At 62.9% G+C, this 112,606-nt stretch carries 113 protein-coding genes (1 of these 113 cut by a window edge); 67 read left to right on the top strand and 46 right to left on the bottom strand.

The window, feature by feature from the left end; genetic code table 11:
• The first annotated feature begins 16 nt into the window (after positions 1-16).
• From BP38_RS23320 to BP38_RS19570, 11 genes are all read left to right on the top strand, one after another.
• Positions 17-160 carry a transposase gene (locus tag BP38_RS23320; protein ID WP_081816487.1) on the top strand — a complete coding sequence of 48 codons (144 nt, stop codon included), beginning with the start codon at positions 17-19 and terminating at the stop codon, positions 158-160.
• 267 nt (positions 161-427) lie between these two features.
• Positions 428-1,180 carry a hypothetical protein gene (locus BP38_RS0107480; protein WP_026987224.1) on the top strand — a complete coding sequence of 251 codons (753 nt, stop codon included), beginning with the start codon at positions 428-430 and terminating at the stop codon, positions 1,178-1,180.
• Positions 1,177-2,052 (top strand): sulfotransferase domain-containing protein, encoded by an 876-nt coding sequence (locus tag BP38_RS0107485; RefSeq protein WP_026987225.1) that lies wholly within the window; start codon positions 1,177-1,179, stop codon positions 2,050-2,052. Before BP38_RS0107480 ends, BP38_RS0107485 begins: the two co-directional genes overlap by 4 nt.
• The gene (locus BP38_RS0107490) at positions 2,049-3,005 is read left to right on the top strand and encodes a class I SAM-dependent methyltransferase (RefSeq protein WP_026987226.1); all 957 of its coding nucleotides are present in this window, start codon (positions 2,049-2,051) and stop codon (positions 3,003-3,005) included. The genes BP38_RS0107485 and BP38_RS0107490 overlap by 4 nt, the downstream gene beginning before the upstream one ends.
• 65 nt (positions 3,006-3,070) lie before the next feature.
• Complete coding sequence (locus tag BP38_RS0107495; RefSeq protein WP_026987227.1) at positions 3,071-3,919, top strand: 2OG-Fe(II) oxygenase; 849 nt, start codon at positions 3,071-3,073, stop codon at positions 3,917-3,919.
• 192 nt (positions 3,920-4,111) lie between these two features.
• Positions 4,112-5,287 carry a mitochondrial fission ELM1 family protein gene (locus BP38_RS19560; RefSeq protein ID WP_051609100.1) on the top strand — a complete coding sequence of 392 codons (1,176 nt, stop codon included), beginning with the start codon at positions 4,112-4,114 and terminating at the stop codon, positions 5,285-5,287.
• A gap of 191 nt (positions 5,288-5,478) precedes the next feature.
• Positions 5,479-6,237, top strand: a complete 759-nt coding sequence (locus BP38_RS19565; protein WP_051609101.1) for a class I SAM-dependent methyltransferase — start codon at positions 5,479-5,481, stop codon at positions 6,235-6,237.
• A gap of 32 nt (positions 6,238-6,269) precedes the next feature.
• Positions 6,270-7,478 (top strand): hypothetical protein, encoded by a 1,209-nt coding sequence (locus BP38_RS0107510; RefSeq protein ID WP_155992291.1) that lies wholly within the window; start codon positions 6,270-6,272, stop codon positions 7,476-7,478.
• A gap of 52 nt (positions 7,479-7,530) precedes the next feature.
• Positions 7,531-9,147 (top strand): aldolase catalytic domain-containing protein, encoded by a 1,617-nt coding sequence (locus tag BP38_RS0107515; protein ID WP_051609102.1) that lies wholly within the window; start codon positions 7,531-7,533, stop codon positions 9,145-9,147.
• A 269-nt stretch (positions 9,148-9,416) separates the two neighbouring features.
• The gene (locus BP38_RS0107520; RefSeq protein WP_026987230.1) at positions 9,417-10,175 is read left to right on the top strand and encodes a 3-deoxy-manno-octulosonate cytidylyltransferase; all 759 of its coding nucleotides are present in this window, start codon (positions 9,417-9,419) and stop codon (positions 10,173-10,175) included.
• A 16-nt stretch (positions 10,176-10,191) separates the two neighbouring features.
• A complete protein-coding gene (locus tag BP38_RS19570) occupies positions 10,192-10,851 on the top strand; it encodes an HAD family hydrolase (RefSeq protein ID WP_035724218.1) in 660 nt (219 codons plus the stop codon).
• Between the two features lie 8 nt (positions 10,852-10,859).
• Here the strand turns inward: BP38_RS19570 and BP38_RS19575 are convergent, their stop codons facing one another.
• Positions 10,860-11,585 carry a sulfotransferase family protein gene (locus BP38_RS19575; protein WP_081816529.1) on the bottom strand — a complete coding sequence of 242 codons (726 nt, stop codon included), beginning with the start codon at positions 11,583-11,585 and terminating at the stop codon, positions 10,860-10,862.
• A 228-nt stretch (positions 11,586-11,813) separates the two neighbouring features.
• Between BP38_RS19575 and pseB the strand changes: the two genes are divergently transcribed.
• From pseB to BP38_RS22175, 7 genes are read left to right on the top strand one after another with little or no spacing between them, the layout of a single operon-like run.
• A complete protein-coding gene (gene pseB / locus BP38_RS19580) occupies positions 11,814-12,866 on the top strand; it encodes a UDP-N-acetylglucosamine 4,6-dehydratase (inverting) (protein ID WP_035724220.1) in 1,053 nt (350 codons plus the stop codon).
• Positions 12,863-14,080, top strand: coding sequence for a UDP-4-amino-4,6-dideoxy-N-acetyl-beta-L-altrosamine transaminase (gene pseC, locus BP38_RS0107540; RefSeq protein WP_026987231.1), 1,218 nt, complete (start codon positions 12,863-12,865; stop codon positions 14,078-14,080). Before pseB ends, pseC begins: the two co-directional genes overlap by 4 nt.
• Before the next feature lie 2 nt (positions 14,081-14,082).
• Positions 14,083-15,153 (top strand): N-acetylneuraminate synthase family protein, encoded by a 1,071-nt coding sequence (locus tag BP38_RS0107545; RefSeq protein WP_026987232.1) that lies wholly within the window; start codon positions 14,083-14,085, stop codon positions 15,151-15,153.
• Between the two features lies 1 nt (position 15,154).
• Positions 15,155-15,856 (top strand): acylneuraminate cytidylyltransferase family protein, encoded by a 702-nt coding sequence (locus BP38_RS19585; protein ID WP_035724223.1) that lies wholly within the window; start codon positions 15,155-15,157, stop codon positions 15,854-15,856.
• Positions 15,853-17,322, top strand: a complete 1,470-nt coding sequence (pseG, locus tag BP38_RS22545; protein ID WP_155992293.1) for a UDP-2,4-diacetamido-2,4,6-trideoxy-beta-L-altropyranose hydrolase — start codon at positions 15,853-15,855, stop codon at positions 17,320-17,322. The genes BP38_RS19585 and pseG overlap by 4 nt, the downstream gene beginning before the upstream one ends.
• A gap of 2 nt (positions 17,323-17,324) precedes the next feature.
• Positions 17,325-18,389, top strand: a complete 1,065-nt coding sequence (gene pseI / locus BP38_RS19595) for a pseudaminic acid synthase (RefSeq protein ID WP_245602362.1) — start codon at positions 17,325-17,327, stop codon at positions 18,387-18,389.
• Positions 18,382-19,719: a surface carbohydrate biosynthesis protein gene (locus BP38_RS22175; RefSeq protein WP_162175134.1), complete on the top strand. Its 1,338-nt coding sequence runs from the start codon at positions 18,382-18,384 to the stop codon at positions 19,717-19,719. Before pseI ends, BP38_RS22175 begins: the two co-directional genes overlap by 8 nt.
• A 23-nt stretch (positions 19,720-19,742) precedes the next feature.
• Here BP38_RS22175 and BP38_RS19600 read toward each other — a convergent pair whose 3' ends face one another.
• Positions 19,743-21,521 (bottom strand): ABC transporter ATP-binding protein, encoded by a 1,779-nt coding sequence (locus tag BP38_RS19600; RefSeq protein ID WP_155992295.1) that lies wholly within the window; start codon positions 21,519-21,521, stop codon positions 19,743-19,745.
• A 207-nt stretch (positions 21,522-21,728) separates the two neighbouring features.
• Between BP38_RS19600 and BP38_RS19605 the strand changes: the two genes are divergently transcribed.
• Entirely contained in the window at positions 21,729-23,057 is a 1,329-nt protein-coding gene (locus tag BP38_RS19605; RefSeq protein ID WP_162175135.1) for a glycosyltransferase, read from the top strand.
• Between the two features lie 78 nt (positions 23,058-23,135).
• On the opposite strand, the gene BP38_RS0107575 is transcribed toward BP38_RS19605, so the two are convergent.
• The 19 genes from BP38_RS0107575 to BP38_RS19620 form a co-directional block, all read right to left on the bottom strand.
• On the bottom strand, positions 23,136-24,347 hold the full coding sequence (locus BP38_RS0107575; RefSeq protein WP_211250261.1) for a Fic family protein: 1,212 nt from the start codon (positions 24,345-24,347) through the stop codon (positions 23,136-23,138).
• 329 nt (positions 24,348-24,676) lie between these two features.
• Positions 24,677-25,795 carry a nucleotidyltransferase family protein gene (locus BP38_RS0107580; RefSeq protein WP_026987234.1) on the bottom strand — a complete coding sequence of 373 codons (1,119 nt, stop codon included), beginning with the start codon at positions 25,793-25,795 and terminating at the stop codon, positions 24,677-24,679.
• A 296-nt stretch (positions 25,796-26,091) separates the two neighbouring features.
• On the bottom strand, positions 26,092-26,979 hold the full coding sequence (locus BP38_RS0107585) for an N-acyl homoserine lactonase family protein (protein ID WP_051609107.1): 888 nt from the start codon (positions 26,977-26,979) through the stop codon (positions 26,092-26,094).
• 206 nt (positions 26,980-27,185) lie between these two features.
• Entirely contained in the window at positions 27,186-28,430 is a 1,245-nt protein-coding gene (locus tag BP38_RS0107590; RefSeq protein WP_035724225.1) for an alpha/beta fold hydrolase, read from the bottom strand.
• 49 nt (positions 28,431-28,479) lie between these two features.
• Entirely contained in the window at positions 28,480-28,770 is a 291-nt protein-coding gene (locus BP38_RS0107595; protein WP_026987237.1) for a type II toxin-antitoxin system RelE/ParE family toxin, read from the bottom strand.
• A gap of 1 nt (position 28,771) precedes the next feature.
• Positions 28,772-29,017: a type II toxin-antitoxin system ParD family antitoxin gene (locus BP38_RS0107600; RefSeq protein ID WP_022728629.1), complete on the bottom strand. Its 246-nt coding sequence runs from the start codon at positions 29,015-29,017 to the stop codon at positions 28,772-28,774.
• Between the two features lie 138 nt (positions 29,018-29,155).
• Positions 29,156-30,064 carry an NAD(P)-dependent oxidoreductase gene (locus tag BP38_RS0107605; RefSeq protein ID WP_026987238.1) on the bottom strand — a complete coding sequence of 303 codons (909 nt, stop codon included), beginning with the start codon at positions 30,062-30,064 and terminating at the stop codon, positions 29,156-29,158.
• Positions 30,061-30,456 carry a carboxymuconolactone decarboxylase family protein gene (locus tag BP38_RS0107610; RefSeq protein ID WP_026987239.1) on the bottom strand — a complete coding sequence of 132 codons (396 nt, stop codon included), beginning with the start codon at positions 30,454-30,456 and terminating at the stop codon, positions 30,061-30,063. The genes BP38_RS0107605 and BP38_RS0107610 overlap by 4 nt, the downstream gene beginning before the upstream one ends.
• Positions 30,457-30,464: 8 nt before the next feature.
• Positions 30,465-31,172: a GntR family transcriptional regulator gene (locus BP38_RS19610; RefSeq protein WP_051609108.1), complete on the bottom strand. Its 708-nt coding sequence runs from the start codon at positions 31,170-31,172 to the stop codon at positions 30,465-30,467.
• A gap of 156 nt (positions 31,173-31,328) precedes the next feature.
• Positions 31,329-31,706 carry a carboxymuconolactone decarboxylase family protein gene (locus tag BP38_RS0107620; protein WP_026987240.1) on the bottom strand — a complete coding sequence of 126 codons (378 nt, stop codon included), beginning with the start codon at positions 31,704-31,706 and terminating at the stop codon, positions 31,329-31,331.
• 103 nt (positions 31,707-31,809) lie between these two features.
• A complete protein-coding gene (locus BP38_RS0107625) occupies positions 31,810-33,039 on the bottom strand; it encodes an ABC transporter substrate-binding protein (protein WP_026987241.1) in 1,230 nt (409 codons plus the stop codon).
• A gap of 33 nt (positions 33,040-33,072) precedes the next feature.
• Positions 33,073-33,780 carry an ABC transporter ATP-binding protein gene (locus BP38_RS0107630; RefSeq protein ID WP_026987242.1) on the bottom strand — a complete coding sequence of 236 codons (708 nt, stop codon included), beginning with the start codon at positions 33,778-33,780 and terminating at the stop codon, positions 33,073-33,075.
• Positions 33,773-35,548 (bottom strand): branched-chain amino acid ABC transporter ATP-binding protein/permease, encoded by a 1,776-nt coding sequence (locus BP38_RS0107635; RefSeq protein WP_155992297.1) that lies wholly within the window; start codon positions 35,546-35,548, stop codon positions 33,773-33,775. Before BP38_RS0107635 ends, BP38_RS0107630 begins: the two co-directional genes overlap by 8 nt.
• Positions 35,548-36,510, bottom strand: coding sequence for a branched-chain amino acid ABC transporter permease (locus BP38_RS0107640; RefSeq protein ID WP_211250262.1), 963 nt, complete (start codon positions 36,508-36,510; stop codon positions 35,548-35,550). The genes BP38_RS0107635 and BP38_RS0107640 overlap by 1 nt, the downstream gene beginning before the upstream one ends.
• Positions 36,503-37,921: an MmgE/PrpD family protein gene (locus tag BP38_RS19615; protein WP_155992299.1), complete on the bottom strand. Its 1,419-nt coding sequence runs from the start codon at positions 37,919-37,921 to the stop codon at positions 36,503-36,505. Before BP38_RS19615 ends, BP38_RS0107640 begins: the two co-directional genes overlap by 8 nt.
• Entirely contained in the window at positions 37,902-38,795 is an 894-nt protein-coding gene (locus BP38_RS0107650) for an NAD(P)-dependent oxidoreductase (RefSeq protein WP_026987245.1), read from the bottom strand. Before BP38_RS0107650 ends, BP38_RS19615 begins: the two co-directional genes overlap by 20 nt.
• A gap of 67 nt (positions 38,796-38,862) precedes the next feature.
• On the bottom strand, positions 38,863-39,612 hold the full coding sequence (locus BP38_RS0107655) for an SDR family NAD(P)-dependent oxidoreductase (protein WP_026987246.1): 750 nt from the start codon (positions 39,610-39,612) through the stop codon (positions 38,863-38,865).
• A 162-nt stretch (positions 39,613-39,774) separates the two neighbouring features.
• Positions 39,775-39,972: an SHOCT domain-containing protein gene (locus BP38_RS0107660; protein ID WP_026987247.1), complete on the bottom strand. Its 198-nt coding sequence runs from the start codon at positions 39,970-39,972 to the stop codon at positions 39,775-39,777.
• Positions 39,973-40,087: 115 nt separating this feature from the next.
• Positions 40,088-40,681 carry an exopolysaccharide biosynthesis protein gene (locus BP38_RS19620; RefSeq protein WP_035724229.1) on the bottom strand — a complete coding sequence of 198 codons (594 nt, stop codon included), beginning with the start codon at positions 40,679-40,681 and terminating at the stop codon, positions 40,088-40,090.
• 150 nt (positions 40,682-40,831) lie between these two features.
• Between BP38_RS19620 and BP38_RS0107670 the strand changes: the two genes are divergently transcribed.
• The 8 genes from BP38_RS0107670 (at position 40,832) to BP38_RS0107705 (ending at position 44,046) form a co-directional block, all read left to right on the top strand.
• A complete protein-coding gene (locus BP38_RS0107670; protein ID WP_026987248.1) occupies positions 40,832-41,209 on the top strand; it encodes a DUF6152 family protein in 378 nt (125 codons plus the stop codon).
• Between the two features lie 30 nt (positions 41,210-41,239).
• Positions 41,240-41,662: a hypothetical protein gene (locus tag BP38_RS19625; protein WP_051609109.1), complete on the top strand. Its 423-nt coding sequence runs from the start codon at positions 41,240-41,242 to the stop codon at positions 41,660-41,662.
• Positions 41,663-41,808: 146 nt separating this feature from the next.
• A complete protein-coding gene (locus tag BP38_RS0107680; protein WP_026987249.1) occupies positions 41,809-42,165 on the top strand; it encodes a toxin-antitoxin system TumE family protein in 357 nt (118 codons plus the stop codon).
• Positions 42,162-42,536 carry an HVO_A0114 family putative DNA-binding protein gene (locus BP38_RS0107685; protein WP_026987250.1) on the top strand — a complete coding sequence of 125 codons (375 nt, stop codon included), beginning with the start codon at positions 42,162-42,164 and terminating at the stop codon, positions 42,534-42,536. The genes BP38_RS0107680 and BP38_RS0107685 overlap by 4 nt, the downstream gene beginning before the upstream one ends.
• Positions 42,536-42,763: a GDCCVxC domain-containing (seleno)protein gene (locus BP38_RS0107690; protein WP_026987251.1), complete on the top strand. Its 228-nt coding sequence runs from the start codon at positions 42,536-42,538 to the stop codon at positions 42,761-42,763. Before BP38_RS0107685 ends, BP38_RS0107690 begins: the two co-directional genes overlap by 1 nt.
• 96 nt (positions 42,764-42,859) lie before the next feature.
• Positions 42,860-43,246: a RidA family protein gene (locus BP38_RS0107695; RefSeq protein WP_026987252.1), complete on the top strand. Its 387-nt coding sequence runs from the start codon at positions 42,860-42,862 to the stop codon at positions 43,244-43,246.
• Positions 43,247-43,271: 25 nt separating this feature from the next.
• Entirely contained in the window at positions 43,272-43,673 is a 402-nt protein-coding gene (locus BP38_RS0107700) for a cupin domain-containing protein (protein ID WP_026987253.1), read from the top strand.
• A 7-nt stretch (positions 43,674-43,680) separates the two neighbouring features.
• Positions 43,681-44,046 (top strand): DUF488 domain-containing protein, encoded by a 366-nt coding sequence (locus BP38_RS0107705; protein ID WP_026987254.1) that lies wholly within the window; start codon positions 43,681-43,683, stop codon positions 44,044-44,046.
• Between the two features lie 58 nt (positions 44,047-44,104).
• Here the strand turns inward: BP38_RS0107705 and BP38_RS0107710 are convergent, their stop codons facing one another.
• A complete protein-coding gene (locus tag BP38_RS0107710; RefSeq protein ID WP_051609110.1) occupies positions 44,105-44,911 on the bottom strand; it encodes an NAD(P)H-dependent oxidoreductase in 807 nt (268 codons plus the stop codon).
• Between the two features lie 97 nt (positions 44,912-45,008).
• On the opposite strand from BP38_RS0107710, the gene BP38_RS0107715 reads away from it, so the two are divergent.
• Positions 45,009-45,902, top strand: a complete 894-nt coding sequence (locus BP38_RS0107715; protein WP_026987256.1) for a LysR family transcriptional regulator — start codon at positions 45,009-45,011, stop codon at positions 45,900-45,902.
• Positions 45,903-45,913: 11 nt separating this feature from the next.
• Here BP38_RS0107715 and BP38_RS0107720 read toward each other — a convergent pair whose 3' ends face one another.
• From BP38_RS0107720 to BP38_RS0107750, 7 genes are all read right to left on the bottom strand, one after another.
• Entirely contained in the window at positions 45,914-47,155 is a 1,242-nt protein-coding gene (locus BP38_RS0107720) for a Zn-dependent hydrolase (RefSeq protein WP_035724234.1), read from the bottom strand.
• A 31-nt stretch (positions 47,156-47,186) separates the two neighbouring features.
• Entirely contained in the window at positions 47,187-48,485 is a 1,299-nt protein-coding gene (locus BP38_RS0107725; protein ID WP_026987258.1) for an ArgE/DapE family deacylase, read from the bottom strand.
• Positions 48,486-50,168 carry an ABC transporter ATP-binding protein gene (locus BP38_RS0107730; protein ID WP_026987259.1) on the bottom strand — a complete coding sequence of 561 codons (1,683 nt, stop codon included), beginning with the start codon at positions 50,166-50,168 and terminating at the stop codon, positions 48,486-48,488.
• Positions 50,169-50,184: 16 nt separating this feature from the next.
• Positions 50,185-51,033, bottom strand: a complete 849-nt coding sequence (locus BP38_RS0107735; RefSeq protein ID WP_211250271.1) for an ABC transporter permease — start codon at positions 51,031-51,033, stop codon at positions 50,185-50,187.
• On the bottom strand, positions 51,033-52,007 hold the full coding sequence (locus BP38_RS0107740) for an ABC transporter permease (protein ID WP_026987261.1): 975 nt from the start codon (positions 52,005-52,007) through the stop codon (positions 51,033-51,035). The genes BP38_RS0107735 and BP38_RS0107740 overlap by 1 nt, the downstream gene beginning before the upstream one ends.
• A 66-nt stretch (positions 52,008-52,073) precedes the next feature.
• A complete protein-coding gene (locus tag BP38_RS0107745) occupies positions 52,074-53,645 on the bottom strand; it encodes an ABC transporter substrate-binding protein (RefSeq protein ID WP_051609111.1) in 1,572 nt (523 codons plus the stop codon).
• Positions 53,646-53,771: 126 nt separating this feature from the next.
• Complete coding sequence (locus BP38_RS0107750; RefSeq protein ID WP_026987263.1) at positions 53,772-54,563, bottom strand: class II aldolase/adducin family protein; 792 nt, start codon at positions 54,561-54,563, stop codon at positions 53,772-53,774.
• Positions 54,564-54,743: 180 nt separating this feature from the next.
• On the opposite strand from BP38_RS0107750, the gene BP38_RS0107755 reads away from it, so the two are divergent.
• The 3 genes from BP38_RS0107755 (at position 54,744) to BP38_RS0107765 (ending at position 56,807) form a co-directional block, all read left to right on the top strand.
• The gene (locus BP38_RS0107755; protein WP_026987264.1) at positions 54,744-55,439 is read left to right on the top strand and encodes a GntR family transcriptional regulator; all 696 of its coding nucleotides are present in this window, start codon (positions 54,744-54,746) and stop codon (positions 55,437-55,439) included.
• A gap of 177 nt (positions 55,440-55,616) precedes the next feature.
• Complete coding sequence (locus tag BP38_RS0107760; RefSeq protein WP_026987265.1) at positions 55,617-56,105, top strand: Hsp20/alpha crystallin family protein; 489 nt, start codon at positions 55,617-55,619, stop codon at positions 56,103-56,105.
• A 243-nt stretch (positions 56,106-56,348) separates the two neighbouring features.
• A complete protein-coding gene (locus BP38_RS0107765) occupies positions 56,349-56,807 on the top strand; it encodes an Rrf2 family transcriptional regulator (protein ID WP_026987266.1) in 459 nt (152 codons plus the stop codon).
• Between the two features lie 35 nt (positions 56,808-56,842).
• Here BP38_RS0107765 and BP38_RS0107770 read toward each other — a convergent pair whose 3' ends face one another.
• Positions 56,843-57,403: a hypothetical protein gene (locus BP38_RS0107770; protein ID WP_035724238.1), complete on the bottom strand. Its 561-nt coding sequence runs from the start codon at positions 57,401-57,403 to the stop codon at positions 56,843-56,845.
• 196 nt (positions 57,404-57,599) lie between these two features.
• Between BP38_RS0107770 and BP38_RS0107775 the strand changes: the two genes are divergently transcribed.
• Positions 57,600-57,836 (top strand): hypothetical protein, encoded by a 237-nt coding sequence (locus tag BP38_RS0107775; protein ID WP_026987268.1) that lies wholly within the window; start codon positions 57,600-57,602, stop codon positions 57,834-57,836.
• 35 nt (positions 57,837-57,871) lie between these two features.
• Here BP38_RS0107775 and BP38_RS22820 read toward each other — a convergent pair whose 3' ends face one another.
• Positions 57,872-58,423: a GGDEF domain-containing protein gene (locus tag BP38_RS22820; protein ID WP_162175136.1), complete on the bottom strand. Its 552-nt coding sequence runs from the start codon at positions 58,421-58,423 to the stop codon at positions 57,872-57,874.
• Between BP38_RS22820 and BP38_RS22825 the strand changes: the two genes are divergently transcribed.
• On the top strand, positions 58,403-58,654 hold the full coding sequence (locus BP38_RS22825; protein ID WP_162175137.1) for a hypothetical protein: 252 nt from the start codon (positions 58,403-58,405) through the stop codon (positions 58,652-58,654). The two genes, BP38_RS22820 and BP38_RS22825, sit on opposite strands and share 21 nt — an antisense overlap.
• Before the next feature lie 444 nt (positions 58,655-59,098).
• On the opposite strand, the gene BP38_RS0107785 is transcribed toward BP38_RS22825, so the two are convergent.
• From BP38_RS0107785 to BP38_RS19635, 4 genes are read right to left on the bottom strand one after another with little or no spacing between them, the layout of a single operon-like run.
• The gene (locus BP38_RS0107785; RefSeq protein ID WP_211250263.1) at positions 59,099-59,539 is read right to left on the bottom strand and encodes a DUF4149 domain-containing protein; all 441 of its coding nucleotides are present in this window, start codon (positions 59,537-59,539) and stop codon (positions 59,099-59,101) included.
• Between the two features lie 17 nt (positions 59,540-59,556).
• A complete protein-coding gene (locus tag BP38_RS0107790) occupies positions 59,557-59,961 on the bottom strand; it encodes a hypothetical protein (RefSeq protein ID WP_026987270.1) in 405 nt (134 codons plus the stop codon).
• Between the two features lie 22 nt (positions 59,962-59,983).
• On the bottom strand, positions 59,984-60,322 hold the full coding sequence (fdxA, locus tag BP38_RS0107795; protein WP_026987271.1) for a ferredoxin FdxA: 339 nt from the start codon (positions 60,320-60,322) through the stop codon (positions 59,984-59,986).
• Positions 60,319-60,777 (bottom strand): group III truncated hemoglobin, encoded by a 459-nt coding sequence (locus tag BP38_RS19635; RefSeq protein WP_051609113.1) that lies wholly within the window; start codon positions 60,775-60,777, stop codon positions 60,319-60,321. The genes fdxA and BP38_RS19635 overlap by 4 nt, the downstream gene beginning before the upstream one ends.
• Positions 60,778-60,884: 107 nt before the next feature.
• On the opposite strand from BP38_RS19635, the gene BP38_RS19640 reads away from it, so the two are divergent.
• Positions 60,885-61,370: an RrF2 family transcriptional regulator gene (locus BP38_RS19640; protein ID WP_051609114.1), complete on the top strand. Its 486-nt coding sequence runs from the start codon at positions 60,885-60,887 to the stop codon at positions 61,368-61,370.
• Entirely contained in the window at positions 61,342-62,559 is a 1,218-nt protein-coding gene (locus BP38_RS0107810) for an NnrS family protein (protein ID WP_026987272.1), read from the top strand. Before BP38_RS19640 ends, BP38_RS0107810 begins: the two co-directional genes overlap by 29 nt.
• 13 nt (positions 62,560-62,572) lie before the next feature.
• Here the strand turns inward: BP38_RS0107810 and BP38_RS19645 are convergent, their stop codons facing one another.
• The gene (locus BP38_RS19645; protein ID WP_035724243.1) at positions 62,573-63,193 is read right to left on the bottom strand and encodes a helix-turn-helix domain-containing protein; all 621 of its coding nucleotides are present in this window, start codon (positions 63,191-63,193) and stop codon (positions 62,573-62,575) included.
• A gap of 375 nt (positions 63,194-63,568) precedes the next feature.
• On the opposite strand from BP38_RS19645, the gene BP38_RS19650 reads away from it, so the two are divergent.
• Genes BP38_RS19650 through BP38_RS0107855 form a run of 8 tightly spaced genes read left to right on the top strand, consistent with a single transcriptional unit; the run spans position 63,569 to position 74,375 of the window.
• The gene (locus BP38_RS19650) at positions 63,569-64,963 is read left to right on the top strand and encodes an MFS transporter (protein WP_081816536.1); all 1,395 of its coding nucleotides are present in this window, start codon (positions 63,569-63,571) and stop codon (positions 64,961-64,963) included.
• A complete protein-coding gene (locus BP38_RS0107825) occupies positions 64,960-66,297 on the top strand; it encodes an MFS transporter (RefSeq protein WP_026987273.1) in 1,338 nt (445 codons plus the stop codon). The genes BP38_RS19650 and BP38_RS0107825 overlap by 4 nt, the downstream gene beginning before the upstream one ends.
• A 22-nt stretch (positions 66,298-66,319) precedes the next feature.
• Positions 66,320-70,084 carry a nitrate reductase subunit alpha gene (locus tag BP38_RS0107830; RefSeq protein ID WP_026987274.1) on the top strand — a complete coding sequence of 1,255 codons (3,765 nt, stop codon included), beginning with the start codon at positions 66,320-66,322 and terminating at the stop codon, positions 70,082-70,084.
• A gap of 12 nt (positions 70,085-70,096) precedes the next feature.
• Positions 70,097-71,629 (top strand): nitrate reductase subunit beta, encoded by a 1,533-nt coding sequence (gene narH, locus BP38_RS0107835; RefSeq protein ID WP_026987275.1) that lies wholly within the window; start codon positions 70,097-70,099, stop codon positions 71,627-71,629.
• Positions 71,626-72,303, top strand: a complete 678-nt coding sequence (narJ, locus tag BP38_RS19655) for a nitrate reductase molybdenum cofactor assembly chaperone (protein ID WP_051609115.1) — start codon at positions 71,626-71,628, stop codon at positions 72,301-72,303. The genes narH and narJ overlap by 4 nt, the downstream gene beginning before the upstream one ends.
• A 4-nt stretch (positions 72,304-72,307) precedes the next feature.
• Positions 72,308-73,006 (top strand): respiratory nitrate reductase subunit gamma, encoded by a 699-nt coding sequence (gene narI / locus BP38_RS0107845; protein WP_026987276.1) that lies wholly within the window; start codon positions 72,308-72,310, stop codon positions 73,004-73,006.
• Entirely contained in the window at positions 73,003-73,788 is a 786-nt protein-coding gene (locus BP38_RS19660) for a peptidylprolyl isomerase (RefSeq protein ID WP_035724246.1), read from the top strand. The genes narI and BP38_RS19660 overlap by 4 nt, the downstream gene beginning before the upstream one ends.
• A 14-nt stretch (positions 73,789-73,802) precedes the next feature.
• On the top strand, positions 73,803-74,375 hold the full coding sequence (locus BP38_RS0107855) for a hemerythrin domain-containing protein (protein ID WP_026987277.1): 573 nt from the start codon (positions 73,803-73,805) through the stop codon (positions 74,373-74,375).
• A gap of 61 nt (positions 74,376-74,436) precedes the next feature.
• Here the strand turns inward: BP38_RS0107855 and BP38_RS22550 are convergent, their stop codons facing one another.
• The gene (locus BP38_RS22550) at positions 74,437-74,652 is read right to left on the bottom strand and encodes a hypothetical protein (RefSeq protein ID WP_026987278.1); all 216 of its coding nucleotides are present in this window, start codon (positions 74,650-74,652) and stop codon (positions 74,437-74,439) included.
• Between the two features lie 14 nt (positions 74,653-74,666).
• On the bottom strand, positions 74,667-74,876 hold the full coding sequence (locus BP38_RS0107865; RefSeq protein WP_026987279.1) for a hypothetical protein: 210 nt from the start codon (positions 74,874-74,876) through the stop codon (positions 74,667-74,669).
• 405 nt (positions 74,877-75,281) lie between these two features.
• On the opposite strand from BP38_RS0107865, the gene BP38_RS0107875 reads away from it, so the two are divergent.
• The gene (locus BP38_RS0107875; protein WP_026987280.1) at positions 75,282-76,508 is read left to right on the top strand and encodes a bifunctional alpha/beta hydrolase/OsmC family protein; all 1,227 of its coding nucleotides are present in this window, start codon (positions 75,282-75,284) and stop codon (positions 76,506-76,508) included.
• A gap of 24 nt (positions 76,509-76,532) precedes the next feature.
• Here BP38_RS0107875 and BP38_RS0107880 read toward each other — a convergent pair whose 3' ends face one another.
• Both BP38_RS0107880 and BP38_RS0107885 read right to left on the bottom strand, forming a co-directional pair.
• Positions 76,533-78,248: a thiamine pyrophosphate-binding protein gene (locus tag BP38_RS0107880; RefSeq protein WP_026987281.1), complete on the bottom strand. Its 1,716-nt coding sequence runs from the start codon at positions 78,246-78,248 to the stop codon at positions 76,533-76,535.
• A 33-nt stretch (positions 78,249-78,281) separates the two neighbouring features.
• On the bottom strand, positions 78,282-78,998 hold the full coding sequence (locus BP38_RS0107885; protein WP_051609116.1) for a GntR family transcriptional regulator: 717 nt from the start codon (positions 78,996-78,998) through the stop codon (positions 78,282-78,284).
• 265 nt (positions 78,999-79,263) lie between these two features.
• On the opposite strand from BP38_RS0107885, the gene BP38_RS0107890 reads away from it, so the two are divergent.
• Together BP38_RS0107890 and BP38_RS21690 are read left to right on the top strand one after the other, a co-directional pair.
• Entirely contained in the window at positions 79,264-80,088 is an 825-nt protein-coding gene (locus tag BP38_RS0107890) for a sulfite exporter TauE/SafE family protein (protein ID WP_211250264.1), read from the top strand.
• Positions 80,089-80,138: 50 nt separating this feature from the next.
• Positions 80,139-81,053 (top strand): VOC family protein, encoded by a 915-nt coding sequence (locus BP38_RS21690; protein WP_051609117.1) that lies wholly within the window; start codon positions 80,139-80,141, stop codon positions 81,051-81,053.
• Here BP38_RS21690 and BP38_RS0107900 read toward each other — a convergent pair.
• Positions 81,032-82,999, bottom strand: a complete 1,968-nt coding sequence (locus BP38_RS0107900) for a TRAP transporter permease (RefSeq protein ID WP_026987284.1) — start codon at positions 82,997-82,999, stop codon at positions 81,032-81,034. The genes BP38_RS21690 and BP38_RS0107900 overlap by 22 nt on opposite strands.
• 40 nt (positions 83,000-83,039) lie before the next feature.
• Complete coding sequence (locus tag BP38_RS0107905) at positions 83,040-84,062, bottom strand: TAXI family TRAP transporter solute-binding subunit (protein ID WP_026987285.1); 1,023 nt, start codon at positions 84,060-84,062, stop codon at positions 83,040-83,042.
• A gap of 202 nt (positions 84,063-84,264) precedes the next feature.
• On the opposite strand from BP38_RS0107905, the gene BP38_RS0107915 reads away from it, so the two are divergent.
• From BP38_RS0107915 to BP38_RS0107985, 15 genes are all read left to right on the top strand, one after another.
• On the top strand, positions 84,265-86,097 hold the full coding sequence (locus tag BP38_RS0107915) for a gamma-glutamyltransferase family protein (RefSeq protein ID WP_026987286.1): 1,833 nt from the start codon (positions 84,265-84,267) through the stop codon (positions 86,095-86,097).
• A gap of 40 nt (positions 86,098-86,137) precedes the next feature.
• Entirely contained in the window at positions 86,138-86,920 is a 783-nt protein-coding gene (locus tag BP38_RS0107920) for an SDR family oxidoreductase (RefSeq protein WP_026987287.1), read from the top strand.
• A 52-nt stretch (positions 86,921-86,972) separates the two neighbouring features.
• Positions 86,973-88,619, top strand: coding sequence for a thiamine pyrophosphate-binding protein (locus tag BP38_RS19670; RefSeq protein ID WP_035724339.1), 1,647 nt, complete (start codon positions 86,973-86,975; stop codon positions 88,617-88,619).
• A 128-nt stretch (positions 88,620-88,747) separates the two neighbouring features.
• A complete protein-coding gene (locus tag BP38_RS0107930) occupies positions 88,748-89,416 on the top strand; it encodes a GntR family transcriptional regulator (RefSeq protein ID WP_026987288.1) in 669 nt (222 codons plus the stop codon).
• A gap of 179 nt (positions 89,417-89,595) precedes the next feature.
• On the top strand, positions 89,596-90,999 hold the full coding sequence (gene tcuA, locus BP38_RS0107935; protein WP_026987289.1) for an FAD-dependent tricarballylate dehydrogenase TcuA: 1,404 nt from the start codon (positions 89,596-89,598) through the stop codon (positions 90,997-90,999).
• Positions 90,989-92,095 (top strand): tricarballylate utilization 4Fe-4S protein TcuB, encoded by a 1,107-nt coding sequence (gene tcuB / locus BP38_RS0107940; protein WP_026987290.1) that lies wholly within the window; start codon positions 90,989-90,991, stop codon positions 92,093-92,095. Before tcuA ends, tcuB begins: the two co-directional genes overlap by 11 nt.
• A gap of 112 nt (positions 92,096-92,207) precedes the next feature.
• The gene (locus BP38_RS0107945) at positions 92,208-93,089 is read left to right on the top strand and encodes an NAD(P)-dependent oxidoreductase (protein WP_026987291.1); all 882 of its coding nucleotides are present in this window, start codon (positions 92,208-92,210) and stop codon (positions 93,087-93,089) included.
• 117 nt (positions 93,090-93,206) lie between these two features.
• Positions 93,207-93,614, top strand: coding sequence for a hypothetical protein (locus BP38_RS0107950; protein WP_026987292.1), 408 nt, complete (start codon positions 93,207-93,209; stop codon positions 93,612-93,614).
• Complete coding sequence (locus BP38_RS0107955; RefSeq protein ID WP_026987293.1) at positions 93,611-94,486, top strand: alpha/beta fold hydrolase; 876 nt, start codon at positions 93,611-93,613, stop codon at positions 94,484-94,486. The genes BP38_RS0107950 and BP38_RS0107955 overlap by 4 nt, the downstream gene beginning before the upstream one ends.
• 43 nt (positions 94,487-94,529) lie before the next feature.
• Positions 94,530-95,708 (top strand): ABC transporter substrate-binding protein, encoded by a 1,179-nt coding sequence (locus tag BP38_RS0107960; RefSeq protein ID WP_026987294.1) that lies wholly within the window; start codon positions 94,530-94,532, stop codon positions 95,706-95,708.
• Positions 95,709-95,777: 69 nt separating this feature from the next.
• Positions 95,778-96,641 (top strand): branched-chain amino acid ABC transporter permease, encoded by an 864-nt coding sequence (locus BP38_RS0107965; protein WP_022728693.1) that lies wholly within the window; start codon positions 95,778-95,780, stop codon positions 96,639-96,641.
• A 3-nt stretch (positions 96,642-96,644) separates the two neighbouring features.
• Positions 96,645-97,625, top strand: coding sequence for a branched-chain amino acid ABC transporter permease (locus BP38_RS0107970; protein ID WP_026987295.1), 981 nt, complete (start codon positions 96,645-96,647; stop codon positions 97,623-97,625).
• Positions 97,622-98,404 (top strand): ABC transporter ATP-binding protein, encoded by a 783-nt coding sequence (locus BP38_RS0107975; RefSeq protein ID WP_026987296.1) that lies wholly within the window; start codon positions 97,622-97,624, stop codon positions 98,402-98,404. Before BP38_RS0107970 ends, BP38_RS0107975 begins: the two co-directional genes overlap by 4 nt.
• Complete coding sequence (locus tag BP38_RS0107980) at positions 98,388-99,101, top strand: ABC transporter ATP-binding protein (RefSeq protein WP_026987297.1); 714 nt, start codon at positions 98,388-98,390, stop codon at positions 99,099-99,101. The genes BP38_RS0107975 and BP38_RS0107980 overlap by 17 nt, the downstream gene beginning before the upstream one ends.
• A 14-nt stretch (positions 99,102-99,115) precedes the next feature.
• Positions 99,116-100,606: an aldehyde dehydrogenase gene (locus BP38_RS0107985; protein WP_081816560.1), complete on the top strand. Its 1,491-nt coding sequence runs from the start codon at positions 99,116-99,118 to the stop codon at positions 100,604-100,606.
• Positions 100,607-100,633: 27 nt separating this feature from the next.
• Here the strand turns inward: BP38_RS0107985 and BP38_RS19675 are convergent, their stop codons facing one another.
• Positions 100,634-101,392, bottom strand: a complete 759-nt coding sequence (locus BP38_RS19675) for an IclR family transcriptional regulator (RefSeq protein ID WP_035724250.1) — start codon at positions 101,390-101,392, stop codon at positions 100,634-100,636.
• 396 nt (positions 101,393-101,788) lie between these two features.
• Here BP38_RS19675 and BP38_RS0107995 point away from each other — a divergent pair, with 396 nt between their 5' ends.
• The 3 genes from BP38_RS0107995 (at position 101,789) to BP38_RS19680 (ending at position 105,266) form a co-directional block, all read left to right on the top strand.
• Positions 101,789-103,072, top strand: a complete 1,284-nt coding sequence (locus tag BP38_RS0107995; protein WP_026987299.1) for an MFS transporter — start codon at positions 101,789-101,791, stop codon at positions 103,070-103,072.
• 145 nt (positions 103,073-103,217) lie between these two features.
• The gene (locus BP38_RS0108000) at positions 103,218-103,628 is read left to right on the top strand and encodes a universal stress protein (protein ID WP_026987300.1); all 411 of its coding nucleotides are present in this window, start codon (positions 103,218-103,220) and stop codon (positions 103,626-103,628) included.
• Positions 103,629-103,748: 120 nt separating this feature from the next.
• A complete protein-coding gene (locus tag BP38_RS19680) occupies positions 103,749-105,266 on the top strand; it encodes a BCCT family transporter (RefSeq protein ID WP_051609118.1) in 1,518 nt (505 codons plus the stop codon).
• A 20-nt stretch (positions 105,267-105,286) separates the two neighbouring features.
• Here BP38_RS19680 and BP38_RS0108010 read toward each other — a convergent pair whose 3' ends face one another.
• Positions 105,287-106,363: an alcohol dehydrogenase gene (locus tag BP38_RS0108010; protein ID WP_322098946.1), complete on the bottom strand. Its 1,077-nt coding sequence runs from the start codon at positions 106,361-106,363 to the stop codon at positions 105,287-105,289.
• Between the two features lie 259 nt (positions 106,364-106,622).
• On the opposite strand from BP38_RS0108010, the gene BP38_RS0108015 reads away from it, so the two are divergent.
• The 3 genes from BP38_RS0108015 to BP38_RS0108025 all read left to right on the top strand — a co-directional run bounded on the left by BP38_RS0108015 (position 106,623) and on the right by BP38_RS0108025 (position 110,266).
• Positions 106,623-107,666 (top strand): TAXI family TRAP transporter solute-binding subunit, encoded by a 1,044-nt coding sequence (locus BP38_RS0108015; protein WP_026987302.1) that lies wholly within the window; start codon positions 106,623-106,625, stop codon positions 107,664-107,666.
• A 98-nt stretch (positions 107,667-107,764) separates the two neighbouring features.
• Positions 107,765-109,765, top strand: coding sequence for a TRAP transporter large permease subunit (locus BP38_RS19685; protein ID WP_081816537.1), 2,001 nt, complete (start codon positions 107,765-107,767; stop codon positions 109,763-109,765).
• Between the two features lie 198 nt (positions 109,766-109,963).
• The gene (locus tag BP38_RS0108025; protein ID WP_211250265.1) at positions 109,964-110,266 is read left to right on the top strand and encodes a hypothetical protein; all 303 of its coding nucleotides are present in this window, start codon (positions 109,964-109,966) and stop codon (positions 110,264-110,266) included.
• Between the two features lie 117 nt (positions 110,267-110,383).
• On the opposite strand, the gene BP38_RS0108030 is transcribed toward BP38_RS0108025, so the two are convergent.
• Together BP38_RS0108030 and BP38_RS0108035 are read right to left on the bottom strand one after the other, a co-directional pair.
• A complete protein-coding gene (locus BP38_RS0108030; protein ID WP_026987304.1) occupies positions 110,384-112,036 on the bottom strand; it encodes an acyl-CoA synthetase in 1,653 nt (550 codons plus the stop codon).
• A gap of 4 nt (positions 112,037-112,040) precedes the next feature.
• Positions 112,041-112,606: the 3' portion of an enoyl-CoA hydratase gene (locus tag BP38_RS0108035; protein ID WP_026987305.1), read on the bottom strand. It continues 235 nt past the right edge of the window; 566 of the gene's 801 nt are visible here — the last part of the coding sequence; its start codon lies beyond the right edge, outside the window; its stop codon occupies positions 112,041-112,043.

Genomic DNA, 112,606 nt, shown 5'->3' on the forward strand with positions numbered 1-112,606 from the left:
CCTGGCCAGGCGGCCGGTGGAGAAGGTCTTTGGGACGCTCAAACGCTCCTATCGCCTGAACCGCCTGCCGCACTTCTCGCTGGCGCGCAACACGGCCTGCCTTACGCTGGCCTGCTTTGCCTACAACCTCAGACGCCTGGACAGGTTGCTTGCAGGCTGAGTCTGTCCGGAATTTGTCCGAACCTGCCCGTAAAAACCCCAAACAAGGGCAAATCACCCAAAAGCTCTCCATGAATCTGCCTGATCGAAGGTATTGAGCAGCGTTCATGCCTCAGCTCAGTGCCAAGCACCTACCGCGCAAAGGTCTCCTGGATGAGGTCTATGCTATTTGACTCCCCACCTCTTTTCGTTGCAGCCGCGCCTGGCCTTGCCTAAGCTGCGCGACGTCAGGGGAAGGGTTTGTTCGACAGGAGTTTGCCGGTTAGCCATGCAGTTTCAGCTACAAAACCTTGCCCTGCGTCATGATCCCTTTCCCATCGGTGTGGCGCGCCCGCTGTTTCCGGATGACGCCTATGCCCGGCTGCTGGAGGCCTATCCGAACAAGGAGCATTTCCACTACCTGGGCAAGGTCGGGCACAAGTATGTGCTGTCCGAGAAGTTCAACGCCCGGGCCTATCGGGACTTCATCCACAACACGCCTGTCTGGCGCGATCTGCACGGCTGGATCAAGAGCGATGCCTTCATCTATGGCGTGATGGACAGCCTGCGCGAACAGAACATCGACCTGGGCTTCGATGCGCCGCTGTCGGCGGCCAAGCGCCTGCGCAAGTATGCCAAGAACGTGGCCAAGGGCCGCTATTGGGAGCTGGCGCCCAAGCTGCGCGCGCGCTTCGAGTTCTCGATGTTGCCGGCCGATGGCGGCAGCGTCATTCCCCACACCGACGAGCCGGGCAAGATCGTGACCATCGTGATCTCCATGGCCCGAGAAGGCGAATGGGACCCGGCCTGGGGCGGGGCGACGGAGGTGAACCGGCCCAAGGACGCCACGCGCCTGTTCAACCGCATGAATTACAAGGCGGATTTCGAGGAGATGGAGCTGCTGGACAGCTTTGCCTATGAGCCGAACCAGGCGGTGGTCTTCGTGAAGACCTTCAATTCCTGGCACTCGGTCCGGCCCATGAACGGCCCGGCCGACGCGCTGCGCCGCACGCTGACCATCAACATCGAGGCGCGGGGATGAGTCTGATCCGCCATCTCCGGGACCATTGGCATCTGCAGCGGCGCGACCGCAAGCTTGCCGCAGCGCTGCGGCAGGCGGATATCCTGGTCTGCTTCCACGCCAAGAGCGGCAGCACCTGGTTGCGCGCCATGATCAGCCATGTCTATCACCGGCTCTATGGCACACCGGCTGACCTGCTGATCCATTACGGCAACCTTCAGCGCCATGCGCCAACCGTGCCCTTCGTCTATTTCGGCGACGGCCTGGAGGTGCGTCGCCACGGGTCGGGTCAGCTGCTGGCCCGTGCCCGGCCGAAACAGCGCGTGATCTTCCTGTTGCGCGACCCGCGCGACGTTTCCGTTTCCTTTTATCATCACCTGCGCGAGCGGGCGACGCCGCGCGAACTGCTGCGCAAGCAGGTGCCAGAACGGGTGCGCCAGCTGTCGCTCTACGACTTCCTGCTGGATCCGGAGTTCGGCCTCCAGCGGGTGATCCACCGCTACAATCTCTGGGCCGCAGAGGCCGGACAGTTCGAGCAGGCCAGCTTCATCACCTACGAGGCGCTATGGGAGGCTCCTGTGGAGGAACTGGGCCGAACCATGGCCGTGCTCGGTGAGGAGCCTCCACCCGAGATTCTGCAGGTCGCCGTGGACTTCGCCTCCTTCCCCTCGCTCAAGGAGAAAGAGCGCAGCGGCTTCTTCCAGGGCGAGCGCCTGAAACCCACCCAGATCGGCGAGACACAGGCCTTCAAGGTGCGCGAGGGCGGCACGCAGGGCTATCGCCGACACTTCACATCGGCGCAACTGGCAACGATCGATGAAATGGTCGCCCGGCAGCTGGACCCCCGGCTTGGCTATGGCGAGGCAAGAACGGCGGCGGGGGCACGGGCATGAAGACCCCTGCCGTTCCCTTTTCGCACCTGGCGCAGCTGGATCTGGGACTTACCTCACAGGATCTGCGTGAGCTTTTCCTGCCGTTCGCCCGGCCGGTGCCTTGCGATGCTTCGGAATGGAAGCGCGACCTGTTCCGCCGCAAACGCCGCATTCTCAAGCGTCTGCTGCGGCAGCACCTGACGGGCGGCCGCAGCCAGGGGCGCACCTCCGATGCGGTGCTTGAGGAATACAGCAAGGCCTGGAGTGGCCTGGATTACGCCGTCTATGACCCTGAGGGCGGAGGCACAAAACCCATTCCGTGGCACCTGGGCAAGGAGTGTTTCCTGGCCAGCGACGTGGGGGCCACGCGCGTGCGGCAGCAGTTGCTGGTCCGGGTGATCGAGCGACTGCGCCCACGGCGCGTGCTGGAGGTAGGCTGCGGCAACGGCATCAACCTGTTGTTGGCGGCCGGGCGCTTTCCCGAGGTCTCATTTACCGGCCTGGAGTTGACCGAGGTCGGCGTGGCTGCCGCGCAGGGCTTCCAGCAGCAGCACGATGAATTGCCTTCTGCGCTGCAGGCCTTCGCGCCGGAGCCCCTGGAGGACAAACAGGCTTTTCGACGCATTGAGTTCGTCCAGGGGAACGCGGCTGCCATGCCGTTCGAAACAGGGCAATTCGACCTGGTCTATTCCATGCTGGCCCTGGAGCAGATGGAGGCCATCCGCCTGCAGGCCCTGGGCGAGATTGCGCGCGTTGCCAACGGCGCCTATTTCGGCGTGGAGCCGTTCCGCGAAGCCAATGCCAGTGGCTGGCGGCGCCTCTATGTCCGGCAGCGCGGTTATTTCCGGGGCAGCTTCGCCGACCTGGCGGCATCGGGGCTGAAATCTCGATGGGCAACCACGGAGTTCCCCCAAGAGGTTTTCCTGGGCGCCTGCGCGGTGTTGGCCGACGCGGCGCCGCCTCGTGCCGCTTGACCCCCTTGGTCGAGCGGTGCTTAAAGAACGGAACCAACAGGCATGACACCTGCAGGAGACAAGGGATGGCACAGTCTGTTCTCAAGAATCTGGACTCGGCAGATATTCGCCAGGAACCCTTTCCCTACCTGATCGCGGAAAATGCCCTGGATCCGGACTATTACGCCGAGCTCGAGGCGGCCTATCCGGCGCTGGAGCGCGTGGCCGGCCCCGGGCCGCTGGCCAACAACAAGCTCTATTCCCGCTCGGCGCCCGACGTGCTGGACGACGGGGAGATGCCCGATATCTGGCGTGACTTCTTCGCTTATCATTCTTCGCAGGCCTTCCTGGAGGAATGCCTGGCGTTCTGGGCCGAGCCCATCGCCCGCGAATATCCGGACATCGCTCAGAGATTCGGCAAGCCGCTGTCGCAGCTGACCGGCGGCGTACGCCAGGGCGGGCGCGAGAAGACGCCCGAGAACCTGCAAGCCGATGTCATGATGGACTGTCAGTTCTGCATGAACAGCCCGGTCACCGAGGTCTCTTCCGTACGCGTGCCGCATGTGGACAATCCCGCCAAGCTGTTTGCCGGGATCCTCTATTTTCGCCGTGTCGACGACGAGTCGGAGGGCGGGAACCTGAATCTCTATCGCCTGACCGATGATCGCTATTACCATGATCGCAAGCTGAACGTTCCGGAAGAGTTCATCGAGGCGGTCGACCAGGTGCCCTATCGCGCCAACACGATCATCCTCTGGCTGAACACCCCGCGCAGCCTGCACGGCGTGACCCCGCGCTCGGTCACCGAGGTGCCGCGCCGCTTCGTCAACTTCATTGGCGAGAGCTATGTCACAAGGCCGGCGGGTTTCTTTCCGGTCAAGCGCAGCCTGAGCGGCCGTATCGGCGATGCGGCGCGGCGCCTGGTGAAGGTATGACGGGGCAATCTTGTACTTGAGAGAGGTAGACTGTGGCAAGAAGGCAAGAGTGCCTTACCACTTATGGCAAGGTGTTCGAAACGCAAAGACAAGAGCGTGAAAACACTTTAAAATTCAAGAAGTTTCAACTGCAATGCACTGGGGGTCGGCATTGCATAGAAGGGGCAGGGCGATAGGCCCTGTGGGCAGGCCATGTATATGCCCCGAGAGACGAGCGAGCCGGTCGTCTGGCTGGTGCTGGGCGACAAGCTGGGCGACAACGCGCAGGTCGAGGCGCTGGCCGAAGCCTTGGGCTGGCCCGTGGTCCGTCGGCACCTGAATTTCCGCACGCCCTATGTCCATGGAAAGCCGGAGTTCCGTCCCGATCTCTATCACATCGATCCCGAGACCTCGGACCGGCTCGAGCCGCCCTGGCCCGACCTGATCCTGACCATCGGGCGCCGGCCTTCCATGGCCGCGCTGTGGGTGAAGCAGCAGTCGGGCGGCCGCACCAAGGTGGCCCTGATCGGACGGCCCAAGAAGCATTTCGACGCCTTCGACCTGGTGGTCGGCACGCCGCAGTATCACCTGCCCCAGCGGGCCAACGTCATCAATCTGGACCTGCCGCTGATGCGCGTGGATCTGAACCGCCTGGCCGAACAGCGGGCGCAGTGGCAGGACGCATTGGAAACCTTGCCGCGACCGTTGACCGCCGTGTTGATCGGCGGGCCCACAAAGCCCTTCGCCCTGGACACCGAGGCCATGGCCCGCCTGGTTGCCCGGATCGAGGCCTTGCAGCAGGACGAGGGCGGCACGCTCTATTTCACCACCAGCCGCCGCACTCCGCCCGAGGTGGCCGATGCGCTGTTGGCCGCATTGCCGCCCGGCGCGCGCTTCTTCCGCTGGGAACCGGACGCGCCCGGCAATCCCACCACCAGCAACAACCCCTATCTGGGCCTGCTGGCCCATGCGGACCGCTTCGTGGTGACGGGCGACAGCATTTCCATGATGGTGGAGGTGGCCAGCCTGGGCCGGCCGCTGGCGATCTTCCCCCTGCCGCTGCGCCGCCAGCGCCTGTCGCGCCTGCGCTACGGCCTGCGCCGGCTGTTCCAGGCTGCGCCCCGCGACCTGCCCAAGCTGCACGCCAGCTTGTACCGCCAGGACCTGGCCGTGCCCCTGGGGCGTTCGTTCCGGCAGCCGGCGCGCATACCCCAGAACGAGCGGGACCGCGTGGTGCGGCACCTGGAGGCCCTGATGGAAACGCAGGGCATCACGCCGGAAACACAGGGCGAGGACGCGATTCGCCGCCAACGCCGTCGCGGCTATGTCCGGGCAGGCCTGGGTCTGGTGATCTATGCCGCACTGGCGGTTTTTGCGGCGGTTTATTGAGGACCTTCCTCATCCTGGCTTACCGTGCCTCAGACCGCGGTTCGACGCACCACAGCTTCGCCAACAGAATGCGAAAGGCTTGATTGTGATGGCATACCCTCTATGAGAGGATATCCACCCGACGTGCACAGTTCTGACCATCAGCCGCTTAAGCGCCAATCAAGCCTCTTCCACTTACCAGTGAAACGCCCATGACCGATACGACTCCTGCCTCTCTCGAAGACATCGCCGCCCGAATCCCCTCTATGGGCGGACATGCCATAGGCGACCGGCTCAGGCGTGCGGCAGCCGAGGTCGAGGAGGGGCACAGTATCGTCGAGGTCGGAAGCTGGCTCGGTTCGGGGACCGCCTATCTCGCCTTGGGCGTGCGCGATTCCGGCAGGGATATTCCCTTGCACAGCTTCGACGAATGGCGTTGCCGCGCGACGCACTTGGACAAGGCCAGGGCCTGGGGCGTGGAGTTCAGGGAGAACCAGGATACCCTGCCCTGGGTGAGAGAAGCGCTGGCGCCCTTTGGTGTACCCATCCAGTTTCACCAGGGCGATATCGAGAAGGTGCGCTGGACCGAGGGGGACATCGGCCTGTTCGTCCTCGACGCCGCCAAGGAGGGCGAACCCTTTCTCTATACCATGCAGACCTTCGGGCCGCACATGGTGCCCGGCAAGACGGTCCTCTACATGATGGACTTCCACTACTACCAAAGTAAGCCGGACGGCAAGTTCACGGACCAGCGGGACTTCTTCGCAGAGAATACGGACTATTTCGAGCCCATCGAGTATCAGGTCGACAATACGAGCTGTGCCGTCTTCCGCTATGTGAAGCCGATGGATTACAATGCGGCGGCTGCAGCTTTCAGGGCCCAGGGGCGCACCTCCTTCGAACGCGTTGCCCGGCAGCGGGCACGGCAAGAGAGCCTCATGAAGAAGATCAAGCACCTGTTCCGGCGTTAGCCCTTTCAAACACTGGCAAGGGTATTGCGTTCATGGACAGCTCGCTTCTCGCGGTTCTGCGCTATCTCGGGCGAAATCAGCGTCCTCGTTACGAGCGGCCTCCCCTGCAAGGGGTAGCGTTGCTGTGGGAGGTGGCCAAGGACCTGGTTGCTGTTGCCTGTACGCCCATGCCGTTCATCAAAGGCTATGAAACAGGCGCCATCCTGCTGACCAGCAACTCGCACAAGACCCGTGAAGTCCGAACCTTCATCACGGGGATCCTCGAGTCAGCGCGCTTTGACACGATTTCCTATGGCAAGCGCATTCCCCTTTTTTCCTTCCTTCTTGGGCATCGTTTCCTCAAGCGGCGCCTGGGGAAAGTCCTGCGGCGCTACAGTTGGATCCGCAGGCGCTACTCTGCGCGGATCGGCCGGGATTTCCTGAAATTCTTCCTGTACGAGGCCGTCGCGGAGCGCCGCTTTGCGGAGCGTCCGCCTGCGGCCTTGGCCATCGTGTCCGATCTGGGCGCTCGGCGCATCGCCTTTGCCCGGGCCGCCCGGAAATTCGGGGCGCTGGTGATCTATTACCAGTACTGGCAACATCACAGCTTTCGTCCCCCTTTCCGGGTGGATTATGCTATCTGCATCAACAACCTCCTGGCGGACAGACTGAAGGCCAGTTATGGCTCCATAGTCATGAACCGTCGTGTCTATGGCGGGAAGGCCGAAGACCTCAGCTTCAGGACAGTGCCGGATAGCCCTGTCATCGGAATCACCACCAATGTCTATCCCGATAGCGAGGAGCTCAATCGCTTGCTGGCCGGCGTACAGAGGACGTTGCGCCCCGCGCGGGTGCTCTACAAGCCGCATCCCAGGACTACGGACAGCGATATCCAGGACATCGACTGCGAGATCTTCGACAGGACGGCCGGCATAGAAGAGTTCGCGCGTGCGATCGACCTTTGCATCAGCGGCAATACGACCGCGATCCTGAAGGTCCTGCTGGAAGGAACGCCCTGCCTGTATCTGTACGGGTTGGATGCCTACAGGTACGACCGTTATGGTTATGTCGGGGAACATGCCGTTATCGGTGGCGAGAGCCTGGAGCAGTTCAAGCTGGAGGACATCAACGCCTTCTACAGCGCGCCCGACAGCCTGGAACGGGTGCGGGCCTATATGGAACGCAACATGATCATCGACAAAACCAAGGATGAGACGCCGCGTTTTATCGATGACATGCAAAGGCGCTTGGGCGAGCGTTGAAGTCCGTCGCGGCTTTGGTTAGACCTTTTCCCGTGTTCTGGGGGTGAATGACGTGCATACCGACCTAACACTTCTCGACTGCACCCTGCGCGACGGGGGTTATTACAACGACTGGGACTTCGACGCCGCACTGGTGCGCGATTACCTGTCGGCCATGGCGCGCTGTGGCGTGGACGTGGTCGAGATCGGCTTCCGTTTCACGCCCAAGTCCCGCTTTTTGGGGCCCTTCGCCTATACCACCGACGCCTTCCTGGACAGCCTGGACCTGCCCGGCAATCTGACCTACGGCGTCATGATCAATGCCGGCGACTACCTGAAGGAGGAACCGGGGCCGGAGCAGTTGATCCGACGTCATTTCGCGCCCGCCGCGGACTCGCCTGTCGATCTGGTGCGCATCGCCGCCCACGTGGGCCAGGTCGAGTCCTGCGGTCCGCTGGTGGCCGAGCTGTCGCGCCTGGGCTATCGCATCGGGCTCAACATCATGCAGGCCAACAGCTGCACGCCCGAGCGGCTGGGCGAGCTGGCCCGTGCAGCCGTGGGTTTCGGCGGCGTCGAGGCGCTCTATTTCGCCGATTCCCTGGGCAACATGGACGCTGCGGCGGTGCAGGGGACTGTGGCCGCGCTGCGTCGCGCCTGGAACGGACCCCTGGGCTTCCACGGCCATGACAACATGGGCTATGGCGTGTCCAATAGCCTGGCGGCGCTGGACGCCGGGGCCAGCTGGATCGACGCCACGGTGCGCGGCATGGGCCGCGGTGCGGGCAACACCCAGATGGAATACCTGGCTGCCGAGCTGCAACAGCGCGGCCTTAAGGAGGTTCGCCCGGCGCCGCTCTACGATTTCGCCAACAACGGCATCGCCGGGCTGCACGCGCACTACGGCTGGGGCAAGAACCTGTTCTATTACCTGGCCGGGCTGCACGAGGTGCACCCGACCTATGTGCAGGACATGCTGACGGACGAGCGTTTCGACGCCAACGACATCATCGCGCTGATCGAGGTGCTGGGCCGCTCCGGGGGGCGGGCCTATAGCCCCTCGGGCGTGGACAACGCCCTGCTGGGCCAGTTCGCCCAGGCCGACGGCAGCTGGTCGGCCGATGGCGCCTTTGCCGGCCAGCAGGTCCTGCTGATCGCGGCCGGCCCCTCGGCCGAGCGGCACTGGCCGGCCCTGGCGCGCTTCATTGCGCGTGAGCGTCCTCATGTGATCGCACTCAACCCCCTGCCCTTCGTGCCGGCCGACCTGGCCGACAGCGTTGCCTGTTGCCATCCCGGCCGGATGCTGCAGTTGCTGGGCTCTGCCGACGGCTGGCGCGAGAAACCGCTGTTGACCCCGAAGGACAGCCTGCCCGGCGATTTGCGCCGCCAGCTCGAAGGGCGCGAGGTGTTGGACTACGGCATGGCCGTGCAGCGGCACGAGTTGCAGGTGACGCCTAACGGCTGTGTCGTGCCGGCGCCCCTGGTGGCCGCCTATGCCATGGCTGCGGCCGCCGCCGGCGGGGCGCGCGAGATCCTGGTGGCCGGCTTCGACGGCTATGACGGCGCCAGCGACAAGTTTCGCGCCATGAACGGCTTCCTGGAGGATTTCCAGGCGCAAAACCCCGACCTGCCCGTCACCTCGCTGACGCCCACGCGCTATAACCTGACCGCCACCTCCGTTTATGCTATGTGAGGCATTGAGAGATTTAACTGTAGATTAGACCTCATCCTGAGGCGCCAGCGCAGAGCCTCGAAGCCTCATCCTGAGGTGCGGAGCGAAGCGGAGCCTCGAAGGATGCCGGCACAGACGGTTGTGCCGGGGATATATACGAATGGTGCCGCCTGCACTGGCCGCCGATCCTTCGAGACGCCGCCTGTCGGCGGCTCCTCAGGATGAGGTCTGGTCAGGGCGCTACGTATAAAGCCACCACCAGATCAGGACCAACCGGAAGGAACCCGCCCGTGCCAAAAGCCGCCCCCGAGACCAAGGCAGCCATCGTCATCCCGGCCCGTTACACCTCCTCGCGCTATCCCGGCAAGCCGCTGGTGGAGATCGAGGGGCGACCGATGATCCTGCATGTCTGGGAACGCTGCTGTGCGGCCACCAGTCCGGAGCAGGTCTTCATCGCCACCGACGACGATCGCATCGCCGAGGCCGGGCGCGCCGGCGGGGCGCAGGTTGTGATGACGCCGGACGACTGCCTGACCGGCACCGACCGGGTGTACCAGGCGGCGCAGCAGATCGAGGCCGAGACCTTCATCAACGTCCAGGGGGACGAGCCGCTGATCCGGCCCGAGGATATTCGCGCCGTGCTGGCGCGGGCCGAGGCCGAGCCCGAGCGCATCTTCAACGCCATGTGCGCCATCGCCGACGAGCGCGAGTACCGCAGCCCCACCGTGCCCAAGCTGGTGACGCGCCTGGACGGGCGCTTGCTCTACATGTCGCGGGGGGAGATTCCGGCGCGCAAGGACAATGTGTTCGACTGGTCGCACAAGCAGGTCTGCATCTATGCCTTCCCGCGCGCCGCCCTGGCGGCCTTTGCCGCACGCGGCGGCAAGACACCGCACGAGCAGGTGGAGGACATCGAGATCCTGCGTTTCCTGGAGATGGGCTATGAGGTGCAGATGATCGAGGTCTCCACAAGCTCCGTCGCCGTGGACACGCCCGAGGACTTGGTGCGGGTGCGCGAGATCTTTCGCGATCGGGCTGCTGCCAAGTGATCCAGGCGAGACGTTGATGCAGCCCGCGCGCTACCGCGTTGCGGTTTTCGACTGCGACGGCGTGATCCTGGCCTCCAACCGCCTGAAGTCCGCGGCCTTCGCCCAGGCGCTGGAGGGCGAGGACCCGGCCCTGGTGGCCGACTTCGTCGCCTGGCACCAGGCCAACGGCGGCATTGCGCGTCAGGTGAAGTTCGACCACTTCTTTCGCAACATGAAGGCCATGAGCACACCGGAGGAGCCGGCAAAGCAGGCCGTGGGCCGCTATGGCGAAATAGTGCGCCAGGGCCTTAGGGATTGCGCCCTGATTCCTGGCGTGGAAGAGCTGCTGGCCGCTCTCCAGGCGCGGGGCATCGCCTGTTACGTCAACTCCGGCGGCAGCGAGGCGGAACTGCACGAGATCTTCGTGGAACGCGGCCTGGCGCAGTGGTTCCGGGGCATCTACGGCTCACCCGGCGACAAGTTCCGGAACATGCGGCGCGCCGGGCTGGACCACCTGAGACCCGGAGAGGGACTGTTGCTGGGGGATTCCCGGGTGGATCGGGAAGTCGCACGCCACTATGGCTTGGACTTTATTTATGTTGCTTGGGAGTCGGAATGGCGGCCACAACCCGACGACCTTCTGGCCGAAGATACCTTGACCGTACAGGACCTACGCCTGCTGGCGCGGATGGTCTGAGGGCGGGCTCACAGCTCTTTTGAGTAGCCCAACTCTTGAAAATCCCGGGCATAGACCCTCTCCACGATATGTCGACATTCCGCATCGTAGTACGCCTGCAGTTTCTCGGACGCGTTGGTCTGCTGGCCCTTCCGCTCGATGGTCAAGTCTACAGTGGGAGAGATGCGCCGCACGATGGCTGCCAGGTCATCGTCCAGGGTTTCGACCTTTCCCAGGTAATCGATCCGGTCGGCGATACCCAGGATGCGCGTCTGGCGCATCCAGTGGGGATTGTCCCGCTCTCCTCCCTCGGCCAGGTAGCGGCAGAAGCCACGGAACGAAAGCTGGCCATCGTCGTATCCTTCGATCTGGGCACTGTGTTTCTTGTGCTCCGGCATACGATCTTCAGCGATCTTGTTGAGGTAGGCGGAGAGCACGCGGGAATAGGGATTTCGAACGACCGTGAATGTGAACAACCTGCGGGGAAGGGATAGGGCCTGTTTCAGGGTAAGATCGCTGTAGTGCAGGTACTGCTTCTTTATGTCGCCGACACGCTGTGCGGTAATACGCGACTCTGGAAAGTTCTGATGCAGGGTCCGCATGATGGTGCTGTTCGCGGCCTTGGGAATACGGATATAGCTATAGCCCCATTCGACCGAGAGTGCTGTACGCAGATCGATGGGTTTTATGGGCTCTTGCCACAATCGCGGTCGCAGAAGGTAATAGGGCCGATATCTGTATAACCTTGATTTCATGCTGTGGTCTGTGAATCCTGAGCATTCTGAATGGAAACGGCTATCGAAACCCAGCAGGGAAGGTATGGGCAGTGGCTTCTGATTTTACCGTCCTTCTCAGTCAGCCTCTGATGCGGGGTGTAGCATCGGCTTGACCCTATCTGCTGCTTGCGCTTTACATGCAAATGCCTGTTCGGGCAAGTACCGGGCGAGCAAGGCTGGTTGCGTTCATCTCATTCGGCGGATTGTATGACACCTGATAAGCGGGCACGAGTAGAGCCGGAGGGCTTTCGTGTAACCGAAGGCTTCACTTTGGACAACAAATCCATCCTGGTCACGGGCGGAACCGGCTCGTTCGGACAGGCCTTCGTCAATCGTGTGCTGGAGCATTACAGCCCCCGGCGCCTGATCATCTTCTCCCGCGACGAGCTGAAGCAGTACGAGATGGCACAGCGCTTTCCGCTGGAGCGACACTCGTGCCTGCGCTATTTCATCGGCGACGTGCGCGACCGCGACCGCCTGGAAATGGCCATGCGCGACGTGGACTACGTGATCCATGCCGCCGCCATGAAGCATGTACCGGCGGCGGAGTACAACCCCTTTGAATGCGTGCTGACCAACATCCATGGCGCCGAGAACATCGTCCAGGCGGCCCTGCGCTGTGGCGTCGACCGGGTGGTGGCGCTGTCCACCGACAAGGCGGCCAACCCCATCAACCTTTATGGCGCGACCAAGCTGGCCAGCGATAAGATCTTCGTCGCCGCCAACAACCTCAGCGGCGGCCGGGCGCGGTTCTGCGCCGTGCGCTATGGCAACGTCATGGGCTCGCGTGGCAGTGTCATTCCCTTCTTCCGCAAGCTGCTGGCCGACGGTGCCACGCAGTTGCCCATCACCGACGAACGCATGACCCGCTTCTGGATCGCGATCGAAGAAGGGGTGGATTTCGTCCTCTCCTCGCTCGGCATGATGCAGGGCGGCGAGATCTTCGTGCCCAAGATCCCCAGCACGCGCATCGTCGACCTGGCCCGCGTTCTGGCGCCGGACCTGCCGCACGAAATCGTGGGCATCCGCCCGGGCGAGAAGCTGCACGAGGTCATGATCACCGAGGACGATTCGCGCCAGACGCTGGAGCTGGAGGACCGCTACTTGATCCAGCCGACGCACAGCTTCTGGAAGCCCGAGGCTTATGATGCGCTCAACCCTCAACCGGTTGAGGATGGCTTCCGTTATTCCAGCGACCGCAATCCGCAATGGCTGGAGGGCGAAGCGATCGAGCGCATGATCGAGGCCGCACGGGTATGAGCCAGGCGGACCGCCCCTTTCTGCCCTATGGCCGGCATTCCATCGACGAGGAAGATGTCGCCGCGGTGGCGCAGGTGCTACGCAGCGGCTCGCTGACCGGCGGGCCTGTAGTTGGGCAGTTCGAGGCGGCCCTGGCCGAGACCGTAGGCGCCCCCCATGCCGTGGCCTGTGCCAACGGAACGGCGGCGCTGCACATGGCCGCCCTGGCCATCGGCCTGGGCCCCGGCACGGCCGCCGTGGTGCCCGCGGTGACTTTCCTGGCCACGGCCAATGCCGTGCGCTACACAGGTGCCGAGGTGGTCTTTGCCGATGTGGATCCGGACAGCGGCCTGATGGAGGCCGAGCACCTGCGCGCCGCCCTGGCCCGGCACGCAGGGCCGCCGGTGAAGGCGGCCTTCCCCGTGCACCTGAACGGCCATTGCGCCGAGCTGGAGGCCCTGTCCGCCGAGGCGGAGCGGCAGGGCCTGACCCTGGTGGAGGATGCCTGCCATGCCCTGGGCGGAAGTTGGGTGGCAGAGGATGGAGAGGCTGTGCCCCTTGGCTCCGCCCGATACGGAGCGCTTTGCACCTTTTCCTTCCATCCCGTGAAGGCCATCGCCATGGGCGAGGGCGGGACCGTCACCACGCGCGATCCACAGCTGGCCGAACGCCTGCGCCGCCTGCGCAACCATGGCATGACGCGCGATCCGGCCGACTTCACGGAGCATGACCAGGCCTTCGACGCCACGGGGGCGGCCAATCCCTGGTACTACGAGATGCCGGAGATCGCCTATAACTACCGCGCCAGCGAGATCAACTGTGCCCTGGGGCTCAGCCAGCTGAGCAGGCTGCCCCGTTTCCTCGATCGCCGACGCGCCCTGGCCAAGGCCTATGACGAGGCACTGGCCGCGCTGTCTCCAGTGATTCGCCCCGTGGCGCGCACACCGCGCTGCCGCAGCGGCTGGCACCTCTATGCCGTGCGGATTGACTATGGCGCCCTGGACCTGTCGCGTGCCGAGGTGATGCAGCGCCTGAAGGCTGCCGGCATCGGCACGCAGGTGCATTACCTGCCCGTCAATCGACAGCCCTATTACCGGGCACGCTATGGCAGGGTCGGGCTGCCCGGCGCCGATGCCTATTACGAGGCCTGCTTGTCCTTGCCACTGTTTCCGGAGATGGAGCAGGCGGATGTAGAGTGTGTGGTTGCGGAACTCAAGACGATTGCGGAGGCTTAGGAATGGTTCGGTTCGGAACGCGTGCCGTTGGAGACGGGGAGCCCTGTTTCATTACCTTCGAGGCGGGCCCGACTCATGATGGCCTCGAGTCGGCAAAGCGGCTATCGCGCCTGGCAGCGGAGGCAAGGGCGGATGCCATCAAGTTCCAGATCCTGGATCCGGATCGTCTGGTGGCCGATCGCACAATGCCATTCGACTACGAAGTGCTCGTGGACCGGCAAAGCGGCCGGACCGAGAAAGTCAGCGAACCGCTCTATGATATTCTCTGCCGGCGCGCCCTGTCTCATCCGGAATGGCGGGAGCTCAAGACCTTTTGCGACGAGCTGGGCCTGGCATTCTTTGCCACCATCGGCTTCGAGGACGAGATCGAGCTGTTGGAATCGCTGGCTTGTGATTCTATCAAGATCGCCTCGGCGGATGTGAATCACCTGCCATTGCTGCGCCGAGCTGCGCGAACCGGAATGTGTCTGCAGCTCGATACCGGAAACTCGACTCTAGGTGAGATCGAGACGGCGGTGGATGCCATACGCTCGGAAGGAAACGACAACATCATCATTCATCAATGTCCCAGCGGTTACCCGGCGCATCTGGATAGCGTCAATCTGCGCATCATCATGACGCTGAAGCAGATGTTTCCCGATTTCCCGGCGGCTTTCTCCGACCACAGTCCCGGGCGCGACATGGATATTGCCGCCATCGCCCTGGGGGCGAATCTGGTGGAGAAGACCATTACAGAAGACAAGACCACGCGCAGCGTCGAGCATGTCATGTCGTTGGAACCGGACGAGATGCATGCCTTCGTAAAGGCCGTGCGCGACGTGGAAACCGCTTTGGGTCAGCCGCGCCGCATTCTTCATCCGGATGAGGAAGCAAAGCGGAACAGGATCAGGCGCAGCACCTTCCTGTTGGAAGATGTCCAGGCCGGACAGCACTTGCATGAGGCGAAAGTGGAATTCTGCCGCCCCGGCGATGGCCTGGGCCCCGATGACTACGAGCGCTTTTCGGATGCTGCCTTTACCCGGGATCTAATGGCGGGCACCAAGTTGTCCGCCTCGGACCTGAAGCAGGGTTAGCATGCGGGCCGTTGCCATCATTCCGGCACGGGGCGGATCGAAGCGCCTGCCGCGCAAGAACATCCTGCCGCTCGGCGGCCGGCCCATGATAGCTCATCCCATCCGCCTGGCACGCGAATCCGGGCTGTTTGAGCGTGTAGTGGTCTCGACGGAAGATACCGAGATTGCGGAAATCGCAAGAATAGCTGGTGCGGAAGTCTTCGAACGGGACACCGAGCTTGCAACTGACAAGGCCACTGTTGTCCAGGTGTGCCTGGATGCGCTGCGGCGCCTGGAACAGGAAGGCACCGAACTCGATGCTTTCTGCTGTCTCTATGCCACGGCGGCCTTCCTGACGATGCAGGATGTGCAGGACTCACGTGTAAGACTGTTTGGGCCTCCCGAGGCTGACTATGTCATGGGGGTCAGTGAATATCCCATTCATCCCTTTAAGGCGCTGCGTTCGGAAGACGGATATCTAAAGGCCGTTTGGCCGGAATCCGCACAACTGAAGTCTCAGGAATATCCAGCTATGTGCGCCAGTAATGGCACCCTCTATTGGGCGCGTTCTGGGGCTTTCATTCAGGAGCAGAGCTTTTACGGCCAACGCCTAGTGGGATACGAATTGCCCCCTAACCGGGCCATCGATATCGATACGCGGGAAGATTACGATTGGGCGTGCAGGCTTGCCGCTGCCTCGAAATTGGGTCAGGGAAACGAATGACCCAAGCCGCCCTTTTCCGCACCGATGCCAGTCGTGACATAGGGGGCGGGCATTTGCGGCGCTGTTTGACCATTGCGGACGAGCTTGCGAAGCGTGGATGGCGGTGCATTTTTGCATCCTGTGCAGAGTCCGGCACCGTTGTCCCAGCTCTCAGCTCGTCTGGCTATGAGTGGGTCCTGGTTCCCGAAAACGGCATGCCATCGGGAGATCAGCTGACCGACCTTGATCCTCTCGACTTGGTCATCTTCGACCACTATGGCCTGGCCGTAGACGAGGAGACCATGTTTCGCAGCCAAGGCGTGCGCGTTCTGGTCCTGGACGATCTGGCGGACCGCCCCCATGACTGTGATCTTCTGGTGGATCCGACCCTGGGACGCTCCGAAGAGGATTACAGGGGTCTGCTGCCCGCGGATGCGCGCATCATGGCGGGGCCGGACAACGCCCCCCTGCGCCCGCGCTTCCGGGAACTGCGCGCGGAAACACTGGAGCGGCGACGGCAGATGGACAGGCCGCACAGGCTGCTGATCAGCCTGGGTTCCTTCGACGTGCGTGGCCTGTTGCCTACCCTTACCGAAGCGGTTCAGCGGGTTGATCTGGACCTGGTCGTCGATGTCGTGGTCGGGTCGGGTGGAAGCGACCTGCCGCCCCTGTCGGAGAGCTTTACTCTTCACGGCTATGTAGAAGACATGGCGGGCCTGATGGCCCAGGCGGACTTGGCTATAGGCGCCGGTGGCACCAGCAGTTGGGAGCGCTGCTGCCTCGGCCTGCCGACACTGATCGTAAACATTGCCGACAATCAGGATATGATCACGGCACAGCTGGTAACCGTAGGCGCCGCCATCGATCTGGGCCACTGGCAGGATCTGGCAATTGACAAGGTGACATGTGCATTGGAAGAGGCCTGCACGCAACCGGAGAAGCTACAGTCGATCTCTGAGAAGGCAGCCGCCATCTGTGATGACTGGGGCACCTTGAGGATCCTGCCTCGACTCTATGAGGCGAATACGAATGAGGGCAACTCCGTCACACTTCGTCTTGTCGAGGAAGCGGATTGTGCGATGCTATTCCATTGGCAGCAGCTGCCCGGGATTCGGGACTTCTCGAGAACGCCAGCCCCGCCCACTTGGCCGGAACATGAGGAATGGTTCGAAAAGAAGCTTGGGAATGACAGGGATTGCTTCTGGATCATCCAGATCGAGGGTCGGGACTGCGGAGTGCTCAGGCTTGACAGTACCGAGCTGGACGATGTTCGCGAGGTTTCTATTTTTGTGCTTCCGGAGTATCACGGCAAGGGTGTGGCGCGTGGTTCTCTGGAGCTTGCAAGCCGAATTGCTCCTGCAAGGCGCTTGGAGGCTACGGTTCTTGACGGAAACTTGCCATCGCGAAAACTGTTCGAGGCTCACGGATTCATGCGAGAATGCCGGAACAAGTATATCAAGGACCTGCCGACCGTAGTGAGACAGTAATTGTGAACGAGATATCAAAACAGCTGACGGATCCAGCTTTACCCCCTTACATCATTGCCGAGATGTCTGGCAACCATAACGGCAGCCTGGAGCGGGCGCTGGCGATTCTGGAGGCTTCGGCCAAGGCCGGCGCCGATGCGGTGAAGCTGCAAACCTATACCGCCGACACCATGACGCTGGATTGCGACGGCCCGGATTTTCAGATCACCGAGGGCTTGTGGAAAGGGCGTAACCTCTACGAGCTGTATCAGGAAGCGCATACCCCCTGGGACTGGCACGAAACCCTCTTTGCCCGGGGGCGCGAGCTGGGTGTAACGGTCTTCAGCACGCCGTTCGACAAAACGGCCGTGGATTTCCTGGAAGAGCTCGGCGCGCCGGCCTACAAGATCGCGTCGTTCGAGGCGGTGGACCTGCGCCTGATCGAATATGCGGCCTCAAAGGGCAAGCCCATGATCATCTCCACCGGTATGGCCGACCTGGAGGAAATGGAGGAAGCCGTGGCCGCAGCCCGTAAGGGCGGCTGCCGGGACTTGGTGGTTTTGCATTGCGTCAGCAGCTATCCTGCGCGGCCCGAGGAAAGCAATCTGCGCACCATCCCGGACATGGCCGGGCGCTTCAATGCGCCCATCGGCCTGTCGGACCATACCTTGGGCACGGCCACCTCCGTGGCTGCGGTGGCGCTGGGCGCGCGTGTGATTGAGAAGCACGTCACCCTGCGCCGCGAAGACGGCGGACCCGATGCCGTCTTTTCCTTGGAGCCGGAGGAACTAGAGCGCCTGGTGGACGACAGTCGCACCGCCTGGAGCGCCTTGGGCGAGGTGTCCTATGAGGTGACGGGGGACGAGCGGAAGAGCCGGATCTTCCGACGTTCCCTCTATGCCGTCCAGGATATTGCGGAGGGCGATGTTTTTACCGAGACGAACGTGCGGGCGATCCGGCCTGGGTTTGGGTTGAAGCCGAAGCATCTAACGGAAATCATTAGCAATTTATCGCCTAGATCTTATAAAAAAGGCGATGCGATTACATATTTTTTTAATACTTATAGAGATAATAAAGGCAATGAATAGTAAATCTAAAAAACCTGTTCTTTATATAATTATAGAAGTTAAAGCAAGAGAAATAGAAGGGAGAACTCTATTAGGGCTCGAGGCGGCGCGAAGAGGGTTTCGTGTAATAATAGGAGATTATGTTCATATACTTTCTGGTATTAGAAAAGGGATTCTTCCGAAGGGGATATATTTTGATAAATGTATAAGCCAGGACAAAAGTAGTAAATTAGAAGAAGTATATGAAAAAGGCTTCTCAATAATAAGCCAGGATGAAGAGGGAGGCCTATTAGACGATACGTATGACAAATTCTTATCCTTCAGAAGTTCTGAATATAATATGTCTATGACAAGTGCAATTATGTGTTGGGGGAATTATGATTATAAATATTGGGTAAAAAGATATTCAGATAGATTTAACGATATATATATGACCGGATCTCCCAGGGTTGATTTTTGGAAAAATGTTTTTTCCGATTACCATAGCAAGGAAATATCAGATATTATTAATAAATATGGAAACTATATATTAATATCCTCTAATTTTACTTTATCCAATGGATACATGACTACAGATGAATTGATAAAGCAAGGAAAAGAAAATGGTAGTATTAATTCATTACACGATGAAGAAAACACAGTAAAAAAAATAAATGATACGAGGAAAATGTTTTTGGAATTTGTAAAATTAATTGATTATTTATCTGAAAATAGAAAGGATATAAATTTTGTAATAAGGCCTCATCCATCGGAAAGGATATCTATTTGGACTGACGAAATAAAACAAAAGTCAAATGTGCATGTAGTATTTAAAGGTAGCATTACTCCATGGATAAGGGCAGCTAAAGCCTTAATACACAATGGCTGCACAACTGGCGTTGAAGCTTACGCTATTGGGGTTCCTCCCATTGCATACGTTCCCTTTGAAAGTGTCGTAAACAGGAAAGTACCTAATGCACTAAGCACAGTAACACACAATAAATATGATGTATTAAAAATAATTGATTCTATTTATAATAATAATTATTCATTTAAATCGGAGTTAAAAGAAGAACTAATAAATAATAGATATTATAACTTACTTAATAATTGCGCCATAAATAATATATGCAATATATTACATAAATATAAATCTGAAGACCAGCCTAATATAAATATTAGCTATTTAAAGAAAGTAAAAAATAACTTCAAAGAAAAATTAAAGAAGAAGCGCAATGTAGATAATAAGAGGAATCGTAAATTTCCTTACCTATATAAAAATGAACTAAATGATATAAAAAACAGATTTCCTGATTACAAATATATCAATATACGCCATTTGTACAAATCTTTACATGTGATTGAGGAGTAACATCAAAATTAGATGCATATTTTTCAATAATTACATGTTTTAATTGTCTTTTCCTTAGTTAACTTTCCTCTTTCCAGTTTGTGCACCGCATCCGCCACCTCCATCCAGCTGGGCCGGTGCGAGATGGCGATGATGGTGATCTCCTGGCTTAATTCCCTCATCGTCCGACAGATACTTTCTTCAGTCGCGCTGTCCAGCGCGCTCGTCACCTCGTCCAGGATCAACAGCTTGGGCCGGTGCACCAGCGCACGGGCGATGGAGATGCGCTGGCGCTGCCCGCCGGAGAAGCGGGCGCCGCGTTCGCCCACCTGGGTGTGAATGCCCTCGGGCAGGCTGGACACGAAGTCCCAGGCGCCAGCGGCCTTCAGGGCCTCGATGGCCATCTCTTCCGTCAAGTGCGGGTTCAACAGGGTGATGTTGGCCAGGACCGTCTCGGTGAACAGCATCAGGTCCTGGGGCACATAGCCGATCATCCGGCGCCAGGCGACCAGGTCGAGTTCGTTGAGCGGCGTGCCGTCCACCAGGATGCGCCCGCTGGTCGGCTGCCGGAAACCCAGCAGCAGGTCGGTCACCGTGGACTTGCCGGCGCCCGAGGGGCCGGTCAGCACGGAGAGCTGCCTCGCCGGGAACTCCAGGGACAGGTCGTGCAGCACCGGCCCGTCCTGGTCGGCATAGGCGAAGGAGACGTTCTGGAAGCGTGCTCCCTGGTCCAGGCTCGGCTGTTTGCTGCCACCGCGGTCCTCGGCCTGGGCCGCGGCTTCGTCCACCATGTCATAGAGGATGTCGTAGGAGCCCTCCATCACCGCAGCCTGCTGGTACTGCTGCTGCAGCTTGTTGATGGTCTTCACCGTACGCTGCAGGATCACGCCCATGACCAGCAGCTGGGCGATGGGCATCTGGAAGATCTCGATCAGGATATAGAAGCCGCCTGCCAGGAAGAGGACCAACAGGGGCTCCTGGGCATTGGTCAGCTTCTCCTTGCTGATCACCTTCTGCCGCATGGTCTTGCGCATGCGCTTGATGTTGTTGGTGATGAGCGCGACATAGTCGGCCTGTCGCTCCATGGCCTTCAGCGACTTGATGCCCAGGAAGGCGTCGGACAGCAGGGACGACAGCTCGTTGGTCTGGCCGGCGTCCTTCTTGCCGGCCTTGCGGGCCTGTTTCACGAAGCGGCTGAGCGAGACCGTGATCAACAGGCCGATGGCCATTGCGACCAGGGAGAGTTCCCAGGAGACGAAGAAGCCGACGACGATATAGACCGCGGCCTCCAGCCCGTTGGACAGCATGGTGGCCGACAGCTTGAAGCCCTGGCCGGCGCGCACCGCCATCTGGTTCACCGTCTGTGCCATGGCGCCTAGGGATTGCTGCGCCAGATAGGCCCAGCGCGCATTCAACAGATGGGTCAACAGGCGCCGGCGCATATAGGTGGAGATGTCGGCCACGGTATAGCCGACATAGCGCATGGCCAGCAGGTTGATGGCCGACTTGGCCCCAATGCCGCCCACGACGATCAGCAGCAGGACCTCAAGGCTGGGCTCGACGCCCAGCGCGCGCACGCCGTCCAGGATATAGCGGGCGGCGGCCGAAGGCTCCTGGTCCGCGCTGTCGCTGACCACGGCGATCAGGGGCACCAGCCCGGCGATGCCGATGCCCTGTACGATGTTGCCCAGCAACAGGCAGGCCAGCACCTTCCACTTGCCGGGGCCCTCGGCGGCGAAGAACATGCGAAGAACCTTGTTCATGGAGCGCTGGGTATAGGAAAGCGCGCGCGGAGGCAATGGCGTTTGATGGAGGTGGGTCACACTTGGTCCAGAGGTGCAGAGCGCGATAGTGGCGGGCGTCGATGAGCCTGTCCTGAGCTTGTCGAAGAGATCATGTCGCAAGTTCGGGCAGCACCCTCGAAATTTCTTCCAGGATCAGCTGATTCCCATTCAATAACAGACTTGAGCCGCTGGCAGTTGCAGCCTAGGTTCACTGCGGTTTCTACACTGGGGCGAGTTTCATTTTTCATGGGGACATCCCTCAAGAACGACGTACCGACGGGCAATGCCCCCCGTAACGCCATCGCGTTGTGTTGCGCCAACCTGAAGCCTGGTGGCGTTCAACGCATGACGCTTCTGATTGCGGAGTGTCTGCTGCAACGCGGCTGGCCAGTGGACCTGCTGCTGGCTGAGAACGAAGGGCAACTGACTCCACCCGATCATAATGGGCTGAAGGTTATAGCCCTATCTTCGAGCAATGCTCTGGCAGCCCGCTGCTCTGTGGTAGCGGCCGATCCCGGGGGCTTGCCAGTCAACCTGCGTCCCCTGGTCCTGCCTGTGAACGGATTCCCCACACTGCGCATCCTGCCGGCCATGGCAGACTATCTGCGCGAGGAGCAGCCGCGCGCCGTGTTCGCGCCCATGCCGGACTTCATTTTTTCGACCACGCTGGCGCGGCGCCTCGCAAAGAGCCACACACGCATCGTCGCCTCTTTCCGCTCGCACCTGACAGGCGGCCTGTCTGCCAAGAACAAGGCGCGCGGGCGCACCTTCCTGCCGGCCCTGCGCCGCGCCCTGGACCAGGTGTCCGGGGTTCATGCCGTCTCCCACGCCGTGGCCGACGACTTGGCCCAGACCTGTGGGCTGGACCGCCAGGCCATTCAGGTTTTCCACAGCCCGACACTGAGCGGCGACGTGGAGGCGCTGTCGGCCGCGCCGGTGGACCACCCCTGGCTGGTTCCGGATCGCGCCGTGCCGGTGGTGGTTGCCGTGGGCCGTATCTCTCCTCAGAAGGATTACGAGACGCTGTTCCGCGCCCTGGCCCTCGCGCGCCAGACCCGGCCCCTGCGCCTGTTGGTGGTGGGCGACGACAGCCCCCTGGCCAACGCCAACGGCCGCAGCAAGAAGATCACTCGGGCGGTCAGCCTGCTGCAGGAGCTGGAGCTGGAAGAGGCCATCGATTTTGTCGGCTATCAGGAGAACCCCCTGGCCTGGATCGCAAAATCGGATGTCTTCGCCCTGTCATCGCGCTTCGAAGGCCTGCCCAACGTGGTGATCGAGGCTCTGGCCTGCGGCCGCACGGTGGTGGCCACAGATGCGCCGGGCGGAACGGCGGAAATCCTGGAAGGCGGCCGCTATGGTCACCTGGCTCCGGTGGGCGATGCCTGGGCCCTGGCCCAGGCCCTGCTGCGCGCCGTAGAGGCCCCGGCCGATCCGGAGGTGCAGAAGGCGCGCGCGGCCGACTTCGGCTGGGAAGCCTCGCTGGCGGCCTATGAGCGCCTGCTGACGGGGGAGGCTGAGGGCGAAGCCGGTGCCAGCGCGCTTCGAGGGCCTCCTGCGGAGGCCACCTCAGCGTGAGGATGGTTTATAACAAGTTGAAATCACTATATTGCCTCACCCTGAGGGCCGCCGAAGGCGGTGTCTCTAAGGACCCCCCTAAAGCTCCGGGAACAGGCCGGGCATCCAGCGGCCGGCCAGCCGGGCCGGGAAGGCCAGGTGGAGCGGAGCCCGGGAGGAGGCCGACTGGACGGCCCCGGACTGGAGCAGCGCGGCGGTGACGCGGCGGGCGGTGCGCTCGCTGGTGTCCAGGACCTCCGTCACCTGGCCGCGCGGCAGTTCCCCCTGGTACAGCAGGGCGCGCAGCACGGCATCGGAGCGCGGCGGCAGGCGGTTGCCGCGGATCTCTTCCTCCGCCCAGATCAGGATGCGGTCGCGCAGCCGCTCGGGCTGCATCAACTCCTCCATGAAGGTGACCTGGTCGATGCAGGTGTTGAGGAAAAAGGTGGTGAAGTCGGCCAGCGCGGTCTCACTCAGGTTGCCGCGGCCATCCCGCTCGCCGCGGCGCGGTGCGTCACAGGCGGCCAAATGAGCCTTGTAGGCGGCTTCGTTGCGCGCCAGGCCGCGTGACACCGACCAGAGGCTTCCCGTATCAAGGGACTGGCGCAGCATGGCATGGGACATCAGGCGCGCGACACGGCCGTTGCCGTCCAGGAAGGGGTGAACCCACAGCAGGCGGTGATGCGCCCAGGCCGCCGACAGGATCGCGTTCAGGCGGCCAGCCCGATCATAGGCCTGATGCAGGCGCTCCAGGAAACGGGGGACGGCCCCCGGACTGATGGCCACATGGCGGCCGATCTCCACATAATGCTGGCGCAAGGCGCCGGGGACGACAGGTACGGTCTCTCCACCGTCCGGCAGTGTCACGTACAGCAGGTCCTGGGGCAGCAGACTGCAGAATCGTCGATGGATCTCGCAAATTGTCTGTGGCGCCGTCGGCGCGGCGGGCAAGCCGCCTGCGTCGATCCATTCCTGAACGGCAATGTGGGCGCGCGCCTCGAGCTGCAGGTCGCGCTTCCCGGGATCATTGCTGTAATCATTTTTCAGGGCACGCTCGATATCGATGGGGTGCGTGTTGTGCCCCTCAATCAGGTTGCTGTAATAGCAATTCATGGAGCGGATCAGGCCCGCCAACGCCACGGCGATCGATCCGGGCAGGCGGCTGTGCAATGCGGCTGCGCGGGCTGCCAGCTCCAGGGCCAGGTCGTTCAGTTCGGCCCGCTGGGGTGCGCCTTCGCTGACCAGAAGCGGCTCGAACAGGGTTACCGGCTCACCATCATCCTGTGGTTTCATGGGGTTCCGGGATGTCACAAGATCCTCCTTTATGGCCGGTTACCTGGCCGAAGTTTTTCTCAGTATAATTAATTCATATCATGGAGTTACTTTTAAGGTAAGGACCAATGTGACCGCAACAATGACCGCTTTTTTGGCCGGTTCTCCCATGGCCGGGCCCGTGCCGCCAGTGTTCTCCCCGATTTTTCCGCCTGTGGCGAGGTGGTTCGAGGGCGTCCTGCGGACGCCACCTCACCATGACGCCAGGGGGAGCGGGCCATAAAGTAACGGCGTCATCCTGAGGATGCGCTCAGCGCACTCGAAGGAGCGGGTCACGGGGCCAGGCTGCGCCGCTGGCGTTCTCCGCTTCAAGGGCTGGGGGGCGCGTGCCCGTTCAGGTCGTAGGGCTTCACGTCTTCTCCCAGGCGTTCAATGCCTCTCGCAATGCCGTCTTCAATGGATTGGCGCTTGCCGTCTTCAATTTGGTTCAAGCTCTTCGTTATCGCCGCCTGCCATGCGGGTCCGCGATTGTGTGCCTCCATATAGGCTTCTGCCAGGTCATCTTCCCGGTGCTGTTGCAGCAGGGCCTGCATGATGACCTCCGACTGGTGCAGGTCCTTGTGACTTTTCATGGTGCTGTCGCCTTGTGCTCGACGGCGGCTGGCGACGATCAGCTTGTGGATCGCATAACGCTCCGGCGCCGGAACCGTTATGGGCACACCGGCTCGATGCAGGAGGACCGCTCTTACGGGATTGTAGATCAGATAATCGAGGAATCGCAGTGGTTCCGCGGATGACCCGCCGAGCGAGGGCATGCGGGTCGGGTGCCCCTGGTTTTCATCGGATCCGCGGTTCGGGGTCAGGAACTCGACCTGGTGGCCGTGTGCATTCACGTATTTCGTGCTCATGCGGCCATCGGATTGATGCGGAATTTCCCGAAAGCTCTCGTCAATGGATTTCAGACAGTCCAGCACCCTTGTCATGCTGTCCTGGACCGCAACGGATATCGAGTGGAACTTCGCAAAATCGCTGTCCGAAGTGACCATTGCAGTCTTGGGCAGCCTGACCCCCAGAAGTGCCGAATAAGCCTGAAAAGCCAAGGTTCCGACCAGGACACCCCTTAAACGGAAGAAGCCGGCGTTCTCGAGTGCTTCGATGATATTTCCCGTCAGTCGTTCGGGTTGTGGCAGGTAGGCCTCTCGCACAAGCGTGGAAACGAGTTTCCTGCGCTCGCGCATATCGGCCTTCAACTGGTCGAAAAACCTGACCCTGTCTTCGATCTCCTGATCATCACCGGGGCCGACATATCTGCGTGTCTGGCCCCCTTCGCCATCCGGAACATCAAAATACCAGTACCGCTTCCCCTTGACCTGTACAGGGACAAAACGCCCTGTCGTATCGAACTCACTGACAAAGGAGGCATCCAGGGCCCTCTGCGCAAGTTCGCTGTAGATCGTTTGGTGGACATGCGAAATCTGTTTTAACATCGCAGGAAGACCGTTCAAATGCGAAGCAAGGTTGCACTGCCAGGGTGTTATATCATATTCGCGAAAATAGTATAACCCGTTTGGTAGCAACACAGCAGCGGCCGGTACTGGCCCGACCGTCTGTGCCAGGGCGCCCTTTGACGAGCTCAGGACAGGCTTTCGAGGCTCTGCGGTCCTGAGGGGGCCGCCGAAGGTGGCGTCTCGAAGGGGGTCATTTCATTTCACCATGACGCTAGGTTTTGGGCCAAAACGCCTACCCTGAGTCTTTACGAGGGGGCCCTCGGCACCAACGACGCCTACAGCGTCCAAACCTTGCTTAACGGCGATTCCCCCAGCGGCTCGGCGGACAGCTCTATGGTCTCCTCCGCCACGGTGGGGTAGAGCTCCTGCACCAGGGGATCGTGGCCGGGGATGACCAGGTCGGGGCGGTCGTGGATCTCGCCCTTGGCGTCGCGCACCTGGGCCAGTTCGCGCATGCGCTCGTAGGCTGCCAGTGTGGCGGGGATGTTCACCACCACCGGGAAGGGGTTGCGCCAGACCATCTGGTCGAAGAAGTGCGCCACGTCCGAGGCCAGGATCAGCTTGCCGCGCGCCGTCTCGACGCTGACCGCCTGCATGCCGGCGGTGTGGCCGCCGGCCAGGTGGGCGCCGATGCCGGGCGCGATCTCGCCGTCGCCGTGCAGGAAGCGCACCCGCTCGGCGAAATTGTAGGTGACCAGGTGGCAGACGTCCTCTGGCTCGAAGGGGGCGCGGCAGACGGGGTGGCGCATGTCCGGCCCGGTGGCAAAGGCGACCTCGCTGCGCTGGACGTGGAAGCGCGCGTTGGGGAAGCGGTCCAGGTTGCCGGCATGGTCGTAGTGCAGGTGGGTAACCACCACTTCGTCCACACGCTCGGCCGAGAGGCCCAGACGCTCAAGCGCCGCCGCCGGACAGCCCAGGAAGTTGCGCCCGCGCTTGTCCGCCGCCGCCTGGTTGAAGCCGGTGTCCACCATGACGATGCGGCCGCGGCCGACGATCACCCAGACGAAATAGTCGATGACCCGCCCGCCCTCATGCGGGTCGATCACCTCGGGGTGCGGCTCCAGCACGAAGTGGTGCGGATCGCGCCGCAGGGTGGCATAGCGGATGGCGAAGACGCGGTAGGTCTCGGCGTTGATGTCGGGTTTGTTATCGGGGGTGGTCATGGGTGTTTACTCGCTATGGTCTGGGTCTGTGCCGGTGCTTCGAGGCATTGACTGGCGTCAATGCACCTCAGCAGCATGAGGGATCTTTCTAGCGGGCCGCTTCCCCCCTATCCTCACCCTGAGGCGCGGAGCGAAGCGGAGCCTCGAAGGGGCCTGGCAGTGGCGGTGGTTCTGGCCTGTCCATCCTCATTGTCAAAGCCACCTTCCTACACCGCCCGGCCGGTCATGTCCCGCAGGGCCTGGAGCAGGTGGGGGCGGAAGGCCTGGGGGTGCTCCTGCATGGGGAAGTGGCCCAGGTCGGGCATTTCGCGCATGATCGCCTGGTCGATCAGGGCGGCGAGCGCACGGGTGCTCTCGGGTGGGCTGGAGTAGTCGTACTCTCCGGTCAGCAGGGTGACCGGCACGCCGTTGCCGTCCAGGCGTGCGGCCACGGCCTGTCCGTCGTATTCCTCGCTGTAGAAGGTCAGGTCGCCGTCATAGATGCCCGGGCGCGCCTGGGCATAGCATCCGCAGGCCTCGTCGCGGTAACGCTGGGGACTGGCCGGTGCCAGCAGGGCGCGGACGTAGGAGGGATTGTGCCGCGCGCTGTCCACCGCGGCATGGCAGAGATAGGGCGAGCGGCGGCCCGGCGCCTGCAAGGGTGCCTCCAGCGCGATGGCGCCGGACAGCAGCTCGGGGTGTTCGGCCGCCAGCACCAGCGCCATGGAGGCGCCCATGGAGCAGCCGATGACGATGGGTTTCTGCTGCTTGTAGGTTGGGGCCACTACCTGGCTCAGGAAGGCGGCCGAGACGCCGCGGTAGAAATCCTGGGTCAGCACGCCGGGCGGCCCGGCCTGCGCCGGCGGCGAGCCGCCGTGGGCCGGCAGGTCGAAGGCATGGAGGGCAAAGGCCTCGCCCAGGGCCGTATCGCCCAGCTGGTGCAGGTACTGCCGTGCGTCGGCCCCGGCGGTGTGCAGGAAGACCAGCGGCGGTCCTTCTGGCGTGCCGGCCTGCAGCGCATGGATCGGCAGCTTTTGGTCATCGTGGTCGACCTGGTGATAGTGCCCGCGGATGCGCGTGAGGTCGCGGTCAAAATCGGGTTCCGGGCTGTCCCAGGGCGCGTCGGGGCGTGTCAGCTCGAAGAGCCGCTCCAGCGCCGCCAGGGTCTGGGCCTGGACCAGCGGATCGCCCTGGATGGCAAAGGCGGGGTTCTGGCGCAGGACGGCGCCGAAGGACTGCCAGCCCGGTGGCTGCCGCCGACCGTCCAGAAGCGCGGTCCAGGTTTCGGACTCGGCGGTGATGGTGATCTCGGGCACGGCGCCATAGGCCGGCGGCGCGCCCAGGGGCAGGGTCCGGGCGGTCTCGCCGCTTCGGCAGACCAGGCGTGTGGCCAGGCCCCTGGCGGCAAAGGCCAGGTCCGGGTCCCTTGCCGCGCGTTCGTGCCAGGCGGCGATCAGGGCGTCAGCGGTCATGAGCTGCTCCTGCCGCCGGTATCACAAGGAAATGGCCGATTGCACGACATCAGGACAACAGCTCTTCCCAATCCTGGCGGCCGTCCAGGACACGAAGTACCAAGACATCGTCCTGTCGCACTTGATAGACAATCAAATGGGCTTGGTGGGCGTGGATGCGGATAGTGGGCCGGAATTCATAGCGTTCCCTGGCGATCATGGGCTGCTCCGAGAGCAGACGCAGGGTCGCCATGAGGTCGCTGTGATAGCGCTCGGCCTGGTGAACCCCGAATTCCCGGACGCCGTAAAGATATATACCGATAATATCTTCATCGGCTTTCCGGCTCGTTCGAAGCTGCATGTCAGTGATCGGTTCCAGCTTGGCGCCGGGCTTGGGCCAGAAGGTCGTCCAGGCTGTTGGAACTGACGCCGCTGTTCACGCCCTCGTCGATCAGCTGTTGCAGCTCGGCCAAACGGGCTTGCCGATCCTGGTCGCGCCGGATCAGGTCGCGGACGTAGTCGCTGGCATTGCCGTAGCGGCCGCTCTTCGACTGGGACTCCACCCAGGCCTTCATCTGTTCGGGCAGGGAAATATTCATTGTCGCCATTGCCGATCCTCCATAACGGAGAGAATGGCATCCTTTGGCAAAGATTGGCAAGATCTGGATGCCGATACCCCTGTCCCGGTGCTTCGATGCGCTGCGTTGTGGCAGCGCATCTCGGTATGAAGTGTTGCAAAGCCTCCCTCATCCCTCCTTCGGCTCCGACAGGCGGGCGATTTCGGTGTGGTCGGCGTCGGCGGGCAGCTGGGCGCGGGCCTGGTTCCAGAGCTTCACGCTGGTCTCCAGCGTGGGGGTGTCCAGGCCCAGTTCGGCGGCCAGGTCGGACGCGGTGCCCAGGTCCTTGGCCATGAGGGAGAGCGCGAAACCCGAGCCGTAGTCGTGGTTCAGGATATACTGGGCCAGCTTGTTCTCGGTCGAATTGTTGCGCCCGGTCGAGGCATTCAGGATGTCGGTCATGCGCTGCCCCTCGATGCCGAAGCGCTTGGCGATGTTCACCGCCTCGCAGGCGGCGGCCAGGCCGGCGGCGGAGACGAAGTTGTTGAGCGCCTTGGCGGCGTGGCCGGCGCCCAGGGGGCCGGCCTCCAGCAGGCTGCCCATGGCCTCCAGCACCGGACGGACGCGGGCCACCTGGGCCGGATCGCCGCCGGCCATGATGGCCAGCTTGCCCGTGCGCGCCCGCGGCACGCCGCCGGAGACCGGGGCGTCCACCAGGGCGATGCCGTGCTCGGCCAGCTTGTCGCCCAGGGCCACGGTGCGCAGCGGCGCCGAGGAGGACATGTCGACCACCACGGCGCCGGGCTCCAGACCCGAGATCAGGCCGGGGCTGTCGGCGTTGCCCAGCACGGCGGCCTCGACCACCGGTGAGTCGGGCAGCATGGTGATTACCAGCTGGCACCCGCCGGGCAGCTCGGCCAGGCTGTCGACGGCCGTGCCGCCGGTGGCCTGGGCCACCTGTAGCCGGCGATCACTGTCGATGTCGAACAGACGCAAGGCATGACCCGCCCGGGCCAGGCATTCGCACATGGGCGCACCCATGTTGCCCAATCCTACAAAGCCTATGGGGCCGGAAATGGGGCCAGTGGACTCGCTCATTCCTTGCCCTCTTCCTTATCGACCTGGTCGAGGACCTCGCGGGCGTTGCGGAAGGCGTCAATGGCCGCCGGGACACCGCAGTAGATGGCGGTGTGCAGCAGGATCTCGCGAATCTCCTCGCGCGACAGGCCGTTGTTGAGGGCACCGCGCACGTGCAGCTTCAGCTCGTGCGGGCGGTTCAGCGCGGTGATCATGGACAGGTTGATGATGGAGCGGGTGCGCCGGTCCAGTGTCTCGCGGCCCCAGATGGCGCCCCAGCAGGTGCTGGTGACGAACTCCTGCAGGTCGCGGTTGAAGTCGTCGGCGTTGGCGATGGACTTGTCGACGTACTCCGCGCCCAGCACCTCGCGGCGGATTTTCAGGCCCTTGTCGTAGAGATCCCCGTAATCCATGACTGTTGCTACTCCTCTTTCTGTTGATCCGGCATCTCGCCGGAAGACGACGCAGGGAACTGCGCCAGGATGACGTCTGTGGCGCGCCGCACGTGATCCTCGGCGGCTTCGCGTGCGGCGGTGGCATCGCCGGCCTTGATGGCGTCGATGATGCGATCGATCTCTCTCAGGGTTTCGGGATAGCGCCCGGCGACCGAGAGGGAGAGGCGGCGCAGCTGGCTGACCCGGTTGTTCAACTGGACCAGGAACTGGCCCACCACCCGGTTGTCGGCGCCCTCGATCAGGGTCTCATAGAAGCGGTTCTTGACCTCCACCCGCTCGCCGGCGCGGCTCTCGTCGGCCAGATCGTGCAACTCGGCGGTGATGTCATAGAGGCGCTGGCGCTGCGCGGGGCTGGCGTTGCGGGCGAAGTCCTCTGCGGCCAGGCCTTCGAGCACACCGCGCACGCGATAGATCTCCTCGGCTTGGCGTTGGTCGATGCTTGCCACCACGGGGCCGCGGTGCGGGATGTTGACCACCAGATCCTCGGCGGCAAGCTGCTGCATGGCCTCGCGCAGCAGGCCGCGGCTGACCCCGAAGGCCTCGCACAGCCGGCTCTCGGGCAGACGCTCGCCCGGGGCGAAGCGGCCCTCCAGGATCGCCAGGCGCAGCTGTTCCACCAGCTTGCCACGCAGAGACAGCGGCGCGCGTTCGATCTTCAGGTCATCGAGTGACATTCCGTTATCCCGTAAAAGCTGTATGAATTACCTTGGGGTATCATCGCCTTAAGCCAATCAAATTCCAAAAACCAGCGCAAACGTCTCTGATATCGATATATTATTGTTAGCAATTCAATGACCTGGAACGCTCGGGGACAAAGGGAAGGGGGCCGCTCAGCCCCCTTCTTCCTTGAATATCTCCTGGGCCGAACGGAAGGAGTCCACGCCCGCAGGCACGCCACAGTAAATGGCAACCTGCAGGAAGATCTCGCGGATTTCCGCCTTGGTCACGCCGTTCCGCAGAGCGCCGCGGATGTGCATCTTCAATTCATGCGGCCGGTTGAGCGCAGACAGCATGGCCAGATTCAACATGCTGCGTGTCTTGTGCGGCAGTTCCTCGCGCCCCCAGACGGCGCCCCAGCAGTATTCGGTAACAAGTTCCTGCATGGGCTTGTTGAACTCGTCGGCCGAAGAAATCGACCTTTCGACGAATTCCTTTCCCAGGACCGACTTGCGGATTTCGAGACCGCGATCAAAAGTATCCTTGTCCATTTCTGACCTCTTCTTTCATCGGGAGTACAGCCACGGGATTGTGACCAGCCACTTCCGGCGGGGAAATGCGGCCGGGCAGCTGCTGCCCGGCCGCAAGACAGGTTCAATCAGTCGGCCACTTTGCCTCGGAGATGGCCAGGTCTTCCGGGAAGACCGTGACGGGCACGCCGTCCTGCCACTGGATGATGGTCAGGCTGGCCCCCTCACGGCGACCCTGCTCGTCGAAGCTGCGCGTGCCGCCGGGATAGTACTCGGCGGGGCCGCCCTCCAGGTTGCGCAGGGCTTCGCCAACGGCTTCGCGATCGCGGGCGCAGGCGTCCTCGAGCGCGTCCTTGAACAGCCACATGTCGCCATAAGTGGAAATCGCATTCTGGGTCATCCAGGGCTCGCCATACTCCTCGCGGAGCCGTTCGATCAGCTCTTCCTGTCCCTTGACGCCCCAGTTGGCGACGGCCGACAACACACCTTCCAGAAGTTCAGGCTCCATGGTGTTCAGCACCTCAGGCTCGGCGATGGCGATGCCGAAGGAGATGGTCGGCACGTCGACCCGGAATTCCTGCATTTTCTCGAGGATGAGGTTGGCATCCGAGATGACCGTGGGCAGGAAGAACAGCAGGTCGGGCTCGCTGGTACGGATGCGCTGCACCAGCGAGGTGGCGTCAGTGAGCGGCGGCGTGAAGATCTCTTCGGAGACCAGTTCCAGGCCCACATCCTCCAGCAGGCCGTCCTTCATGCGATCGACGGATGAGATGGAGGCGGCCGTGTCGTCAGTGATGATGGCCACGGTCTCGGGCCGTTCGCCGGTCTGGTCCTCGGCCAGGTCCATGATGATGGGCAGGGCGATCTCGGCCTGGGCACCGGCCGACGCGGCGGTCTGGAATACGTTATCGAACCCGCGTTCGGTGATCAGGTCGGAGTAGGACAGCGTCAGGACCGGCAGGTTGGCCCGCTCGGTCACTTCCGTCACAGCGAGTGTGAAGGAACTGAGGTAGGAGCCGGTTGCGCCCACCAGGTCCGGATAGTCGGCCACCATGCGCTTTGCGGCGTTGGTTGCTTTCTCGACAGTATCACCGGAATCGATTTCCACGAGTTCCAGCGGGGCGCCATCGAGACAGGAAATCCCGCCGGCCGCGTTGACGTCCTCGATCCCCATCTCGGCCCCCATCAGCATGACTTCGCCGGGGCGGGCATAGTTCCCGGACAAGGGTGCAATCAGGCCGATCTGTACCGGCTCGGGATCGCCGTTGTCCTGGGCGGTGGCCGCGAACGGCACCGCGGCGGCAGCAACGGCCAGCGCCGTTCCTCCCACCAGTAATGTCTTGAACGATTTCATGATATTTCCTCCCTATCTTTGTTTTCTGGGCACTCACATGCCCAGGTACGCCTGCCGAATACGATCATCGGCTTGCAGCGTCTCGCTCGTGCCTTCCAGCACGACACGACCCGTTTCCAGGACATAGCCCCGGTCGGCGGATTGCAGGGCTTCGGCCACGCGTTGCTCCACCAGCAGGATCGTCAGGTGGGTGTCACGGCGGATTTCCATCAGCTTGTCGAAGACGAAGTCAGCGATGGTCGGCGCTAGGCCCATTGAGGGTTCGTCGAGCATCAGCAGCTTAGGCGAGGAGGCCAGGCCGCGGCCGATGGCCAGCATCTGCTGCTCGCCGCCCGAGAGGGTGCCGGCATACTGCTGCGTGCGCTCCTTCAGGATGGGCAGCCAGGTGTAGATGCGCTCAAGGTTGTCTTTCCAGTTGCGTTGGCCGGCGTCGGTGATGGCGCCCATCTCCAGATTCTCCAGCACCGTCAGGGAGGGAAACAGCTGGCGGCCTTCGGGCACGTGGGCGATCCCCAGGTGTGCCCGGGCGGCCGGCGCCACCTTCAGAAGGTCCTGTCCCTCGAAAGTGATGGAGCCCTTGCTGGCTGCGACGATGCCCGAGATGGTCTTGAACAGGGTGCTCTTGCCGGCCCCGTTGGGTCCGACAATGGAGATGAACTGGCCGGCCTCCACCTGGATCGAGATGTCGTGGAGGACATCGATTTCCGAATAACCGGCGCTCAGGTTGCGGATCTCAAGCATGAGCACTCCACTTCTTGCCAAGATAAGCCTCGATCACCTTTTCGTTGTGGATCACCTCCTGGGGTGGTCCCTCAACGATGAGTTCCCCGTGGTCCAGCACCAGGAAACGGTCGACCAGCTGCACCATGGCCTGCATGGTGTGTTCGATGATGATGATGGTCTTGCCGGTTTCGGCCAGCTTGCGGATCACGTTGACGACATCCTGCGACTCCTCCGAACCCAGGCCGGCGAGCGTTTCGTCAAGCAACAGGATCTCCGGCTGGCCCGCCAGCGCGCGCGCCAGCTCCATCAGGCGCAGGTCCTTGGTGGTGATGCTGCCGGCGATGTGCTGGCTGATGTCCTGCAGGTTGACCAGCTCGAGGGCTTCACGGGTGATCTGCTCGGCCTCATCCTCGCTGGCGGCGTGCACGTAGGCGCCCACCTTGACGTTGTCGTGCACGCTCATGCGCTTGAACGGGCGCATGATCTGAAAGGTGCGCCCGACGCCGGCGCGGCAGAGCTCGTACGGCTTTCGGCGGACCAGGTCCTCGCCGTTGACGAGCACATGGCCTCCATCCGGCATCTGGAAGCCGTTCAACAGGTTGAACAATGTGGTCTTGCCGGCGCCGTTGGGGCCGATGATGCCGAGGATCATGCCCTTGTTGACCTGGAAACTGACGTTCTGCACGGCCTTCAGCCCGCCGAAGCTCTTGGAGATGTCCTGCACCTTCAGCACGATTTCCTCGGAGAGTTCGCGCGCAGGCCGTTCGACGGGCGTGACTGGAGCCGAAGGTTCCGCCGCCGCGCTCTCCTGGACTGCGGTGGGCAATGCGTCCTTGCCCTTCCGCTTCTGCAGATGATCCCGGATCTTCCAGTAGATGCCCTCGGGCGCCAGGATGATCAGCCCGATGATTGCCAGTCCGTAGACCACACCCTGGATGCCGGGAAGGAACGAGCCGAGCTCGGCATGCAGCGTCTCGGCCACGGGGATCAGGAAGGCGGCGCCGATGATCGGCCCCCAGACCGAGGCCACGCCGCCGAACATGGCCACCGTCAGAGCCTGGGCCGAAACCAGCATCCCGAAGACGCTGAGCGGGGTGATGACGAGAATGAGGACGGCATAGAAAGAGCCCACCGCACCGGCGATCGCCCCGCTGACCGCGATGGAGCGCAGCTTCCAGGCCAGTGTGTTGATGCCTGCGGCCTCGGCGGCGGATTCGTTTTGCTTGATGGCGATGAGCGACATGCCGAAGCGCGTGCGCTCTACATGGCGGGTCACCAGGACGACGATCCCCAGCAGGATCATGGCCAGGACAGTGTAGACCCGCCCTTCAGAGAACTGCATGTAGTAGGCAGCCCCCTCCTCGACCCGCGGAACGCTGATCTCCGGATAGCCCAGCCATTGGAAGATGTAGAGTAGGGTCAGGGGGTAGGCCAGCATGGACAGGGCGAAATAGTGGCCGCGCAGCCGGAAGGTCGGCAGGCCGATCAGCACCCCGGCCAGGGCGCCGATCCCCGCGGCAACCGGCAGCATGATCCAGGGCGATATGCCGAGATGCACCTGGGCCAGCACCGTGGCGAAGGCCCCCAGGCCGAAGAAGGAGGCATGGCCGAAGGAGACGAGCCCCGTATAGCCGCTCAGCATGTTCCAGCTGAGCCCGAAGGTGGCCCAGACCAGCACCAGCGTCATGATGAGCTGGTAGTAGGAGTTGGTGACGAACATCGCCAGGGCCAGGTAACCCACGGCAAAGAACAGGAACGGACGGAGGGAACGAAGGGTTTCCAGCATCAGGTACGCTCCACGCTGCGGCCGAAGAAGCCCTGGGGCCTGAGGATCACGATCAGCAGGAAGATCACGAAGATGGTCGCGTTCTGCAGCTGTGTGGGCAGGATGATGGTCGAGAACTGCTGTATCAGTCCGATGGTCATGCCGCCCCAGAAGGCGCCGATCACGCTGCCGATTCCGCCCAGGACGACGCCGGCGTACATGAGCACTACGTACTCGAGTCCGACGAAGGGATGGAAGGGGTAGTTGGTGGTCAGCAGCCCGCCGGCCATGGCGGTGATCATGGTGCCGAGCGCGAAGGCGGTCCGATAGGAGCGGTCCACGTCATTACCCACGTAGATCGAGGCCTGGGGATTGTCGGCGGCGGCCCTGAGGGATTTGCCGAGGCGCGACGTCTTGAGCACGTACCAGAGGCCGACTACAACAGCGGCGGAGATGACCGCCGATACGATCCGTGCCTTGTTCAGGAACAGCAGGACGCCATCTCCCCACAACGGCCCCAGGACCCAGGCTGAACTCGACAGCGGGGTGTCGACCGAAACCAGTTCCGGTCCGAACAGGATCATGGCGCCGTTGTGCATGACGAGGGCGATGCCGAGGGTCAGGACAAGCTGCGCGTAATGTCCCTCAGCCTCCATGCCTGTCGTGCGGATGCCGGTCACCTGGCTGATCAGGAAGCGATGGATGGCCCACCCGAACAGGTACAGCAGAGGGGCCATTGCGACCACGGCGATATAGGGACTGACCGTGTTTCCCACCAGGGCCTGGATGCCGAAGACGATCAGGAAGAAGTACACGGCGTACATGCCCAGCATCATGAAATCGCCTTGGGCGAAGTTGATGACACGCATGATGCCGAAGATCAGCGAGAGGCCGGCGCACATCAGTCCGTAGATGGCGCCAACGAAGAGACCGGCCGCCAGGGCCTGCAGCACGGTCTCGATCAGGATCTGGGTCTCAGTCATCTGTCTTGTTGTCTCCCTGTACTGACCCGCATTGGCTTATGATGGCGGAGGAGTCCGCCTGGCCGCCCAGCTGCCTGACCCGGGTCAGGATGTCGCTTGCGGCCGCCTGTCCCAGAACCGTCCCGGCGGCCTTCAGGAAGCGCTGTTCGATCAACTCGGCGTCGGCGAAGGCGACGTCGTCCATCTCGTGCGCGAAGCGGTGTCCGTCCCCGGACACCAGGGTCACGCGCGCGGCCTGCCGGGCCGGGAAGGCCCGGGTGAAGGCCTCATCCTCGCGGAAGCTGAGGCCGTCGATCAGGCGTGCGATCCCGGGATCGTCCAGCCGGGCGTAGTTCTCTTCCTCGATGGCGCCGCAGGCCAGCGTGGCCGCCACGCCATAGGCGATGCTCATCTTGGCCTGCAGCGGGCGGCTGAACGGCCCCTGGGCGGTACAGCCCGGATAGTTCAGTGCGGCCTCGTAGGTATCCACCTCGACCGCGGCGATGTCCTCCGGCGACAATCCGGATTTCCGCAGCGCGGCCAGAGCCGCCTGGCAGGCCGACTGGGCAAAGTTGCAGGCGGGTACCTGCTTGTTGAAGACCGTGAGGATTTCCGCCGGCCCTTCGGGGAACAGCTGTACGCGTTCAGGAGCCTGCGTACGTCCATAGGCGGCGAAGAAGCCGGCGGGTCCCTCCAGGATGCTGGGCGAGCCCCAGGCGCCGGCCTGGGCCAGGCGCAGCGCACGCAGGGCATTACGTGCCACGAAGCCCGGATGAAAATACATCTCGTCGGCGCCGTGGCGCGGCCATTCGTTGAGACCGCCGCAGGTGTTGGCCGCCAGGGCCAGGGCGCTGCAGGTCGTCGCTTCGTCCAGGTCGAGGGCGACGGCCCCCGCCAGCGCCGCCGCGAAGGGGCCGACGAGGCCCGTGGGGCGATAGAGGCGCGCCAGTTCGGGCGTCATCACGGCGCGGCCGAGTCGGCCGCCGACCTCGTAGCCCAGGATGGCGGCGCGCAGCAGACGCTCTCCGTCGATGCGCCGGGTCTCGGCCAGGCCGAGCAGTGTGGGCCAGACCACCACGCCCAGATGGGCGATGGCGGCGGCGTGCATGTCCTCGCGCACCAGCCCGTGGCCGGCCACGCCGTTGGCGAAGGCGGCGTCCTCCAGGGATGTATGTTTGGCGGAGCCGATGATGGTGGCCCCGTCCTCGATCTCCGGGGCCAGCGCGGCGGCCTGCCGGCTCCAGGGCAGAGGGCTGGCCTCCAGCGCGCAGGCCAGGAAGTCGACGAGGCACAGCCGCGCCTTCTCGTCCACGGCGCCTTCGAAGCGGCTGGCCTCGGCGGCAAAAGCTGCGGAAACGAGATCCTGCAGCATCGCGGGACTGGCGTCTGCGGCAGCGAGCGTCGTCATCGCCTCAGCCCCGGATCTCGACATCGGCCCATTCCTCCATCAGGCGGGCGATGCAGGTGAAGTCGGAGTCGGCGCCGTATTTCGCCTGGGTGATCGCCAGCATCTCGCGCACGAAGGCGCCGCCCAGCATGGGCACGCCCAGCGTCTCGGATTCGTCGATGCACATGCGCACGTCCTTGTAGGATAACCCGGTGGCAAAGCCGAAATCGAAGGTGCCCGGCAGGATGGCCTTGGGAAACTTGTCCTGGGTCGCGCTGTTGCGGCCCGAGGAGACGTTGATGGTGTCGATCATCACCTTGGGGTCGATGCCCGCCTTGACCCCCATGGCCAGCGCCTCGGAACTGAGCACTAGAGCGCCGGCGGCCAGCATGTTGTTGGCCAGCTTCAGGACCTGGGCCAGACCGGGTTTGTCTCCCACATGAAAGATCTTGCCGAAATTCTGCACGAGGGGTTCGACCCGCTCGAAGGTTGCCTGGGGGCAGGAGACCATGACTGCCAGCGTGCCGTTGGTGGCGCCCGCCACGCCGCCGCTGACCGGTGAGTCGACCCACTGCTTGCCGGCAGTTGCCAAGCCCTCCGCCACCCGTGTCGCCGTGCTCGGTCCGGTGGTGGAGACGTCGATCAGGATCTGCGCCCGTTCTCCTTTGACAATACCGTCCTTGCCCAAGGCGGTTTCCTCGACGATTGGCGGGGTGGGCAGGCTGGTCAGGACGATGTCACTGCGCTCCGCTACCTCACGGGGCGAGCCGGCGGATTCCGCCCCTTCGCCGACCAGACGGTCGATGGCCTGCTGGGAGACGTCGTGGACGACCACCTGGTAACCGGCCTTCAGAAGTCGTGTGGACATGGGGCCGCCCATACGGCCAAGTCCGATGAAACCGATGGCGTTCTGACTCATATGCTCCCCCAGATATCAGGAAAGGGTCGACATGCCCGCAATGGTGCCCCTCAGGGCCCGCTAGCGGTCAGGGCCCCGTGATGGTCATTCCGGCGTCCACCTTCAGGGTGATTCCCGTCACGCTGACGCTGTCGTCCGAAGCCAGATAGATGGCTGCCTTGCCAACCTCCTCTGCGGTGGTCAGGCGCTTCAGCGGCGATTTCTGCTTGCGGCTTTCCCAGCCAGCTTCGTCGATCACCGAACTGGCGCCGGGAGTCACCACGGAGCCGGGCGCAACGGCGTTCACGCGGATGCCGAAGGGCCCCAACTCGCCGGCCTGCTGGCGCGTCAGGGCGTCCATGCCGCCCTTGATCGAGGTATAGACCGAGGCATTGGGAATCATCATGGAAACGGCGATGGACGACAGGTTGATGATGCTGCCACCGCCACTGGCCTTCAGGTGCGGCGTGGCCGCCTGGAACGACCAGAAGACGCCCTTCAGGCCGATGTCGATCATGCTATCGATGATTTCGGGATCGAATGTCTCAAGCGGCGAATAGTGAAAGCGGACCGCATTGTTCACCAGGATATCAAGGCCGCCGGCCTCGTTGGCGAAGCGATCAATCGCGGCAAAAACCTGCTCGCGCGAGGACACGTCGCAGCGTGCGGTGACGACGTCGAGGTCCCCGGCGGCCTGTTGGGCCTCTGCCAGAAGATCCTCGTTGATGTCGAGAATGCAAACCTTGGCGCCCTCACTCGCAAAGGCAAAGGCGATGGCGCGGCCGAGCCCGCCGGCCGCACCCGTAACGACGGCCCGTTTTCCGGATAAACGTCCCATTTGTCCTCCCTGTCTTGCCTGGCGGCAAGCTTCGTTACCTTGTTAGCAGGTATTATTGTTAGACAATATCACACGCAAACAGTCTTTCAATAGACAAAATGGTTGCTTGTTCCGAGCCGGAAAACATCGGTGTCATAGAGAAAGAGAGGAGGGAGGAGCGCGCTAGCCGCGCAGGCGATGCAGGCGCTTTTCAAACTCCGCCGCGTTGATCTCGCCGCGATCGAGGCGGGCGCGCAGGAGCGTTTCGGCTTGAGCATGCGTGGCTGGCCGGCCGCCGAGGATGAAGCCGAAGGCGCGCAGGATCAGCACTGCACCCAGCAGCTGAACGCCGATGTAGAGCAGCGTTATCACCAGTGCCATGATCCAGTCATCTCTGCTGTCTGACCCTTTGAAAGGGACGAATAGGCGAATCTGCCACAGAGCAGGCGCTGCACACTAGTCCGGCGAAAGAGGACGCGGGGCGCGATTCAGCTACCTACAGCACCCCGGTGACCAGGGCGAGGCCGCCGCCCAGAGCTATGGCCAGGCCAACCAGCGCGATGGCGCCGTCCTGCAGGATGACGGAGAGGCCGAAGGCGCCGATGGCGAGCCAGACGATGACGGCGGCGAAGGGCACGACCTCCAGCGGTGGAACGGTGAGCGCCACCAGGATGCAACAAAGCGCCGCCACTTTCAGGCCCGGCCCGCTGATCAGGTGGGTCAGGCGGGGCCGGGCGATGGCGTCGACCCGGCGGGCCATGGGGCGCAGGCGTTCCAGGAAAGCGGACAACTTCTCCTGCTCCACCGAACGGCGCAGGATGAAATTCGGCAACCAGAGGTGCTTCTGATTCACCAGCAGTTGCCCGGCAACGGCGATGGTGCAGAAGGCAAACAGCGTCGGCACGCCGGGGATGCCGCCCAGGGGCGACATGGCGATCAGCGCGATCAGCAGCAGCAAGGGCCCGAAGGAGCGGTAGCCCACCGCGTCCATAAGCTCGTCCACGGAGACCTGCTGCGCAGAGCCGCTACCGGCTGTCTCCATGCGTTCGAGCATCTCCTGCAGGCTGCTAGGCTGGCTGTTCGCGGGCATGACAGAGTCCAGGACGGGGTGGAACACCTCCGCGGAACCTATCGGGGCCGCTTTTGCCGGGCAAGAGGGACGGCGGTTCCGGCACTTGTGCAGATGTCGTGGCGCTCCAGATTCAGGAGTCTGGCGCATTCATGCAGGAAAGGACCTGTCATGCCCGTACGTCTACCCATCATGGCCGCCGTTGTGGCCTTCGCCCTCACTGCCTTCACGGCCCTGTCCGCCCTGGCCCATCACGGCTGGAGCTGGGCGGAGGAGGAGAATTCCGAGCTCACCGGCGTGGTCGAAAGCACCAGCCTGGGCAACCCCCACGGCACCGTTACCCTGATGGTCGACGGCGCGGCCTGGGAGATCGAGGTCGGCCAGCCTTGGCGCAACGAACGCGCGGGTTTGAGCGAAGAGAACCTGTCCAAGGGCACCGAGATCACCGTCCAGGGCCACCGCTCCAGGGCTGCCAACGAGCGGCGGCTCAAGGCCGAACGCGTGATCATCGATGGCAAGCTGCACGATCTCTATCCCGGCCGCGACTGACGGCGGGCCGTCCTTGCGCCGGGGCCCGTCGTGCTGACCACGTTGCTCGAACTGCTGCGCGACAGCGGCCCCGCCGTCTTCCTGCGCGGCGGGCGGTGGAGCTATGGGCTGGTCAACGGCGCCCACATTCTGGGCTTGGCCCTGCTGGTGGGCGCGATCCTGCCACTGGACCTGCGCCTGGCCGGACTGTGGCGCAGCGAACCGGCGGAGCGCCTGACGCGCGTGCTGTTGCCGGTGGCGATGACCGGCCTGGCTATGGCCGTAGCGACGGGCCTGCTGCTGTTTTCGGTGCGCCCCTTCGAATACCTGACCAACCCCTTCTTTCCGGCCAAACTGGCCCTGGTGGCGCTGGCCGTCGCCAACGCCCTCTGGCTGCGCCTTTCGCCCGCCTGGCGAGCCCTGCACGAAAACGGCCGCGTGCCCTGTCGCCTGGCCGCGGCCGGCGTGGTCTAGCTCCTCCTCTGGATCGCCGCCCTGTTCTGCGGCCGCCTGATCGCGTTCGTATAATATGCAATTGAAATTTTATGTATTTTTGGGAATAGCACCTTATAGTTGCTCCAGAATTCTTATGGAAAGTTATCATAAAGTGATAATATAAAGTGACGATAGAGCATGATTCCACACTGGATACACTTCTGGAGCTTGATGGAACGGTTTTTGTTTTAGACCCGGAGGGTATCTATAAGGTTCGCTTCAGAGTGACCCGTATTCGACCGGGTCCGGAGAAGCCGCATGGTCTGGATTATTCCCTCACGCTTCACGGTAAGAATGGGGAAAGGATTGCCGGCTTCGACAACGCCCACCCTGTCGAACGGCAAAAGCGAGGAGAGCCAATGGATCACCGCCATCGGTTCAGGACCGTCAGACCGTATGAGTACCAGGATGCGGCCACGCTTCTGGAGGATTTCTGGGTGCTGGTAGACTCCGTGCTCAAGGAGGAAGGAGTGTTGTCATGACGACGTTAAGGATCGGTATCGCCAGCTATGAGGAAATGAAGGCGCGGAGTTTGGCGATTGCGCGCGGCGAGGTGAAGCCCGGGCCCGAGGAACCGAAGGTGTGGTTCACCTCCACGGAGTCCTTCGCGAAGCTGCTGTCGTCGGGCAACAGGGACCTGCTGAAGATCATTGCCGAGACGTCTCCTGGCTCGCTCGAAGAGCTATCGGTGCTAACGGGGCGGGCCAAATCCAACCTGTCCCGAACACTCAAGACACTGGAGGGCTATGGCCTGATCCGGATAGAGCGTGGTCCAAGAGGGCGTGTCATGCCGCGCGTTACGGCGGACAGGCTGGAGTTGGACCTGCCATTGGTCGAGAAGGAGGCGGGGTGATGCCTGCTGCGGAGGCATTCCAGCGCTTTTCCACACTGAGCTGTCCGCTGTGTGGGCATGCGTCGCGCGATGAGATGCCGACCGACGCCTGTCAGTACTTCTATGACTGCAAGGGTTGCGGCGCCGTGCTGAAGCCCCTGCCGGGGGACTGCTGCGTCTACTGCTCCTACGGCGATGTGAAATGCCCGCCAGTGCAGCTTGGCGACGGCTGCTGTCAGGACTCCTGAGATCACTTTGACATCAGGCGGACAGGTGGGCCAACTTGCTCACTGGGCAGGAAATGCGCAAGGTTGTAGACTCTTCCGGACAGCAAGGAGGAGACGATGACGTTCAGCAATCCAGAGGGTATGGCGGCGCCGCTTGCGCATTATTCCCACGTGGCCGAGGTGCCGGCCGGCGCGCGCTGGCTGGTGATTTCCGGCCAGGTGGGCGTGCGACCCGACGGCAGCATTGCCGAGGGCATCACGGAGCAGAGCGAGTGGACCTGGAGCAACCTTGTAACCTGTCTGCAGGCGGCCGGCATGGGTGTAACGGACATCGTCAAGATCGGTCATTTCCTGGTCCATCCGGCGGATTTTCCCGCCTATGCCGAGGTGCGCAGCGGCTATCTGGGCGACCACAAGCCGGCCTCGACCCTGCTCTATGTGCAGGGCCTGGTGAAACCGGAGCTGAGGGTCGAGGTGGAGGTCACCGCGGCCCGGGCGGACTGAACGGCAGAGGCAGGGGAGACGCGGCATGAGCAAGGCGGAGATCCAGACTCAACCCATCCATCTGGGCCGCGGCGGGACGGCCTCGCTGGAGCCGGCCTTTACCGGCGAAATGCAGTGGTACGCGGACTACATCGAGCGACATGCAGCCGATGGCGCTGAGGGGCGCCTGGTGGCATTGCACAGTTTCACCGAGCCTTGGAGCAGTTGGGAAGTGCATCCCAACGGCAGCGAGGTGGTGCTCTGCATCAGCGGCACGATGACCCTGCATCAGGAAGCCCCCGACGGCAGTCTTTCCAGCGTGACGCTGAACGCCGGCGACTACGCCATCAACGCGCCCGGCGTCTGGCACACCGCCGATGTGGAGGCGGAGGCCACGGCGCTATTCATCACACCTGGCCTGGGCACGGAGCACCGGCCGCGGAGGTAGGGTCGGCATGACCCTCTCCATTCGCCTGAAGCGCGCCCAGGACGATCCGGCCGACAATGACGGCACGCGGGTGCTGGTGGATCGCGTCTGGCCGCGCGGCATCTCGAAGGACAGGCTGAAGCTGGATCGCTGGCTGAAGGAGGTGGCGCCCAGCAAGGAACTGCGCCAGTGGTTCGGGCACGATCCCGAGAAGTGGGCGGAGATGCAGCGCCGCTATCGCGCCGAACTGGAAGGCGGCGAACAGCGCCAGGCCTTCGAGGAACTGAAGGAGCTGGCCCGCCAGGGGCGCGTCACGCTGGTCTTCGCCGCCCGTGAGCGCGCGCACAACCAGGCGGTCATCCTGAAGCAGCTGCTGGAAGAAGAGCGTGCTTAGAGTGGGGTCGAATGACTCAACGAATCGCAGAAAAGTTCCCGGTTGTTCATGATTGTCCTCAGGGCTGGGCACGGATGAAGTAGTCGTAGCCCTTGATGCCGGGCTTGAGACGTCCGCTCTCGTCCCAGTCGTCCCAGTCAGCGAAGCGGAGCGGCTGGGCGGTTTCCAGGCGGCGCAGCCGTGCGGCCCAGGCTTGGCGTGTGTCCTCCAGATGGGCCCGGAAGCCGGCCGCGTCCTGATAGGCATAGCCGTTGCCATGAATGCCGTGGGCGCGGAAGGCGGGTAGAACCGTGAATCCCATGTAATGCAGCGAGTAATGCAGCGGCCAGAGCAGCAGCTCGATGTCGCCGCCGCGCCCGTTGTGGGCAAAGGTCTCGGCCGGCCCACCGGTGGTCACCGAGACCAGGGAGCGCCGACCACGGAAATAGCCGCGATTGTAGCGCATGGACGAGGTGTAGAGGCCGCCGTTGACGAAGACGCGGTCCATCCAGCCCTTCAGGATCGCCGGCTGGGCATGCCACCAGAGAGGAAACTGGAAAACCACCAGATTGGCGCGCTCCAGGCGGTCGATCTCGCGCTGGACCTCAGGGGGCAGGCTTTCCTGTTCGTAGGCTCGGCGCTGTTCGGCCAGCGGTTCGAAGACCTGGCGGTCGGTGCGCTCGGGATAGTGGGCCGGTCTCTCGGCGGGGTCGAACCCTTCGCCGTAGAGGTCCGAGACCTCCACCGCATAGCCCTGCTCCTTCAGGGTCGTGACGGCGGTGTCCTTCAGCGTGCCGTTGAAGGATTGCGGTTCCGGGTGGGCGAAGACCACCAGAGCGTGGGAATGGCGCGCGCGGGGGTGTGGTTTGCTTGTATCCCGAGGCATGGGGGAAACTCCTCTGCAGGTCGTTGACTTTCCTGCGGACCATGTAATCCTGTTCGCTCCAGAAAGGGAATTCCAAGAATTTGCGAAATAGCTTTGCATGAATGAACAGAAGGGACGCTGGGATGATTTGCGTGTGGTCCGCGCCATTGCCGAAACGGGCTCGCTGTCTGGCGCCGGACGGCAACTGGGTTTGAGCCACGCCACGGTTTTCCGCCGGTTGGGCGAGACAGAGACACGCCTGGGCGTGCGGCTGTTCGAGCGGGCGCGTGGCGGCTACAGTCCGACGCCGGCGGGCGAAGACCTGGCGGCCACGGCCGGACGGGTCGAGGCCGAGGTGCTGGAGGTGGAGCGGCGCCTGGCCGGCCAGGACCTGCGGCCGGCCGGCAGCCTGCGGGTCACCACCACCGATACGCTGCTGTCGGGCCTGCTGTCGCCCCTCTTCACGGAATTTCGGCAGGCCTTTCCCGAGATCGCGCTGGAGGTGGCGCTGTCCAACAACCTGTTCAATCTCTCCCGCCGCGAGGCCGACATAGCCATTCGCCCCGCCCAGGATCCGCCGGACACGCTGGTGGGCCGGCGCATCGGAGTGATCGCCCAGGCGGTCTACGGCCACACAGAGCTGCTGGAAGGACATTCAGAGACGTACGACCTGATGTCCTTCAGCTGGATCGGCCCGGACGAGGTCATGGGCTACCGTCCCCTGGAGCGCTGGATGGAGCGGCAGGGGCTTCAGCCGTGTTGCCACTATCGCCTGGACAGCCTGCTGGCCATGACGGCGGCGGCACGGGACGGTGCCGGGCTGGCAGTGCTGCCCTCCTATCTGGGCGACAGCGCGCCGGAACTGCGGTGCCTCGGCGCGCCGATTCCGGAACTGGCCACGGATCTCTGGCTGCTGACCCATCCCGACCTGCGCCGCGTGGCGCGCATTCGCGCCTTCCTGGATTTTATCGCGGAGGCTGTGCAGCGAGAGGCGCCGCGCCTGAATCCCTGAAGGGCTGCGCCTCAGTCAGAATGCTTCTGGTCGCTGCGCAGCATGGCCTGCAACAGGACATTGCAGCCGGCCGTCAGGTCTTCGGGCGTGGCGTTCTCGATTTCGTTGTGGCTTATGCCGTCCTCACAGGGCACGAAGATCATGCCCGTGGGGGCCACGCCGGCCATGTTGATGGCGTCGTGTCCGGCGCCGCTGACGATGTCGCGGTGGGCGTAGCCGAGCGCCGAGGCGCCGTCGCGCACGGCCGAGACGCAGTCGGGGTCGAAGGGCGTGGCCGGGAAGTGCCAGATGGCCTCCAGTTGGGCCTCGAGCCCGCGGCGCTTGGCGATCTCCTCCACGCCGGTGCGCAGGGCCTCGTCCATGCTGCTCAGGCGCGCATCCACGGGATGGCGCATGTCGATGGTCAACCAGACCTTGCCCGGGATGACATTCCGCGAGTTCGGGCTGACCTGCAGCATGCCGCAGGTGGCGCAAGCATCGGGCTGGAAATCGAAGCCGATCTGGTTGACGAGTTGCACCGCTTCGGCCGCACCCACCAGGGCATCCTTGCGCCGGGCCATGGGGGTGGGGCCGGCATGCGCCTCCTGCCCCGTGAAGGTCAGTTCGTACCAGCGCTGTCCCTGGCCGCCGGTGACCACGCCGATGGGCTTGCCCTCGGCCTCCAGAACCGGGCCCTGCTCGATATGCGCCTCGAAACAGGCGGCGTAGGGGCGCCCGCCCAACGGCGCCTCGCCGGCATAGCCGATGCGTTTCAGTTCCTCGGCCACGGACTTGCCCTCCAGATCGGTGCGGGCCAGGCACCACTTGGGATCGAGTGCGCCGGTATAGGCGCCGGAGCCCAGCATGGCCGGGGCGAAGCGCGAGCCTTCCTCGTTGGTCCAGGCGACGATCTCGACGGGATGCTCGGTCTCGTAGCCGGCGTCGTTCAGGCTGCGGATCACTTCGAGGCCCGCCAGCACGCCGTAGGCGCCGTCGAACTTGCCGCCGGTGGGCTGGCTGTCCAGGTGGCTGCCGGTCAGGATGGCGGGCAGGTCGTTGTTGCGCCCCGGGCGCCGGGCGAAGATGTTGCCGATGGCGTCGACCTCCACCGTGCAGCCGGCGTCCTTGCACCACTTGACGAAAAGGTCGCGGCTCTCGCGGTCCAGGTCGGTCAGCGCCAGGCGGCAGACGCCGCCCTTTTCGGTGGCGCCGATCTTGGCCATCTCCATCAAGCTGTCCCACAGCCGGTCGCCGTTGATGCGCAGGTTTTCCATCTTGTTTTTCTCCCTCCTGTCGTTCGCGCGCCTAGAGCTCTTCCAGACCACACCACTCGGCGATGTAGAGCGCAATGGCGGTGGTGATCTGCTGCATGGATCTCAGGCTGACGCGTTCGTCAAATGCGTGGATGTTCTCGGAGGTCGGTCCATAGACCAGGCAGGGCGTATCCCCGTAGAGCATGAAGACGCGGGCATCCAGGTAGCCGGCCGTGATGAAGCTCTCCAGCTCCCGGCCGAAGCTGCGGGCGTGGGCCTTGCCCAGGGTCTGTTCGGCCTCGCTGCCTTCCTCAAGGACGTAGCCTTCGGCAAAGAAGCCGTTGTAGTCGATCTCGGGTGGGTTGTTGGCCAGGAAGGGATCCTTGCGGGCGGTTTCCTGCAGGCACGCCTCGATCTCGGCGGCGGCCTCCTGTGGAGACACGCCAGGATAGATGGCGATGCGGCAGTCGAAGGAACACCAGGAAGGCACCGAAGAGGCCCAATCGCCACCGGCGATCTTGCCGACATTGAAGTTGATGGGGTGGTCCTCGTCCGTGAAGCGCGGATGGCGGCGTTCGGGTGCGTTCCAGCTTTCCTCCAGCTCGCGCAGGCCGGCGATCAGCTTGTAGGCGGCCTCAATGGCATTGGCGCCCTTGCCGGCCTCGCGCACATGGACGGGCACGCCGCGTACGGTCACCTGGAACCAGATGACGCCGGTGTTGGCACGCACCAGCTTCTCGTCTTCGGGCTCGGGGATGATGGCGGCGTCGGCTTGGTAGCCGCGGGTCAGGCAGGCCAGCGCGCCGTTGCCGGTGCATTCCTCCTCGACCACGGACTGAAGGTGCACCCGTCCCGCCGGCTGGTAACCCAGGCGGCGCAGGGCGTCGAGGGCGTGGATGTTGGCGGCCAGGCCGGCCTTCATGTCACCGCTACCCCGGCCATAGAGCCAGTCGCCCTCAATATGCGGTTCGAAGGGGTGCCGGCTCCAGAGGTCGTAAGGGCCTTCGGGCACAACGTCCATGTGGCCGTTGAGGATCAGCGAGCGCCCGGTCTCGTTGCGCGGGCGGTGGGTGCCGACCACGTTGATGGCGTTGCTGTAGTCGATTTTGACCGGCGAGAAGCCGGGGTGGTGGCGGATGTCCTCCACATCGACGGTCCAGCGGTCCATGGCATAGCCGCGGTCTTTCAGCGCCGAGAAGTAGAAGTCCTGGGCGGTGTGCTCCTGCCCACGCAGGGAGGGGTGACGGACCAGGTCCTGCAGGAAGGTTACCTGCTCGTCAAAGCCATCCTCCACCGACTTGCGTATCTTTTCGGCCAGTTCGGCGGAGAGAGAGCCCTGGGCATCCGACATCTATAAAACCTCTTTCTGAAGTTGCTGATCGGCGACCGCCTTGCGCGCCACCTCGGGAATCGACCAGTTGCGCCCTGGCACGGCGGCCAGGAGTTCGCGGGTGTAGGGATGTTGCGGGTTGCTGAAGACCTCGCGGGTGTCACCATACTCCACGATCTCCCCCAATTGCATCACCGCGATGCGCTCGCAGATCTGGGCGGCCACGCGCAGGTCGTGGGTGATGAAGAGCACCGAGATATTGAGGCGCTGCTTGATGTCATCCAGCAGGTCCAGCACCTGGGCCTGGACGGAGACATCCAGGGCCGAAACCGGCTCGTCGGCGACCAGCAGCTCGGGATCCAGCGCCAGCGCCCGGGCGATGCCGATACGCTGGCGCTGCCCCCCCGAGAATTCGTGCGGATAGCGGTCGGCAACAGCCGAATCCAGCCCCACCAGTTCCAGCAGTTCCTCGGCGCGCCTGTGGGCCTCGGCCTGACTGGTGCCATGGGCCATGGGACCTTCCGCAATGATTCGCCCGACCTTCCGGCGCGGATTGAGCGAGGCATAGGGATCCTGGAAGATCATCTGGATGTGCTTGCGATAGGGCTGAAGTCCGCGGCCCTTCAGGCTGGCCAGGTCGATCTCGTCGCGGAAGCGGATCTCGCCGCCATTGCTTTCCAGCAGACGCACGATGCAGCGGCCAACGGTGGACTTGCCCGACCCGCTTTCGCCCACCAGGCCCATGGTCTCACCCTTTCGGATGTCGAAGCTGACCGACTTGGCGGCCTGGACCGTGCGGCCCTTGGTGAAGAGCCCGCGTGCGGTGACGTAGGTTTTATCAAGGCTGCGGACCGACAGCAGAGTCTCGGCAGAGAGCTTGCCCCGTGCTTCCGGCGGCTCGAAGCGGGGCACGGAGCCCACAAGCCGCTGCGTATAGGGATGCTGCGGGTTGTTGAGGATCTCCTGGGCCGGGCCGCTTTCCACCACTTCGCCCAGCTGCATCACGGCCACCTGGTCGGCAACCTCGGCCACCACGCCGAAGTCGTGGGTGATGAACATAACGCCCATGTCACGGTCGTCCTGCAGCTTCCTGATGAGGCGCAGGATCTGCGCCTGGGTGGTGACGTCCAGGGCGGTTGTCGGCTCGTCGGCAATGAGGACTCCGGGTTCCAGGGCCAGGGCCATGGCAATCATTACGCGCTGGCGCTGACCACCCGACAGGCGGAAGGGATAGGAATCACCCAGGCTTTCGGGGTCAGGCAGGCCGACACTGCGCAGCAGCTCCACCACCTGTTCCTTTCGTTCCTTTCGCCCCGCCTTGCCGTGCGCGTCGAAGACCTCGTTGATCTGGTCGCCGATCTTCATGACCGGATTGAGAGCGGTCATGGGTTCCTGGAAGATCATGCCAACACGGCTGCCGCGCAGGTCGCGCAGCGTGGCTTCGGGAAGCTGCAGCAGGTCGCGGCCCTCGAACACGATGCGGCCGGCCACCGGCTCTACATAGGGACGGGGCAGCAGGCCCATGATGGCATTGGCGGTCACCGACTTGCCGGATCCGGATTCGCCGACAATGCAGAGGATTTCGCCGCGATTGACCTGAAAGGAGATATTTTCCACCGCATTGTCGCGGTCAGCCCCTTCCGGTAGACGGACGGTCAGGTCCTCGATGGAAAGCAGCGTCTTGTCCGATGTCTGGTTGTTCATGTCCTGCTCCATCGCCCTAGCGTGATTTCCGCGCAAGCCGCGGATTCATGGCATCGTTGAGCCCCTCGCCCACCAGATTGAGGGCCAGCACCGTCAGCAGGATCATGACGCCAGGGAAGAAACTCATCCACCAGGCCTGGCGCAGCACCGTGCGTGCCGCACCGATCATGTATCCCCAAGACATGACGTCCGGATCGCCCAGGCCCAAGAAGGATAGGGCGGATTCCAGCAGGATCGCCGTCGCCACCATCAGTGAGGTCATGACGATCACGGGCGAAAGGGTGTTGGGCAGGATCTGGGTCAGGATGATGCGCGCGTTAGATTGGCCCAGCACCATCGAGGCCTGCACGAACTCGCGTGAACGCAGGCTGAGGAATTCGCCCCGCACCAGGCGTGCCACCGGCGGCCAGGAGACGATGCCGATGGCCAGGATTACCGACTCCACCGAGGGCTGCATGATGGCCACAAGCACGATGGCGAGCGCGAAGTTCGGCACGGTCTGGAACAGCTCGGTAAAGCGCATTACGCCGTCATCCACCAGCCCGCCGTAGTAGCCGGCAAAGGCCCCCAGGGTGACGCCGATCAACAGAGCGACCACGGTGGAGGTGAGTCCCACCAACAGCGAGACCCGGGCCCCATGCACCAGACCGGCCCCGATGTCGCGGCCCAGAGTGTCGGTGCCGAACCAGTAGCCGTCCAATTCCATGGGCGGGATAAAGGGCCGCTGGACCAGTTTCCAGGGACTGTCGGGATAGAGCAGCGGGGCGAAGATCGCCATCAGGATGACGGCGACGATGATGAGAAGCCCGACGACCGCCCCCTTGTTGCGGCAGAAGCGCTTCCAGAATTCCAGGTTCTTCTGCATCACGACACCTCGATGCGCGGATCGACGAAGGTGTAGACCAGATCGGTCACGAGATTGAACAGCACCACCACAGCCGAGGAGACCAGGAAGACACCCAGCAACAGGTTGTAGTCACGCTGCAGTAGGGCATCGAACATCAGCCGGCCGATGCCGGGCCAGGCAAAAACGGTTTCCGTGAGCACGGCACCGCCCACCATCTGTCCGGCCTGGATGCCGGCCAGTGTGATGACGGGCAGCAGGGCATTGCGCAGGACATGCATGCGGGTGATGCGGCCAGGGGCCAGCCCCTTGGCCCGGGCGGTCTTGACGTAATCCATCTCCATGACCTCCAGCATGGAAGCCCGGGTCATGCGGGTGTAGACCGCCATGTAGAAGAGGCCGAGGGTGAGCGCGGGTAGAATCAGGTGACGCAACACGTCCAGGACAAACTCCAGGCCGGTATAACCCGCCCCCACGGAGAACATGCCAAATCCGGGCAGCCAGCCCAGGTAGACCGAGAACAGCAGAATGGACATCAATGCCACCCAGAACAGTGGCGTGGCGTAACAGACCAGGGCCAGCACGGTGATCAGGCTGTCCGTCCAACGCCCGACGCGAGCCGCCGCAAGAGCGCCCAGCAGCACACCGAACGTCAACGCGAAGCAGAAGGCCGTTCCAGTCAGCAAAAGGGTGGCCGGCAGCCGCTCGAAGATCAGGGTCGCCACGGCCTCGTCCTGTCGGTAGGACCAGCCGAGGTCCAGGGTCAGTACGCCCTTCAGGTAGATGAAGAGCTGTTCGTGGAGCGGCTGGTTCAGTCCGAACTTTTCCTGAAGTTGCTGGATGAACTCCTGGTCGGCTGCGCCCGCCTCTCCGGCCATGACCTGGGCCGGATCCCCGGGGGCCAGGCGGATTAGCAGGAAGTTCAGGATGACGATGGCGAGCAGGACGAAGACGCCCTTGACCAGCCGCCGCGCGATAAAGGAAAGCTTGCCCATGGGTCACATCTGCCGTGCGAACTCCCCCTCCAGCGGTCTGGAGGGGGAGTCGGTGGTAGGTAAGGATCAGCGGTCGAGCCAGGCGTCACCGAAGCCGTCGTTGACGCCGATCGCCGTGGTCACGAGATTCTTGACGTCACAGCGATAGATCGTCGGAAACTCCAGCTCCAGCAGCCAGGCAACAGGCACGTCCTCGACCAGGATCTGCTGCATCTCCTTGTAGATCTCGGCCCGCTTCTCGTCCGGGAAGGCCACCGCGCCCTGCTCGGCCAGTTCGTCCACGCGCTCGTTCTCGTAGCCCGCGACGTTGTTCCAGGGCGAGCCCTTCTCGATGTTGCTGGAGATGTAGTTGCGGGTCACGCCCAGAGCCGGATCACCGTACTGGTAGAGGTAGGTGAAGGCCATGTCGAAGTCCCACTCGTTGAGACGCTGGTTCCAGCCGCCGACGTCCGTGGCCTCCATGTCCACGTTAATGCCGACTTCCTCCAGGTTCTGCTGCACGGCTTCGGCCCAGCGCTGCCAGGTCTCACCGTAGGGCAGGGGAAGCAGGCTGATTTCCTCGCCGTCATAGCCGGCCTCGTCCAGCAGTTCCTCGGCCTTGTCCGGGTTGTAGGAATAGTCCGTCACGTCGTCGGTGTAGAAGCGGGTCACCGAGTTGACCGGACCGGTGGCAACACGACCCTGGTTGTTCCAGACCACTTCCTGGGCGAATTCATTGTCGATGGCGTACATGATCGCCTGGCGCACGCGCTTGTCGGCCAGCGGACCTTCGCGGTTGTTGAGCCACATCCAGGCCAGTGGTGCAAAGTATTCCCAGCCCTTGGTGGTCATGCAGGTGTTGTCCATCTCGGCCAGGCGCGGCACATCGAAGTTCTCGATCGAGCCACCCGGCAGGACATCCACCTCGCCGTTCTCGTAGGCCACCGCGCGGGAGGCCGCATCCGGGATTACGTGCCAGTAGATCTCATCCAGGTAGGGCTGCCCCTCCACATGATAATCTTCGTTGGCAACCAGGTGGATGTAGGAGCCGCGGTCCCATTCCTCGAACTTGAAGGGGCCTGTGCCGATGGGATCGTTGTCGTCGGCCGTCTCCTGATAATTGGTGCCCTGGTAGATGTGCGCCGGCCACATGGGGACCGTCCCGACCTCGAAGAGGCCCAGGAAGGGACCGAAGGGCTGTTTCAGGGTGAAGCGCACGGTGTAGTCGTCGAGCGCTTCCATCTTTTCCACGTGATCCAGGTTGACGCGCAGGCGCGGGTTGGTCTCGCGCAGCATCTCATCCATAGAGAAGATCACGTCCTCGGCGGTGAAATCCTCGCCGTCATGCCACTTCACGCCTTCCTTCAGGTGGAAGGTGTAGACCGTGCCGTCTTCGTTGACTTCCCACTCTGTTGCCAGGTTGGGCACGGGATCCAGGTTGGTATCGTACTTGAGCAGGCTTTCGAAGATGTTGCCCGCGACCATCTGGGTCGGGGCGTTCTGCACCATGCCCAGGTTGAGGCTGGGTGGCTCGGGCTGGATCACGACATTCGCCGTGCCCCCCTGCTTGGGCTCCTCGGCCAACGCCGGCCCGGCGACGAACGCCAGTGTCGCAACGCTGGCGAAGGCCGCGGCTTTCAGGCTCCTGTTAAAGGCCATGGTCTTCTCCTTCTTGACTGTGAAACCTATAGTCACTGTTCACTTCTTTCTTCTGTCTGCGGGTGGATCCCGCTGTTCTGCGGCCTGTGGCCGCTGGCCCAACCCTGACGGGAAGGGTGTTCTGTCTCAATTCGCATAGCCGGGACAGTGTGTGTCGGCAAGTCTGAGCAAGGCGGCCCATTCACTGTCCTCGACACTCCCCTCGACCTCCAGCTTGTCATAGAAACGCTCATACTGGCGTGCCGTTTTCTCGCGTATCTCCGGCGGTGGCAGCACCAGTTCCGCACCACTGGCCTGTGCTGCCAGCTGGGCGCGGCAGGAGCGCTCCAGATTGTACATGAGCTTGAAGGCTTCGCTGACACTGCGTCCGCAGGTCAGCATGCCGTGGTTGCGCAGGACCATGACGTACTTCTCGCCAAGATCGGCCACAAGGCGCTGGCGTTCGTCGTGATCCAGGGCAATGCCCTCGTAGTCGTGATAGGCTAGGCGGTCATGGAACTGCAGGGCCCATTGATTGAGCGGCAGCAGTCCGTCGCTCTGGCAGGCCACGGCAACGCCGGATGTGGTGTGGGTATGAAGCACACAGACGATATCGGGGCGGGCCGCATGGACGGCGGAATGAATGGTGAAGCCGGCGGGATTGATCCCAAGACCCAGGGGGTCGTCCACGACCTCGCCGTCCAGGTCGACGGTCACCAGGCTGGAGGCCGTGACCTCGTCGAAACGTTGGCCATAGGCATTGAGCAGGAAACGGTCGTGCCGTCCCGGCAGACGTGCCGAGATGTGTGTGTAGATGATATCGTCCATGCCGAAGTGGGCAAGCAGGCGATAGGCGGCCGCAAGGTCGCGGCGCAGACGCCAGAGCGCCTCATCCGATTTGTCCCCTACCTGGCCGGCCTGTCCCGAGACAAGCTGCATGACTGCTCTCCCTCGTGTGTCTGCGAAAGGCCGCGTTGTTCGCGGTCCTTGTTCCCGTACAGCTCACATCTTCAGTTCATTGCGGCAGACGGTAGCATGGTCATTTTCGGGGTCAAAGGAAAACCTGTCGACAATCGACAATACGTGGCCCTAGAGTTGAACGCGCAAGGAGGGAACAGCATGGTACTTCCCCGGCACGGACAGGGCCAGACTTTCCGGGAGATCGCGCGCAGCGACCTTGTGGGTCAGGTGGCCGGCCAGCTCTATTCTGCGATCACGGAAGGGCGCCTGAAGCCCGGGGCCCGGGTGGTCGAGGCAGCTATCGCCCGTGAGATGGGGGTCAGCCGTGCGCCGGTGCGTGAAGCGGCCCGTTTGCTGGAACAGCGCGGCCTGCTGGTCGCAAGCCCCGGCAAGGGCTTTACGGTTCGCTGTCCGACCGTCGGCGAACTGGATGACATCTACGGCCTGCGCATCAACCTGGAAACCTATGCGGCCGGCCTGGTGATCGAGCGGGCCAGCGATGCGGAGCTGGATCAGCTGGCGGTCCAACTGGAGCGCCTCCGGACCACAGCTGCTGAAGGCGACGTGGCCCGAACGGTTGAGGAGGACCTGCAGTTCCATCTGATGATCTGCGAACTCTCGGGCAATCGCCGCCTGTTGCGCGTCTTCACCGACCTGGCGGACGAGATCCGTCTGATTATCGCGCTCATCGAGCAGATATTCGACGATCCACAGCGACTTGCCGATGCACACATACCCTTGCTGGAAGCACTGGTTGCCAGGGACAAGGCACGCATCGCCCGTGAAATGGACTGGCATATCGGGGTGGCCTGGAACCAACTGCGGGCACACTATGACGATGAGGAGCAGGCCTGACCCCTGACAGGGGGTGGCGCCCACCCAAATTGCCCCGCGGGACGAACAACCTGCTGACTAGGGGGTTGATGTTAACTAACTGCGAATTAAATATTTTCCTGCAAGGCACCGATAGGTGAGCGAGCGCTCATAAGAGGAAGCCTGCTTCATTGAAACTGCATTGAAGGAGGTAGGAAAATGAGTGTACGTGATCTGATTCCCTGGAACCGGACAGCGGACAGGCCGCTGCCAGCTGAACGCGGTGGCGACCCTTTCCTGGGTCTGCAGCGCGAGATCAACCGGCTGTTCGACGATACCTTCAATGGCTTTGCCGCGCCCGGCCTCTTTCGCGGAGGTGAGAGCTGGCCGCGTGTCGAGTTAAAGGAAACGGAAAAGGAGTTGCAGGTCTCCGCCGAACTCCCCGGCCTCGAGGAAAAGGACGTGGAGCTATCGCTGGAGCGCGACAGCCTCGTGATTCGTGGCGAAAAGCAGCACGAGGAGCAGGATGAAGAACGCCGCTTCAGCGAGTTCCATTACGGCCGTTTCGAACGCCACATTCCGCTCGACTGGGAGGTTGATCCGGAGAAAGTGAAGGCGAAGTTCAGGAACGGCATTCTGGAGGTCAGGGTTCCGAAGTCCGAGACGGCGCAGACCAAGAGCCGTCGCATCCCGATCGGCAAGGCTTGAGACCTGTGGCTTCCCCAGCCGGTTATGGCCCCGCAGGGCGGCGTCCTTGCGGGGCAGTTCATTCCAGGGTGGTATAAAGTCGCAGTCTTTGCGCGTGTGCCGCTGATTCCTGGAAATGGGGATTGTGAAGCTGTATAGAGACAATATGAAAATAAACCCGCCTGGAAAGACCTTGGTTCTTGCCAGCTGTCCCTTTAGCAAACCCGTTGAATATTCTATCAGGTATTCCTTCCGGAGTCTTCAATGCGCCTGACTATGCACACGGATTATGCCTTGCGGCTATTGATACTGCTTGCGAGCAAGCAGGGCGAACCGGCCACCATCCAGGAGGCATCCGAACGCTATGATATTTCCAGGAACCACATGATGAAGGTGGCGCATCGCTTGGGACAGGCCGGTTTCATCCAGACCCTGCGTGGGCGCCGAGGCGGCCTGCTGCTTGCCCATGCGCCTGAGGATATCAACCTGGGCTCCGTGGTGCGCTTTACGGAGGAAGATCTGAACCTGGTCGAATGTTTCGATCCGGACAACACGTCCTGTGCAATCCTGCCGGCCTGTCGCCTGCGCAGCGTCTTGCAGCAGGCCTTGGCGGCATTCCTGGCCGAATTGGACCGCTACAGCCTGGCTGACATCACGGCCCAACCGACTCGATTGAAAGAGCTTCTGGGTCTGGCAGAAGTTACGTCCGGTTCGGCGGCCTGAAAGTTGCCTGCTGCCGTTGTGCGGAGTGCCGGGGCTCAGGCCGCGCTTTCCGTCAAGTCGTGAAGGTGAACGTCCCGGCCGGAGTGTTTTTCCAGGATCCGGATGGCACGCGCTTCGTCGTCACTGTCCCAAGTGCGGACCCATAGCAGCAGGCCGCCATGATCCAACTGAGTCTGCAGATGGTCAGCATGGTGCCGGCCGATGCGGCGTGCCAGGATTGAGCCGAGAAGGCCGCCCGTTCCGCCGGCCAATGCAGCGGCCGAGATGGCTGCGGCCAGGGTGCCACCCGAGGCGACCACGGCGCCGGCGGCGGCGACCGCACCCACATAGAGCAAGGTTCCCACAACACCGCCCTCGGCCTCGCCAATGGACTCGGTGGGCACATAGAAGGTGCGTGGAACGGCCGGATTGTCCTCAAGTTCACTGACCTTGCGATATCTGTGGCCAAGTTCGCGCTCCACCGTTTTCTCGGCAGCCAGCAGGGAAAGATCGGCTCGGTCGAAGCCGGATGAAAGGAGCTCGTCTATGGCGTCCTGCAAGGCGGCCTCCGCTGTGAAGACACCTACCGCTTCGCGAATTGTTGTTGTCTGTTGCATGATCTGAGCTCCGCTGTTCCCGGACCTTTCAGTGGGCACCCGGGTCCCGTGCCTGTCCTTAACCTGGATCAAGTGGCAGGCGGGAAATGCATACTGCGTGTCTTGAAGCTTCTGACTTTGAAACCACCTGTCTGCGGTGAGGGAGCGTTCCAGACGCCCGGAAGTTTTTCCCTTCAGGCCGAAAGGAGGAGACGACATGGCGACCCCCTTGACCCGTGAGGCCGTGCACAGCGTTCTGGGCCCCGTCGGCAACACGCTGAGTGCCGAATTGGTGGCAACTGGCGCCAGTGCCGAGGAACTGCAGGAAGCCCATGCCTGGCTGAACAGCGACGAGGCGCTGATCAACGAGGGGCGTTCTTTCCCCACGGGCCGTGTCGCCGAACTTCTGGAAATACTCAAGGGTTATGAAGAGAGCGAGGAGCTGGAGCCGTAATATGGGCAGGATCAGGCCCAACGGGCTGTCTGAGGCTAGTCCTGGCTAAGTGAAGGTTCATCCTCCAGGTCAACGCGATTCCGGCCGGCCGCCTTGGCCCGGTAGAGCAGCCTGTCCGCCCGGTTTAGGGCCTGGTCGATCGCCTCGTTCTGCTGGATTGAGACCCCGCCGATGCTCAGGGTCACGCTGAAGGAAGAGTCGTTGTAGACGACCGCTTCCGTTTCGGTGGCCTGGCGAAGGCGTTCGGCCACTTCTTGTCCTTCCTGCATGCCGGTTGCCGGAAGCAGGACGGCAAACTCCTCGCCGCCTATACGGCCGAGAATGTCACTTTCCCGAAGGAGCGCGGTCCAGGAGCGGGCAAGATGCTTCAACACTTCATCCCCGGCGGCGTGCCCGAAAGTGTCGTTTATGTGCTTGAAGTGGTCGATGTCCAGGATCAGGAGAATTCCCGGGGGCGTGCCCTCGCGCCCGGCCCTGTAGATTTCCCGTTTGGCCAGCTCGAAGAAGTGACGTCGATTCCATAACTCGGTGAGAGCGTCCACACGGGCCAGGCGTTCGGTTTCCTCATGCTGTTCCGCAAAGTCCATCTCCAGCTTGGCGACTTGCTTCAGGCGCTTGACCCTGGCGGCGCTGATGGTTGCATAGAGTATGACGCCAGCCAACAAGTATACGTTTATTATGAGTTTGAATTGAAGGGGAATGTCATGTGGCAGCAGGGCGATATTTGGGAACACCAGGACAGAAATCGCAGTGGCGAATATAAACTTATATCCAGTGGTGAGCTGTATGGCAGCAATAAGTATTATGAAGATGCTTGACAATAGTCTGTCGGTATCACCTATAGATACATGTATAAGAGTAATGCCAATTAATGCAGATGTAACACATAAAAAACTTGTTATATTAAGTATATTATAATTGTAATATTTTTTTGATATAAAAATAGATAAAGAAAAAATTAGTGTTAGTGCTAAGTATATTGCAATAACATATAAATTGATGCGATCATATATATACGTAATAAGATTTAAAAATATTAAATAAAGAAGTATTGCAGATGAAGATATTACATATAGATAGTGCCTTAAGGAAATAGATTGTATCTCCTTGTACCGTATTTCTGAAACTTCTTCTGACTTATGGTCCGGTTTCCCCATGATGGCATGGTATTATATTTTGAAAGCTGGCAGAAGTGCCAATTTCAGACAAAATTGAGGCGGCCAAGAGTCTGTGCCCCTCTTTGTAAGGGTAAGCCCTGAAATTTACCTGCGGGGCAGGGACGAAAACCGCAGCGCGCTCATAATGAACATGCCCAGAAGGGTCAGGAACTTCACCATTTCCAGCAGCGCATAGAACATGTGGTGGCGGGAAGCAGGCGGCATCTCGCCTGTGATGATCACGCGGATGCGTTCATTCAACTCCGGCAGCAGCCAGAAGGTCTGGAGTGCCAGCAGGAAGGCGAGCAGGCCCAGCAGCAGGCTCCAGCCGCGCGGAAAGCCCGAAATCAGGGCTGCAAGGATGGACAAGAGGACCAGGACCCATTCCACGCAATTGAACAGGGCGAATGTCACCCGTCCGACGTCCAGGGCCACCGGAAGCTCCAGAGAGGGCGCCTGGAACTTCACAGGCGTTGCCAGGAAGGACACGCCGACCAGCAGGCCAAGCCAGAAGACCGGCAGGGCCAGCCGGAGAAGCAGGCTCATAGAAGACGACATGTCTGCTAGCCCCCACGCACCCATGCCAGGACAATGGCCATGCCGGTTCCGGCCAGGGCCAGGGAGACGGGAATGATGGCCACCTGCACCAGGGCGCCGCGGCCGCTGACTGCCCCGGTGAAGGTGTCCATACGGCCCTTCAGGTAAGCCAGGAAACTCTTGTGGACAGGCTCACGATCTCGCTGCAGGCCCAGCAGGATGGCGGACAGCCCGAAGTACATGCCGAAAAAGGCTGTAGAGATGGTCACCATCCAGGCGCTTTGCAGGTCACCGGCGAAGGCCGACCAGAAGGCGGCCACCAACCACAGCCAGGCGAGGAGGACCACCCAGAAGAAACCCGGGTGAAGTTCGCGTGGTGCTTGCTGCCTGTTTAAGGTGGGCTGGTTACTGTCAGGGAGGTTATCGTTCATGGGAAACGCTCCTCTTTCGGGATCAATCTCCTTCTCCGGGTTCAGGACTGAAGTGTTCCGGGTATTTGTCGGGCACACCGTCCCATTCCGCGGCATCGGATGGCGGTTCCTTCTTCATGAAGGTATTGGGCCACTTCTCGGCGTATTCCGCGTTGAACTTGACCCAGCCTTCCATTCCGGGATCGCTGTCGGGGTGGATGGCCTCGGGCGGGCATTCGGGTTCGCAGACCCCGCAATCGATGCACTGGTCCGGGGCAATGACCAGCATGTTCTCCCCCTCGTAGAAGCAATCCACGGGGCACACCTCGACACAGTCCATGTACTTGCAGCGGATGCAGGCGTCGGTCACCACATAGGTCATGATCTGGCCTCCTGCGCGGTCGCCGCGCGCAACCAGTAGGGTGCCGTCAGGCCGGCCTTCTGGAAAACGGCATGTTTCCGCTGCTCCGCAATCCGTTCGGCCCGCGCTACGAAGGCATAAGCCGATTGCCGGTCGCAAATACTGAAGGCGCTTTGCCGGAAGAGGTCCAGCCAACGATCGAAGTGTGCCGGCCGGAGTTCCTGCAAGCTTCTGTGAGTGGGGGCCGGATCATCCAGTTCACGCTCTGTTCCCAGCATTTCCGCGGACCAGAAACGGCGCATCCGGGCCATGTGAGAGTCCCAGTCCTGGCCGATGGCTTCGAGAAAGACGGGCGCCAGGACCGGGTCTTTCCGGATCCGGGCATGGAAGTCACGGACCAACCGATCGATCACGACAGAAGTGATCGGCGGATTGACCGGGGGAAAGCCTGCGCTTTCCTCTGCATGGGTCTGCATGGTGCGTCTCCCATAAAAAATGTATTACCAATGCATCTTAATATCGAGGCTATTGCGACAGCCCGGGAAAAGCAATAGTGTAAATACATCTTTTATGAGGACGGCCCATGCAACTCTCTCTCTATAGCGACTATGCCCTGCGCCTTCTGATGCGGCTGGCCGTTGAGCCGGAAAGGCTGGTGACCATTCAGGAGGTCTCCAATTCCTATGGAATTTCGCGCAATCACTTGATGAAGATTGCCTATGCCCTGGGCCAGCATGGCTTCATCACAACGCTGCGCGGGCGCAGGGGCGGCCTGAAGCTGGCGCATCCCCCCGAGGAGATCGGTCTGGGGGACGTGGTTCGCGCGACCGAGGACAGCCTGTCTCTGGTCGAGTGCTTCAACGCAGAGACCAACAGCTGTGTCCTGGCGCCCTGCTGTCATTTGAAAGGTATCCTTGGCGAAGCACTGGAGGCTTTCCTGGCCGTGCTGGATCGCTACAGCCTTGCCGATCTGGTGCGACAGCCGGACCTGCTGCGTGCCTGCATGATTCCCCCCTTGGCTCTCAAAGAGGAGGCCCTTCATGGCCAACACGACCCACGCCAGCTCTGATGAGCGCCCTGCAGGACGGTCGTTCGCCCTGTTCGCCTATGGATTTCGACCTTTCTTTCTGGCTGCGGGCGTCTATGCCGTTGTGGCGTTGCTCGTCTGGTTGCATGCCTTGGCGGGGGGGAGTTGGCCGGCCGGCTTCATGTCGGCCATGGACTGGCACGCCCACGAGATGGTTTTCGGCTTTGCGGCCGCGGCCATGGCGGGTTTCATCCTGACGGCTGTGCCGAACTGGACGGGCGAAGGTGGATTCCGGGGTTGGCGCCTGATCGCATTGACGCTGGTCTGGCTGGCCGGACGCCTGGCGTTGAATCCCTATATGCCCCTGCCGTTGATCTGGGGAGCCGTTCTCGACCTGGCCTTCTTCCCCCTGCTGGTGCTGACGGTGCTGCCTGGACTGCTGCGCCTCAAAACCCGGCGCAACATGATCTTCCCCGTCCTATTGCTGGTTTTCTGGACGGGCAACCTGCTGTTCCATCTGGACCAGCTGGGCCTGCTGCAGGCCAGTGCTAGGACAGGCCTGTTCCTGGCCATCAACGGACTGCTTGTGATCCTGGCCCTGCTGGGCGGACGGGTTATCCCCGCCTTTACGCGCAATTACCTGAAATCGCGCGGATTGTCCCTGGAGTTGGCAAGTCCGCGCTGGTTGGAGGTTTCCGCCATAGGGGCGCTTCTGGCCATGTTGTTGCTGGAAGTCTGGCAGGTGGAAAGCCTTGCAGCCGGTTATGCGGCCCTGCTGGCCGGACTCCTGAACGCTGCGCGGTTGCTCTGCTGGCAAGGCTGGCGCAGTTGGCGTGCGCCCATCGTATGGATTCTGCACGCTGGATTCCTCTGGTTGCCGGTGGGCCTGCTGCTGAAGGGTCTGTGGCTGGTCTGGGGGGTGCCCTTCGCCTCTTCCTGGTTGCATGCCATCACGATCGGCGCCTTTGCGACCATGATCCTGGCGGTGATGACACGGGCGACTCTGGGTCATACCGGCTGGACCATCGTGGCCGGACCGCTGAGTGTGCTGTGCTACGGGCTGATCCTGCTGGCGGTGGTGCTTCGGGTTCTGCTGCCGGTGTTGCCGCCGGAGGTCTACCAGGCCGGGGTGATCCTTTCGGGTGGGGCCTGGGTCGGCGCTTTCAGCCTGTTCCTGCTGGCCTATGGGCCGATGCTTCTGCGCCCACGTGTGGACGGGCGGCCAGGCTGAGCGGCGCTCGTTCTCAGCTGTTGCCAGACAAGTCCTGCAGGCGGGGACAGTCCAGCAAGTCAACCCGGTAGGTCTCGCAAATCTCGATGACCTGCTCCTGGCGCAGGCGCGAGAAGCTGCGACTGACCGTTTCGAGGGTGAGGCCCAGGTAATCGGCGATGTCGCCGCGCGTCATGGGCAGGATGATGCAGTCTTCGTCATCTCCCTGCTGCAGTTGGCGCTGACGCACCTCCAGCAGGAAGGAGGCGACGCGTTCCAGTGCCGATTTCCGGCCCAACAGCAGCATCTGTTCCTGTGCGGCATCCAGTTCGCTGCAGGCCATCTCGTAAAGTTTTCGCTGCAGGCGTGGGTTGTCTTTGGACAGGGTCTCCAGGTCCTCCAGAGCGAAGTTGCAACAATCCGTGTCCGTAATGGCTTCTGCGCTGAAGACAAAGCGGTTGCGGCGTGTCAGTCCGATGAAATCCCCGGGAAAGAGGAAGCCCATGACCTGGCGTCGGCCATCATGAAGCAGGCGGCTGAGCCTGACGGTGCCACTGGTGATGTTGCAGGCGAAGGTCATGGGGTCGCCTTCGCGAATCAGTGTGGCGCCAGCGGGTGTGCGATGCCGCCGCGTGATGCGGTCCAGGCGCGACAATTCGCTATCGGCGAGTGCGTCACAGAGAGATAGAGAGCGGACATCGCAGCTATGGCAGTTATGAGCCGAACAGTTTGATCCCGCGGCTTGTGGAAAGGGCGCCGGGCTGTTCGTCCGTGCTCTCGAGGCGGCTTTCATCCGGGCCCGGTACAGGTCTGGTGCCGGCATGACGACCCCTCCATGCAAAAACTGCAGGCTGTCCGGAAGCGTAGTGGAGAGGGCAAGTCCTGTCCATTGAAAGATGGATGCGGTATGCATCTATAGTGCAAATGATTTTCAAGCGCATATTCTTCTGATCCAGATCAATGCGTCCAACCGCTGCGGTTTTATGATGTTTTGAAAATGCATCAAAACTGCTGCAAGCAGAGGCCGCAGATGACGACAACCACAGAAGAGGACAGGACGCCGCCTGGACAGACAACGGCCCTGGTCATGAGCACCACGGCCTTCACGGTCTGCTTTGCCGTCTGGACCATCTTCTCCATCATCGGAATCCAGATCCGCGAGGATCTGGGCCTGAACAGCACCGAGTTCGGCCTGTTGATCGGCACACCGATCCTGACAGGTTCGCTCTCGCGCCTCTTCCTGGGCATCTGGGCCGAGCAGTACGGGGGACGGCGCGTGCTGGCCCTCGTCATGCTTGCGGCGGCCTTTGCCACTTGGGCGCTGACTTGGGCGGACAGCTATATAACCTATCTGATTGCGGCCCTTGGCGTGGGCTTGGCCGGCGGCAGTTTTGCCGTGGGCATCACCTATGTGTCCAAGTGGTATCCACGCGAACGACAGGGCACCGTGCTGGGGATCTTCGGCATGGGCAATGTCGGCACGGCGGTGACCAAGTTCCTGGCCCCCTTCATCATGGTGTCCTTCGGCTGGATGATGGTGGCGCAGATCTGGGCGCTCGCTTTGGCCGCCATGGCCGTCATCTTCTTCCTGACCACGCGCGACGAGCCGCAGTTGGCCGCCAGGCGGGCCAGCAATCAGAAGCCCGATTCCTTCCTGGTCCAGTTGGAACCACTGAAGAACCTGCAGGTCTGGCGATTCTCGCTCTACTACTTCTTCGTCTTCGGGGCTTTCGTGGCGCTGGCGCTTTGGCTGCCCAGCTATTACGTGAATGTCTACCAGCTGGATGTGGTCACGGCCGGCCTGCTGGGAGCCGCCTATTCCGTTCCGGGCAGCCTGTTTCGCGTCCTGGGCGGCGTTCTTTCAGACCGTTGGGGCGCGCGTCGCGTCATGTACCTGACCTTCCTGGTCTCGCTGGCGTGCACCTTCATCCTGTCCTATCCGGCCACGGACTATGTGGTTCAGGGGATCGAAGGCCCGATCGAGTTCACGCTGGCCATCGGTTTCATCCCCTTCACGATCCTGACCTTCATCCTGGGCTTCTTCATGTCGCTGGGGAAGGCGGCCGTCTACAAGCACATTCCCGTCTATTACCCGGATCGTGTGGGCGCTGTCGGCGGCGTTGTGGGCATGATCGGCGGCATCGGCGGGTTCGTCCTGCCGCTGGCTTTCGGAGCGATGAACGATCTGATCGGCGTCTGGACCAGTTGCTTCATGCTGCTGTTCGTCCTCATTGCGGTGGCGCTGACCTGGATGCACTTCGCCATCCGGCGCATGGAGATGCGGGAATCTCCCGAACTGGCTGGACCGAAATACCTTCCTGAACTTTCGGGGAATCCGCCGCCGGCCGATCGTCCTGCGGCCAATGGACCGGCCGCTTCCAACACGCCGACGCGCTGGTCCGGCACCACGGGAGGCCGCTCATGAGCGAGGCAACAACCAAGACCAGCAAGACCTGGCTGGAGCGCTGGGAGCCCAACGACGAGACCTTCTGGCAGGAAGAGGGCCGCAGGTTTGCCTGGCGCACTCTGACCCTGACGACGGCCAGCCTGGTGATGGCCTTCATCGTCTGGTTCGTCATCTCGGCTCTGGTGGTGCGCCTGCCCAACGCCGGGTTCGATTTCACAAGCGGTCAGCTGTTCTGGCTGGCCTCCATGCCGGGGCTGGCCGGCGGGACGCTGCGCGTGGTGCACACCTTTCTGACGCCGCTCTATGGAACGCGTCATGTGGTCACCTTCTCGACCCTTTCGCTGCTGATCCCGCTGGTGGGATGGTTCTTCGCGGTCCAGAATCCCGAGACACCCTTCTGGATTCTGATGGTCCTGGCCTTCCTGGCCGGGCTGGGCGGTGGCAACTTCTCGTCCTTCATGCCGTCGACCAGCCTGTTCTTCCCGAAGCGCCTGCAAGGCACGGCCCTGGCCATCCAGGCAGGGGTCGGCAACTTTGGGGTCAGCGTGGTGCAGTTCCTGACGCCCTGGGTCATCGGTTTCGCGCTGTTCGGCAGCATCTTCGCCGCACCGCAGACCGGACCGGATGGTGAGAAGATCTGGCTGCACAATGCGCTGCTGATCTACATCCCCTTCGTTGTGGTGCTCTCGGCGCTGTGCTGGATCTACCTGCGCAGCGTCCCGGTGCGGGCCAACCTTCGTGAGCAGTTCGATATCTTCGAGCTGAAGCACGGCTTGATCATGACGATCCTCTACATCATGACCTTCGGGTCCTTCGCCGGGCTGGCGGCCACCTTCCCCCTTCTGATCCGCGAGAGCTACGGGGGCTTTACCGATTCGCCCGATCCGCTGCTCTATGCCTTTATCGGGCCGCTGCTGGGCTCGGTCATGCGGGTGGTCGCCGGGCCCATTTCGGATCGCTTCGGCGGGGCCAAGGTCACGCAGGTGGCCGGCATCGGCATGCTGGCCTGTGCCATCGGAGCCAGTTTCTTTCTGACCCCGGAGTCCATGGAGACCTTTCCCCTGTTCCTGGGCTTCATGCTGGGGATCTTCTTCTTCTCCGGCATCGGCAATGCCTCGACCTTCAAGCAGATGCCCATGCTGTTCCCGGCCCGCCAGGCGGCCGGCGTGATCGGCTGGACCAGTGCCATGGCGGCTTATGGACCTTTTGCTCTCGGCATGTTCTTCGGGGTTTCGCTGTCCCTCTTCGGGCGCACCACCGAGGTCTTCTACCTGCTGGCCACCTATTACGCCGCCTGCATCCTGATCAACTGGTGGTACTACGCCCGCCGCAACGCCCCCAATCCCTGTTAGGCCGTGCTCCAAGGAGAGATCCATGAGCCATTTTCTCGACAAGCTGACCTACTTTCGGCGCCCCCGGACGGAATTTTCCGACGGGCATGGCGTGACGACCCACGAGAACCGCGACTGGGAGGAGGCCTATCGCAAGCGCTGGCAGCACGACAAGGTCGTGCGCTCGACCCACGGCGTGAACTGCACCGGCTCGTGCAGCTGGAAGATCTACGTGAAGGGCGGGCTGGTCACCTGGGAAACCCAGCAGACGGACTATCCGCGTACGCGTCCCGACCTGCCCAACCATGAGCCGCGTGGCTGTTCGCGCGGCGCCAGCTATTCCTGGTATCTCTACTCTGCCGCCCGCGTGAAGTACCCACTGGTGCGCAAGCGCCTGATTCGCCACTGGCAGGAGGCGCGTGAGACCATGGAGCCGGTGGCCGCCTGGGCGTCCATTGCCGGCGATCCCGAGAAGATGCGCGAGATCCGCAAGGTGCGTGGCCGCGGCGGGTTCGTGCGCGCCGACTGGGAGACGGTGAACGAGATCATCGCCGCCGCCAACATCCACACGGCCAAGACCCATGGGCCCGACCGCATTGCCGGCTTCTCGCCGATCCCGGCCATGTCCATGGTCAGCTATGCCGCCGGCACGCGCTACCTGTCGCTGATGGGGGGCACCTGCCTGAGTTTCTATGACTGGTACTGCGACCTGCCGCCCTCCTCACCGCAGACCTGGGGCGAGCAGACCGACGTGCCGGAGAGTGCCGACTGGTACAACTCCACATTCCTGGTTATCTGGGGGTCCAACGTACCGCAGACCCGCACGCCGGATGCGCACTTTTATACCGAGGTGCGCTATCGCGGCACCAAGAGTGCGGTGATCTCGCCCGACTACAGCGAGGCCTCTAAGTTCGCCGATCTCTGGCTGTCGCCGAAGCAGGGCACCGATGCCGCGCTCGCCATGGCCATGGGGCATGTGATCCTGCGCGAGTTCCATCTGGACCGCGAGGTGTCCTATTTCCGCGAGTACTGCCGCAAGTATTCGGACATGCCCTTCCTGGTGCGCCTGAACGAGCAAGGCGGCCGCCTGGTCCCTGATCGTTTCCTGCGCGCAAGCGACCTGGCGGACCAGGGCGGCGAGCCCAACAATGCGGAATGGAAGCCGCTGGCCTTCGACGGAAAGACCGGCAAGCTGGTGGTGCCACGTGGCTCCATCGGGTTCCGCTGGGGAGAGAAGGGCAAGTGGAACCTGGAGGAACGTACCTCGGCCGAGGAGGACACGGAGTTGACCCTCTCGCTCGCCGACAGCCGGGACGAGGTGAAGCCGGTGGCCTTTCCCTATTTCGGTGGGGGAGAGAACCCGCACTTTGAGGGCAACCCTCTCAATGGTAATCCGGGTGCGGATGTGCTGGAACGCAACCTGCCGGTGCGCCGCATCGACACGCCGGACGGCCCGGTCTGGGTGGCTAGTGTCTTCGACCTGCTCTGCGGCAACTACGGCCTGGATCGTGGGCTGGGCGGCGAGAGTGTCGCCACGTCCTATGACGACAACGTTCCCTATACCCCGGCCTGGCAGGAGCAGATCACCGGCGTTCCGCGTCAGTCGGTCATCGCGCTCGCCCGCGAGTTTGCCCGCAATGCCGAGGAGACCCACGGCAAGTCCATGGTGATCCTGGGGGCCGGGCTGAACCACTGGTATCACACGGACATGATCTATCGCGGCATCATCAACCTGCTGGTGATGTGTGGCTGTGTCGGACAGAGCGGTGGCGGCTGGTCACACTATGTGGGACAGGAGAAGCTGCGCCCGCAGACCGGCTGGCTGCCGCTGGCCTTCGCGCTCGACTGGGGCCGCCCGCCGCGCCAGATGAACAGCACAAGCTACTGGTATGCCCACACCGACCAGTGGCGCTACGAGAAACTGGCGGTGGACGAAGTGCTCTCGCCGCTGGCCGAACGTTCGAAGTTCTCCGGCAGCCTGATCGACTTCAACGTGCGGGCCGAACGCATGGGGTGGCTGCCTTCCTCGCCGCAGTTGGAGGAGAATCCCCTCGAACTGACGCGCAAGGCGAAGGAGGCCGGAAAGGCACCGGCGGACTATGTGGCTGGCCGCTTGAAGGACGGCACGCTGCGCATGAGTTGCGAGGATCCGGACGATCCTCGCAACCATCCCCGCAACCTCTTCGTCTGGCGCTCCAACCTGCTGGGGGCCAGTGGCAAGGGGCACGAGTACTTCCTGAAGCACTTGGTGGGTGCCGACCACGGCGTCCAGGGCAAGGAACTGGGGGCCGAAGGCGAGCTCAAGCCCGAGGAGGTGGCCTGGCACGACGCAGCCCCGGAAGGCAAGCTGGACCTGCTGGTCACCATCGACTTCCGCATGTCCACCAGCTGCATGTACTCGGACATCGTCCTGCCCACTGCGACCTGGTACGAGAAGAACGATCTCAACACCTCGGACATGCACCCCTTCATCCACCCGCTATCGGCGGCCGTGGACCCGGTCTGGCAGACCCGGACCGACTGGAACATCTTCAAGGGCCTGGCCCGAAAGGTGTCCGAACTCAGTCCCGGTCACCTGGGTGAGGAAGAAGACCTGGTGCTGACCCCACTGATGCACGATTCCCCGGGCGAGTTGGCCCAGGCGTTGGACGTGAAGGACTGGAAGAAGGGCGAGATCGAGGCCGTTCCGGGCAAGACCATGCCCGCCATGACCACGGTAACCCGCGATTATCCCAACCTCTACCACCGCTTCACCTCGCTGGGCCCGCTGATGGAGCAGCTGGGCAACGGCGGCAAGGGCATGGCCTGGAAGACCGAGGAGGAAGTGGAGTTCCTCAAGCAGCTGAACGGCACGGTGCGTGATCCCGAGACCGGAGAGGAAAGGGCCCGTATCGACAGCGACATCGATGCCTGCGAGGTCATCCTGTCACTGGCGCCCGAGACAAACGGCCATGTTGCGGTCAAGGCCTGGGAGTCGCTGAGCGGCGCCACGGGCCGGGATCATGGGCATCTGGCCCTGCCGCGCGAGGACGACAAGATTCGCTATCGCGATGTGCAGGCCCAGCCGCGCAAGATCATCTCGTCACCCATCTGGTCGGGGCTGGAATCCGAGAAGGTCAGCTACAACGCCTGCTACACCAACGTGCACGAGCAGATTCCCTGGCGGACCCTGACCGGGCGCCAGCAGCTCTACCAGGATCATCCCTGGATGCGGGCCTTCGGCGAGGCGCTGGCCGTCTATCGGCCGCCCATCGACACGCGTACGCTCAAGGGCTCGCACGGCGTGCGCGAGAACGGAAACAAGGAAGTGGTGCTGAACTTCATCACACCGCATCAGAAGTGGGGCATTCACAGCACCTATACCGACAACCTGCTTATGCTGACGCTGTCGCGCGGCGGACCGATCGTCTGGATCAGCGAGGTCGATGCCGCCAAGGCGGACATCGAGGACAACGACTGGATCGAGTTGTTCAATGCCAATGGCGCCCTGACTGCCCGGGCGGTGGTCAGCCAGCGGGTCAAGGAAGGCATGTGCCTGATGTACCACGCACAGGAGAAGATAGTGAACGTCCCCGGCTCGGAGATCACGGGGTTGCGCGGCGGCATCCACAACTCGGTCACCCGCATCGTCACCAAGCCGACGCACATGATCGGCGGCTATGCGCAGCTAAGCTATGGCTTCAACTACTACGGCACGATCGGATCCAACCGCGACGAATTCATCGTCTGCCGCAAGATGAAGACCGTCGACTGGATGGAGGCCGAGGGCCTGCCCGGTCGCACCACCGCCACGCCGGCAGCGGAATAGGGAGAGCACGCCATGAAAGTTCGCGCACAGGTCTCCATGGTCCTGAACCTCGACAAGTGCATCGGCTGTCACACCTGCTCGGTCACCTGCAAGAACGTCTGGACCAATCGCGAGGGCATGGAATACGTCTGGTTCAACAACGTAGAGACCAAGCCCGGCGTCGGCTATCCCAAGGACTGGGAAAACCAGGATCGCTGGAAGGGCGGCTGGCACCGCAAGAAGAACGGCAAGCTGGAGCCGCGCATCGGCGGACGTTTCCGGGTCCTGGCCAAGATCTTCGCCAATCCCGACCTGCCGGAGATCGACGACTACTACGAGCCCTTCACCTTCACCTATGAACACCTGCAGACGGCGCCGGAAAGCCCCACCATGCCCACGGCGCGGCCGGTCTCGCTGATCAGCGGCGAGATCATGGAGAAGATCAACTGGGGCCCGAACTGGGAAGAGATCCTGGGTGGCGAGTTCTCGAAACGTTCCCAGGACTACAACTTCCGGGACATCGAGAAGGAGATCTACGGGCAGTTCGAACAGACCTTTATGTTCTACCTGCCGCGGCTGTGCGAGCACTGCCTGAACCCCACCTGCGTCGCATCCTGTCCCTCGGGATCGATCTACAAGCGCGAGGAGGACGGCATCGTCCTGGTGGACCAGGAGAAGTGCCGCGGCTGGCGCATGTGCGTGAGCGGCTGTCCCTACAAGAAGATCTATTACAACTGGCAGTCCGGAAAGGCCGAGAAGTGCACCTTCTGCTATCCGCGCATCGAGGCCGGACAGCCCACGGTCTGCTCCGAAACTTGCGTCGGACGAATCCGCTACCTGGGGGTCATCCTCTATGACGCCGATCGCATCGAGGAGGCGGCCAGCACGCCGGACGAAAAGGACCTCTACGAGGCGCAGCTGGATATCTTCCTGGACCCCCATGATCCCGAGGTGATCCGCGAGGCCCGTGAACAGGGCATTCCCGAGGCCTGGCTGGAGGCGGCCCAGAACTCCCCGGTCTACAAGATGGCCATCGAGTGGAAGGTCGCTTTCCCGCTGCACCCCGAATACCGCACGCTGCCCATGGTCTGGTACGTGCCGCCGTTGTCGCCGATCCAGGGGGCGGCCGAGGAAGGCCACATCGGTTTCGATGGCGAGATTCCCGACGCCCGGAACCTGCGCATTCCCATGCAGTACCTGGCGAACCTGCTGACCGCCGGCGACGAGGAACCGGTGCTGAGCGCCATAAGGCGCATGTTCGCCATGCGCATCTTCATGCGGGACAAGCATGTTCACGGGCGGTTGAACAACCACATCGCGGGCGAGGTCGACCTACTGCCCGAGCAGATCGAGGAGATGTACAAGGTCATGGCGCTGGCGGCCTATGAGGACCGCTATGTCATTCCGACTTCGCATCGTGAGGAGGCCGAGGACACCTATGGTCTGCAGGGCGGCTGCGGCTTCTCGTTCGGCAACGGCTGTTCCGAGGGTGACAGCAGCGAGGTGCGGCTGTTCGGCAAGCCAAACTCGATCCGGGGCGCCCTGAAGAAAGCGAGCATGTCATGAAAACCTTCCGCATCCTGGGCCTGCTGCTGACTTATCCCGAGCGGGAGATGATCGCGGCGCTGGACGAAATGGAAACGGTCCTGAAGGACGAGAGTCTGCTGAGCCGCAGGGAGCTGGACCTCCTGCAGCCGCTGTTCACGCGCCTGCGCTCACAGGACCTGCTGGACCTGCAGGCAGACTACGTCCACCTGTTCGATCGCTCGCGCCAGCTGTCCCTGCACCTTTACGAACATCTGCATGGCGATAGCCGCAGCCGGGGCGAGGCCATGACCACGCTGTCCACCGTCTACAAGCTGAACGGCTTCGAGCTGGCGGTGAACGAATTGCCGGACTACCTGCCGCTGGTCTGCGAGTTCGCTTCGCTGATCGAGGAGAAGGCGGCCCGCGCCCTGCTGGCCGACGCCGTCGACACCCTGGCGGCAATGGAGCGCTGTGCCCGACAGCGTGAGACGGACTATGCCGCGCTCTTTACGGCGCTCATCGCGCTGTCCGCTCGCAAGCCGGACGAGGAGGAGATCGCCGCCGTGCTGGCCGGCATGGCCAGCGAACCGGAGGATCTCGACGAGTTGGACCGTGACTGGGAGGAGGAGCCCGTGACCTTCGGTCCGGGCGCGCCTTCCTGCGCGGGCCTGCAGAACCATGGCCCATCGGCCATGCCGGGACAGGAGCCCTGAAGCCATGAGCGAATACCTGAACGACGCCGCTTTCGGCCTGTATCCTTATATCGCGCTGGCGGTCTTCCTGATCGGCAGCCTGATCCGCTATGACCGCGACCCCTATACCTGGCGGTCGGGGTCCAGCCAGCTGCTGCGCAAGCGCCAGTTCGCCTGGGGCAGCTATCTCTTTCACATCGGGATCCTGGGCCTGTTCCTCGGCCACCTGGTCGGACTGCTGACCCCCATCGTCATCTTCGACGCGATCGGCATATCGCACGCCGCCAAGCAGATGCTGGCCATCGTCGTGGGCGGCATCTTCGGCATCATGTGCTTTGCGGGCCTGACCCTGTTGATCCACAGGCGGTTGACCGATCCGCGCATTCGCGGGACCAGCACAAAGATGGATTTCTTCATCCTCTTCCTGCTTTACGCCCAGCTGATCCTGGGCCTGATTTCGATCCCGATCTCGCTGGGTCATCCCGAAGGCGACCAGATGATGGCCTTCATGGCCTGGGCGCAGATGATCGTGACCTTCCAGGGCGGGGCCGCAGACCTGGTTGCCAGTGCCCATTGGGTCTTCAAGCTGCACATCTTCCTGGGCCTGACGGTCTTCCTGGTCTTCCCCTTCAGCCGCCTGGTCCATATCTGGAGCGCGCCGTTTGGATATCTGACACGCAACTATCAGGTCGTGCGCAGCCGCAAGACGGGAGGTGCAGGATGATCCGGGTCAATGGCAGCGAGATCAGCGAGGAGACCATCGGCCGCGAAATGCAGTACCATCCGGCCGACAGCCGCGAGGAGGCCTGGGAGAATGCCGCCATGGCCCTGGTGGTGCGCGAACTGCTGATACAGCAGGCCGATCAGCAGGCGGTCGTGGCGCCGGCTCCAACGGGCGAGGAGGACGAGTCCACGGAGGAGGAGCGGCAGATCGACGCCCTGCTGAAGCAGGAGCTGCAGGTTCCCGAGCCGGACCGCGAAGCCTGCCGGCGGTTCTATGACAACAACAAGAGCCGCTTTCGTAAGCCGGACCGTTTCCAGGTGGCGCATATCCTGCTGCCGGCTTCGCCCGAGGAGGAGATCGCGCGGGAGTCGGTCCGCGTTCAGGCGCAGGAACTGCTGGACATCCTGCTGGCAACACCGGAGCGCTTCGGGCCGCTGGCCCGGGAGCATTCCGCCTGTCCCTCGAAAGAGGAAGACGGCGATCTGGGCTGGGTCATGAAGGGCCAGACCGTTCCGGAGTTCGAAACCTTCCTGTACGAAGCAGTGCCCGGGCAGCTGATCCCGATCCCCGTGCCAACCCCTTATGGCTATCACGTGGTCGACGTGAAAGCCCGGGAAGGTGGCGAGGAGATCGATTTCGAGGAGGCTAAGGAGACGATTGCCGCCTATCTGCAGGAACAGGCCTGGCGGCGTGCCGTACGGCAGTACATCTCGATCCTGGCGGGCCAGGCGGATATCGAGGGCCTGGAGATCGAGGCGGCCGGATCGCCCCTGGTGCAGTAGGGAGGCTTTCGGGAATGATGGGCGCCGGCTGGGGGAAGGGGACGGGGAGCAACCCTGCCGCTCCCGGCGCGCTTTTGCTGGCGCCGGTGGACACGCGCCTCTTCGAGCGGCCCCTGGATCATCTGGCCGCCGAGAACGCCCGTCTGCTGCGGGTCTGTGCCCAGTTGGAGATCATTGCGCTGAATGCGGCCCGACTGGCCCAGCACAGCATTCCCATCCTGGTGCCCTATTTGCGCTGGGACTATTCCTCGCATCTGGACTGGATGGAACGGAGGTTCTTCCCGTTGCTGGAGGCGGCCTGCTTCGTCGGGGACGCCGTCAGCGGCCCGATAGCTCAACTGGTCCTGGAGCACGGCCTGGACCGCAGCATGGCCGCGCGCCTGGCGGGCTTGCTGACGGAATATGGGCAGACTCCGAGTGAAGGCCTCGAACAGAGGGTAAAACTGACCAGCGAAAGCTTTGCGGAAACCCAGAAGCGTCACGTGGCCTGGCTGGAGATGACGGTCTTCCCCCTGGCCCAGGAGCGCTTGACGGAAGAGCACATGAAGGAACTGACCCGCGGTCTGCAGGTGCATTACCGGCGATAGATGGATCGGTAAACCAACAGGTTCCGCAGGTCTGTCGCGTGCAGAAATTCCGGATCTCCGGTTATTCCACCTGGCGCATGAAGCCGGTTTTCCGGTCAATCTCCAGCTTCTGGACGAGCGAACCGTCTTGTGTGACGATTTCCGCCGTGATTCGGTTGTCGTCGGCTTCTTCGATCTCGCCAATCTTGATGTTGGGATTGCCCTGCCAGGCAAGGCGGTGTTCCATCATCAGGCGTACGTCGTCGGTTGAGAGCGGATCGCCCGGCGGCTGCATCATGCCCGGCCCTCCGCCTATTCCAGGGCCCATCCCATAGCCCGGTCCTGGTCCATAGCCCGGACCGTATCCAGGCCCAGAGCCGTATCCGGGACCCGGGCCGTATCCGGGACCCGGGCCGTATCCGGGACCCGGGCCGTATCCGGGACCCGGGCCATAGCCCTGCCCGGAACCATAACCAGATCCATAACCGCGGCCATAACCATTGTGGCCTGGTCCCATGTCATAGCCGGGGCGCATCATGCCGTAGCCCTGTCCGGACCCCATCATCGGGTGCCCGGACCAGCCTTGTGCGCCATGATTTGGGCCCCAGTAATGCATACCGTAGGCGCCTTGGGGGGAGGCACCGGATCCCTGTGCCATGGCCATTCCGGTCCCTGTCAACAGGACGACCGAGGCCAGCATCGCCCTCATGACTGTTGTTCTATTCCTCATTGCCATTACTCCCCATGTGGTGGTTGTGATGAAAAAATGCATTTGAAGCGCATATAACGTAGAGGTGACTCGGCTCAGTCTGAATGTTCTGTATGCAGCCGCATTGATCCAGGTTAGGACAGCCAGCTGTTGCGACGGCCATCTGCATGTTCCCATATGAAGAGAACAGAAATGCCGCAGGAGAGAAGGGCCAGGTCATGAAAGTCGAGAAACTGGAATTCACGGGTCATACTGGTGAAAAGCTGGCGGCACGCCTGGACCGTCCGGACGGAGAAGTCCGGGCGGTTGCGCTTTTCGCTCACTGCTTCACCTGCACGAAGGACCTGGCGGCCGCTAGGCGCATCGCGGCGCGCTTGTCAGCCCTGGGTTTCGCGGTGCTGAGGTTCGACTTCACCGGACTGGGTCACTCCGAGGGCGAGTTCGCGAACACAAATTTCTCGTCCAACGTCGAGGACCTTGTGCTGGCGGCGCGCGAGCTGGAGGAAATCGACCTGGCGCCCGATCTGTTGATCGGGCATTCCCTGGGCGGTGCCGCGGTCCTGAAGGCCGCCGCCGAGATCGCATCCGCCCGGGCCGTGGTCACGATTGCGGCGCCGGCCTCGCCGGCGCATGTCCTGAGCCACATCGGTGCGGACCTGGATACGATCCGGGAAAAGGGCGAGGCAGAAGTCGAACTTGGCGGCAGGCCCTTCGTCCTGACGAAACAGTTCATCGAGGACATCGAGGAAAGCGGCCTTGCCCAGTCCATCGCGGAGCTGGACCGTGCCCTGCTGGTCCTGCACGGGCCAAGGGACAGGATTGTCGGTATCGAGAATGCCAGCAAGATCTTCCTGGCCGCGAAGCACCCCAAGTCCTTCATCACCCTGGATGATGCCGATCACCTGATCAGCAAGGCAGAGGATGCGGAGTATGTGGCCGAGGTGATCGGTGCCTGGTCACAACGTTACCTGAAGCTGCCGACCCTGAAGCCTACAGCAGACGCGCCGGAAGGCGTGGTGCGTGTCAGCGAGGCCGATCCCAAGGGATTCCGGCAGGACATCGTGGTGGACGGCCGCTACCAGCTGGCGGCCGACGAACCCGCCGATTTCGGAGGCACAGAGGCCGGTCCCAGCCCCTATCAGTTCCTCTCCACAGGCCTGGGCGCCTGCACGGCCATGACCATCCGCATGTATGCCCGCCGCAAGGAGTGGCCGCTATCACATGTGAGCGTGGATATCAGCCACGACAAGCGGCACGCCGAGGATTGCGCGGAGTGCGAGACGCAGGACGGGAAGGTCGATGTCTTCCGCCGGTCTGTCCGGCTTGAGGGCGACCTTTCCGACGAACAGCGACAGCGCCTGCTGGAGATTGCGGACAAGTGCCCGGTTCACAAGACGCTGCATTCCTCGTCCGTGATCGAGACCGAGCTTGCGGACGAGGAATGAGACTCCTGTTTCAGGAGAGGACGGTTATGCCACCCACTCGCTGACGGGGGCATTGGCCTCGTGCAGTGGCTGTGTGATGACGTCCACCAGGGTCGGTCCTTCGGCCTCGAAGGCGGCTTTCAGGGCGCCGTGCAGATCTCCGGGCTGTTTCACAGACCAACTCTTCAGCCCGAAAGCCTCGGCCACCTTGGCATGGTCGGTGCGATCGAAATCCACCGAGAAGTAGCGTTCGCCGAAGCCGCTCTTCTGTCCGGCCTTGATCCAGCCATAGACGGCGTTGGAGGCCACCACCACGGTGATCGGCGCCTTCATGCGCACCAGGGTTTCCAGTTCGCCGGCGTTGAATCCGAAGCTGCCGTCGCCAACGAAGGCGACCACACGGGCGTTCGGCCGCGCATAGCAGGCGCCCAGAGCACCTGGCATGGCATAGCCCAGCGCCCCGTGGGCGCGGTTCGACACGAAGCGGCGGCCGGCCTCTTCCAGCCGGTAGTAGGCTGAGATGTAGGGACAGGGCGTGCCGGGGTCGGCCACGATGACCGAATCCTTCGGCAGCAGTTCCTGCATCTCGCGCACGATTCGCTCGGGCCGGATCAGGTCGTCGTCCAGGGCAGCCAGGCGATCGAAGTCGGCATAGCGGGCTTTCCAGAGTTCGGCCGCTCGGCGCTCGGCGACCTGGCGCTGTGTCGAGCGGTCGCCGGCTTCGGCCTGGACGCGGTCCAGCAGTTCCTTGAGCGCAGGGCGGGCATCGCCGATGACGGCGACATCGGTGCGATAGTTGGCCCCGATGACACCCGGATCGGCATCCAGGTGCACGATCTTGCAGCTGCCGGCCTGGGGATGGCGCCAGCGTTCGGTGGTGACCGAACCGGCACGGCAGCCCACCAGGAAGATCAGGTCGGCCGCATCGATCACCTCGCGCGCGGCAATGGTGCCGCCGTTGCTGCCGACGACGCCCAGGGCCAGGGGGTGCTGCTCCGAAATCACGCCCTTGCCGCTGATGGAGCTGGCCACGGGCGCGCCCAGGGCTTCGGCCAGGGCGGTGAGTTCGCCGCTGGCGCCGGCATTGAGCGGACCGCCGCCACAGATGATGATCGGGTTCCTGGCCTTGACCAGCAGGTCGGCGGCGGCATCCAGGCTGTGGCTGTCCGGCGTCTGGGGGGCGGCCGGGTAATGGCCGAAGGTCTCATCGGCCCAGACGGAGTCCTGGTTGACCGGTTGCCTCTGCACATCGAAGGGCAGGCCGATATGCGCGGCACCGGGCTTGCCTGTGGTCATCTGCCGGAAGGCCTGGCGCAGGGTATTGGGAATCTGTTCGCCCTGGTCGATCACGCTGTTCCACTTGGTCACCGGTCGGAACAGGCTTTCCTGGTCCAGTTCGGTGAGCGTGTACTTGCCACGCCCGCCCACGCCGATGTCGGTCGTGACCCCAAGCACGGGAATCGAGGATTCGTCCGCCTCGACCAGGCCCGGCAGAATGTAGGTGGCGCCACCGCCGCTGGGGCCTTCGCAGACGCCGACCCGTCCCGACAGGCGTGCATAGACATCGGCCATGTAGGAGGCCGAACGCTCGTCGCGTGTCAGGATGTGCGTCATCCCGTGGTCCAGGCGGTACAGGGCATCGTAGAGCGGCAGGCTGGTGTCGCCGCACAGCCCGAAGATGTGCTTCACGCCATGTTGCTGGAGTACACGCACGAAGGCTTCCGCCCCCGTCATCCGGTTGGTCTTGTCGTCCGTGGTCAAGGGTCCACTCTCTTCTTGTTATGGGTCTTCCACTCAGCCGTGGTTCGCAGGGCCGTTCATGGCCTGTGTCACGTAGATGTAGGCGTAGCCGCGTTTCAGCATCTCGACGATCTGGTCCATGCGCCGTGTGATGTGCTGGCGCATGACCGCCTCGGCGGCCTCGGCCTCACCGTCCAGCAGGTGCTGTACCACCTGGCGGTGCTCGCCCTGGGTGACATCACGCCGCGTGTCGGTCATGTCCACCCAGCGCACGAAGTAGATGCGCGTGTTGATGCTCTTCAGGGTCTCCAGCATCTGCCGATTGCGGCTGAGGTCCGCCATCCACTCGTGGAACTTCATGTCCAGCGCCACCATGCGGTCCAAGTCGGTGGGATCCGACAGCTCCGCCGTCTCGTGCAGGAAGTCCAGGACCTCCTCGAGTTCCGCCCGGCTCGCCCGCTCGGCCACCCGGCGCACGATGCCTACCTCAAGCTCCTCGCGCAGCTCGTAGAGATCGAAGATCTCCTTGGCGTCCAGTTCACGGCAGGAGAAGCCCCGGTTCACCGAAAAGGTCAGCAGATCTTCCGCCGTCAGGCGGTTCAGCGCCTCGCGCAGCGGCGTGCGGCTGACATTCAACTCCTTGGCCAACTGAAGCTCGTTGATCCGCTCCCCAGGCCGAAGCGCAAAGGTCATCGCACGCTGGCGAATCTCGGTATAGGCCCGCTCGACCGACGCGCCGCGTGTCGAGCGGGCCTCGCTATCCTTCGACATGATCCTCAGTACGCAATAGTGTATGCAATATGGTGATAATCCTGCAACCGCACCCCGGTCTTGTCAACTTCCTTCCACCTTCTTCAAACCCCGTATTTTCAAGAGTCGCCCCGTTGATACAGGTGCTTGACCTAAGGGGGCGCGCGCCCAGAATGGCATGCCATTTGAGGCTGAAGGGAAATCCGTGATCCGGCTGGTCAGATAGATTATGCCTGTTCGGCATGCTGACCTGAAGATCAAAAAACGACCCCGGAGACACTCAGTCTTGGAAGCCAACTTGATGGATTTCACCTACCTGATCGCCGCATTGGCCGCTGCCGGCGTGGCGGCGGGTATGCTGGCCGGGCTGCTGGGTGTTGGCGGCGGAATCGTCATCGTGCCCGTCCTGTTCAGCAGTCTGTTGCTGGTCGGGGTGGATCCCGCTATCTGCATGCATATTGCCGTGGGTACATCCCTGATGACCATTGTCGCGACCTCGCTGTCCTCGGCCCGGGCGCATCATCGAAAGGGCGCCATCGACTGGACGCTGGCGAAGCGCTGGGCCCTGGCCATCGCCCTGGGTGCGGTGGCCGGCGGCCTGATTGCGCGTTTCCTGGACAGCCAGGAGCTGTCCCTGTTCTTCGCGATCGTGGCCATGACGGTTGCCATCTACCTGACGGTGCGCAAGGAAGGCACGCAGCTCTTTTCCGGCCTGCCCAGGGGGGTAAAGGCGCAACCGATTCCGCTGCTGATCGGTTTTGTTTCCTCGCTGATCGGCATCGGCGGTGGAACCTTCACGGTGCCGGTGCTGAGTTCCTGCGGCTACCCGGTGCGCAATGCCGTGGCCACCTCGTCCTTCTTCGGCCTGCTGATCAGCCTGCCGGGCGCGCTGACCTTCATGGCCTCCGGCTGGGGCGATCCGCGGCTTCCGCCTTTCTCACTGGGTTACGTCAGCCTGATGGGTTTTGTCATCATTGCGCCGCTGACAACCCTGGCCGCTCCCTGGGGTGCGCGGTTGGCACATGCCGTCTCGCCCAATATCCTGCGCCGCCTGTTTGCTGTTTTCCTGGCGCTCACGGCCATCAAGATGGGCTATAGCGCCTTGGCCTGAGTAGCGTCACTGCATCCCTTGTCCCGTTAATCGGAAAGGACGCCTGCCTCATGACCCAGCTGCCCGCCCGCGACCAGATCTTCCTGGATCACGTTGCCCATTTCGTGCCCTCTCTGGAGGATGCCGGCGCCGCCATGGAGGCGGCCGGTTTCCTGTTGACGCCCTTCACGCGACAGCAGAATCGCACACCCGATGGCATGGTGCCCTCAGGCATGGCCAACCGCTGCATCATGCTGGACGAGGGCTATATCGAACTGCTGACAGCGGTGAGCGAAACCGACTTGTCGCGGCAGTTCGAACAGGCCGTGGAGCGCTATGTGGGCCTGCATCTGATTGCGCTGGCCTGCGGTTCCGCCGAGGCGGCGCATGCCCACCTGGAACGCGAGGGCTTTGCGCCGAATGCGCCGATCAACCTGACTCGCCCGGTCGAAGGGGCAGAGGGCGAGGAGATGGAGGCCCGTTTCACGGTCCTGCGTGTGAAACCAGGCACCATGCCCGAGGGGCGGATCCAGGTCCTCGAGCATCATACCGAGGAGGCCGTCTGGCAGCCGCGCTTCAAGGCGCATGACAATGCCGTGCGTTCGCTCAAGGCCGTGTTGTTGGTGGTCGATGACCCCCAGGAAGCCGCCGTTCGCTTCGGCCGCTTCTGTGGCCGACCCTCCGAAGCCTGCGGTGAGGGGAAGTTCCTTTTGGAGCTGGATCGGGGAAGCTGTGTCTTTCTCAGCGCTGCTGCGGCCGAAGAGCAGTTGCCCTGGCTCAGTCAGGGTCTCCAGACGCCCTGGATGGCCGTTCAGGCACTTGGCTCCAGTGATCTTTCCAGAACGGTCGAGCGCTTTTCGGCCGCCGGCTTTACCGCCGTTGCCGGATCAGCCGAGAGCGGCGAGGTCACTTTCCGCTTGCCAGCGGCCCTGGGCGGCTACCTGACGGTGGTCGCCCAAGGGTCTCAGCCTTCCTGGGCGGCTTGACGGCGTCGGCTGGCAAGCCAGAGCCAGGCGGTCAGCGCAGCAAAGATTGCAAGGCCGGCAATCGACGCCCAGAGGCTGGGGTGCAGCAGTCCCCCTGCGGCGGGCAGCAGAAGCAGTCGTTCGAGCAGGTGCAGCCGGCGGAACAGGAAGCCTTCCAGCATCACGTTGAGGGCGATCACTCCGAACAGGGCCATGGCGGAAACCACCAGGGCATCCAGGACGTTGGCATCTATGCCAAGGATTTCGGGATGGACCGCGAAGAGGAAGGGCAGCACGAATCCGGGCAAGCCCAGCCGCACGGCCATGAAGCTGGTTCGGAAGAAGCTGCCGTCCGCGATCTTCGAGGTCACCAGGCAGCAGATGGCCACCGGGGGTGTGATCGCCGAGATGTTGGCGAAGAAGAAGACGAAGAAGTGGGCTGCCAGCAGCGGCACGCCGAGTTCGACCAGGGCCGGCGCGCCCATCAGGGCGACCAGGATATAGGAGGCCGAGGTCGGCAGGCCGAGCCCGAAGGCGATGCAGGCCAGGGCCGCTACGATCAGTAACAGGGCCAGGTCTCCGCCCGCCAGCTCCAGCATCCAGAAGGACAGCTTCTGGGCGAAACCGGTGACGGTGAGGACCTCCACCAGCACGCCGATCACCGCGACGACGATGCCGATCTGGGCGCCCCGCAGGGCCGCATCATAGGCGGTGCGCGCGCCGAGCTTGATGATGTTGACGATGATGTTGGCCAGGCCACGCCAGTGGAAGGCGAGTTCGCGCAGAACATAGAGCCCCAGCAGGATGCCGGCTGCGTGCAGGGAGACGCGCCCCGGCAGGTTGGTGATCAGCAGCATCGTGATCAGGTAGGCGATGGCGATGAAGAAGTGGGCATTCCACAGGCAGGTGCGCCACATGGAATGCTCCACCTCCAGTTCCTTCTGCATGGTCTCGTCGGCCGAGGCATCCAGGTCGAACTTCACGGCACGCAGGTGCACCGCGAACATCAGGTAGAGGTAGTAGATCAGTGCCGGGAAGGCGGCGGCGATGATGATTTCGCCATAGGGGATGCCGGTCAGTCCGACGATCAGGAAGGCGGCCAGGCCCATCATCGGCGGCGTGATCTGTCCGCCGGTGGAGGAGACCGCCTCTACGGCGCCCGCGAACTCCGGCTTGAAGCCGACTCGCTTCATCAGCGGTATGGTCAGCGCACCGGTGGAAGCGGCGTTGGCCACGCTGGAGCCCGAGACCATGCCCATCATGCCCGAGGAGATGATGGCAATCTGCGCCGGTCCAGCGCGGGTCTTTCCGCCGATACGGAAGGCCACCTGCATGATGAAGTCGATGCAGCCGGTCATCTTCATGGCAGCGGCCAGCACCATGAAGGGGAAGATCGTTCCGGCCGAAAGCTCGGCCAGGCTGCCCAGCAGGCCGCTGAAGTAGGGAATCGAGGTATAGCCGATCAGGCGCTTGAGCGTGATGCCGCCATGATAGAGCAGGCCCTGGGGCAGGAGATCTCCGAAATAGCCGTAGAGCAGGCCCACGACGGCGATCGCGCTGACCACCCAGCCCCACTCGCGCAGCGAGGCATAGAGACATATGCCCAGGAAAACCCAGGCGACAAGCATGTCGGTGCTGTTGGGCAGAAAGGAGCGCTGGCTGGTCAGCGCATGATGTTCGGTGAAGATGTAGAAGATCGCCGCCGCTGCCACGATGGTGAGCAGCAGGTGGACAATCTTCGAAACCGCGCTTTTCGTATGCGCGGCGGCAAAGAGGAAGATCAGGGCCGCAGCCCCACCCACATGCGCGATCTTGAACTGGCCGGACGGCAGTGTGTAGGTGAGCACCTGCACCACATGCGTCAGCACGAAGACAATCGCGGCCAGGCCGAAGAGCAGCGTGATACGCGGGTCGCCGGCATCCTCATCCGTGAAGATGCCGGCGAGACGCTGAAAGGGTCCTTTCATGTAGGGTCCTGCGGTCCTGTTTCCTTGAGCGAGAGCGTTATTATTCCGCTTCGGTCATGGAGTCGGACCAGAGGTCGTTCTCCTTGTAGTACTTGGCAGCCCCCTTGTGGATGGGGAAGCCGTCCACGAGGTACTGGGCGCCGAATTCCAGGTTGATGTCCTTGAACTGGACACCCAGGTCCTGGACCGCATCAGTGTTCTCGAAGATGGCCTGCATGATTTCGTAACCCACCTCCTCGGAGACATCCGGAGAAGCGGCAAGCACGCCGGAGAAGGAAGCCCCCTGGATATCCTCGTCGATACCTTCGGCGGAGCCGGCCGGGATCGTGCCGAACATGATGCCCGGGTTCAGTTCCTTCGCCTTTTCCATGACCTCGTCCGGAATCGGCAGGATGCGGACCTCTGTGGTCGAGGCCAACTCGGAAAGGATCGGTGACGGACGACCGTTGGTCAGCAGCGAGGGGATGCAGTCCACGGAATCGCCGCGCAGGGCATCGTAGCTTTCACGCCAGGAGCCGTAGGTCCACTCGATATCGTCCAGGATGCCGGCGGCCTCGAAGAGGACACCCCACATGGTGGCCGTGGAGCTGCCGGCCGGAGAGGGCATGCAGCGGCGTCCGCGCAGGTCCTCGAGGGTCTGGATGTCGCTGTCGGCCCGTACCATGGGCGTGCAGTTGAACAGAGTGTAAGCGAACATCTGGTGGACCGTGATGGGCTCCGGATAGGGGTCGTTCCCTTCGAAGGCCGGCTGCCAGTCGGTGGAGGTCGTCTGGCCCATCTGGATAACGCCCTCATGGAACAGCTGCATGTTCTCCGTGCCGCCACTGGTGGACATGGAGGCGTTCTCGATGTCGGTGTTGCGGTTTACCGTGTTGGCCAGGCCTTCGATGATGACATAGCCGGTCGAGCCCTGGGAGGACGACCCCCACTGCAGGCTCTGCTGGGCGAACACGCTGGTGGTGTGCAGGCCGAGGCTGCCGGCGGCAGCGCCAGCAGCGCCGAGGCGCAGCGCATCGCGGCGGGAAAGCTCGGAAAGATTAAATCGGTTGGATTGGCGTGACATATCTAGTCTCCCTATTATTGTGGATATACTTGTCTGTATACAGGAAATTATGCAGCATGAAGAGCCGGACGCAAGCCAAAATGCCGAAGAGCATACCCCCGAATCTTCCCTCGAAGCCAGTCTGGAAAAGGTCGCCTAAAGCCAAGGGCTGTTCCAGACTGAATGCCAATTCAACAATAACGAGACGAGAGAGTACAGAGCAATGACACGGCCAGGAGACTTCACGACGCGTCCGGAACTGCGCGGCACCTTCGGTGTTGCCGGCTCCACGCACTGGACAGCCACAGCCGTGGCCATGGGAATTCTGGAACGTGGCGGCAATGCCTTCGATGCGGCAGCGGCCGGGGGATTTGTGCTGCAGGTGGTGGAACCGCACCTGAATGGCCCTGGCGGCGAGGTGCCGATCCTGACTTATTCCGCCAGCCGGGATAAAATCGAAGTCGTCTGCGGCCAGGGAACGGCGCCGGCGGCGGCTTCGGCGAAGGGCTTTCGCGACATGGGCCTGGATCTGGTGCCCGGCACCGGCCTGTTGCCGGCCTGCGTGCCCGGGGCCTTCGGAGCCTGGCTGCGGATGTTGGCCGATCATGGGACTCTGCCGCTGCGCGAGGTCCTGGAGCCGGCCATTTTCTATGCCGAACACGGCTTTCCGCTGGTGTCCAAGATCGTCAATGCACTGCGCGCCGTGGAGCCGCTGTTCCGCAATGACTGGCCGAGTTCGGCGGAGGTTTACCTCTCGTCCAGCGGCCATCCGAAGGAAGGCGACCTGTTTCGCAACCCGGGCCTGGCGGCCACCTACCGTCGGATCGTGGAGGAGGCGGAAGCGGGCGGCGGCAGTCGCGATGCACAGCTGGAGGCCGCGCGCCGCTGCTGGTACGAGGGCTTCGTGGCCGAGGCCATCGACAGCTTCTATCGCACCCAGGAGCTGAAGGATTCCACCGGCGAGCGCCACTCTGGACTGCTGACCGGCCAGGACATGGCCAGCTGGCAGGCCACGGTGGAGGCGCCGGCGACCTATGACTACCACGGCCTGACGGTGGCCAAGTGCGGCCCCTGGAGCCAGGGGCCCTTCATGCTGCAGCAGCTGGCCCTGCTGCGCGATCTGCCGCTGGGCGAGATGCCACCGGATGGACCGGACTTCATTCACAATGTGGTCGAGGCGGCCAAGCTGGCCTTTGCCGATCGCGAGGCCTGGTACGGCGATTCGGCCGAGGTGCCGCTGGATACCCTGTTGTCGGATACCTACAACGACGAGAGGCGCAAGCTGATGGGCGACAGGGCCTCCGAGGAGTTACGTCCCGGTGCGCCGGACGGGCGCCAGCCGATCCTGCCCGACTACGAGCTGGCCAGCGAGAACAGCATCGACGTGAACGCCATGCTGGGTGTGGGCGAGCCCACGGTCTCGAAGGCCGGCGAGGAGGAAACCGACAGCAATGGCGCCCTGCGCGGCGATACCTGCCACATCGACGTCATCGATCGCTGGGGCAACATGGTGGCGGCCACGCCCAGCGGCGGCTGGTTCCAGTCAAGTCCTGTCGTGCCGGAGCTGGGTTTCTCGATTTCCACCCGCGCACAGATGTTCTGGCTGCAGGACGGGCTGCCCAGCACGCTGATGGGCGGCAAACGTCCGCGCACCACCTTGACCCCCTCCATGGCGCTCAAGCATGGCAAGCCCTATCTGGCCTGGGGGACGCCGGGTGGTGATCAGCAGGACCAGTGGTCGCTCAGCTTCCTGCTGCGCCATCTGCATCATGGCTACAACCTGCAGGAAGCCATCGATGCGCCCTCCTTCCACAGCGAGCATCCGCCCAGTTCCTTCTGGCCGCGCCTGGCCAAGCCGAACGTTCTGCTGGTCGAAGGGCGCATGCCGAAGGCCACCGTGGAGGAGCTGAAGCGGCGTGGGCACGATGTAAGCGTGGGCGAGGACTGGTCCGAGGGGCGGCTTTCGGCCTGCTCCCAGGAAACGCGCAATGGCATGCGCTATCTGCGCGCCGGGGCCAATCCCCGCGGCATGCAGGGTTATGCTGCCGGTCGTTGAGGCCCCTGCAAAACAGACGAATTACGCAAAGGAGCAGACAATGGATTTGGGACTGAAGGACAAGCGCGCCCTGGTGTTCGCCTCGACCAAGGGGCTGGGCCGCGCCATTGCCACCGCCTTGGCGGCGGAGGGGGCGCAGGTCGTCGTCTCCGGGCGTTCCGACACGGAAAAGGTGGCCCGCGAGATTGCCGCCGAGACCGGCGCAGAGGTCACGGGGTTCGCCTGTGACCTGCACGAACGCAGCCAGGTGGATGCCCTGATCGACCAGGCCGAGCAGGTCATGGGCGGGATTGATGTGCTGGTGCTCAATGGCGGCGGCCCGCCGCCAAAGCCGGCGCTCGGCGTCGAGGATTCGGAATGGACGCTGTGGTTCGAGCGCATGGTGGGCAACCTGATCCATGCCGCCACGCGCTGCCTGCCGGCGATGCAGGAGCGCGGCTGGGGACGGCTGTTGACCGTGGCCTCCTCGGCGGCCGTGCAGCCGGTGCCCAACATGGCACTTTCCAACAGCCTGCGTGCCTCGCTGCTGGCCTGGAACAAGACGCTCTCGTCCGAAGTCGCGGCCGATGGCGTGACCTGTAACGTAATCCTGCCCGGGCGCATTGATACCGACCGGGTGGCGCAGCTGGATGCCGCTCGATCCGAACGGGAGAAGCGCCCCCTGGAAGAGGTGCAGAAGTCCATCCTGACCGAAATTCCGGCGCGCCGCTATGGCCAGCCCAAGGAGTTCGGCGAGGTCGCGGCCTTCCTCTGTTCCGAACGTGCAAGCTTTGTCACCGGCACCACTCAGCGCGTCGATGGCGGCCAGATCCGGGCCATCTGAGCCTGGGCCTGTCATCCTGCCACATCCACAAGATCAGAACGAAACGGATTCCATGAAGACAGTTGGACAGCTTGCCGTCGACTCCCTGGCCGCCCAGGGGGTCGATCGCCTTTTCTGTGTACCGGGGGAAAGTTACCTGGGCCTGATGGAGGCCCTGCACGGGCACAAGCAGATCGATACGGTGGTCTGCCGCCACGAGTCCGGGGCCGGCTTCATGGCGCTGGCCGATGCGCGTCTGACCGGGCGGCCCGGCGTGGCCTGCGTCAGCCGTGGTCCCGGGGCCTGCAATGCGGCCATTGCCGTGCATACCGCCCAGCAGGACGGCGTGCCCTTCATCCTGTTCGTGGGGCAAGTGGCCAAGGATGACGTGCGCCGCGATTCCTTCCAGGAAATCGACTACGGCCAGATGTTCGGGCGCATCGCCAAGTGGACGGCCGAAGTGACCGATCCGAAGCGCATGGCCGAGACCCTGCTGCGCGCTTTCCAGGTTGCCACGACCGGCCTGCCGGGCCCGGTGGTGATCGCCGTTCCGGAGGACGTGCTGACGGCACAGGTGGAGGCCGACACGGTTCAGCCGCAGGCCCTTGTACAGGCCGCGCCGGATGCCGCCGCACTGGCGCAGTTGCGGGACTGGCTGGCCGAGGCGGAACGGCCGTTGCTGCTGGCCGGCAGCGGCCTGGAGAACGAGGCCGGACGCAGGGCCTTGAAGGACCTGGCGGAGGCCTGGAACCTGCCGGTCCTGGTCTCCTTCCGGCGTCAGGACCTGTTTCCCAACGATCATCCGCTCTATGCCGGGGACATGGGCCTGTCCAATCCACCCAGCCAGCTGGAGCTGCTGCGGCAGTCGGATCTGCTGGTCACGCTGGGCGCACGCTTGTCCGACATCACCAGCCAGGGCTTCTCCTTCCCGCAGATGGTACGTCCGGAAATGCGGCTGGTGCACGTGCACGCCGACCCGGATGTGATCGGGGTTCACTTCGGCGCCGACCTGGCGCTGGCCTGCGATCCCGTAGGTTGTGCCGAGGCATTGGGACAGCCGGATTCGGCCCCGCCGGCGCGCCAGGACTGGCTGTCCGCCCTGGCTAGCGAACGGGCGAAGATCCAGGCTGTCACGGACAAGGAGCAGCCGGACGGCATCGCCTTTGCCCGGGTGGTGGAGAGCGTGGGCGCGCATCTGGCCGAGGACGCCATCGTGACGGTGGACGCCGGCAGCTTCGGGGCGCCGATCTATCGCGCCATTCCCTTCAAGCCGCCGCAGCGCCTGCTGGCCCCGATCTCGGGCGCCATGGGCTTTGGCGTGCCGGCCGCCGTGGCGGCGGGTCTGCGCGCGCCGGAGCGCCCCGTCGTCTGCTTCGTCGGGGACGGCGGGTTCCTGATGACCGGCAGCGAGCTGGCCGTGGCGCTGGAACGCAAGCTGCCGCTGAAGGTGATCCTGGCGGAGAACAAGGTCTATGGCTCGATCCTGCTGCACCAGGAGCGGGACTATCCCGGCCACTGGACCGGCACCACCTTCACCAACCCGGACCTGGAGGCCATTGGTGGTGCCTATGGCTGTGAGGTCACGCGCCTGGAGAACCTATCCGATCTGGATCGCCTACCTGAGCTGATCGCCCGGCCCGGGCCCCAGTTCATCGTGGTGACCAGCAGTGTGGAAGCCCTGTTGGCGCCGGTGAGGACAGGCGGAAAGCACGAGGGGTAGCCCCTTCCGCCAGCCAATGGCTCAAAGCGCTTGGCAAGGTTTGCGTCTGCCGGGCAGACTGCAGGCTGGTGCGTCGTCCCGAGCCAGGGCGGCCGCGATTGGGTGCAGAGTGAACGGAACCGGATGACATGGAGAACAGCAATCAGGTCTCCCGTAGCGAGGCGGCCTACCAGAAGCTGAAGGATGCTATCAAGAAAGGCGGCATGGCGCCCGGCACCCGGGTGCGGGAGGTCGAGATCGCCGAGCGTTTCGGGATCAGCCGGACGCCGGCCCGTGAGGCGATTCGCCGTCTCGAGTCCGAAGGCCTTATCTCCATCGAGCCGCACAATGGAGCTGTCGTTTCCAAGCTGGATCATCAGCAGACCATGGAGCTATACGACATGCGCGAGGTCCTGGAGGGCACGGCCGCCAGCTTTGCGGCGCGTCACGCCTCCACGGCCGAGTTGGAGGAACTGGAGGACCTCATCGCTTCGGAAACCGAGGTGGCGGAAGACCCCGACCAGCTGGCCAATCTCAACCGCCTGATCCATTCCGCGATCTACCGCGCCGCACACAACCGTTTCCTGGAGAAATCCCTTCTGGGTCTGCGCGATTCCATGGCCTTGCTGGGTGGCACGACCCTGAAGGTCGAAGGGCGTTTCGAAGCCGCGCACGCGGAGCATCTCGCCATACTTCAAGCCATTCAGAACCGTGACGAGACCAGGGCCGACCAGGCCGCCCGCGCCCATATCCGCAATGCCCAGCGCATGCGCCTCAAGCTGATGCGCCAGGACCTGGTGCTGGGCGAAGAGGAATAGGGCCTCACCCAGCGCTTCTTCGCGACCTCAACAGTTCTCATGCTTTCCGCTGTGGCGGTGCAGTCTCGGGGCGCAGTCTCGGGCACTGCAGGGCCGGGTTTGACTCTCAATGAATGCATTCGTATACACTAGAATTCATTAGTAATCGCTTCCGCCATCCACCAGTCAGAGGTAACCAGATGTCCGAGGTCGAATCTCTTTCCCGGCAGGACTGGGATGTCGTTGTCGTGGGCGGTGGCAATGCTGCGCTCTGTGCCGCCATCGAAGCGGCCGAGGCCGGGTGTCGTGTGCTGATCCTGGAAGGGGCTCCCGAGCCCTATCGTGGAGGCAATTCTCGGCACACCCGCAACTTTCGCTGCATGCACAAGGGGCCTCTGTCCGTGCTGACGGACAGCTATGGCGAAGATGAGTATTTCGATGACCTGATGCTGGTCACCAAGGGCGAGACGGATGAGGATCTGGCGCGCCTGGCGATCCGGTCCTCGGAGGACTGCCTGCCCTGGATGGAGGCGCATGGGGTACGTTTCCAGCCCTCCTTGTCCGGTACATTGTCCCTCAGCCGCACGAACGCCTTTTTCCTGGGCGGCGGCAAGGCGTTGGTTAATGCCTACTACAACACAGCCGAGGATCTTGGGGTGTCTGTGGCCTATGAAGCCCAGGTGAAGCACGTCGAGGTGCGTGACGGCCGCTTCGAGGCCGTGCAGGCGGAGATCGCCGGCGCGCCCTGCCGCATCCGCGGGCGAGCCGTCATTCTGGCCTCTGGCGGGTTTCAGGCGGATATCGACTGGCTGGCCCGAGCCTGGGGCCCGTCGGCGCGGAACTTCCTGATTCGGGGGACACCCTATAACAGGGGTGTCGTTCTCAACGACATGCTTGAGCAAGGCGCGGAAAGCGTGGGCGATCCCACCCAGTGCCATGCCGTGGCCATCGACGGCCGTGCGCCCAAGTTCGACGGTGGCATCGTCACGCGCCTGGACTGCGTGCCTTTCTCCATCGTGGTGAACCGCGAGGGCGAGCGCTTCTATGACGAGGGCGAGGACGTCTGGCCCAAGCGCTATGCCATCTGGGGACGCCTGGTGGCGGCGCAGCCCGACCAGGTTGCCTATTCCATTATCGATTCCAGGTCCATCGACCTCTTCATGCCCTCGGTCTTCAAGCCCGACCAGGCCGATAGCATCGAGGAGCTGGCCGAGAAGCTGGAACTGCCGCCGGACAAGCTGAAAGAGACCGTGGTGCACTTCAATGCGGCCTGCAGGGAAGGGGATTTCTACCCGACCGAGCTGGACGGGCTTGCCACACAGGGGATTTCACCGGCCAAGACCAACTGGGCGCGGCCGATCAGTGAGCCGCCCTTCTATGGCTATGCCCTGCGGCCCGGCGTGACCTTTACCTACCTGGGGCTGAAGGTGGACAGGACGGCCCGGGTCTCGGATGCCCAGGGGCGGTACGACAACATCTGGGCTGCCGGCGAGATCATGGCAGGCTCGATCCTGGGGCAGGGGTACCTGGCCGGCTTCGGCATGACCATCGGAACCGTCTTCGGGCGCATCGCGGGGCAGGAGGCCGCAGCTCATGTCAATTAATATCGTACAGGGGGTGGAGACCGACCAGGAAACGGAGGCGATCCAGGAAGCCCGGCGTCAGGTCGAGATCTGCAACGCCTGTCGCTATTGCGAGGGCTATTGCTCGGTCTTTCCCGCCATTACACGTAAGCGCCTCTTTGCCGAGGGGGACCTGACGCAGCTGGCGAATCTCTGCCACAACTGCCGTGGCTGCTATTACGCCTGCCAGTACACCGAGCCGCACGAGTTCGCGCTCAACATACCCAAGATTCTGGCCGAGGTGCGCAGCGAAAGCTGGGAGACCTTTGCCTGGCCTGGTGGACTGGCGCGCCGCTTCCAGGAAAGTGGCGTGACCATGGCCTTGCTGCTGACCGCAGGGCTCGCTCTTTTCTTTGCTCTGATTCAGTTCCTGCAACCCGAGAGTGGCCGAGGTTTCTATGCCTATCTTTCCCACGGCCTGATGGTCGCGCTTTTCGCGCCGGCATTCCTGCTGCCGCTTGCAACGATTGCGATCAGCCTGAGGCGTTACTGGCGTTCAGTGGGCGGCGCAAGGGTGCGCTTATCGCAGCTGAAGACCGCGTTCCTGGATGCAGCGCAGCTGCGGAATCTTTCCGGCGGCCAGGGGCAGGGCTGTAACTTCGAGCAGGGTACGCGCTACACGGATCGACGGCGTTGGTTGCATCAGGCTGTCCTCTACGGGTTTCTGCTGTGTTTTGCATCCACCTCCTCAGCCACCCTGATGCACTATGTGATGGGCTGGGAGGCGCCCTACGGCTTCTTCACGCCACCCAAGCTGCTGGGCGTGCCCGGCGGTATCCTGTTGATGATCGGCACGGCCGGGCTTGCCTGGCTAAAGCTGCGTGCAGCGCCGGAGCTGGGGGCCGTGCGCGTTTGGGGGGGCGAGATGGCCTTCGTCCTACTGCTGTTCCTGGTGGCAGCCACCGGGCTGGCGCTCTATGCGGCGAGTGGAACGGCGGCCGTTTCCCCCCTGCTGGCAATCCACCTGGGAGCGGTGCTGACCTTCTTCCTGCTGATGCCCTACTCGAAGATGGTGCATGGCTTCTACAGGTTGGCGGCGCTGGTGCGCGATGCACAGCAGAAAGAAAGTACCCAATAAAGGAAGAGCCGCCCGGTTTTGCCCCTGGGATCATGGTAGGGTGTTGCGCTCAGTAGAATAGTGTTCTATTCCTGAGACTCTATCATATCTTATCGAACAAGGAGCAGGTGGAATGGCACAGGCGCGTATCGGCTTTATCGGCCTCGGAGTGATGGGGGAGCCGATTTGCCGAAACATCATGGTCGGATCAGGTCAGCCCTTTACCGTCTTTGATCTGGCAGATGCGCCGCTGCAACGTATGGCCGGCCATGGGGCGAAGGTTGCTGCCAGCGTCCGTGAGGTCGTTGAAAACAGCGACATCGTTTTCCTGTCCCTTCCGGGCGGCCCGGAGGTGGAGCAGATCGTCCTGGGCGAGGACGGCGTGCTGGAAAACGGGCGCGAGGGCCAGCGTGTCATCGACCTTTCCACGACACCGGTGGACCTTACGCGGGACCTGGCAAACAAGCTGGCGGAAAAGGGTCTGCGCTTTGCCGATGCGCCGGTGGCCCGGACGCGGCAGGCGGCCGAGGACGGTACGCTGAGCATCATGGTGGGAAGCGACCAGGCCCTGTTCGAGGAGATCCGCCCCTATCTGGCGCATACTGCCTCGGAAGTTACGCATTGCGGCGCCGTGGGCTGCGGACAGGTGGTCAAGATACTGAACAACATGGTGCTCTTCGAGACCGTGGTGGCACTGGCCGAGGCCCTCAATATCGGCGAGGCGGCAGGGGTGGAACGCACGACCCTGTTCGAAACGCTCTCGAAGGGTTCGGCAGACAGCTTTGCCCTGCGCAATCACGGCATGAAAGCCATGCTGCCGGACAACTTCCCGCAAGGCGCCTTTCCGACCGATTACGCTATCAAGGACTGCAGCTATGCCCTGTCGCTTGCTGCGCATGTGGACATGAAAGCACCCGGTGCCAGTCATGCGCTGTCCATGCTGAGAACCGCCAGCGAGGCGGGATTTGGCAAGGAGTACTTCCCGGTTCTCACTCGCGTGACTGGAAAGGCTTGAGGCACGAACCGACTGGTGCACCCAAGCGGCTATCCGAAAAACGGGTTGCATTCCCGTTCAGAATGCGGTCTATTTAACAGAATAAAGTTCTGACTAACGGAACACACGGGGGAGGACATGCCCGAGAACCCACAAGCGCTGTGCAAGCAGGCGCTTGTCTCGATACCCGAGCGGTTGGGGAAGGACGCGCACCTGCAATGGCAGGGACGGCGCCTGACCTGCTGTTTCCTGGTGGGAGTCGACGAGACACCGTTCTATTTCGACGTTGAGCAGGGGCGCATTGTCGCCGTGACTCAAGGGCCGATCCTTATGCGGTCCTGGGACTTTGCCCTGAAAGCGCCGGCCGACGCCTGGCTCGGCTATTGGGCGGCTGTCCCGAAACCCTGGTATCACGACCTCCTGGCGCTCTCGAAGGCCGGCAAGCTGACCATCGAGGGCAACCTCCACCCCCTCATGTCCAATCTGCAGTACATCAAGGACCTGCTCGCCCTGCCGCGCGGATCCGTGCCGGGGGGTGAGTCATGACGCCTTATATTGAACCCGTTGTCGGGCGTTACCTGAACCTGGACATCGATGGCCGCCAGCAGCGGCTCTATTACGAGGAGGCGGGCGAGGGGATACCCCTGCTATGCCTGCATACGGCCGGTGCAGATGGCCGGCAGTTTCGCGCGCTGGTGAACGACGAGGAGGTGACCCGGAACTTCCGTGTCATCGCCTTCGACCTGCCCTGGCACGGCAAGTCAAGTCCACCAGCAGGATATCACAAAGAGGAATACCGCCTGACGCGGGAGTTCTACGTCAAGACGATCCTGGCTGTCAGCGAGGCTTTAGGGCTGGATCGCCCCGTTGCCATGGGCTGTTCCATCGGCGGGCGCATCGTCCTGAACCTGGCAGCGGACCATCCTGAGCACTTCCGGGCCCTGATCGGCCTGCAGTCTGCGGATCACCAGACACCCTGGTACGATACCGACTGGTTGCACCGCAGCGATGTGCACGGTGGCGAGGTCTGTGCCGCCCTGGTTTCCGGCTTGATCGCGCCCGGCGGCTCCGAGGCCGACCGCCACGAGACGCTCTGGCATTACCTGTCCAGCGGTCCCGGCATATTCAAGGGCGACCTGTACTTCTACCGGGTCGACGGCGATCTGCGTGAGGTGACGCCGCGCATCGATACGGCGCGCTGTCCGCTGTACCTGCTTACCGGCGAGTACGATTTCTCCTGTACGCCAGAGGATACGAGGCGTACAGCCGAGCGGATTCCCGGCGCCCGCGTGACCATCATGGAGAAGCTGGGTCACTTCCCGATGAGCGAAAACCCAGAACAGTTCCGGCAGTACCTTATGCCCGTACTGCAGGAAATTCGTGCCGGTGCAGTTAATCAGACTGATGCCGGTTCGTGAGTGTGAGAAGACCCGATAATCAATTCCTGGGAGGAAACTGAAAATGAAGTTCAAGAGTACATTGGCACTGGCCGTGGGTGCGGCCATTGCGTTCTCCGCACCACCGACCGTGGCGCAGGAGAACAAGACCCTCAAGGTAGGTGCTTTGGTGACCCTGTCCGGTGCTGGCGCCAGCTGGGGCCGCGGCATGCTGGAGGCGACGGAGCTTGCCGCAAGCAAGTACAACGAGGCCGGCGGCATCGAGGTTGGTGGCGAAACCTATGACATAGAGGTCATCGCCTACGACGACAGCTACAAGGCCAACGAGGCCGTGTCGGCTGCCAACCGACTCGTCTACGACGACGAGGTGAAGTACATCATCGGCACGGTTGGCTCCGCACCGATCCTGGCGATTCAGCCGATCACCGAGAAGGAGGGTGTCATTACCATGACGCTCGGCTTCACCAGTGAAGCGCTGTCTCCGGAGAAGCCCTATACCTTCCGTCCGAACCTGACGACGGCCGAGGTCGCTCAGCCGCAGATCGACTGGGTCGTGGAAAGCCAGGGGATCGAGACGGTCGGCGCGCTGTTCCCGAACGACGAAACCGGTGAGCAGATTGCCAAGGACGTTTCCGCCTCTTATGAGCGCGCCGGGGCCGAGATGTCTGCCATCGAGTTCTTCGAGCGTGACCAGGTGGATTTCGTGCCTTTGCTGACCCGGATCATGTCCGAGGGCGTGGACGCCATTGAACTGGACGGCAACTCGCCGGAGACGGCCGGCCAGATCGTTCAGCAGGCCCGTGACATCGGCTTCGAGGGTGCCATCATCCGCACGGGCGGGCCGGCCACGGCCGAGATTGTCAACGTGGCCGGTGCCGAGGCTGCGGAAGGCATGTTCGTCCATGCGGGACTGGATCCAAGCAAGGACTCCGTGAATGCCTACATCACGGAGTACGAGGAAACCTTCGAGCACTCCATGAACGGCTTCAGTCCCTTCTTCTACGATGGTGCGAACATGCTGTTCCAGGCCATGCAGGAGGCCGGTACCGTCGAGGACACCGACGCCGTCCGCAAGGCACTGGAAAGCATCGAATCCTACGAGGGTGTGCTGGGTGAACTGTCCTGGACGGGCGAGGATCGCTACGGCATCGCCCATCAGATCGACGCCCCTTTCTATGTCGCGCAGGTGCGTGACGGGAAGGAAGAGATCGTTGCGACCTGTGACATCGAGGGCTGCGAGTAAGTCCCGGTCTTGGTGAAACCGGCCACCGGGTGACGTCCACCCGGTGGCCCTTTGCAAGGGCGTGCCACCGTGAGTTTCCTGATTATCCAATCCCTGGTGAACGGGGTCATCCTGGGGTTGCTCTACCTCCTGATGGCGATCGGATTCACCCTGGTTTTCGGCATCATGCGCGTGGTGAACTTCGCGCATGGCGAGTTCTACATGCTGGGGGCTTTTGCGGCCTATTTCGCCTTCGCGGTGGCCGGCCTGCCCTATCCCGTCGCCGTGGCGGGTGCCTTCGGCGGCGCAATCGTGCTGGGGGCAATCATCGAGCGCGTGGTCTTCAGGCCATTCCGGGGAGATGAACTGTCGGGCATGATCGCCTCGATCGGCCTGGCATTGATCCTGCAGAACCTGGCGCTGATCGCCTTCGGCCCGGATCCTCTGTCCATGCCCAGCCTGGTGTCCGGCGCCTACAACTGGGGCGGCATCATCCTGCCCAAGTCCCGGGTAGTGGTGATTCTCGGCTCCATGGTGATTCTGGCCATCTTCTATTACTTTCTCATGCACACCCGGACCGGACGTGCGCTGAGGGCTCTGGTCCAGGACCGCGAAATCGCGGCTGCCTATGGCGTACGCGTGGAGTTGATGTATCCGCTCGGCCTCGCCCTTGGCGCCGCGCTGGCAGCCATGGCCGGCGCCTTCATGGCGCCGCTGTTCGGGGTTTCTCCCTTCGTTGGCGGTACGCCGCTGCTCAAAGCCTTTATCGTCGTGATCCTGGGCGGATTGGGCAGCATCCCGGGCGCCGTGATTGCCAGCATGCTGCTGGGATTGATCGAAAGCACCACCAGCACCTTCTTTGGTGCCTCGACGGCGGATATCGTGGTCTTCGCACTCGTCATCGCCGTGCTCCTGGTGCGCCCATCGGGCCTGCTTGGTCACAAGGAGGCCTGACCCATGGAAAAAAGCACAGCACAGACAGGCGTGACGCAGGCATCCTTCTGGACAGTGGGGCGGGGCGCGTTTGCGCTGGCCCTGCTGGCCGCTGCCCTGTTCCCTGTGATCAGCGGCAGCACCTTTCATTTCCACATCGCCATCATGATCTGCCTGGCCATCATCGCGACGATGGGCCTGGGCGTCATCGCACGTGTCGGGCAGCTGTCGCTCTGTCACGGGGCCTTCGTCGGTGTCGGCGCTTACACCTCCATGCTGATGGTGATGCGCCTCGAACTGCCTTTCATGGCGGGCGTTGTCGCGGCGGTGGTCGTTACCTCACTGGTGGCTGCCCTGATCGGAGGGCCACTGCTGCGTCTGCGCGGGGTCTACTTCGTGCTGATCACCTTCGCACTGAACGAGCTGTTCCGCCTGGTTATGCTGGAGTTTCCGGGCCTGTCGGGTGGCTCCAGCGGGATCGCCAACATTCCTGCAGCCAGTTTTGGCAGCCTGGTGCTGGACGAAAAGGCCACCTTCTATCCCCTGGCCCTGATCTCGGCTGTCCTGGTGGTGGCCCTGGTGGCGCTGGTGGATCGCAGCATGATCGGGCGGCGTTTTTCGGCCGTGGAGGAAAACATTACCCTGGCTGAATCGACCGGGATCGCCACGGCCCGGACTCAGAACCTGGCCTTCATTATCGGCAGTGGCATTGCCGGTTTCGCCGGGGCCCTGATGGCGCATTACATTGGGTTCCTCTCTCCGGAAACCTTCCACTTCGAGCTTTCGGTCTCCTACATCATCATGCTGGTGGTTGGTGGACGTCTGGCACTCTGGGGCCCGGTTGTCGGGGCGCTGATCCTGACACCGCTACCGGAATTCCTGCGTGGTGCCATGGAATTCCAGCACGTTTTCTATGGCGTGGCCCTGATCGTTATCCTGAGTTTCCTGCCCAATGGGCTGGTGTCGCTTCCCGATAGGCTTGCAAGGTTGGGAGGTCGGAAATGACAACACCTATCCTTTCCGTCCAGGGCCTGACCAAGCGTTTCGGCGGTCTGGTGGCATTGTCGGATGTTACCTTCGAAGTGCCGCCCGGCCATATCACCGGACTGATTGGCCCGAACGGGGCCGGCAAGAGCACGGCCTTCAACCTTATCAGTGGAACACTTCCAGCCACCTCGGGGCAGGTCGCTTTCCAGGGTGAGACCATAACCGGAATGTCGCCGCACAGGGTTGTCGAGAAGGGCCTGGTACGCACCTTCCAGGCGGCCACGATCTTTCCGCGTTCGAGTGTTCTCGACAATGTCATCCGGGGCGCATTGGTCCGTCATACCGTTGGCTTCTGGCCTCAGCTCTTCATGACTGCCGCTGCGCGCAAGGAACTTGCACATGCCAGGATGGAAGCCGAAGCGATCCTGGAAAGCATGGGCCTGACCCAGCTGAGGGATGCCAAGGCTGGGACCCTGGCCTACGGCCACCAGAAACGCCTGGGTGTGGCGATCGGTCTGGCGACGCAACCGCGGCTGCTGCTGTTGGATGAGCCGGCCGCCGGGCTCAATCCCGAGGAGGTCGACACCTTCAGTCGAATTCTGGGGCAGGTCCACAAGAGCTATGACCTGACCTTGTTGGTGGTGGAGCATCACATGCGATTGATCATGGAGATCTGCGACAAGGTCGTGGTGCTGGACCATGGCACGAAGTTGACCGAGGGCACACCGGCCGAAGTTCAGAACAATCCGAAAGTCATCGAGGCCTATCTTGGGAAAGAAGATGCTGGGACAGCTTGAGGTTAGCAACCTGATCGTACGTTACGGTCCCGTCGAGGCCGTACGTGACTTGTCCTTTTCCGCCGACGCGGGCCAGATCGTGGCCCTTATTGGCGCCAACGGGGCTGGAAAGAGCACAACACTGAAAGCCATCATGGGACTCTGTGAGCGCCTGCAGGGCAGTGTGCGCGTGGACGGAGAGGACGTGCGTTCCCGGCCCGGGGCGGCTCTTGCGCATGGTGTCGCCTTGTCCCCGGAAGGCCGGCGTATGTTCGCGCGCATGACCGTGCAGGACAATCTGTTGATGGGAGCCTATTCCGGCCAGGGTCAGCGCCCGCAGAAGGAGGTTCTGGAGCAGGTCTACCAGTACTTTCCGCGCCTGAAGGAACGCCGCAAGCAGATGGCGGGTTCGCTCTCCGGAGGCGAGCAGCAGATGGCGGCCATCGGTCGCGCTCTGATGGCCCAGCCGCGCATCCTGATGCTGGACGAACCCTCTCTTGGCATCGCGCCCATCATTGTTGCCGACATCGCGCGGATTATTCACGAGATCAACAAGGACACAGGCGTGACCGTGATTCTGGTCGAGCAGAATGCGCAGATGGCACTGCAGCTTGCCTCTCGCGGTTACGTGTTGGAAAGCGGCCAGATCGAGCTTTCGGGCACAGGGGAAGAGCTGCTGGCCAACCCGGACGTCCGCAAAGCTTATCTTGGAACTTGATGGATAACGACAGAATGACTGTGAAAACAGCGCAACCAGATGCGGTGCGTATCGAACTGGGCCGCGGCGAGATCTATCCCCTGTTGTTGGCCGGCCGCTTCGTGGCAGGCGAAGCCACGCACATGGAAGTGATCAATCCTGCCAATGGCCGTGGTATTGGGCGGGTGGCAACAGCCTCTCAAGGCCAGATCGACAAAGCCATAGTTAACGGCCGCAAAGCGGCGCTGGCACCGAATGGCTGGGCAACGCGCCTGCCCCATGAACGGGCGGCAGTCCTTTATGCCATCGCTGATGACATTACCAGGAATGTGGACCGCATTGCCGAACTGCAGATGTACGAGAACGGCAAGACACGAAAGGAATCGCGCGGTCAGGCGCTGAGTGCGGCCGGGACTTTCCGTTACTACGCCGGGGTTTGCGAAAGCCTGGGTGAGGAGATGCCGCCGGCGCGCGGAGACTATTTCAACATCACGGTGCACGAGCCTTTGGGCGTGGTGGCCGCACTGACCCCCTGGAACTCGCCGCTGACCATGGCGGCACAGAAGATCGCGCCAGCACTGGCTGCCGGCAATGCCGTAGTTTTGAAGCCTGCCGAGTCCACTTCACTCGTCACTTTGGCATTGGCCGATTGCTGCGTGGCAGCCGGCCTACCCGAAGGCTTGCTGAGCGTTCTGTTGGGCGGCCGCGAGGTCGGCGAGGGTCTGGTCAGCCACCCGCGGGTGGACTGCATTTCCTTCACAGGCGGGACCGAAACAGGCCAGGCCATTGCGCGCAACGTGGCCGATCGGCTGATACCGTTGATTCTGGAATTGGGGGGAAAGTCCCCGCACATCGTCTTTGCCGATGCGGACCTGCCGGCGGCAGCAAAGGCCGTGGCCTCGGGCATCTTCGGCGGAACGGGCCAGTCTTGTGTGGCCGGTTCACGCCTTTTCGTCGAGGCATCTGCGGAGGATGAATTTCGCGAACTGCTGATCGCCGAGGCAGAGAAGATGGTGGTTGCGCCGCCGGACACACCAGAAGCGGTTATTGGCCCCTTGGCTTCCTTCGCCCAACGCGACCGGGTGGAGTCCTATGTGGAGCTGGGCCTGGAAGAAGGCGCAAGGGTGAGTTTCGGAGGCAAGCGCCCGGAGGGGCCGAAGTACGCCGAGGGAGCCTACTACCTGCCCACCATCTTGGAGGGCCTGAACAACAGGGCGCGCGTTGCCCAGGAGGAAATCTTCGGTCCGGTTCTCTGCATGATCCCTTTTACTGACGAGCAGGACCTGGTTGCCCAGGCCAATGACAGCGCCTATGGACTGGCCAGTGGCATCTGGACCGGTGACTACAAGCGCGCCTGGCGGGTGGCCCGTGGCCTCGAGGCCGGAACCGTGTGGATCAACACCTACAAGCAGCTGAGCATCGCCGCGCCCTTCGGCGGCTTCAAGCTGAGCGGTCTGGGTCGCGAGAAGGGCATCCAGGGCGTGCGCAGCTATCAGCAGAGCAAGTCCATCTACTGGGGTCTGTGAGAGGAAGGAATCTGCCTGGCTTTCGGTTCAGGCCGCGACCTGGGGGTAGCGGCCTCCGAGGGATTCGGTGATCTCCTGCACCGCCTCCATCAGAAGGGGACGCATCCGGGCGACATTCTCCTCGGTGAAGCGCTCGCGAGGGCCCGACATGGACAGGGAGCCGACAAGACCGCCGTCGGCCCCGAAGACCGGTGCTGCGATGCCGGCGCAACTGGCGTCGCGCTCGCCCAGGGAAAGGGCATGGTGTTGGGCGCGGATGCGCTCGGACTCTTCATCCGTCTGCCCCTCGAAAGCCAGGATGACCTTGCCCGCTGCGCCGCGGTCGAGGGGCAGAATGTCGCCCACATGCACACGATCGAGGGTCGAGTGATTGGAATTCTGCCGGAAGAGGCACAGCCGGTTATGGGCGTCGTGGCGGATATGGAAAGAGGGGCTCTCGGTCCCGTTTTCCACCAGACGCTGGAAGATCGGCAGTACGTGTTCGCGCAGGGGATTGCGCCGCTCGTAGGCCATGCCCATGCGGTAGACCGTGGGGCCAAGGGCATAGCGCGTCTCCAGGATGCGTACGACATAGCCGTAGGCATGCAGCGTTTCAATCAGGCGCAGAATTGTGCTTTTGTAGAGACCGGTTTTACGGGAAAGGTCCGAGAGGGTCAAAGGCTCGGGTTCGCTCTCCAGCGCGGACAGGATCGACAGGGCGCGATCAACGGCGGCCACACCCTTTTGAGGGGCTTCGCGCTCTTCACTCTCTGTGCTGCTGTCCTTCCGTGCTGATGTCTTGTTCATAAGTTATTCCCGTAATGCCACAAGGGATTCGAAAAAAGACAAGCGCAACGTCCCGCTTCCCTCCTGGATTGGCGCGACAGGCCTGTTGCATGGAAGGGCGCCAAAGAGAGCGATCCTTGCTGTTACGCTAGCAGAAACAGAATGTGCGTTCTAGCAAATAGAATGCACTACACAGTCCTTCTCCTATACCTGGACTGGTATTGCTTGATGGGATGACGGCACCTTATTCCTGATCACCTGATTGTAGAATCTCTTGTCGATCATGGGAATGACATGGAGCAGGCTTATAGTTTCGGTGACTCTGCGCCTTTCAGGGCCCGGTCGGTGTATCTGCATGGCAGGAATGAAGAATCCGCCCGACCGGGAGCCTCCATCAGTCTATAGGGTGTATGCCCTGTGAATGGGGGGATCCGTCCCGCCGTGCCCCGCGGCGTGAACGGGAGAGGACTGCTGGAACGTATCCGGATCGTCTGTGTGCTCTGTGCTGCAGCCATGCTCAGCCAGTTCTATCGGGCTGCCAATTCCGTCCTGGCCGGTCCGGTGATGGGTGATCTGGGCCTGGAGCCGGCGGCCTATGGCACGATGACGGCTGTCTTCTTCCTGGCCTTCATGGTCATGCAGGTGCCGGCCGGCGTGCTGTTCGACCGCTATGGTCCGCGGCTGACGGTAAGCGGTCTGCTGCTCTTCGCGGTGGTCGGAGCCCTGGTCTTCGCCCTGGGCGACAGCCTGCTGGTGCTGATGCTGGCCAGGATCCTGCTGGGCGTCGGTTTTGCCTCGGTCATCATGGGGGCCTTCATCGTCATTTCGGCCTGGTTTCCGCCACGCCATTTTGCCGTCGTCTCCTCGATCATTGTGTCGACCAGCCACCTGGGCAACCTGCTGGGAACGGCGCCGCTGGCCTATTCCACCGAGGCCATCGGCTGGCGGGCCAGCATCGCCGTTCTGGCTGTCGTGACGCTGTTGGTGGCCGTGCTGTTCTATCTGCTGGTCCGCGACGGCCCTCAGTCGCACCGTGGCCAGGCGCGCCCGGCCCCCTCGTGGCGCGATCTGGGACAGGGTCTGATGGAGGTCCTGCGCATGCGGGACATCCAGCGGGCCTTCACCCTGGCGCTGGTGGGCTATCCCAGCATGATCACCATCCTGGGGCTGTGGGGCGGGCCCTACCTGTCGGATGTTCATGGCCTGGACTCCGTGGGCGTGGGACAGGTCCTTTCCGCCATGCCGGCCTTCGCCCTGGTGGGGGCACTCTGTTTCGGGCCGCTGGACCAGCTGTTCAATTCGCGCAAGATGGCGGCCCTGTCGGGCATCCTGCCCATGGGCCTGTTCCTGCTGGTCCTGGGGGTCTACCCGGAACCGCCCTTGATGCTGGTCGTTGTCCTTCTGGCGGCGATCGCCTTCTTTTCGGCGTCCAGTATGCTGATCATCGCCCACGGCCGCGGCCTGCTGCCCGATCATCTGGCCGGCCGCGGCATCACCAGCATCAACGCGGGCGTCATGGGGGGCACGGCCCTGTTCCAGCTGGTGACCTCGTTCCTGCTGTCCTTTTTCGTCGGTGCGGACGGGACCATCAGCGAAAGCGGCTTTCGCCTGATGTTCATCGGTATGGGCGGGCTGGTGCTGTTGGCCATCCTGGTTTACCTGCCCAGCCGGGACGTCCGGCCCCGTTCGGCGAGGTCCTGAGTCCGGCGCCTGGGGCCGGGAAGGTAGGCGAGGGTGTGGCCGGCTGCTGGCCGCGACCAACTGTCCCTGGTATTTACAGCCCTTCAATGGGCAAATAGAGGTGGGTGCCATCGCACCACACAGCTGACAGGAAAGGAACTGGGCCTTGTACAAGACAATCCTCATCCCCGTCGACCTGACGCACCAGGAACGGGTCCCGGCCATGATGCAGGCGGCGCGGAAGATGGGGGATGAGTCCGCCTCCATCACCCTGGTGAATGTCATCGAGGACGTGCCCGGCTATCTGGAAGGACAGTTGCCGCAGGGCGTCCTGGACCGACTGGTGACCCAGGCAGAGGGTGAACTGAAAGTCATAGCCGGCGAAAGCGGACCGGATGTGGAGCTTGCCGTTCGTTGCGGACAGCCGGCCAGCGAGATCCTGGCGCTTGCCGGCGAAAAGAAGGCCGACCTGATCGTCATTGCCTCCCACCGTCCCGGTTTCGGCGATTTCCTGATCGGATCGACGGCGGCCCGTGTGGTGCGCCATGCGGATTGCTCTGTCCATGTCATGAGATAAACTCGTTCGCCACCGGGGCAAACTCGGGACGCGCAGGCGGGTCTGCGGCCTGCCTTGTGTCAGGGCAATCCAGGGGCGGGCCGGGTCCGTGCCTGTCCAGCCATTGGGGGATGGCCAGCGATGATGCACATCAGGCACTTTGCCCTGTTTATTGTCTCTGCCGGCGCGATCCTGGCCCTGATCGTCTTTGCGGCCTTCTGGGGCAGCCTGGCCGAGCGCATCTTCTCCGATCTTCAGGCCTGGTTCTCGGCCACCACCGGCTGGCTGCTGATCCTGATCATGAATGCGGCGCTGCTGTTTGCCGTCTACCTGCTGTTCAGCCCCCTGGCCCGCATCCGCCTGGGCGGCCCCGATGCGACGCCCGAGTTCAGCCGGCTGGACTGGTTCGGCATGCTGTTCGCGGCCGGCATGGGGATCGGCCTGCTGTTTTACAGTGTTTCCGAGCCCCTGCAGCACTTTACCGCCTTCCAGGCCTACTTCGGGGACCCTGCGCGGACCGCGCAGCGCTCCATGGAAGTGACCTTCCTGCACTGGGGTCTGCATCCCTGGGCCATCTATGCCCTGGTTGGCCTGACCCTGGCCTTCTTCCATTTCAACGCGGGCCATGACCTGAGTTTCGAAGCGCCGCTGCGCGAGCTCTTTTCCCCTTTTCGGGCCAAGGTGCTCGGCTGGGTCGCCAACCTGGCCGCCGTGATCGGCACGGTCTTCGGCGTCTGCACCTCCCTGGGCCTGGGCACCAGCCAGGCCTCCGCCGGCCTGGCGCGCCTGACGGGGCTGGAGACCAGCCTGGGGCTGCAACTCTTCCTGATCGCCCTGGTCTGTGCCGTCGCGCTGGTTTCGGTGATGACCGGCCTGGACAAGGGCGTGCGCCGGTTGAGCCGGATCAACCTGGTGCTGGCGGGCATCCTGATGCTGCTCGTCCTCGCGATGGGCGAGACCGTCTTTGTCCTTAAGGCCATCGGCGAGCATATGGGCGGCTATCTCAACGATCTTCTGATGCTGTCCACCTGGAACGAAACCTATACTGGAACGAACTGGCAATCGTCCTGGACGGTCTTCTATTGGAGCTGGTGGATCTCCTGGTCGCCCTTCGTGGGCATGTTCATCGCGCGGGTGTCCAAGGGACGAACCATCCGGGAATACCTGCTGGGCGTCCTGCTGGTGCCGACCTTCTTCAATTTCGTCTGGATGACTGTGTTCGGCGCCAATGCCCTGCACCTGGAGCTCTTCCAGGACACGGGCTTTGCCGCGGTGGTCACCGCGGCGCCGACCGAGAGCCTCTACAGCTTCCTGGATTACCTGCCCTTCAGTGCGGCCCTGATCGGCCTGGCCGTTCTGGTGGTCCTGGTCTTCTTCGTGACCTCGGCGGATTCCGGCTCGCTGGTGGTGGCAACCCTGACCTCGGGTGGAAAAGACCCCAGCTGGCAGCAGCGCTTCTTCTGGATGGTGACGATCGCCGTGATCACCTCCGTCCTGCTGCGCGCCGGTGGCCTGGAAGCCCTGCAGTCGGCCACCATTGCCAGCGGTCTGCCCTTCGGCCTGTTGCTGCTGACCTTCATCCCGGCGTTGGTCATCGCGCTCAAGCGCCCCTTCATGAAGCCGGAGCCGACACCGGAGCCGGCCAAGCCGGCCGAATAGGCGGATGTGAAGGCCGACGGTTATTCGCCTTCGTGCGGTGTCAGTACGATGCGCCCGACCACTTTGCCGCTGCGCAGGTCGTCCAGGGCGGCCTGGGCCTCGTGCAGGGGGCGACATGCCACGGGCAATTCCGGCAGGCCCGTTTTCCGGACCAGTTCCACGAGCGCCTGCAGCTCGGAGAGGTTGCCGTTGTAGCTGCCGCAGATGCTGAGCGCACGCATGGGCAGGTAGGGAATGGACAGGTTGATATCCCCGCCCATCAGGCCGACCACAACGACCTGACCGCCCTTGTCCAGCAGGTCGAGGGCCAGGGTCAGGGAGGCCGTGCTGCCCACCAAGTCTAGCACCGACAGCAGCTGCCCGTCCACGGCCTTGCGGATGGCTTGTGCTGCGTTCTCGTCATTGGGATCGAGGGCGGCGCTGGCGCCGGCGTCCAGCGCCGCCTGCCGCCGCCGGGCATCTGGCTCGACCACGATGGCGTCGGCGGCTCCCATCCGCTGCATCAGGGCCAGCGCCATGAGGCCCAGGCCGCCGGCGCCCATGATGACCGTGGGCACCGTCTCGAGCCGCGCGCCGAACTTCCTCAGCGCCGAGTAGGTGGTCAAGCCGGAACAGGTCAGCGGGGCGGCCCGGGCCGGATTCAGGCCCGTGATATCGACAAGATAGCGCGCCGAGGGCACCAGGATGTGGTCGGCATAGCCGCCGTCTCGATTGACGCCGATGAAGTCCGGTTTCAGGCAGAGATTTTCCTGACCGGCCCGGCAGACAGGACAGTGGCCGCACCCGATCCAGGGGTAGGCCAGGACCGAATCGCCAGGGGCCACGCCCCTGGCTTCGGGGCCCAGGGCGATCACATCACCGGCTGTTTCATGACCCAGGGTCAGGGGGAAGCGGATGCGTTCGCGGAAGGACAGGCTGCGTCCCTGGCCCAGGTCATAGCCGCCTTCCACGATGTGCAGATCGGAGTGACAGACCCCGGCACCGGTAACCCTCAGCAGGACTTCCTCACCCTTTGGTTCCGGCAGGGCGCGGGTGCGGGCTTCGAGTGACTGGCCGAAGTCGGTAAGTTGGCGGCAGTGCATGTGGCTGGTTGTCATGAATCTTCCCTGAAGGCCGTTGTTACTCAGTTTGCCGGCAGGAGGCCGCATAACTCAAGGCGCGGAAGCGCCCGGCCATGCGGAAACCGCTCGTATGAGGCAGCGATCAGGTCGGATAAGGCAGCTATCGATTGCTCCGCATTTGTGGAGGGTCTGCCAAAAAGTTGCGCTTTTTCCGGACTCCAGTTTTGACTGTGCCGCAGGAGAGGCTATGATCGGCGCCCTGCTTTAGGCAGAAACTCACAGGGAGGTAAAGACAATGAAACACCTGATGCTATCCGTTGCCGCTGGCGCAATGACGCTCGGCCTGGCCAGCACGGGCACGATCGATTCGGCCAGTGCCCAGGACAAGACCGAGGTGCGCTGGGCGACCTCGTCCACCGGCTCGTCCGGCTACCGGGCCCTGACAAGCCTGGCCAACATGCTGAACAACCAGATGGACACGCTCGATATCACCGTCATGCCGACGCCGGGTGCGGCGGCTTCGGTGCGTGGCTTCGCCGGCGGGCAGTTCGACGGCTACTACGGTGCCGACGTGGCTTTCCACGAGATCGCCAACAACGGCGGTCGCTACGAGGGCTTCGCCGACCAGGAGCACGAGCAGCAAATGACCCAGTCCTTCTGGGCCTATACCCTGGAGGTCGGGCTCGGTGTTCTGGCCGAGGACACCGACGAGCTCCAGTCCTGGCAGGACTTGAACGGCAAGCCGGTCTTCACCAGCCCCGCGCCCTGGGACACCCGCGCAGCGCTTGAACGCGCCATGCGGGCCGCCGGCGTCGAGCACGAGTACGTCGAGCTGGATACCGGCCTGGCCGCCCAGTCGCTGGAGGATGGCACGATCGAAGCCATGATCATCTATACCGCCGGCGAAACCAGCCCCTCGCCCTGGATTCAGGAAGCCATGATGTCAGCCGACATGGACGCCCTGAATCCCAGCAGCGAGGAACTGGACATGCTGGACGAGGCGGGGATCGGGACCGTGGAAGTCCCTCCCGGGGTCTTCGATGACCAGATCGGCGACCCGGCCATTCTGGTGCCCTTCTTCTATGGCTTCCACGTAGGCACCAATTTCTCCGAGGACGAGGTCTACGAGATGCTGGTGACCATCGAGGAGAATGCCGAGGAACTGGCCGAATCCGATCCCAGCTTCTCGCAGGTCCGCGACGATATGGTCGAGATGCAGCTGCGCGGCATCCGCTCGGCGGGCGAGACCATTCCGATTCATCCGGGCCTGGCCAAGTTCCTGCGTGAGAACGATGCCTGGAATGCGGACTGGGATGGCCGTATCGCCAGCATGGACTGACGTGACAGGCGATTTTCGCGCCTGAGTCCCGACGCCGTCGCGGTACGCCGCGGCGGCGTCGCTCTTCGCAAGCCCCCGGTCAATCTGCGAGCATATAAATGGCTGAGATTCTTCCTGCGGAAGACGCCGAGCGGACCCCGCAAACCCCGCTCGAAGCGCGTCTGCGTCTGGCCGCGGATATCCTGTTCTATGCCTTCAGCGTAGGCTTCTTCGCCTATCTCTTCCGCTATTACATGGCAGGCATCGGCGGGCCGACCCTGCTGGCCGTCTCGGCCGTGCCCATTGCGGTCTGTATCGTCTATCTGAACGACCTGAGAAAAGGGGGGCTCTATCCCGCGCTGGGACCGGTCATCCCCTGGTTCTTTGCGCTCGCCTACATCCTCTTCAGCCTCTATTCGGTCTATTATCTCGTTACCGAATTCGACAACATTCGCATCTATCGAATCGGGATCTGGAACAACCATGACCTGGCCGTCGGTGGCGGCATGGCGCTGCTGATCCTGGAATACGCGCGCCGGCGCTATTTCGCGCTGTTCGTCATCAACATCCTCCTGCTGCTTTATACCGTTTTCGGCTACCTGGTGCCGGGGACCTTCCATCATCCGGGCATGTCGGTGCGCCGCGTCATAGGCGCCGTCAGCGTCGAGATGTCCACCGGCATCTTCGAACGCTTGGCCCAGCTTGGCCTGACGCTCATCGGCTCGTTCATCCTGGTCCTGGCCGTACTGCGCGCCTTTGGCTGCATCGACTCCATCCTGCGCGCCTCGGAACGGATCGCCGTGCGGTCGCCCCGCCTGTTGCCCCAGGCGGCAATGATTGGCTCATTCGGCGTGGCGGCAGTGTCAGGTTCGGGCGCGGCCAATGCCGCGACCACCGGCACGGCCACGATCCCGGCGCTCATCAAGGCCGGATTCCCGCGCACCACGGCGGCCGCGGTCGAGACCGCCTCGTCCCTGGGCGGCCAGTTGATGCCGCCGCTGATGGGCATCGCCGCCTTCCTGATGGCGGAGTACCTGCGCGAGAGCTATTTCGAGGTGGTGGCCCGCGGCTTCGTGCCGGCCATCGTCTATTTCATCGGGGTGGCCTTTGCGGTCTACCTGTTGGGCATGCGCTACCAGCACCGCGCGGTGGTGCCCGATGTCGGGCCCATGAGCTTCATGGACAAGGCAAACATCGCCAGCTACTTCCTGGCCGTGGCGGGCCTGATCTACCTGATGGGAATCGAACGCAACGCGGCCATGAGTTCGGCCCAGAATGTCTTCCTGGGGCTGTTCGTGGCGCTGACCACAGCCTTCGTCATCCGGTTGTTCCGACGGCGCGATTTCTCGGTCAAGACGGTCAGCCACCCCTTCCTGAAGCTGGTCGAGGCCTTTTCGAACATCACGGCAGACCTGACGATCCTGCTCGCCACGCTGGGCATTCTGACAGCCAGTTTCACCATCACCGGCGTGCCGACCAAGGTGGGCGTGATCCTGATGGAGGGGGCCGGCGTCAACCTGGCCGTCATGGGCCTGGTGGCCTTTGCCTTCGGCTATGTGGTGGGCATGGGCCTGCCGGTGGCGCCGACCTATATCATCACCGCCGTGGTCATCGCCCCCTTCATGATCCAGGCGGGCATGGACCCCTGGGTGGTGCATTTCTTCGCCTTCTTCGTGGCCGTGTTCGGCGAGCTCTCGCCACCCACCTCGGTGGTGGCGGCCGTGACCTCGCGCATTGCCGAAGCGCCCTTTGTCCGAACGATGATGTATGCGCTGCTGCTCTGTATGCCCTTGATGGTGATGATGGCCGCGCTCTTCACCAAGCCGGACCTGGTGGCCGTGCCCGGACTGGCGCAGATTCCCGCCTTCCTCCTGGTGGTGACGGCGACCCTGGCGCTCAGCCTGGCCTTCCAGGGGCGCTACTCCCAGAACGACATGATCAACTGGGCTGTGCGCCTGGTGCTGATCGTGATCGCGCTGGTCACCATCCTCTCGCCCGACCGCACGATCGCGACCATTTCGGCCGTGTTGTCGGCGATCGCCACGGTGCTGGCCTTCCTGGCCATGAACCGCCTGGCCAAAGGCCCCGGCATCGTGCCGCAAGAAAAACGTGACGTTTAGGCGGCAAGGCTGAGGCTGGCAGATGGCACGCCGCTTCATCTGAAACGGCCTTCGAGTGGCGATGGACAATCTCGAGGGAGGGGTGGACCTCTTGTTCCTCAATCGCACCTCTTCGCGAAGGTCTTTCGGCCATCCGCCCAGGAACCAAGCCTGCCTTCGTAAGGGCTGGTGGGGGTGCGAGGCCGATCCTATATCGCGATGATGAATAAGCTGCAGGCCCTTTGGGCGGGCGACGTTCCCCTTGGCGATGCGTTCTGGACATGGGCAGTGTTCGGCGGCCTTCTGGTCAACATCTCGAGCAGCGCCCTGCTCCTCATCCTGATCACGCTCGACCGACCTTGGCTGGCGTTGATGGCGGGCTATGGGTTTTCCGTGCCCTACAATCTTGCGGTGATGGTCGGTGTCTGGAGGTCGGCGGACCGGTATGACGGGCCGACCCTGCATGCGAACCTCGCACGGGGGGCGACCGTGATCTTGATGACCTTATTGACCGTGACCTGAAGCCGGCCGTCCTGCGTTGCACCGCCGCTATCGTAGAAGCGCGACTGAAGCGTCACCCGGATCTGCCTTCTTCATCTGTCCTCTTTAATGGAGGACTGTTATCGTAAGCCGTCGTAATTACCCGCTCGAGAGATCCCGTGCCTGCTCGCGCAGGGCGAATTTCTGGATCTTTCCTGTCGATGTCCTCGGGATCGGCATGAAGACGAAGCGGCCGGGCACCTTGTAGCGGGCCAGGCGGGCGCGGCACCAGTCGCGGAGCGTTTCGGCATCCGCCTGTTCGCCTTCGGCCAGTTCAATGAAGGCGCAGGGTGTTTCGCCCCATTTGTCGTGCGGCATGGCCACGACGGCGGCGACCTCGACGGCGTGGTGCCGGTAGAGCACCTCCTCGATCTCGATGGAGGAGATGTTTTCGCCGCCTGAGATGATGATGTCCTTCGAACGATCCTTGAGCTGGATGTAGCCATCCGGGTGCATGACCCCAAGATCGCCGGAATGGAACCAGCCGCCCGCGAAGGCCTTCTGCGTGGCCTCGGGATTGCGGAAATAGCCCTTCATCACGACATTGCCGCGAAACATGACCTCGCCCATGGTCTCCCCATCGCGCGGCACCGGCTGCAGGGTTTCGGGGTCGAGGGTATCCAGCTGCTCCAGGGGCAGGTAGCGGACACCCTGGCGGGCCTTGAACCGCGCCTGCTCGGACGCCGGCAGATCCGACCAGTCTTCGTGCCAGTCGTTCACGACGGCGGGACCATAGGTTTCCGTCAGGCCATAGAGGTGCATAACTTCAAAGCCGGCCGCCTTCATGTCCGTGAGCAGCTTTTCAGGCGGCGGTGCGGCCGCGGTCAGGAACTGCACGCTGTGATCAAGCTCGCGCTTGGTGGCCTCCGGTGCCGAGACCAGCAGCGACATGACGACAGGCGCCCCGCAGAGATGGGTGACGCCGTGGTCAGCCAGGGCGTTCCAGATCGGCTCGGCCTGCACCTGCCGCAGGCAGACATGCGTGCCGCTGATCGTCGACAGCGTCCAGGGAAAGCACCAGCCGTTGCAGTGGAACATCGGCAGCGTCCAGAGATAGACGGCGTGTTTGCCCATCTCTGCCGTCAGTGCATTGCCCTGGGCCAGAAGGTAGGCGCCGCGGTGATGCGAGACCACGCCCTTGGGGTCGCCCGTGGTGCCGGAGGTGTAGTTGATCGAGATCGCGTCCCACTCATCCTCGGGCATGAGCCAGGCATAGTCGGGATCGCCACCGGCCAGGAAGGCGTCGTAGTCGGGGGCGTCGACAGGGGATTCGGGACCCTCGAACTCGGGGCCAGAAAACTCGGGATCGTCGTACTGGATCACGAGCGGTGCAGCTTCCGCGCGGGCCAGCGCCTCCTGCATCAGCGGCATGAACTCGCGATCCACGATGACGAGCTTCGAGAGGGCGTGATCGAGCTGAAAGGCGATGGTGGCGGCATCGAGACGGGTATTGATCGAGTGCAGGACTGCGCCGCACATCGGAACGCCATAGTGGCATTCGAGCATGGCCGGGGTGTTTGCCAGCAGGACGGACACCGTGTCGCCGCGTCCGATCCCCTTCTGCGCCAGTGCCGAGGCGAGTTGGCGCGAACGGCTGTAGAAAGCTGCATAACTGCGGCGGAGGGGGCCGTGGATGATCGCCGTATGATCCGGAAAGATGTCGGCGGCGCGCGCCAGGAATGTCAGCGGCGTCAGGGGTTGATGGTTCGCGGGGTTGCGATCCAGCCCTATGTTGTAGGGGTTCGGCTGCATCGGATCATGCATCCTGCCACTTGGCCGGGCGCTTTTCGATGAAGGCATCGATGCCTTCCTCTGCGTCGCGGGCCAGCATGTTCTCGACCATCACCTTCGAGGCGTAGTCGTAGGCCTCGGCCAGGGGCATTTCGCGCTGGGCGTAGAAAGCGCGCTTGCCGGTGGCGAGTGTCATGCTGGACTTGGCTGCAATCTTGCGTGCCATGTCGAGCGTGGCCTCGCCCAGGGCATCGGGAGGAACCGACCTGTTGACCAGCCCGATGTCCGCCGCACGTGCCGCCGAAACCATGTCCCCGGTCAACAGCATCTCCATCGCATGCTTGTTTCCCACATTGCGCGAGAGGGCGACCATGGGCGTGGAGCAGAACAGGCCGATATGGACACCGGGCGTACTGAACTGGGCCGTTTCCGCCGCCACGGCCAGGTCGCAACTGGCCACAAGCTGGCAGCCGGCCGCGGTCGCGACCCCTGCGACCTCGGCAATGACCGGTTTCGGGCAGGCCACGATGCCCTGCATCACGCCGGAGCACTGTTCCATGATCCGTGCGAAATAGGCCCGCCCGCCATCGG

The sequence above is a fragment of the Fodinicurvata fenggangensis DSM 21160 genome, assembly GCF_000686045.1.
Classification (GTDB): Bacteria; Pseudomonadota; Alphaproteobacteria; order Kiloniellales; family DSM-21159; genus Fodinicurvata; species Fodinicurvata fenggangensis.

Bases quoted from the DNA above. Each gene is read 5' to 3' on its own strand.
- BP38_RS0107480 (WP_026987224.1), top strand. From the start codon at position 428: ATGCAGTTTCAGCTACAAAACCTTGCCCTGCGTCATGATCCCTTTCCC.
- BP38_RS0107485 (WP_026987225.1), top strand. From the start codon at position 1,177: ATGAGTCTGATCCGCCATCTCCGGGACCATTGGCATCTGCAGCGGCGC.
- BP38_RS0107490 (WP_026987226.1), top strand. From the start codon at position 2,049: ATGAAGACCCCTGCCGTTCCCTTTTCGCACCTGGCGCAGCTGGATCTG.
- BP38_RS0107495 (WP_026987227.1), top strand. From the start codon at position 3,071: ATGGCACAGTCTGTTCTCAAGAATCTGGACTCGGCAGATATTCGCCAG.
- BP38_RS19560 (WP_051609100.1), top strand. From the start codon at position 4,112: ATGTATATGCCCCGAGAGACGAGCGAGCCGGTCGTCTGGCTGGTGCTG.
- BP38_RS19565 (WP_051609101.1), top strand. From the start codon at position 5,479: ATGACCGATACGACTCCTGCCTCTCTCGAAGACATCGCCGCCCGAATC.
- BP38_RS0107510 (WP_155992291.1), top strand. From the start codon at position 6,270: ATGGACAGCTCGCTTCTCGCGGTTCTGCGCTATCTCGGGCGAAATCAG.
- BP38_RS19570 (WP_035724218.1), top strand. From the start codon at position 10,192: ATGCAGCCCGCGCGCTACCGCGTTGCGGTTTTCGACTGCGACGGCGTG.
- BP38_RS19575 (WP_081816529.1), bottom strand. From the start codon at position 11,585: ATGAAATCAAGGTTATACAGATATCGGCCCTATTACCTTCTGCGACCG.
- pseB (WP_035724220.1), top strand. From the start codon at position 11,814: ATGACACCTGATAAGCGGGCACGAGTAGAGCCGGAGGGCTTTCGTGTA.
- pseC (WP_026987231.1), top strand. From the start codon at position 12,863: ATGAGCCAGGCGGACCGCCCCTTTCTGCCCTATGGCCGGCATTCCATC.
- BP38_RS0107545 (WP_026987232.1), top strand. From the start codon at position 14,083: ATGGTTCGGTTCGGAACGCGTGCCGTTGGAGACGGGGAGCCCTGTTTC.
- BP38_RS19585 (WP_035724223.1), top strand. From the start codon at position 15,155: ATGCGGGCCGTTGCCATCATTCCGGCACGGGGCGGATCGAAGCGCCTG.
- pseG (WP_155992293.1), top strand. From the start codon at position 15,853: ATGACCCAAGCCGCCCTTTTCCGCACCGATGCCAGTCGTGACATAGGG.
- BP38_RS22175 (WP_162175134.1), top strand. From the start codon at position 18,382: ATGAATAGTAAATCTAAAAAACCTGTTCTTTATATAATTATAGAAGTT.
- BP38_RS19605 (WP_162175135.1), top strand. From the start codon at position 21,729: ATGGGGACATCCCTCAAGAACGACGTACCGACGGGCAATGCCCCCCGT.
- BP38_RS0107580 (WP_026987234.1), bottom strand. From the start codon at position 25,795: ATGTTAAAACAGATTTCGCATGTCCACCAAACGATCTACAGCGAACTT.
- BP38_RS0107585 (WP_051609107.1), bottom strand. From the start codon at position 26,979: ATGACCACCCCCGATAACAAACCCGACATCAACGCCGAGACCTACCGC.
- BP38_RS0107590 (WP_035724225.1), bottom strand. From the start codon at position 28,430: ATGACCGCTGACGCCCTGATCGCCGCCTGGCACGAACGCGCGGCAAGG.
- BP38_RS0107595 (WP_026987237.1), bottom strand. From the start codon at position 28,770: ATGCAGCTTCGAACGAGCCGGAAAGCCGATGAAGATATTATCGGTATA.
- BP38_RS0107600 (WP_022728629.1), bottom strand. From the start codon at position 29,017: ATGGCGACAATGAATATTTCCCTGCCCGAACAGATGAAGGCCTGGGTG.
- BP38_RS0107605 (WP_026987238.1), bottom strand. From the start codon at position 30,064: ATGAGCGAGTCCACTGGCCCCATTTCCGGCCCCATAGGCTTTGTAGGA.
- BP38_RS0107610 (WP_026987239.1), bottom strand. From the start codon at position 30,456: ATGGATTACGGGGATCTCTACGACAAGGGCCTGAAAATCCGCCGCGAG.
- BP38_RS19610 (WP_051609108.1), bottom strand. From the start codon at position 31,172: ATGTCACTCGATGACCTGAAGATCGAACGCGCGCCGCTGTCTCTGCGT.
- BP38_RS0107620 (WP_026987240.1), bottom strand. From the start codon at position 31,706: ATGGACAAGGATACTTTTGATCGCGGTCTCGAAATCCGCAAGTCGGTC.
- BP38_RS0107625 (WP_026987241.1), bottom strand. From the start codon at position 33,039: ATGAAATCGTTCAAGACATTACTGGTGGGAGGAACGGCGCTGGCCGTT.
- BP38_RS0107630 (WP_026987242.1), bottom strand. From the start codon at position 33,780: ATGCTTGAGATCCGCAACCTGAGCGCCGGTTATTCGGAAATCGATGTC.
- BP38_RS0107635 (WP_155992297.1), bottom strand. From the start codon at position 35,548: ATGCTGGAAACCCTTCGTTCCCTCCGTCCGTTCCTGTTCTTTGCCGTG.
- BP38_RS0107640 (WP_211250262.1), bottom strand. From the start codon at position 36,510: ATGACTGAGACCCAGATCCTGATCGAGACCGTGCTGCAGGCCCTGGCG.
- BP38_RS19615 (WP_155992299.1), bottom strand. From the start codon at position 37,921: ATGTCGAGATCCGGGGCTGAGGCGATGACGACGCTCGCTGCCGCAGAC.
- BP38_RS0107650 (WP_026987245.1), bottom strand. From the start codon at position 38,795: ATGAGTCAGAACGCCATCGGTTTCATCGGACTTGGCCGTATGGGCGGC.
- BP38_RS0107655 (WP_026987246.1), bottom strand. From the start codon at position 39,612: ATGGGACGTTTATCCGGAAAACGGGCCGTCGTTACGGGTGCGGCCGGC.
- BP38_RS0107660 (WP_026987247.1), bottom strand. From the start codon at position 39,972: ATGGCACTGGTGATAACGCTGCTCTACATCGGCGTTCAGCTGCTGGGT.
- BP38_RS19620 (WP_035724229.1), bottom strand. From the start codon at position 40,681: ATGCCCGCGAACAGCCAGCCTAGCAGCCTGCAGGAGATGCTCGAACGC.
- BP38_RS0107670 (WP_026987248.1), top strand. From the start codon at position 40,832: ATGCCCGTACGTCTACCCATCATGGCCGCCGTTGTGGCCTTCGCCCTC.
- BP38_RS0107685 (WP_026987250.1), top strand. From the start codon at position 42,162: ATGACGACGTTAAGGATCGGTATCGCCAGCTATGAGGAAATGAAGGCG.
- BP38_RS0107690 (WP_026987251.1), top strand. From the start codon at position 42,536: ATGCCTGCTGCGGAGGCATTCCAGCGCTTTTCCACACTGAGCTGTCCG.
- BP38_RS0107695 (WP_026987252.1), top strand. From the start codon at position 42,860: ATGACGTTCAGCAATCCAGAGGGTATGGCGGCGCCGCTTGCGCATTAT.
- BP38_RS0107700 (WP_026987253.1), top strand. From the start codon at position 43,272: ATGAGCAAGGCGGAGATCCAGACTCAACCCATCCATCTGGGCCGCGGC.
- BP38_RS0107705 (WP_026987254.1), top strand. From the start codon at position 43,681: ATGACCCTCTCCATTCGCCTGAAGCGCGCCCAGGACGATCCGGCCGAC.
- BP38_RS0107710 (WP_051609110.1), bottom strand. From the start codon at position 44,911: ATGCCTCGGGATACAAGCAAACCACACCCCCGCGCGCGCCATTCCCAC.
- BP38_RS0107715 (WP_026987256.1), top strand. From the start codon at position 45,009: ATGAATGAACAGAAGGGACGCTGGGATGATTTGCGTGTGGTCCGCGCC.
- BP38_RS0107720 (WP_035724234.1), bottom strand. From the start codon at position 47,155: ATGGAAAACCTGCGCATCAACGGCGACCGGCTGTGGGACAGCTTGATG.
- BP38_RS0107725 (WP_026987258.1), bottom strand. From the start codon at position 48,485: ATGTCGGATGCCCAGGGCTCTCTCTCCGCCGAACTGGCCGAAAAGATA.
- BP38_RS0107730 (WP_026987259.1), bottom strand. From the start codon at position 50,168: ATGAACAACCAGACATCGGACAAGACGCTGCTTTCCATCGAGGACCTG.
- BP38_RS0107735 (WP_211250271.1), bottom strand. From the start codon at position 51,033: ATGCAGAAGAACCTGGAATTCTGGAAGCGCTTCTGCCGCAACAAGGGG.
- BP38_RS0107740 (WP_026987261.1), bottom strand. From the start codon at position 52,007: ATGGGCAAGCTTTCCTTTATCGCGCGGCGGCTGGTCAAGGGCGTCTTC.
- BP38_RS0107745 (WP_051609111.1), bottom strand. From the start codon at position 53,645: ATGGCCTTTAACAGGAGCCTGAAAGCCGCGGCCTTCGCCAGCGTTGCG.
- BP38_RS0107750 (WP_026987263.1), bottom strand. From the start codon at position 54,563: ATGCAGCTTGTCTCGGGACAGGCCGGCCAGGTAGGGGACAAATCGGAT.
- BP38_RS0107755 (WP_026987264.1), top strand. From the start codon at position 54,744: ATGGTACTTCCCCGGCACGGACAGGGCCAGACTTTCCGGGAGATCGCG.
- BP38_RS0107760 (WP_026987265.1), top strand. From the start codon at position 55,617: ATGAGTGTACGTGATCTGATTCCCTGGAACCGGACAGCGGACAGGCCG.
- BP38_RS0107765 (WP_026987266.1), top strand. From the start codon at position 56,349: ATGCGCCTGACTATGCACACGGATTATGCCTTGCGGCTATTGATACTG.
- BP38_RS0107770 (WP_035724238.1), bottom strand. From the start codon at position 57,403: ATGCAACAGACAACAACAATTCGCGAAGCGGTAGGTGTCTTCACAGCG.
- BP38_RS0107775 (WP_026987268.1), top strand. From the start codon at position 57,600: ATGGCGACCCCCTTGACCCGTGAGGCCGTGCACAGCGTTCTGGGCCCC.
- BP38_RS22825 (WP_162175137.1), top strand. From the start codon at position 58,403: ATGCTGTTCCGCAAAGTCCATCTCCAGCTTGGCGACTTGCTTCAGGCG.
- BP38_RS22820 (WP_162175136.1), bottom strand. From the start codon at position 58,423: ATGGACTTTGCGGAACAGCATGAGGAAACCGAACGCCTGGCCCGTGTG.
- BP38_RS0107785 (WP_211250263.1), bottom strand. From the start codon at position 59,539: ATGAGCCTGCTTCTCCGGCTGGCCCTGCCGGTCTTCTGGCTTGGCCTG.
- BP38_RS0107790 (WP_026987270.1), bottom strand. From the start codon at position 59,961: ATGAACGATAACCTCCCTGACAGTAACCAGCCCACCTTAAACAGGCAG.
- fdxA (WP_026987271.1), bottom strand. From the start codon at position 60,322: ATGACCTATGTGGTGACCGACGCCTGCATCCGCTGCAAGTACATGGAC.
- BP38_RS19635 (WP_051609113.1), bottom strand. From the start codon at position 60,777: ATGCAGACCCATGCAGAGGAAAGCGCAGGCTTTCCCCCGGTCAATCCG.
- BP38_RS19640 (WP_051609114.1), top strand. From the start codon at position 60,885: ATGCAACTCTCTCTCTATAGCGACTATGCCCTGCGCCTTCTGATGCGG.
- BP38_RS0107810 (WP_026987272.1), top strand. From the start codon at position 61,342: ATGGCCAACACGACCCACGCCAGCTCTGATGAGCGCCCTGCAGGACGG.
- BP38_RS19650 (WP_081816536.1), top strand. From the start codon at position 63,569: ATGACGACAACCACAGAAGAGGACAGGACGCCGCCTGGACAGACAACG.
- BP38_RS0107825 (WP_026987273.1), top strand. From the start codon at position 64,960: ATGAGCGAGGCAACAACCAAGACCAGCAAGACCTGGCTGGAGCGCTGG.
- BP38_RS0107830 (WP_026987274.1), top strand. From the start codon at position 66,320: ATGAGCCATTTTCTCGACAAGCTGACCTACTTTCGGCGCCCCCGGACG.
- narH (WP_026987275.1), top strand. From the start codon at position 70,097: ATGAAAGTTCGCGCACAGGTCTCCATGGTCCTGAACCTCGACAAGTGC.
- narJ (WP_051609115.1), top strand. From the start codon at position 71,626: ATGAAAACCTTCCGCATCCTGGGCCTGCTGCTGACTTATCCCGAGCGG.
- narI (WP_026987276.1), top strand. From the start codon at position 72,308: ATGAGCGAATACCTGAACGACGCCGCTTTCGGCCTGTATCCTTATATC.
- BP38_RS19660 (WP_035724246.1), top strand. From the start codon at position 73,003: ATGATCCGGGTCAATGGCAGCGAGATCAGCGAGGAGACCATCGGCCGC.
- BP38_RS0107855 (WP_026987277.1), top strand. From the start codon at position 73,803: ATGATGGGCGCCGGCTGGGGGAAGGGGACGGGGAGCAACCCTGCCGCT.
- BP38_RS22550 (WP_026987278.1), bottom strand. From the start codon at position 74,652: ATGATGCAGCCGCCGGGCGATCCGCTCTCAACCGACGACGTACGCCTG.
- BP38_RS0107865 (WP_026987279.1), bottom strand. From the start codon at position 74,876: ATGACATGGGACCAGGCCACAATGGTTATGGCCGCGGTTATGGATCTG.
- BP38_RS0107875 (WP_026987280.1), top strand. From the start codon at position 75,282: ATGAAAGTCGAGAAACTGGAATTCACGGGTCATACTGGTGAAAAGCTG.
- BP38_RS0107885 (WP_051609116.1), bottom strand. From the start codon at position 78,998: ATGTCGAAGGATAGCGAGGCCCGCTCGACACGCGGCGCGTCGGTCGAG.
- BP38_RS21690 (WP_051609117.1), top strand. From the start codon at position 80,139: ATGACCCAGCTGCCCGCCCGCGACCAGATCTTCCTGGATCACGTTGCC.
- BP38_RS0107900 (WP_026987284.1), bottom strand. From the start codon at position 82,999: ATGAAAGGACCCTTTCAGCGTCTCGCCGGCATCTTCACGGATGAGGAT.
- BP38_RS0107905 (WP_026987285.1), bottom strand. From the start codon at position 84,062: ATGTCACGCCAATCCAACCGATTTAATCTTTCCGAGCTTTCCCGCCGC.
- BP38_RS0107915 (WP_026987286.1), top strand. From the start codon at position 84,265: ATGACACGGCCAGGAGACTTCACGACGCGTCCGGAACTGCGCGGCACC.
- BP38_RS0107920 (WP_026987287.1), top strand. From the start codon at position 86,138: ATGGATTTGGGACTGAAGGACAAGCGCGCCCTGGTGTTCGCCTCGACC.
- BP38_RS19670 (WP_035724339.1), top strand. From the start codon at position 86,973: ATGAAGACAGTTGGACAGCTTGCCGTCGACTCCCTGGCCGCCCAGGGG.
- BP38_RS0107930 (WP_026987288.1), top strand. From the start codon at position 88,748: ATGGAGAACAGCAATCAGGTCTCCCGTAGCGAGGCGGCCTACCAGAAG.
- tcuA (WP_026987289.1), top strand. From the start codon at position 89,596: ATGTCCGAGGTCGAATCTCTTTCCCGGCAGGACTGGGATGTCGTTGTC.
- tcuB (WP_026987290.1), top strand. From the start codon at position 90,989: ATGTCAATTAATATCGTACAGGGGGTGGAGACCGACCAGGAAACGGAG.
- BP38_RS0107945 (WP_026987291.1), top strand. From the start codon at position 92,208: ATGGCACAGGCGCGTATCGGCTTTATCGGCCTCGGAGTGATGGGGGAG.
- BP38_RS0107950 (WP_026987292.1), top strand. From the start codon at position 93,207: ATGCCCGAGAACCCACAAGCGCTGTGCAAGCAGGCGCTTGTCTCGATA.
- BP38_RS0107955 (WP_026987293.1), top strand. From the start codon at position 93,611: ATGACGCCTTATATTGAACCCGTTGTCGGGCGTTACCTGAACCTGGAC.
- BP38_RS0107960 (WP_026987294.1), top strand. From the start codon at position 94,530: ATGAAGTTCAAGAGTACATTGGCACTGGCCGTGGGTGCGGCCATTGCG.
- BP38_RS0107970 (WP_026987295.1), top strand. From the start codon at position 96,645: ATGGAAAAAAGCACAGCACAGACAGGCGTGACGCAGGCATCCTTCTGG.
- BP38_RS0107975 (WP_026987296.1), top strand. From the start codon at position 97,622: ATGACAACACCTATCCTTTCCGTCCAGGGCCTGACCAAGCGTTTCGGC.
- BP38_RS0107980 (WP_026987297.1), top strand. From the start codon at position 98,388: ATGCTGGGACAGCTTGAGGTTAGCAACCTGATCGTACGTTACGGTCCC.
- BP38_RS0107985 (WP_081816560.1), top strand. From the start codon at position 99,116: ATGACTGTGAAAACAGCGCAACCAGATGCGGTGCGTATCGAACTGGGC.
- BP38_RS19675 (WP_035724250.1), bottom strand. From the start codon at position 101,392: ATGAACAAGACATCAGCACGGAAGGACAGCAGCACAGAGAGTGAAGAG.
- BP38_RS19680 (WP_051609118.1), top strand. From the start codon at position 103,749: ATGATGCACATCAGGCACTTTGCCCTGTTTATTGTCTCTGCCGGCGCG.
- BP38_RS0108010 (WP_322098946.1), bottom strand. From the start codon at position 106,363: ATGACAACCAGCCACATGCACTGCCGCCAACTTACCGACTTCGGCCAG.
- BP38_RS0108015 (WP_026987302.1), top strand. From the start codon at position 106,623: ATGAAACACCTGATGCTATCCGTTGCCGCTGGCGCAATGACGCTCGGC.
- BP38_RS19685 (WP_081816537.1), top strand. From the start codon at position 107,765: ATGGCTGAGATTCTTCCTGCGGAAGACGCCGAGCGGACCCCGCAAACC.
- BP38_RS0108025 (WP_211250265.1), top strand. From the start codon at position 109,964: ATGATGAATAAGCTGCAGGCCCTTTGGGCGGGCGACGTTCCCCTTGGC.
- BP38_RS0108030 (WP_026987304.1), bottom strand. From the start codon at position 112,036: ATGCAGCCGAACCCCTACAACATAGGGCTGGATCGCAACCCCGCGAAC.